Source organism: Streptomyces sp. NPDC059166, assembly GCF_042755185.1.
Lineage (GTDB): Bacteria > Actinomycetota > Actinomycetes > Streptomycetales > Streptomycetaceae > Streptomyces.
In genome coordinates, this window is sequence record NZ_JBHZCI010000004.1 from 56645 (window position 1) to 167759 (window position 111115).

The following is a 111115-nucleotide window of genomic DNA, read 5'->3' on the forward strand; positions in this document are numbered from 1 at the left end:
CGTCCGGGAGCTGCGGTCTCTTCACCGATCGATCGCGGGCCGTGGGGGCCGCGCAGGGGTACTCGACACAGGGGGGATAGAACAAATGTTCGCAATCATCGCGCCGGGCCAGGGGTCACAGACCCCCGGCATGCTGGCCGGCTGGCTCCGGGACCCGGAGTGCGCCGCCGCGGTGCGGCAGTGGTCCGAGGCCTCGGGGTGCGATCTGGCCCACCTCGGCACGAAGGCCTCCGCGGCCGAGATCGCACGGACGGAGAACACCCAGCCGCTTCTCGTCGCCCAGGGGCTGCTGGCCCACGGCGCCCTGACGGGCCGGCTGCCCGACGGGGCCGCCGTGGTGGCCGGCCACTCCGTGGGGGAGCTGACCGCCGCCGTGTACGCGGGGGTCCTGGAGCCCTCCGACGCCGTACGCCTCGCCGCCGTGCGCGGCAGGGCCATGGCGGACGCATGCGCCGGTACACCGACCTCCATGGCGGCGGTGGTCGGCGGGGACGAGCCGGAGGTGCTCGCCCACCTCTCCGGCCTCGGCCTGAGCGCCGCCACGTACAACGGCCCCGGCCAGATCGTGGCCGCCGGCGAGTCGGAGCGGATCGGGCAGCTGCTGGCCGGGCCGCCGAGCGGTACCACCGTCCGGGAACTGCCGGTGGCGGGGGCCTTCCACACCCCGTACATGGAGCAGGCCCGGCAGGTCTTCGCCGAGGCGGCCGCGGCCACCCGGTTCGCCCCACCGCGGCAGATCCTCCTCTCCAACGCCGACGGAGCGGCGGTCACCTCACCCGACGAGGTGCGGCGACGGTTCGTCGGGCAGGTGGTGCGGCCGGTGCGCTGGGACCTGTGCATGGACTCCCTGGCCCGCAGCGCACCGCGGGCGGTGTTCTCGCTGCCGCCCGCGCGCACCCTCGCCGGAATCCTCAAGCGCAGGTACCCCGCGTACGACGTGGTGTCCCTGAACACGCCCAGGGACGCGGCGAAGGCGGCCGCCCGGCTCGACACCGAGAGAACGGAGCCGGCCCGTGCTGGTGTCTGACCTCCTCGACCGTCCGCGCGCCGAGCGCCCCGGACACCCCGCCGTCATCGACAGCGACGGCAGCTGGACCTACGGCGAGCTCGGCGCCGCCGTGGACCGTGCGACCGGATGGCTGCGCGGCCGGGGCGTCGCCACCGGGGAACGGGTCGTCTACGCGGGCGGCAACGACCGGACCTTCCTCGCCCTGTTCTACGCCACCCTCCGCGTCGGCGCGGTCTTCGTCCCCGTGCATCCCGAGCTGACGGACACGCAGACCGCCGCCATCGTGGCGGACTGCGCCGCCGCCCTGGCGATCTGCCCGCCCGGCGCGGGAGCCGGCGCCGCGGACACGGTCACCGCGCAGGCGGCCGCCCGCGGGATCGAGGACGCCGCACCCGATCCACGTCCTGCCGGACTGCCGGACACCGCCGTCGCGATGCTGATCTACACCTCGGGGACGACGGGCCGCCCCAAGGGCGTCGTCTGCCCGCACCGGCAGATGACCGCCGCGCTGCACGCGGTCAACGCCTGCCTGGGCTACCGCCCGGACGACGTGGTGCTCTGCCGGCTCCCGCTCTCCTTCGACTACGGGCTCTACCAGGCGCTGCTCTGCGCGCTGACCGGCGGCACGCTGGTGCTGACCGGCCGGGCCCAGGACGTCGGACTGCTGAGGCTCATCGAGCGGCACGGTCTCACCGTCGTCCCCCTGGTGCCCTCGCTCGCACAGATCCTCACCCTGCTCCAGCGCAAGCTCCGCAGGCCCACCAAGGTCCGGCTGTTCACGAACACCGGAGCACGGCCGGGCCGGGCGGTGATGGCCGAACTGCTGGAGGTCTTCCCCGGCTCCGAGTTCGCCTCGATGTACGGGATGACCGAGTGCAAGCGCATCTCGATCCTGGACCCCGCCGAGTACGCCGCCCACCCCGACTCGGTCGGCCGGCCCATCCCCGGCGACCACGTCCGGATCGTCGGACCGGACAAGCGGACCCTCGGACCCAGCGAGACCGGCGAGATCGTCGTCCACGGGACCACCGTGATGGACGGCTACTGGGGGATCCCCACGGAGGAGCAGAACCGATTCGTCCGGCGCCCGGACGGATCACTCGAACTGCACTCGGGCGACCAGGGCTACCTGGACGAGGAGGGCCGCCTCTACTTCGTCGGCCGCGACGACGACATCATCAAGCGCCGCGGTGTCCGTATCGGACTGACCGAGATCGAGAACGCCGCCGAGTGCGTCCCCGGCGTGACCGCCGCGGTCGCCCTGAAGCCCGAACCGGAGGACGGCCCGCTGCGGCTCGCGGTACGCAGCCGTCTGACGCCGGATGAGATCCGCGCCCACCTCGCGCACCGGCTCGACCGTGCCCGGCTGCCCGACCTGATCATCCCGCTCGACTCCGTGCCCCTGACCGCGAACGGCAAGCCGGACCGCACGGCCACCCAGCGCCTGATCGACTCCCCGGCCCACGCCCGGGAGACGGACACGCCCCCCTTCGCACAGACGAGGACCACCCATGAACCAGTCGCAGTTTGACCAGCTCGTCGAGGAGATCTGCTCCGTGACCGTCAAGGATTCCGAGACCCCGCTCGTCGACCTCGGCGTCGACTCCCTGCACACCGTCGCCCTGGTGATGGCCGTCGAGGAGCGCTTCGGGATCGAGGTCGACCCCGAGGCGCTCGCAGACCCCGCCCTCACCTCGTCGGCCGGCCTGTGGCGCTCGGTGCAGGCCCGCCTCGCCGCGTCGCTGCCCGCGACGGCCGGGAGCTGACGACCCATGTGGACCACCACCAGAACCACCGCGGAGATGCCGCGGCTGTTCGAGCGGGGAGGTGACCTGATCTCCTTCGCCGGCGGCCTGCCGGATCTCGACGTCCTCCCGCTGGAGGAGATATCGGGCCAGCTGTCCCGTCTGGTACGGCTCGGCGGGAAGATCACCTTCCAGTACAGCACCCCGCACGTCCCCAAGGCCCTGGTCCCCGCGATCGCCGACCTCATGGACCGCGAGGGGGCGCACGTACCGGCCGAGGAGCTGATCCCGACCGGAGGGTCCCAGGCGGGGCTGATGGCCGTGGCCCTGGGCCTGGCCTCACCCGGTGAGACCGTGCTCTGCCAGACGCCCGCCTACCCCGGAGCCACCGCCGCCTTCCGCACCGCCGGCCTCCGCCTGCGCGGTGTCCCGGAGGACGCGGACGGGATGGACCCGCAGGGCCTGCGGGAGACCGTGGCGGCGCTCCGGGCGGAGGGCCGCGCCGTACGGCTGCTGTACTGCAACCCGACGCACCAGAACCCGACCGGACGGACCCTGTCACAGGAGCGCAGGACCGCGCTGATCGCCGTCTGCCAGGAGCTGGACCTCCTGATCGTCGAGGACAACCCCTACGGCCTGCTCTCCTTCGACGGCACCTGCGTCACCTCGATGAAGGCGCTCGCCCCGGACCACGTCGTCTACCTCGGCACCTTCTCCAAGGTCTTCGCCCCCGGGCTGCGCTGCGGCTGGATCGCCGCACCGGCGCACCTGACGCAGAACCTCCGTTCCACCACCGAGGTGATGACGCTCTCCCCGTCCGCGCTCGCCCAGTCCGCCCTCGCCACGTTCTACGCCCGCAACGGGTGGACGGACACGATCGACGGCTACCGGCGCGGCTACCGGGAACGCTGCACACAGATGGCCGACGCGCTCGACGCCGAACTCGGCGCCGACGGCCCCTGGGAGTGGCGGCGCCCGGACGGCGGGTTCTACATCTGGCTCCGGCACCGCGAGGGCGCCGACACCGGCAGGTACGCCGAGCCGGCGGCACGCCACGGCGTGTCCTTCGTGCCCGGCTCCCACTTCTCCGTCGACGGCGAGCACGCCGACGGGCTGCGGCTCTGCTTCAGCCACGTCCCGCGCCGGCGCATGGACGAAGGCGTGTCACGGCTCGCCGCCGCACTCCGGGAAGACGTGTCCGGGCGGGACCTCGCCGGGGACCACGTGACCCGGGACGCCGCGCTCCGGGAAGGGGCGGCACGATGACGGCCGTCCTGGAGACCGTCCTCCCCTTCGACTGGTCGTCCTGCGCCCCGTCGTACGCGCTGGCCGACACGCAGTGGCGGGTCTGGGGCGTCGGGATGCTCCGCAGCGCAGGCTTCCCCGTCTCCGGCCTGAGCCGGATCGGCGGACCGGGCGCCGCCCGGGCGGCGGCACTGCACGCCCGGGGCACCACCGGACACGAGGAGTTCGTCGCACGGTACGAGAGCGACTACGCGGCGGAGGCCGCCCGTCTGGCGGGCATCGCCGGGGACGGGCGGGTCCGTACGGCCATCGCCTGGCAGAACCGCGGCGTCTACCGGATCCTCGACTCGCTGGTGCGCGGCACCGCCAAGGGGGCCAAGCGCCGGGAGCGCGAACGCACCCTCGCCATGTACTGGATGCGCTACGCGGCCAAGGCCGACACCATCGGCTTCTTCGGACCCGCCTCCTGGGTCTCCGTGGGCCGGGAACGGCGTGCCCTCGACTTCACCCCGGGGCCGTCGCTGATCGCCGAGAGCCGGGTCTTCCTCGAACGCTGGGCGGTCGCCGCCCTGGCCGAGTGGATGACCGGACAGCCGGGGGCCCGCTGGTGGTTCCCGCCGGTGCTGCGGCCCGACGTGCACCTCGACGGCGACCGGCTCACCCTGCCGGGCGGCCGCACCGCGCGGCTGCGCGACGACGAGGTCCAGGTGCTGCGTCACGCGGACGGCGAACGTCATGCCCAGGCGATCGTGGACGCGCTCGTCGCGAAACAGGGCTGGGAGCTCCCCGACGCCGGGAAACGCGTGGACCGTGCCCTGAACCGCCTGCTGCGGCAAAGGGTTCTCAGCTGGGACGCCAACATCCCCGTCGACCTGTGGGCCGAGGAGACCCTGCGCCGGCGTGTGGCCGCGATCGGGGACCCCGCGCTGTTCGTGCGGTTCGACGCCGTCCTGACCGAGCTCGCCCGGCTGCGCGAGGGGATCGGGCAGGCCGCCGACGCGGAGGAGCTCACCACCGCGCTCGACCTGCTGGACGCCTTCTTCGTCCGTACGACCGGTCAGTCCGCCTCCCGGGAGGAGGGCAAGACGTACGCCGGGCGCACCCTGTGCTTCCAGGACACGCTGCGCGACTGCCGGACCTCGCTGGGGCAGGACTTCTTCACCCCGATCGCCCGCCCGCTGGCCGTCGTCGCCGACGCGGCGGACTGGTTCGGCGACCGGCTGGCCCGGCTCGTCGAGGACCAGGTCGCCGAGCTGGTGCGCGACAGGTCGGCCCGGTACGGCACGGTCACCCTCGCCGACGTGTGGCCCCAGGTGCTCGGCATGTTCTGGGGTGACGACCCGGCCGCCGTACGGACCGCGACGCGCGAGCTCGCCGAGAAGTGGCGCGAGGTCGTCGCCCTCACCCCCGAGGACGACGGATCGGCCCGGGTCCAGCTGTCGGTCGACGCGATCGAGGACCGGGCACGGAAGGCCTTCGCCGTCGCCCCCGGCCGGCCGCGCCCCGCCACCGTGCACAGCCCGGACCTCCAGGTGGTGGCCCGGTCGGTGGACGCCGTCAACTCCGGTGACCACATCGTCGTCCTGGGGGAGATGCACGCCTGCCTCGCCACCCTCGACCTGCCCTTCCTGGAGTGGACGGCCGACGGGGAGTCGCTCCGGGACAAGGTGAACCGGGCGCTCGGCGAACCCAGGATGGTCCCGCTGCTGCCCACCAACTGGAGGCGCAACAGCGGCCGGATGGTGCCCGCGCCCATCGGCGCGGGGGACCGGCTGATCGGCTTCACCCGTGCTCCGTTCGGCGACCGCACCCGCGTCGACCCGGCCGCGGCCGTCGTCCTGGCCGAGCAGGCCGGCACGGTCACCGCGACCACACCCGACGGCAGGGTGTGGAGCATCCCGGAACTCCTCGGTGTGCTGGTGTCGATCATCGCCGCCGACGCCTTCAAGATCGGCCTCGACCGCACGCACACGCCCCGCGTCACCCTCGACAAGCTCGTGCTGTTCCGGGAGACCTGGCGGCTCCCCGCGGAGGGTATCGGCCTGGCGGCCAAGGCAGACCGGCACGCCGACTACCTGGCGATACGCCGCTGGGCGACGGACAACGGGCTGCCCGACCGGGCCTTCGTCAAGTTCCCCGAGGAGACCAAGCCCTCGCTGGCCGACCTCACCAGCCCGGCACTGGTGCTCTCCTTCGTGAACACCGCGCGCAGAGCCCTCAGGGCCGACCCGTCAGCCGTCGTGACCATCAGCGAGCCCCTGCCGGACCCGGAGGACTCCTGGCTGCCGGACGCCGAGGGCGAGCGCTACGTCAGCGAACTGCGGCTCCAGATCAGCAGAGAGGTGGCGTCATGACGCTCGTCGCCCCGGCCGGAACGGCGCTGACGGCGCTCCCGGCCCATCACCCGAAGAGCGACATCGTCCAGACCATCGGCGGGACCCCGCTCGTCGCCCTCGACCGGCTCTTCCCCCCGTCCGCGTTCCAGGTGTACGGCAAGTGCGAGCGGTTCAACCCCGGCGGGAGCATCAAGGACCGTGCCGCGAAGTCGATGATCGAGCACGCGATCTGGACGGGCCGGCTGGTGCCCGGGGTCTCCACGGTCGTCGAGTCCTCGTCGGGCAACCTCGCCATCGCCCTGGCCCAGCTGTGCAACTTCCACCGCATCGGACTGGTCTGCGTCGTCGACCCCCGCACCACCGCGCAGAACGCCGCGATCATGCGGGCGTACGGCGCCCAGGTGGAGGTCGTCGACCGGGACCCGGCCACCGGGGAGTACCTGCCGGCCCGCATCGGCCGCGTCAAGGAGCTGCTGGAGAGCATCCCGGACGCGTACTGGCCCAACCAGTACGCCAACGAGTACAACGCCCGGGCGCACCACTCCACGATGGCCGAGATCTGCGAGGCCCTCCCCGGCGGACCCGACCACCTCTTCCTCGCCGCGGGCACCTGCGGCACCCTGCGGGGCTGCGCCGAGTACATCCGCGACCACGAGCTGCGCACCCGGATCGTGGCGGTGGACGCCGTGGGCAGCGTCATCTTCGGTCCGCCCGAACCCTGGGAGCGAGGCCACCGGCGGTCGATCCCCGGGCACGGCGCCGCGGTGGTCCCGCGGCTGCTCCTGCCGGGCCTGGCGGACCGCGTGGTCAAGGTCACCGACGCGGACTGCGTACGCGGCTGCCGCCACCTCCTGGCCGCCGAATCGGTCCTGGCGGGCGGCTCCTCGGGTGCCGTCGTCGCCGCGCTCCGGGGCGCCGCCTCATGGATCGAGCCGGGCGCCACCTGCGTCGCGATCCTTCCCGACGGCGGCGACCGGTACCTCGACACCGTCTACGACGACGGCTGGGTCGACACACGGTTCCCAGGACTCCTCGACGAGTTCCGCCACACCCACCGACCCGTCCCCCGGGACGGCACCACCCACGACGAGAGAAGCGAACGTTGAGAATCCTCGGCCGCGACGACGTCCGGGCCGCCCTGAACGGTCTGGAGGCCACCGTGCTCGACACGGTGCGCGCCGCCTACCTCCTGCACGGCAGCGGCCGGTCGCAGGTGCCCTTCTCCACCTTCCTGCGCCCGCCCGAGACCCCCGGATCGCGCATCATCTCGCTGCCGGCCCATCTGGGCGGCCCGGCGCCGGTGATGGGCCTGAAGTGGATTTCGTCCTTCCCCGCCAACGTCGAGCAGGGCCTCCAGCGCGCCTCCTCGCTGCAGATCCTCAACGACCTGGAGACCGGCTACCCCACGGCCCTGCTGGAGGGCAGCCAGATCTCCGCGTCCCGTACCGCCGCGAGCGCGGCGCTCGCCGCCCGGGCGCTCCACGGCGACGCCGAGGTCACCACCGTCGGGCTGGTCGGCTGCGGGACCATCAACCACCGGGTCGCGGTCTATCTGACCCTGACGCACCCCCGCGTCGAGACGGTCGTCCTCCAGGACGCCGTCCCCGGCCGCGCGGAGGCCCTCGCGGCCGAACTCGCGGCGAGCCACCCGGGGATCACCTTCCGGGCCGGCGACCTCGCCGAGGCCCTGAGCGCGCAGACGGTGTCGGTCGCCACCACCGACTCCAGCTACTGGCTCGACCTGGCGGACTTCCCGGAGCGCCCGGACGGCCAGGTGATCCTGCACCTGTCGCTGCGCGACCTCAGCACCTCGTCGGTCCTCGGCGCGTACAACGTCGTCGACGACACCGAGCACACCGTGCGCGAACAGACCTCGCTGCACCGAGCCGAACAGGAGACGGGCCACCGCGACTTCGTGCACGCGGAGATCGCCGAGATCCTCGAAGGGGCCGTGACGCCCCCGGGGAAGGGAACCGTCGTCTTCTCGCCGTTCGGACTGGGCATCCTCGACCTCGCGGTCGCCGACGCGGTCCTCACCGCGGCGGCAGGCGCCGGCATCGGCAGCGAGGTGTCCGGCTTCGACCCCGGCAGCCACCGGGTCACCGGTACCCCGGCCACCACGGGGAGGGCGGCATGAGCGGCCTCTTCGCCGAGGGCACCAAGGCCCTCGTCACCGGTGCCTCACGCGGTATCGGGGCGGCCGTCGCCGTCGCCCTCGCCGAGCAGGGCTGCGACGTCGCGCTCAACTACCGCTCCAGCGAGGCGAAGGCCGAGGAGGTCGCGGAGCGCGTGCGGGAGCTCGGCAGGCAGGCGCTGCTGCTGAAGGCCGACGTGTCCGACGAGGCCCAGGTCACCGCGATGTTCAAGGAGCTGCGCGTGACGTGGGGGTCCCTCGGCGTCGCCGTCCTCAACTCCGGGATCACCGCGGACGGCCACCTGGCCGCGATGTCCAGCACCAAGTGGAACGAGGTCGTCTCCACCAACCTCACCGGCGCGTTCCTGACCGCCCGTGAGGCCACCAAGCAGATGTACTCCGGCGGCGGGGCCATCGTGTTCATCGCCTCCACCAGCGGGATCGCCGGCCGCGCCGGACAGGCCAACTACGCGGCCAGCAAGGGCGGGGTGATCGCCCTGGCGAAGACCCTCGCCCAGGAGGGCGCCCCGCGCGGCATCCGCGTCAACGTCGTCGCACCCGGCTTCATCGACACCGACATGGTCAAGAAGGTGCCGGGCGCGCAGATGAAGGAGGCCCTCCAGGCCATCCCGCTGGGCCGCATGGGCGAACCGTCCGAGGTCGCCCAGGCCGCCGCCTTCCTCGCCGGACCCGCCGCCTCGTACATCACCGGGAAGGTCCTCACCGTCGACGGCGGGATGATCCCCGGCTGAACCAGGGCCCGCACACCGGTCCTTCGCACCACCCCATCCACGCACTCCCGAGAGGAACACCCATGTCCGTCGCCACCTACGAGGACGTCCGCAGCCAGGCAGAGGCCCGGCTGGAGAAGAACATGAAGGTCAAGTCCATGATCATCGAGCGTCTCGGTCTGGACGTCGAACCGGTCCTGGTCTCCGACAACCAGCCGCTGTTCGGCCGCGGTCTGGAGATGGACTCGCTCGACACGCTGGAGATCGTCGTGATGGTCAACAACGAGTACGACGTGCTGATCAGCGACGACGACTTCGAGGCCTTCGGCTCCATCAACTCCCTGGTCGACTTCGTCGAAGCCCGCGAGGTCTGACATGACGGTCGTACAGGAGAGATCCACCGCGGCCGCCCCCGCGGCGGCCGCGAAGCCGGCCCGGAGGAAGTTCAGTTACTCCTCGGACGACATCAAGCGGATGCTGCCTCACCGCTGGCCGATGCTGATGATCGACCGGGCCCACGACGTGGTCCCCGGGGTCTCCGGCCGCGGGGTGAAGAGCGTCTCCGTCAACGAGCCCTTCTTCGCCGGCCACTACCCCGACCACTCGATCATGCCCGGCGTGATGATCGTCGAGGCGATGGCCCAGCTGGTGGCCGTCGTGTACGTCGCGGAGATCGTCGAGTCGGGCGTCACCGGCGGCGACCCGTCCGAGGGCGTCGGCTACCTGGGATCGATCAGCTCGATGAAGTTCTCCCGGCTGGTCGTCCCCGGCGACCAGCTGCAGCTGGAGGCGAAGCTCGGCCAGCGCCTGGGCGGCCTGCGGCAGGTGTCCGTGAGGGCCACCGTCGGCACGGAGACCGCCGCGTCCGGCTCGCTGATCGTGACCACCGAGCGCAAGCCGCAGGGCCGGTCCGCGTCCCGGGCCTGAGCGGTGCGGACCGGGAGCCCACGGGCTCCCCGTTCCCCCGTACGACCCACCCGTCCCACGACAAGAAAGCAAGGAGGTGTGGAAATGACCGTCACGATCCGCCCGTACGAGCAGGGCGACGCCGATGACATCGCCAGGCTCTACGGACGCCACCGCGACAACCCCAACCCGGTGGCCGGCGGGATCAGCGGCGCGGAGCTGGCACGCGAACTCGCCGAACGCGACACCGCGACGTTCCTCGTCGCCCTCGACGACGGGCGGCTGGTGGGCACCTTCGGCCTGTTCCACAGCACCGGCCGGCGCTCCGCCCGTGCGGGGGAGCTCATCGCCGACATGTTCTTCGTCGCCCCCGCCTACCGCAACGGGGTGATCACCGGACGGCTCTTCACCGAGGCCGTCGAATGGATGATGCGCACCGGCTGCCTGGTGCTCCGGCTCACCGTCAACCCGGCCAACTCCGTGGCCTTCCGGCTCTACCGCCGGGTGGGCTGCGTCTCCGTCGGGCAGACCGTGCCAGGCGAGGACGGCAACGTCGAGCTGCACAACTACATCCCGCTCGTGCTGCGCAGCGTCTTCGCCGACCTCGACGACGACGTGCGGGCGGCCCTCGGGTCGCTGAGCAGCTTCGGCACCGTCACCCAGGCGAGGGCCGACGAACTGCGGACCGACGTGGTGGTGTCCGGCGGGGTCCGTACGGTCGCCTACGGTCTGGCCCTCGGCGACCACCGGCTCCACGCGCTGGTGGACGTCGACCGGGGGAGGGTCATCGGGGCGGAGATCACCCGCCCCGACGGCACCGGACGGCCGCTGCGGGTCACCGAACCCCCGTACGAGATCCGGCAGCCCGGGCAGGCCGGCCCGTACCGCTTCACCGACGGCCCGCTGACCTGCGAGATCGACGGCGACGACGGGACCGTGCGGGTCCTCGCCGCCGGTCACCACGGGCCGCTGTCCGTCTCCACCTGGCCCGGATGCCGGCCGGACCGGCAGGCGGGCTGGCGCGAGGGCGAGCCGCTGGATCTGGAGATCGTGCCCGTCGAGCACGGGGTGCGGATCTCCGAACGCCACGGGGACGACGAGGTCACCGGCACGTTCACCCTCGACGGCGGCGTGCTGGACCAGGCCTTCACCTTCACCGGAAGTCCCGGCAGGGTCTTCCAGACCATCGGGCTCAGGCAGGGCGTCCTCGCCCTGCCCGGCCCGGACGGCGGGGACGCCGTGGAACACCCCATCGGCCTCGGCCTCGGGGTGCGCGACTCCTCGGAGGTCGTCGCGGCCTCCCCGGTCGCGCCCGCCGGCTCCACCCTCACCTGGCGGGGCGCCGGCACCGGCGTCCAGGTCCCCGCCGGGCAGCGGGTCCGGCTGATCCACGCCACCCTGCTGGAACGCCGCCCCGAGCCGGGCGACGACGGGGTGGCACGCCTGCGGACCGCCTTCGGTGCGCCGCAGGCGCCGGTACGGGCCCCGCTGCCGGCCGTCGCACCGCGTACCCCTGCGGGGGAACGCCGGCTCGCGGTGGACGCCACCGCCGCCGGTGTCACCGTCTGGCGCGAGGGCACCACCAAGGTGCTGCGCAGCCCTCACCCGCGTACCCGGGCGTTCGGCTGCAACCCGGGCTGGTCCGCCGGGATGTGGGTCACCCCGGAACGCAGCCGCTTCAGCCGCGACAGCGGCCTCGGCTGGGGTGTCCACCTGGGCGCCGACTGGGCCGAGAAGGACGCGCTCGGTCTCTACGACCCGGAGCGGAGGACCGGCTGGGACGTCTCCGCCCCCGTCGACGAGCCGCTGCGCGTCGACGTGAGGTCGGCCTCCACCGAGGGCGACACCGTCCTCTGGATCACCCCGGACACCGGCGCCCGGACCACCGTGGCGATCGACTCCGCCGGGACCCGCTGGGAGCTGGAGTCCCCGGACTTCCGGCAGGTGTGGGCCTCGGCGGTCTCGGTCCGGCTGTCCGACGGCAGCTGGCTCGACTGCCGGCCGGCCGGGACGTCCGCGGCCGACGCGGAGATCGTGGTCCGCACCACCTCGTCCGGCCTGCTCATCGGCTGTGCGGCGGCCGGGGGACCGGACGGCACCGCCGCCTCCTGGCACCTCGCCCTCCGGGACGGACCCGGGCTCTGAGCCCGCACCGCCCGCCGCTGCACCGCACCTCCCCACTCCTTCCGTACCTGACTTCCGTACCTGACTTCCGTACCTGTGAGAGGAACCCGACCGACATGACCACCACCACCGTCACCGGCCTCCGTACCAGCGCCGACGACTACGCCACGCTGCGCACCACCGCCGGCGCCTACCGGATCACCGCGCCCCTGGTGCGGATCACGGGTGACGAGCGGATCGAGCTGCTGGACCAGTTCTTCGCCAAGTCGGGCGAGTTCGTCGACCCGGACACCGTCCGCGAGGCGCTGGCCCTCAACAGCGACGGCTCCCCCTTCGCGGTCCTGCTGCACTTCGAGATCGGCGACGAGGCGTGGCTGCTGCCGCGTACCCCGGTCACCGAGGACGAGCTGAGCGGCTACCTGGCCGGGCTCGACATCCCCGAGGGCGTCACCGTCGAGACGGCCCCCGAGGGCTGGGGCGCGGTCGCCTTCGAGGGGCCGAACGCCTGGTCCGCCGCGGCGGGCTTCGTCGACTTCGACATCTCCGGCCTGACCCTGCACGGTGTCACCGAGGCCGCCGTCGCGGAGGCGCCGGCCGCCCTGGCGCACCTGGCCCGCGTCGGCACCACCGGCGAGTACGGCTACCTGCTGCTCTCCAACGAGCCGGACGCCGCGTTCGCGGCGGTGCTCGCGGCCGTCGGCGAGCTGGGCGGTGCCGAGGTCGGTCCCGAGGGCCTGGCACGTGTCCAGGCCGAGGCCGGGCTCGGCGGCTACGCCACCGGCTTCGCCGGGCTCGCCGTGGACGAGGCCGACCTCGCCTGGATGGTCGACTGGAGCCGGATCGGCGACTTCCGCGGCTCCGAGAACCTCGTCCGGCCGACGACCGCATCCGCCCGGCTGACCGTCCTGGCCGCCCCGGCCCTCAGCCGCTTCACCTCCGGGGCGAACGTCTCCGCCGGCGGACAGGCCGTCGGCAGGGTCCTCGCGCAGGCTCCTTCCGCCAACCCCGAGGAAGAGCTCGTCCTCGCCCTCCTGGACGCCCCGTTCTGGGCGCCCGGCCTCGAACTGTCGGCACCGGACGACCAGGACGCCGAGCGTCCGCTGCGGACCGTCACGCTGCCCCGTGTCATCGCCCGCTCCCTCACCACCCGGATCTCCTGATGACCGCCCCGCGCATAGCCCTCACCGGCCTGGGGCTGATCACCGGGGCCGGGGACGACGTGGAGAAGAGCTGGTCGTCCATCACCGCCGGGATCTCCGGCATCCGCACCAACACGCTGTTCGGCACCGAGGAACTGCTCACCGACTGGGCGGGCATGGTCACCAGCCCCCAGGAGCCCGGCCTGGACCGCTGCTACAGCCTCGCCGCCACCGCGATCCGCGAGGCCCTGCGCACCGGCGGCCTCGACCTCGACAGCGTCGACCGGGACCGCGTGGCGGTCGTGGTGGGCTCCAGCCTCGGCGCCATGCCGACGCTGGAGAACGTCCACCGGGAACTCGTGCACGAGGGCCGGCTCGACGCCGGGCAGGCCGCCGCGGCCCAGCTCCCCTGCGTCGGCGACTACATCGCGGCCGAGTTCGACCTGCGCGGCCCGCGCGTGGTGCTCTCCAACGCCTGCGCCGCCAGCGCGGTGGCCCTCGGCTACGCGGCGGAGATGCTGTGGAACGGAGACGTCGACTACGTCATCTGCGGCGGCGTCGACCCCCTGGCCTCGCTCTCCGCGTACGGGTTCAGCGCCCTGGGAGCACTCGACCCCGAGCCCTGCTCGCCGCTGACGGCCTCCACCGGGCTGACCCTCGGCGAAGGGGCCGGGTTCATGGTCCTGGAGTCGGTCGAACGCGCCGCCGCGCGCTCCGCCCGCGTCCTGGCCGAACTCGGCGGGTACGGGCTGTCGTGCGACGGGTACCACCAGACCGCCCCCGACCCCAGCGGCAAGGGCGCCGCCGCCGCCATGGCCCAGGCCCTGGAGACGGCGGGACTCGGCCCCGAGGACGTCGACTACCTCAACCTGCACGGCACGGGCACCCCGGCCAACGACGCGTCCGAACCCAAGGCGCTGAAGCTGCTGTTCGGCCCCTCGGTGCCGCCGGCCAGCTCCACCAAGTCGATGCTCGGCCACACCCTCGGCGCCGCAGGCGCGGTCGAGGCGGTCGTCAGCACCCTCGCCATCGACCGCGGTGTGCTGCCCCCGACCGTCAACACCCGGGGGGCGGAGTCCCCGTTCGGGCTGGACATCGTCCCCGGCACAGGCCGCAAGGCGGAGCCCGAGGTCGTCCTGTCGAACTCCTTCGCCTTCGGCGGGAACAACGCGTCCGTGGTCCTCAACAGGCCGGGACGCAAGGGATCCTCGCCGCGGCGCGCCGAGGCCCGCCACCAGGTCGTCGTGACCGGCGCGGCCGGTCTCGCGGGCGCGGCGGCCGGAACAGGTCCGCTCGCCGAGGCCCTGGCGGCCGGGCGGCCCTGCTTCGACGCCCTGGAGCACGTGGACGGAGTCGGTGAGGTGCCCGTCGGCAGGGTGGACGTGCGGGCCGCGACCGGGAAGCTCAACCCGAGCCGGGCCCGGCGCATGGACCCCCTGGGCCTGCTCGCGGCCGCGGCGGTCGGTGACCTGTACGCCCGGCACGGCAAGCCCTCGCGGGCGGAGGCCGAGTCCACCGGGATCGTGTTCGCCACCGGCTACGGGCCGGTGACCTCCGTCCTGCGCTTCCACGAGGGAGTGCTGCGGCAGGGGATCACCGGGGCCAACCCCTCGCTGTTCGCCAACACGGTGGTCAACGCCGCCGCCGGCCATGTGGCGATGCTGCACCGCTACCGGGGCTACACCGCCACCATCGCCAACGGCGGGACCAGTTCGGTGCTCGCCCTGCACCTCGCGGCCCGGGTCATCGCCCGGGGCGCCGCCGACCGGATCATGGTCGTCGTCGCCGACGAGTTCCCCGAGCAGGCCCTGGCCACCCAGGCCGGACTGCCCGGATACGCCCGGTCCCCGCACGTGGTGCCGGGAGGCCGTACCGGGATGGTGCTCAGCGAGGGAGCGGCCGCCATCCTGCTGGAGAGCGAGGAGGCCGCCGCCGCCCGCGGCGCCGGCGTCCTGGCCAGGGCCGAGGGGTACGGTGCCTCCGGCGAGTCGGTGGGCGTCGGACGCCTGGGCCGGGACGGCGGAGCCTGGGCGCGCGCCCTGCGCAGCGCCATGGCCGACGCCGGGACGGGACCCGAGGGCATCGACACGGTCGTGTCGGCGGCCTCCGGTCACGGTCTGGTCGACCTCGCGGAGAACCGGGCCCTGGAGCTGGCGGGCCTGGCGGACCACCCGGTCGTCACGCCCAAGGCCCTGCTCGGGGAGACCTACGGCAGCGCCGGCGCGCTCGGCCTGGTGGCCGCGCTCAACGGGGCCGCGCCCGCGGGCCGGCTCCTGCTGTCCAGCTTCGCCCACGGGGGCTCGTACGCCGCCGCGGTCTTCGACACGGCGGCCCGATGAGCGGCCTGCTGACCCTGCTGCCACCGGCCGCGCTCCGCGGCCCGGTGGCGGAGGGCCCCGGTGACCCGGGCGAGGGGGCGGGCGTCGACTGCCTCCTCAGCCGCCACCCAGGGCTGCCCCGCGACCGTACGGGGAACCGACTGAGCCCGTCCGGCCGTTCGCTGATCATCGACGCCGCCCACAGCGTGTACGGGCTGCGCATCACCGGCCGGGACCTCACCCGCGACGGGCACCGCCGCTGGCGTCTGCCCGGTCACGGACTCACCGTCTCGGTGGCCCACTGCGCCGAGTTCGGCGCCGTGGCCTTCGGCGCGGGGACCGAGGTCGGCGTGGACCTCCAGGACGAGCGGGACCGCCCCGGCGCCATGCGGTGGCTGGGCGACCTGCTGGGTCTGCCCGGACCGGCGGCCATCCGGGACTTCGCCGAGTGCGAGGCGCTCATCAAGGCCTCCCACCTGACGAAGGAGACCTTCCAGGGGGTCCGGCTCCCCTCGTGGCGGCCGGGCTGGCGCCCGTCCGGCACCGGCGCCTACCTGGTCCGGTCCGCCCCGGCCGGCCGGGCCACCCATCTCGCCCTCGCCGCCGACGCGGCCGTCCCCGTGCGGTGGTGGTGGCGGCCGGCCGCCGGCGCGGCGGCCACCCGCACCGACGTCCCCACCCTGGAGCCAGCATGACCACGACGCCGACGGCCGAGTCCCCGGCGCGGCCCTACACCCGCCGGATCTCGCAGATCGAGCGCGGCTACCTGAACGCTGCCGCCACCGGCACCCCGCAGCTGATCCAGATGGTCGTCGAAGGAGAGGGACGCATCGGCCCCGACGCCCTCAGGGACGCCGTACGCGCCGCCTGCCTCGCCGGCCCCGGTCTCACCGTGCGCAGGCGAGGAGCGGCCTGGAAGGCCGGGGGCCCCCTGCCGCCGGTCGTGGAGATCCCCTCGTCGGACTTCGACTCGCCCTTCTTCCGGCGTGACCTCGACGTGGTCAACGGGCCGGTCTGCGAACTCGGTCTCTCCGAGGGGCCGGTGACCCGGCTCGTCGTACGCGCCAGCCACATCGTCACGGACGGCCGGGGCCTGCGGCAGTGGATCGCCGACGTGTTCCGGGTGCTGCGCGGGGAGGAACCCCTCGGCGCGGCGGACACCGCCGACGACACCCACTTCCGTACGGCGGCGGGAAAGGTGTCCCCGGCCCCGCCTCCCGCACGGCTCGAAGGGCTCCCCGCCCTTCTCGGCGAAGGGCCCGCCGACGGGACCCCGCTGTGGATCCGGCGCCGCGTGGCCGCCTGCCCCCCGGCGGTCACCGCCCGGATCGCGGCGGCCGTCTCGCGGCGCCTGCCCACCGGCTCCGGACGGCTGGTGGTCCCCGTCGACCTGCGCCGCCACGACCCCGCCGTCCGGTCCTCCGCCAACCTCACGTCGCAGGTGGTGCTCGACCTCGGACGGGACGACCACTGGAAGCGCCTGCACGGCGAGATCGTCGGATCCCTGCTGCGCAAGCGCGACGTGGCCGTGCTCGACCGGGACTTCCTGCGCAGCAACCCCTTCGCCAACAGCCTGCGCGAGGCGCGGGACCTGGACGGCACCCGCTTCCCCTGCACGGCGATCGTCTCCGACCACGGCCGTCTCGACACCGACGACTACCGCACCCCCTGGTTCACCCCCACCGGCTTCTTCACCCTTCCCATGCTCGTCCCGTACGCCGAGATGTTCATCAGCGCCTTCCGCGTCGGCGACGGCACCGAACTCACCCTGGCGTGCCGGGAACGCCCCGGCGCGCGGACCGCGGCCCAGGCGCTCCTCGACGACGTCGAGCACGCACTCGTCACGGCGGACCAGCCGGCTCCGCAGACCGGCTGACACTTCTAAGGACGCATCCATCATGTCGATGACCAACCAGACCCACGAGGACGTGCCGAGCCCACCGGTGGACCCGGGGCTCCACGAGGAGGCGCCCGCCCCGGCGCCCGCCGAACCGCCGGCCCAGGCCACGGAGGAGCGGCGGCCGGCCGGTTCCGGAGGCCGGGGCCCCGCACTCGGGACGATCGCCGCCGCGGTGACCGGCGGATTCCTCGCCCTGCTCGACACCACCATCGTCAACGTCTCACTGCACGACACCACCGCCCGCTTCGGCTCGCTCGACCAGGTCCAGTGGGTGGTGACGGGCTATCTGATCGCCCTCGCCGCCTGCATGCCGGCCACCGGCTGGCTGGCCGGCAGATTCGGCGTCAAGCGCGTCTTCATGGGCGCGACCCTCCTGTTCGCGCTCGGCTCGGCGGCCTGCGCGCTGAGCCAGACCCTGCCCGAACTGGTCGCCGCCCGCGGGGTGTCCGGCGCCGCCGCCGGTGTCCTCACACCGGTCTCCACGATCCTGCTCACCCGGGGCGTCCCCCGCGAGCACCTGGGCCGTGTGCAGGCGCTCAACGGCAGCGTGATGCTGATCAGCCCGCTGCTCGGCCCCACGGTGGGCGGGCTCCTCGTCGGCGCCTGGGGATGGCCCGCGGTCTACGCGGTCAACATCCCGCTCTGCGCCGCCCTCCTCTACGTCACCATGCGCTGGGTGCGACCGGACACCGCGGGCGAACGCTCCCCGAAGCCGCTGGACGTGGTGGGCCTGCTCTCCTCCGCCGCCTGCACCGTCAGCACCGTCCTGGCCATCAAGGAGTTCACCGACCACGGGCTCGCCCCGCGTGCGGACCTGCTGCTCCCGCTGCTGATCGCCGTCGCCAGCGGGGCGGTCTTCGTGGTCCGTGAACTGCGGACCCCGTCCCCGCTGCTCGACCTGCGGCTGTTCCGCAACCGCGTCTACACCATGGCCGTGGTCAACGTCTTCTGCCTGGGGTTCATCCTCTACTCGCCGATGATGCTGATCCCGCTCTACTTCGAGAGCGCGCGCGGTGAGTCCGCCGTCACCACCGGTCTGCTGATGTCCTCCGCGGGCCTGGGCGTGGTGACCGCGGCCTGGCTGTGCCGCGTCCTGATGAAGAAGGTGGGCGGCGGCGGCACGGTGGTGATCGGTATCGCGCTGACCATGCTGGCCACGTTCCCGCTCGCCGGCGTCGGCGGCGACACCTCGTACGTCCTGATCTGCGCCACGCTCGCCGTACGCGGCCTCGGTACGGGCCTGACCATCGTGCCCGCCATGACCAGGGCGTTCCAGTCGATCCGCCCCGAGTCCATCGGGGACGCCTCGGCGCAGCTCAACCTCGTCCAGCGGATCGGCGGCACGGTGGCCGTCGCCGTGGTGACCGTGGTGCTGCAGCGGGCCGCCGAGGAGCGGCACGGCCTGGTGCCGGGCGCGTTCGCCCACTCCTTCGGCTGGCTCATCTGGATCTACGCGATCACGCTGCTGCCCGCGCTCGCCCTGTTCGCCGCCGACCGCGCGGAACAGCGCCGGCGCGTGCGGGAGGCGTGAGGCCGGTGACGGGCGCGGAGCTCGGGCCTGCCGGTGCGCGGCGGGTGGCCGGCCGGTCCCGGACGACCCGCCCGGGGCCGGCCGGCCGCTCACTCCGCGCCGGTCAGCCAGCCCCTGGACACGGCCTTGGCGCCCGCCTGGAAACGGCTGCGGGCACCGAGCTTCTCCAGCAGGTCCGCGGCGATGCGGCGCGCCGTCCTGGGGGACACCCCGAGCCTCTTCGCCACCGCCTCGTCCGTGAGCCCCTGGCCCAGCAGCCGCAGTGCCTCGGCCTCCTGGGGGGTGAGATCGTGCTCGTCCCGCTCACGGCTGGGGGCCTGCCCCAGCCGGGCGCCCTGTTCCCAGATGCTCTCGAAGAGGGCGGTCAGCGCGGTGACGGTGCCGCAGCCGCTGAGCACCAGCGCGCCCGCGGCGCTGTTCCCGCCGTCCACCGGGACGATGGCGGTGGTGCGGTCGATCAGCATCATCCGGACCGGCAGCGACGGTGTGGTCCGCACCTCACCGCCCAGCGCGGTCAGCCACTTCGCGTACGACAGAGTGGCCGGATTGTGGCGGACGCTGTCCAGGTACAGGGTCCGCATCCGCACCCCGCGCTCGAGGAGTTCCTTGTCCTGGGGCTTCGCCGCCTCCATACTCGCCTCGCTCTGCGCGCCCCCGGGGGCGAACGTCATGATCTCCGCGGAGACACGGCGGACGAGCAGGGCGATGCGGTCACGGATCTCCTCGATGCCGTCCAGCCGTTCGACGCCCTCGATCCGCTTGTCGCGCCGGGTGGCCGTGAAGTCCGCGGACAGCCGCGCGGCGGCGAGCCGGATCTGCTCGACACGGCGCTGCTCGGCGGCGAGACGTTCCTCCTGCTGGGCGAGGATGGTCTGGACGCCCAGCTCCGGATTGACCGCCCGGAAGTGGGAGGGAAGGCCGGCGATGGGCCGGATCAGGGCCAACTCACTGAGTTTGTCCAGCGCCTGACGCACCTTCGCGCCAGGTATGCGAAGTCGCTCCCCCAGCTCCGCCAGCTCGACCTGCGGATACGCCAGGACCGCTCTGTAGACGGCTTCGCAGACCTCGTCCAGCCCGAGAATCTCCAGCACCGACTGTCTCTCCCCCCACGCAAAGACATTCGGCCTCAATCTAAGCATGATCCGGACCGCCCCGACTTTGCGCATTCGTAAACGTTCGCCAAAGCGCGAACGCCTGCGCGTCGTCCTGTAGTTGGCCTGAAATCGCCCTCCGGAGCCGTCTCGCGCCGCCCTTCGGGCACGGCGTCCGGCCTCCCTCCGTCGTCGAACCGAGGTATGAACTCATGAACCTGGTGCACGTCCGTCTCCAGCTTCCCGACGGGACGACGCAGGTCCCGGGACTGAAGCAGACGCTGCTGCGCCATGTGTCGGCCGGGGAGACGGTGGAGCACATCAGTCTCCACCCGGGGGACGACGGCGAGCTGACCATCGGGTTCTGGGTCGGCGGTGCGGGCGTCGTCGGCTCGGAGCGGATCGCGTACGCGATCACCCTGCGCGCGCTGGAGGCCGAGCCCGGCCTCGCCCGCGCCCGAGTCACCAGCTGCTCCAGCGCCCTCGTCCCCGCCGTCTTCGACGAGATGGCGCGGCCCGCGCCGGCGCCTGGACGGTATATGCGATGGACGGATGCGGAAGGCGGGGAAGGCTAGGCGATCACTTCCGGCGCGGCAAGACTCTGTGGTGTCGGACCGGGAACCCCGCAAGGGTCCCGCCGGATTCCTCCACCTACCCTTCACGCAGGAGTGCTCCCATGCCGCAGTCCACTCTCCGCGCCGCCCGCCGGACCGGAAAGACCGTCGCGCTGATCAGCCTTCTCCTCTGCGGCCTCACCTTCTTCACGGCCCACCACACCTCCGCCGCCGCCCCTTCGTCCGTCGTGGCGGGCGACCTCACCTCCGCCGACATGGGCGAGGACACCACCGGCTGGGACTGACCTCCCGCCGGCCGGGTCCGGCGCGCGTGGCGTTGTGAAGAGCCCGGCCCCTTCCGGCCGGGCGCCGAACCGAACCGACGAGCGGGGTGACGGTCGTGACACAGTTCCTGGTCCTTGGCTCCCTGGAGATGCGCCGGGCCGGCGAGCTCGTGCCCGTGCGGGGGATGCGGCAGCAGAAGCTGCTCGCGCTGCTCCTGCTGAGCGTGGGCCGGGTGGTCCCGGTGGACTTCCTGGTGGACGAACTCTGGGAGACCCCTCCGTCGTCGGCCCGTACCCAGGTCCACAACGCGGTCCACGACCTGCGGCGGATCCTGCCCGTGGGCGGCGGGAGCAGCCTGGTCACCGCGGACATCGGGTACCGGCTGACCGTCCCCGACGACGCCCTCGACTCGCACCTGTTCACCGGCAGGGTCCGTGCGGCCGGGGCGGCGGAGCGGGAGGGACGCCTCACGGAAGCGGTCAGGCTGCTCCAGTCCGCGCTCGACCTCTGGCGCGGGGACGCCTTCGCCGGCATCAAGTGCTCCGCCGTCCTCGGCGCCGCGGTGAAGCTCGACGAGCAGCGGCTCACCGCGATCGAGGACCTCATGGCCCTGCGTCTGAGGGCGGGCGAGTGCAACGCCGTCGTCGGTGAACTGCAGGCCCTCATCGCGCAGTACCCGTTGCGTGACGCGCTGCGCGCCAGCCTGATGACCGCGCTGTGCCGCAGTGGACGCCAGGCCGACGCCCTCGCCGTCTACGACGAGGGCAGGCGCCACCTCGTGGAGGAGCTCGGACTCGAACCCGGCCGGCGGCTGCGGAGCCTGCACGCGGAGATCCTCGCCGGCTCCCCGGCCGTGCACGGCTCCGAGAGGCCGAACCCCGCGTACTCCCCGAACACCCAGAACCTCCAGAACCCGCAGCACCCCCCGGGCGCCGTACACCCCCAGGCCGCCGTGCGGTCCCCGGTCACCTCCGGGTCGGGCGCCCCGCGGGGCACCGGCCCCGCGACCCCGGCCGTCCGCCCGGCGCCCGCCCCCGGCGGGAACTCCCTCCCGCCCGGCCTGGCCGACTTCACCGGCCGCTCCGAGGACGTACGCCGCCTGCTGGACGCCGTGGACCGCGGTGACGACACCTCGCCCCGGGTCGTCGCCGTCGACGGCACCGCGGGGGTGGGCAAGACGTCCCTCGTGGTGCACGCGGGACACCGGCTCGCCCCCGTCCACCCCGACGGGCAGTACGCCGTCGAACTGCACGGGTTCAGCCCGCTGCGGGGACCGGTGCCACCCGAGGAGGCGCTCGGCGTCCTCCTCCAGGCCGACGGTGTCGCCGCCGACGCGCTCCCGGAGGGCACGGCGGCCCGCAGCGCCCTGTGGCGGTCGCGGCTGGCGGGACGGCGCTGTCTGCTGATCCTGGACGACGCCCTGGACACCGCGCAGATCCGCCCGTTGCTGCCCGGAACCGGCGGGGCGACGGTGCTGGTGACGAGCCGGCGCAGGCTCACCGCGCTCGACGGGGCGGTACCGCTGCCGCTCGACGTGATGACGCCCGAGGACGCCGCGGCGCTCTTCGGCAGGATCGCCGGGCCCGCGAGGGCTGCGGCGGAGCCCGGCGAGACCGCGCGGGCCGTCGGGCTCTGCGGCCGGCTTCCCCTGGCGGTCCGGATCGCCGCGACCCGGCTGAGGGACCGGCCCGCCATGCGGGCCGGGGACCTCGCCGGGCGTCTGGCACACGCGGCCGGCCGGCGGCGGTGCCTGAGCACCGCCGACCGCGACCTGCCGCAGCTGCTGTCCCTGTCGTACCGGCGGCTGACCCCCGCCGAGCGGAGGGCGTGCCGGCTGCTGAGCCTGCAGCCCGCGCCGAGCTTCGACCTCGGCCGGGCCCGCGCCGTGACGGGGCTCGGCCCGGACGACGCGGAGCAGCTCCTGGACGTCCTGCTCGACGACAACCTGATCCGGCAGGAGGCCCCCGACCGCTTCTCCTTCCACACCCTGCTCAAGGACTGTGCCCGTGAGCTGCCCGTGGAGCAGGAGGACCTGGAAGCGGCCCTGGGTCAGCGGGCGGTGACGGAGAACGCGTCCGGGGCCAGCGCCGGTACGAGGCCCTCGGCGGCCGCCCGGGTCAGCAGGCCGCGGATCGCCGCGTAGCCGCTCTCGCCGAGGTCGGCGGTGAACTCGTTCACGTAGAGCCCGATGTGCTGGTCGGCGACGGCCGGGTCCATCTCCTGAGCGTGCTCCAGGACATAGGGGCGCGACCGCTCCGGGTCCTCCCAGGCCATCCGCACCGAGGTGCGGACGGACTCGGCCAGCCGGTCCAGGGTCTCCTGGCCCAGCGAGCGCTTGGCGATGATCGCGCCGAGCGGGATCGGCAGCCCGGTGGTGGACTCCCAGTGCGCGCCCATGTCGGCGAGGCTGTGCAGGCCGTAGTTCTGGTAGGTGAAGCGCGCCTCGTGGATGACGAGCCCGGCGTCCACGAGGCCGTCGCGCACGGCGGGCATGATCTCGTCGAACGGCATGACGACGATCTCGCCGACACCGCCGGGGACGACCTCGGCCGCCCACAGCCGGAAGAGCAGATAGGCGGTGGAGCGCTCGCTCGGCACGGCGACGGTCTTCCCCGTCAGGTCGGTGCCCGGCTCCTTCGTCAGGACCAGCGGCCCGCAGCCCCGGCCCAGCGCGCCCCCGCACGGCAGCAGCGCGTACTCGTCGAGGACCCACGGCAGGACGGCGTACGACACCTTCAGCACGTCGAACTCGCCGCGCTCGGCCATGCCGTTGGTGAGGTCGATGTCGGCGAAGGTGACGTCCAGGGCAGGCGCGCCGGGGACCCTCCCGTGCGCCCACGCGTCGAAGACGAAGGTGTCGTTCGGGCACGGCGAGAAGGCGATCCGCAGCGCGGGCGGCGCCGCGTCGGAGGTGCCGTTCCCGGTCTCAGTCACTGTGCCGGTCGGGTCGGTCATGCGGGGTCCAACTTTCCACTACGGATGCGGTCTTCCCGAACGCCCCGGTGAGCGCCGCGAGGGCGTCACCGATCCGCCAGGCCCCGCGGTCGCGCGGCCCCACGGCGTTCGAGACGGCCCGGAGCTCCAGCGCCGGCACACCGAACCGGTGGGCGGCCTCAGCGACGCCGAAGCCCTCCATGGCCTCGGCGACTGCTCCGGGGTGGGCGGCCAGCAGCTCGGCGGTCCGGGCCGCGCTGCCGGTCACGGTGGAGACGGTGAGGACGGGCCCCGGCATCGCGCCGGCGGCCGCCGCCACGTCCCGTACGAGCTCCTCGGGCGGCACGAAGGTGTCCCTGCCGAAGCCGAGCGAGGTGACGGGCGCGAAACCGTCCGGGGTCTCGGCGCCCAGGTCCGCCGCGACGATCACGGAGGCCAGCACCAGGGAGCCGACGGGTGCCGCGGGTGCGAAACCGCCGCCGATGCCCGCCGAGACGACGCACGCGTACGGCTCGGCCGCGGGCGCGGCGGCCAGGGCGCAGGCCGTGGCGGCCGCCGCAGCGGCGGGGCCCGCACCGCCCGCGAGGACGTCGTAGGGCCCGGCCCGGTGCAGCTCGGCACCGGGCACCTGGCGTACCCGGGGCCGGTCGCCGAAAGCGCGCGTGACCGCGTCCCGTTCGGCCGGGACGGCGGTCACGACAAGCACCCGCACGGCGGTGTTCCTCGGGTCCGGTGGGTCAGGAGGTCTTCGTGAGCTGGAAGTGCCAGACACCCGTGAGCTTCTGGCCCTTGGTCTCGACGACGCTGACCTGCGTCTTGGACGCGGTGGTCTCACCCGTCTGGCTGGCGAAGAAGGCGCTGCCGGGGATCGTCCGGTACGTCTTCTTGTACGGCTCCTGCTCGGCCTGCTGGCCGTTGATGAAGAGGGTCCAGCCGTGGTCCGCGATCTCGGGGTCGACACCGAAGTGGACCTTGTCGTCCATCGCGACCTTGACGGACTTCTCCGCCTTCTTGTTCAGGCAGCCCTGGATCTCGGACTCCTTGAGAGCGTCGCCGTCGTTGTAGCAGGCGGCCTCGGTGCTCACCGAGTTGTCGCCGACCGTCACGGTGGCGAGCGGCGTCGGCTTGTCGCAGGCGGACAGGACAAGGAGTCCCGCGGACACGGCACCGAGAGCGACGCCGATTCGACGGCCCTTACCGGAGAAGAACGCAACGGTCATGGGCCGAAGGTTATCGGTCGGTGCCACTCACGCCACGCGGGGGTGCGGTGAGCCGCGCCGCGCGGCTCCCAGGAGGCCCCGTACGGAGGCGACGGCGCCGAGGGCGAGCAGACCCGCGGCGACCGACATGCCCAGTACTCCGTTGAGGGGCAGCGCGATCCCGATCGCCCCGCCGACCACCCACGACATCTGGAGCAGGGTCTCGGACCGGGCGAACGCCGACGTACGCACCTCCTCGGGCACGTCCCGCTGGATCATCGCGTCGAGCGACAGCTTCGACAGGGCCTGGGTGAAGCCGGCGACCGCGGTCAGGGCGGCCACCATCACCGTGCTGAAGAACACCGCGGCGAGCACGGCGACCCCCAGCGCCAGCCCCAGCACCGTCGCGACGATCACCTCCGGCCCGCGTGCCCTGAGCCACGACCCCACCGCCGTACCGAAGGCGTTTCCCGCTCCGGCCGCGACGCCGACGATGCCGAGGGAGACGGCGGCGGACTGCCCGGCCAGGGGGTGCTCACGGAGCAGGAACGCCAGATAGAAGATGAGGAAGCCGGAGAGCGCCCGGTGCGCGGCGTTCGCCTGGAGCCCGTGCAGGACGGACGGGCCGACGGACCGCAGCCCCGGCGGCCTCTCCCGCCCCCGGCGCCCGCCGATCCGGGTGCTGCCGCTCCGGTTGCCCCTCCCCTTGTCCGGGCGGGGGACGGAGGCGCGGGGCGCCTCCTCGTGCGGGACGGCGAGGCGGGCCTTGCGCTCGCCCTTCGCGGAGTCGACCTTGTGGGGGAGGGTGAAGGCGAGGACCGTACCGCCGAGGAAGACGACACAGGCGCCGTAGAGCGGCCAGGGGGAACCGACGGCCTGCAGCCCCGCCCCGATCGGCGCCGCGATCCCCGTCGCCAGCAGACCGGCCAGCGTGACCCGGGAATTGGCCTTCACCAGCGAGAAGCGCGGCGGGAGCAGCCGTGGCACCACGGCGCTGCGCACCACCCCGTACGCCTTGGAGCTGACCAGGACCCCCAGGGCCGCCGGATAGAGCTCCAGGCCTCCGGTGGCGACCGCGCCGGACATGGTGATCGCCAGCACCGCGCGGGCGAACATCGCCCCGGCCATCGCCGCCCGGCGGCCGTGCGGGAGCCGGTCCAGCAGGGGGCCGATCACCGGGGCGAGGAGGGTGAAGGGGGCCATGGTGACGGCGAGGTAGAGGGCGACGCGCCCACGTGCCTCGTCCGTCGGTACGGAGAAGAAGACCGTGGAGGCCAGCGCCACGGTGATCATGACGTCACCGGCGCCGTTGACCGCGTGCAGTTCGATCAGCTTGCCGAGCCCCGACTCGCCCGCCCCGTGGGCGTGGGTCGCCTTCCGGATCCCACGCGCGGTGCCCGTGAAGGGCGCCCGCAGGGCACGGGCCATCGCCCGGCCCGCCCTGCGGAGCGGGCCGGATCCGTCGGACGACCTGGCGGCGGCCACGTGGTCATAGTGCCCCACCCCCCGCCGTCACGAACCCATGATCGGGCGGGGCGCGGCGGGGGACGCTCCGTCGGGCGAGTCGCCCCGGGGCGGGCGACGGCCGCCGGGCGGCCGGTCGGACGACCGGGGACGCGGCCCGGGGCCGGCACCGTTCTCGGCCCGTCCCCGCGGGACCGTCCGGCCCCCGGCGGCGGGCCTGTCCGCGAGCTTTCCGGAAGGGTTCCGTTCCACTTCGGGACGGGCAGGTGGGCGCGGGGCGGCGGAGAGGGTAGCGTGCACTCACGCGCCACCGGCGGTTGTTCTTGGCCGCGCGCCTCTCCGCGATCCCGCAGAATGGGTGGCAGAAGGCGCGCCCGAGGCAGGCACAACGGGTGTGGACGTCGACGCGGCCCCCAGGTCCGCTCCGCTCACGCCCGTCATGGCCGAAATCGGACATCGATGGGCTGCTGGCGCGCTCGTGAGACGGCGTATGGAGAGAAGCGAGACCTGTGAGTGCTGCGACGACGCGAAGCCGTACGGCCCGTACCCCCGCCCCTGACCGCCTGTGCGCCGAGGCGGTAGACCTCGCACGCGCGGCGGCGGAGGAGGCGGCCGCGCCGGGAGTGGTGGGTGAGCATGTCGCCCTGGTGTCCGAAGGGGACCGGGTCGTCACGCACTACTTCGAATCGAAGGAGCCCGGCTACCGGGGCTGGCGCTGGGCGGTGACGGTCGCCCGCGCCTCCCGCGCCAAGAACGTCACCCTTGACGAAACGGTGCTGCTCCCCGGCTCGGACGCGCTCCTCGCCCCCGAGTGGGTGCCCTGGAGCGAGCGGCTGCGCCCCGGTGACATGGGCCCCGGCGACCTGCTGCCGACCGAGGCGGAGGACCCGAGGCTGGAGCCCGGCTGGACCGGCGAGGACGAGCCCCTGCCGAACTCCGCCGTCTCCGAGGTCTCCCGGGAGATGACCGAGCTCGCGGACGCCGAGGACGCGGAGCTCACCACGCTCCCCGTGACGAGCCGCGGCTCGATCACCTCGGTCGCGGAGGAGCTCGGCGCCCGGCGTGCCCGGGTGCTGTCCCGCTACGGGCTGGGCATCGCCGCGGACCGCTGGGACGAGGAGTTCGGCGCCCGGACGCCCATGGCCCAGGCGGCGCCCGCCTCGTGCGTCAGCTGCGCCTTCCTGGTGCCGATGGCGGGCTCCCTGCGGCAGGCCTTCGGCGTCTGCGCGAACGAGTTCGCACCGGCGGACGGCCGGGTCGTCTCCCTCGCCTACGGATGCGGCGGGCACTCCGAGGCGGCCGTCATGCCGAAGCCGCCGAAGCCCGCCCCGCACGCCCTGGACACCATGCGGGTGGACGACTACCCGCTGCGGCCCTCGGACGACTCCGGCTCCGTCCCGTCCCAGCCGGACGGCTCCACGGAGGACCTCGGCCACTCCTGACCCCGGCCGCTCGGCCGGGCGGTCCCGGCCCGCCCGGTCAGGGGCGGGCCGGCACACGCGTTTCCCGCTCGCGGTACCTTCGGGCGCACACTGGGCGTCACGGGTCACCGGAAGAGCGGAGTACGAGCGTGAGCATGAATGCGACCGAGGGGGCCGATCCGTTCGGGACGGCACGACTGCGGCGCGGCGTGCTCGACGCCTGGGGCGCCGGACCCGCCCGCTTCCGCGAGGACGCCAACGCCGAGGAGGACCTCGCCCTCGGCGGCTACCGCGACCGGCTGGTCGTCGAGCTGGCCCAGAACGCCGCCGACGCCGCGGCCCGCGCCGGGGTGCCCGGCCGGCTGCGCCTCACCCTGCACGCCGGGGACGGCACGGGCGGTGACCGCCCCGCGGTCCTGGCCGCCGCCAACACCGGGGCCCCGCTCGACGCGACGGGCGTCGAGTCGCTGAGCACCCTGCGCGCCTCCGCGAAGCGCGAGGGCCACGAGTCGTCCGTCGGCCGCTTCGGCGTCGGATTCGCCGCGGTCCTCGCCGTCAGCGACGAGCCCGCGGTGATCGGCCGCCACGGCGGCGTCCGCTGGTCCCTCGCCGAGGCCCGTGACCTCGCCCGGCAGGCGGCCGTCGGCAGCCCCGGGCTCGGCGACGAACTGCGCCGCCGCGACGGGCACGTGCCGCTGCTGCGGCTCCCACTGCCCGCCGAGGGCACCGCGCCCGACGGGTACGACACCGTCGTCGTGCTGCCGCTGCGCGACGGCGTCGCCGAGGACCTGGTGGAGCGGCTGCTCTCCGGGGTGGACGACGCCCTGCTCCTCACACTTCCCGGCCTCGACGAGGTCGTGATCGAGACCTCCGACGGCGTACGGACCCTGTCCCGCTCGCGACAGGGCGACTACATCCACATCGAGGACTCCGCGCACGGCCTGCACCGCTGGCGCACCGCCGCGGACCACGGGGCGGTGGACCCCGCGCTGCTGGCCGACCGGCCCGTCGAGGAGCGGCTGCGACCGCACTGGTCGGTGACCTGGGCGGTGCCGGTGGACGAGAACGGCGCGCCCAGGCACCCCCGTACGGCACCGGTCGTGCATGCCCCGACCCCCACCGACGAGCCGCTCGGGGTGCCCGCGCTGCTGATCGCCTCGCTGCCGCTGGACACCACCCGGCGCCATCCCGCGCCGGGGCCGCTGACCGACTTCCTGGTGCAGCGTGCCGCCGACGCGTACGCCGGACTGCTCGCCGGGTGGGAGCCCGTGTCGGTGGCGACGATCGCCCTGGTGCCGGGTGCGCTGGGCAAGGGGCAGCTCGACGGAGCCCTGCGGGCCGCGATCCTGGAGCGGCTGCCCCGCGTCGCCTTCCTGGAGCCCGCGGCGCCCCGGGACCCCGCCGAGACCGCGGGGGAGTGGGACGACTGGGACGGCGCCGCGAGTCCGGGACGGGCGACGACGGCGCTGCGGCCGGTGGAGGCCGAGGTCGTCGAAGGGGTCGGCGAGCAGACCGTGCGGGTGCTCGCCGAGGTGCTGCCCTGTCTGCTGCCGGCCGGCCTGGAGCGGCGCACCGAGCTGCGCACGCTCGGTGTCGCCCGGGTCCCGCTGACCGAGGCGGTGGACCGGCTGGCCGGTCTGGAACGCGGCCCGGACTGGTGGCGCCGCCTCTACGACAGCCTGGCCGGTGTCGACCCCGACCGGCTCTCCGGGCTGCCCGTGCCGCTCGCCGGCCCCGAGGAGACCCCCCGCACCACCATCGGCCCCCGGCAGGTCCTGCTGCCGCAGCCCGACGCGCTGCCCGCCCCGGTGCTCGGCCGGCTGGCCCGGCTCGGGCTGAAGGTGGCCCACCCGGATGCCGCGCATCCGCTGCTGGAGAAGCTGGGCGCCCTGCCCGCCACCCCGCGCGCCGTCCTGCGGACCCCGCAGGTGCGGGCCGCGGTCGCCGGTTCGCTGGACGCGGGCGAGGTGTGGGACGAGGACGCTCTGGACGCCGACGAATTGGCCGAGACCGTGCTCACCCTCGTGCGGGACGCCGGTCTGGAGCCCGGGGACGAGCCCTGGCTCGGCGCGCTCGCCCTGCCCGACGAGGACGGCGAGATCGCGCCCGCGGGTGAACTCGTGCTGCCGGACAGTCCGTTCGCCCAGGTGATGCGTGAGGGCGAACTCGCCCTGTGCGACGCGGAGCTGACCGGGCGCTGGGGTGAACAGCCGCTGACCGCCTGCGGGGTGCTGGCCACCTTCGCCCTCGTGCGCGCCACCGACGTCGTCCTCGACCCGGACGAACTGGAGCCGCGCGACGGCGACTTCGCCGAACCCGACGACGCCGGGCTGCTCGACGCCGTCGACGTCTGGTGCGAGGACGTCCTGGACCAGCTCCCCGACACCCCGGTGCCGCCGGTCGCCACCGAGATCGTCGCCGTCCGCGACCTCGACCTCGTCGACGACGACGCCTGGCCGCAGGCGCTGGCGATGCTGGCCAGGCCACCGCTGCGCGACGCGCTGACCCAGCCGGTGCGGGTGCTGCTCCCCGACGGCACCACGCAGTCGGTGCGCCCCTACACCGCGTGGTGGCTGCGCGACCACCCGGTGCTCGACGGCCGCCGCCCCGCCGGGCTGCGCGCGGCGGGCGGTGACCCTCGCCTGGCCGGCCTCTACGACTCCGCCGACGCCACCGGCTTCGACGACGCCCAGGTGCTCCGCGCCCTCGGCGTGCGGACCTCCGTCGCGGCGCTCCTGGACGAGCCCGGCGGTGCGGCGGAGCTGCTGGGCCGCCTCGCGGACGAGGAGCGCCCGGTCGGGCCGGTGCAGCTGCACTCCCTCTACACCGCGCTCGCCGACCTCGAACCCGAACAGGTCACGCTGCCGGACGAGCTGCGCGCCGTGGTGGACGACGAGGTGAGGGTCGCCGACGCCTCGGACGTGGTGATCGCCGACGCCCCGGACCTGCTCCCGCTCACCGCCGGGCTCGCGCTGCTGCCGGTCGCCCCGGCGCGGGCGGCCGAGCTCGCGGACCTGCTCCAGGTGCGGCGGCTCGGCGAGAGCGTCGAGGCCGTGGTGACCACCGAGGGCGAGGAGCACCGGGTGCCGGACTCCGTTCGCGTCCTGCTGGGTCCGGGGACTCCGGACACCTACGTCGAGCACGGCGAACTGCGGGCCGGCGGTGTCGAGCTCGACTGGCGCCGCACCCCGGACGGCGTGGTCCACGCGTCCACCCTGGAGGGCGTGGCGGCCGGTCTCGCCTGGGCGGCGGGGCAGTGGCCGCGCCGCTTCGAGGTGGCCGCGCTGCTGGAGGACCCGTCACGCACGGAGGAACTGGCCCGGGACCGCTGGTTCGACTGAGGCGGGCCCGGCCCGGGGTCACGTCCGGAAGTGGCGGCCGACCAGTCTCCAGGTGAGCTCCAGGGCGGCCGCCGCCGCCACCGCGATGCCGACCGCCGTCCACGGCATGGTCACCCCGACGAGCCTCAGGGCGAAGAAGTCCTGGAGCCACGGCACCGCGAGCACGACCAGGAAGCAGAACCCCATCGCGGCCACCAGGGCGATCCGCCACCAGGTGTACGGGCGCGCGATGATCGCCAGGACCCAGATGGAGACCAGGAACAGGGTCAGGGTCGCCGCGCTCGTCTCCGCCTCCAGCGAGCCGGGGCCCGAGTAGGCGTGCCGGGCCACCAGGTAGCAGGCGAAGGTGGCGGCCGCCGCGATGATCCCGGACGGGATCGCGTACCGCATGACCCGGCGCACGAAGTGCGGGCGGGCGCGCTCCTTGTTGGGGGCCAGCGCCAGGAAGAACGCCGGTACGCCGATGGTCAGCGTCGACAGCAGCGTCAGGTGGCGCGGCAGGAACGGGTATTCCACCTGGAAGCAGACCACCAGGATCGCCAGCAGCACCGAGTAGACCGTCTTCGTGAGGAAGAGGGTGGCGACCCGGGTGATGTTGCCGATGACCCGGCGCCCCTCGGCCACCACCGACGGGAGTGTCGCGAAGCTGTTGTCCATCAGCACGATCTGGGCGACCGCCCGGGTCGCCTCGGAGCCCGAGCCCATCGACACCCCGATGTCGGCGTCCTTCAGGGCGAGCACGTCGTTGACGCCGTCGCCCGTCATCGCGACCGTGTGCCCGCGTGACTGGAGGGCGCCCACCATGTCGCGCTTCTGCTGCGGGGTCACCCGGCCGAAGACCGCGTTCCGCTCGATCCTGCTCGCCATGGCGTCCCGTTCCCGGGGCAGCCGGCGCGCGTCCACGGGGTGCTCGGCGCCCGGCATCCCCAGCTTCTGCGCCACCGCGCCGACGGAGACCGCGTTGTCGCCCGAGATCACCTTCGCCGCGACGTCCTGGTCGCCGAAGTAGGCGAGGGTGTCCCCGGCGTCGGGCCGCAGCCGCTGCTCCAGGACGACGAGCGCGGTGGGCAGGGCCGTCGAAGCGGCGTCGGACGCCTCCAGATCGCCGCGCACCCGGGCCAGGAGCAGCACCCGCAGGCCCTGTTCGTTGAGGTGGCCGGTCTCGGCCAGCGCGGGGTCGTCCTCGGTGAGCAGCACGTCGGGGGCACCGAGCAGCCATGCGGAGGCGTCCCCGTTCCCCTCGGCGAAGGCGGCGCCGCTGTACTTGCGGGCCGAGGAGAAGGGCAGGGTCCGTGTGACGCCCCAGCCCTCGCCGTCCGGGTAGGCGTCGATGATGGCCTTCAGGCTCGCGTTGGGCCGCGGGTCGGAGGCGCCGAGGGCTCCCAGGACCCGGCGTACGTAGTCCTCCTGGGAGCCGTTCAGCGGGCGTACCTCGGTGACGTCCATGCCGCCCTCGGTGAGGGTGCCCGTCTTGTCCAGGCAGACGACGTCGACGCGGGCCAGGCCCTCGATGGCCGGAAGTTCCTGCACCAGGCACTGCTTGCGGCCGAGGCGGATCACGCCGATCGCGAAGGCGACCGAGGTCAGCAGGACCAGGCCCTCCGGGATCATCGGGACGATCCCGCCGACCGTGCGGGCCACGGAGTCCTTGAAGTTGTTGTCCTTGACGACCAGCTGGCTGATGATCAGCCCGATCGCCGTGGGCACCATCATCCACGTCACGTACTTGAGGATCGTGCTGATGCCGCTGCGCAGCTCGGACCGGACGAGCGTGAAGCGGGACGCCTCCTCGGCGAGCTGCGCGGCGTAGGCCTCGCGCCCGACCTTGGTGGCGGTGAAGGCCCCGCCGCCGGCGACGACGAAGCTGCCGGACATCACGGGGTCGCCGGGCCGTTTGGTCACGGGGTCGGCCTCGCCGGTGAGGAGCGACTCGTCGATCTCCAGGCTGTCGGCCTCGGCCACCGTGCCGTCGACGACGACCTTGTCGCCGGGGCCCAGCTCGACCAGGTCGCCGAGCACGATCGCTGAGACCGACACCTCCACGGCGGTCCCGTCGCGCCGCACGGTCGGCTTCGCCTCGCCGATCACCGCGAGGCCGTCCAGGGTCTTCTTCGCACGCCACTCCTGGACGATGCCGATCCCGGTGTTGGCGATGATCACGAAGCCGAAGAGGCTGTCCTGGATCGGCGCTACGAGGAGCATGACCACCCAGAGCACGCCGATGATCAGGTTGAAGCGGGTGAGGACGTTCGCGCGGACGATCTCGGTGACCGAGCGCGAGGACCGGACGGGTACGTCGTTGACCTCGCCCCGCGCGACCCGCTCGGCGACCTCGGCGGTGGTCAGCCCTCCCGGCTGCGCGGCAGGGCCGCGTACGGGGGCCGGACGGCCGGAGGAGTCGGGTGCCCGCTGCGTCATGGTTCCGACCGTACGGGCGGAAGGGGGGATTCACCCGCCGGGCGCCGTGAGTTCCGACCGGGGGAGGACCCCTGCGGTCCCGGGGTCGTACGCGGGCGGCCGGCCGTACGTCAGTGGTGGGAGGCGTCAGGCCCGGCGGCGGCCCGCGCGGCCGCCCGCTTCAGCGCGGCGTCGCGTCCCCGGACGTACCAGATGCCGATCAGGCCCAGCCCGGCGCCGGCCAGGCAGACCCAGATCCACCAGGCGTGGCCGCGGTCGTCGAACCAGCCGTAGAAGGGGACCTGCACGAGGAAGAGGACGAACCAGAGGATCGTGCCGCCGGTGATGGTGGCGACGACCGGGCCCTCCAGGGGCTCGGGTGCCTCGTGCTTCGGTGTCCACTTCTGCATACGGCGAGTCTACGTTCTGCCCCGCGGCCCCTGTCGGGCGCGGCAGGGGCCGCGGACCGGGCGGGCTGAGGCCGGACGGCCCAAGGGTCTACGCGCGGAGATAGCGATCTAGCTCTTATGTATTCATACTGAATCTGCTTACGGGTGACTCGAAATATTCGTGTGAACATCCAAATCTGACTGGTTTCACCCGCTCCTGCCTCATCCCCTCCTGCACGACTGAAGGTCATACATGTCCTCCTCGGCCACCGCTCCGGTCGATCAGCCCCCGATGCCGCAGCAGCCCCACGGCGTTCTCGACCGCTACTTCAAGATCTCCGAGCGGGGGTCGACGGTCGCCCGTGAGGTCCGGGGTGGTCTCGCCACGTTCTTCGCCATGGCCTACATCATCGTGCTGAACCCGATCATCCTGGGCAGCGCGAAGGACATGTACGGCCACCAGCTCGACGGCGGCCAGCTCGTCACCGCCACCGTGCTGACGGCCGCGTTCTCCACGCTGCTGATGGGTGTCATCGGCAACGTGCCGATCGCGCTCGCCGCGGGTCTCGGCGTCAACACCGTCGTCGCCCTCCAGCTCGCCCCCCGGATGAGCTGGCCGGACGCCATGGGCATGGTGGTCCTCGCGGGCATCGTCGTGATGCTGCTGGTGGCGACCGGGCTGCGCGAGCGGGTGATGAACGCCGTGCCGCGCTCGCTGCGCAAGGGCATCGCGATGGGCATCGGCCTCTTCGTGCTGCTGGTCGGTCTGGTCGACTCGGGCTTCGTCTCCCGCATCCCGGACGCCGCGCACACCACCGTGCCGCTCCAGCTCGGCAGCGACGGCCACCTCAACGGCTGGCCGGTCCTGGTGTTCATCCTCGGTGTGCTGCTGACCCTGGGTCTGATCGTCCGCAAGGTGCCGGGTGCGATCCTGCTCTCCATCGTCGTGATGACGATCGTCGCGGTGGTCATCGACCTGGTCGCCGACCTCCCGGCCGGGGCCTGGGGCCTGACCGTCCCGGAGTGGCCCGGCAACCCCGTCTCGTCCCCGGACTTCGGGCTGATCGGCCAGGTCAGCCTGTTCGGCGGCTTCGAGAAGGTCGGCCTGCTCACCGGCATCCTCTTCGTCTTCACCGTGCTGCTGTCCTGCTTCTTCGACGCCATGGGCACCATCCTCGGTGTCGGTGACGAGGCGAAGCTGATGGACAAGGACGGCCACTTCCCCGGCATCAACCGGGTCCTGCTCGTCGACGGTGTCGCCGTCGCCGCGGGCGGTGTGAGCTCCTCCTCCGCCTCGACCTGCTTCGTGGAGTCCACGGCGGGTGTCGGCGAGGGCGCCCGTACCGGGCTCGCGAGCGTGGTGAGCGGGCTGCTCTTCTCGGTGGCGCTGTTCCTGACGCCGCTGGCGACGATGGTCCCGTCGCAGGCGGCCACCCCGGCGCTGGTCGCGGTCGGCTTCCTGATCCTCGCGGGCAACGTCCGGGACGTGGACTGGGGCGACTACACGCTCGCCATCCCGGCCTTCATGGCCATGCTGATGATGCCGCTCACGTACTCGATCACCAACGGCATCGGCATCGGCTGCATCGCCTTCAGCGCGATGCGTCTGGCCGCGGGCCGCGGTCGTGAGGTCCCGGTGGCCATGTACGTGGTCTCCGCGGTCTTCGTCTTCTACTACGCGATGCCGGCGCTCGGCCTCACGTAAGGCGCGAACCGCGGTACGCACCCACCACGGGGCGGAACTCCGTCAGGTGACCCGGTCGGCCGGGTCACCCGGACGGGGCTCCGCCCCGTAGAACTTCTCCGTCTCGTCGACGGCCGCGTGGAAGCGCTCGTCGAAATCGTCACGGACCAGCGTCCGGACCACGTAGTCCTGGACGCTCATGCCGCGTCTGGCGGCGTGCCGGCGGAGCCGGTCGAGCAGCTCACCGTCTATGCGCAGGCTGAGCACTGTCGATCCCATGCCAAGCAGGGTCGCGGCACAGAAGGCTGTTTCGCGGCTCTTTCCGCCCCTTACTCACTCGTATGGGTGATCGGTTTCTCGCGCGCGTACCACCCAGCTGGTATTTAGCAATGCTAATGAGTTACGCTAATGAACATGCCTGACCTGATCCACGACGGCGAGAGTGCCGCCGCCGTGAGCTCCCTTCGCTCCGCCGTGATGCTGCTGGGCCGTCGCCTGAAGCACCAGCGGGTCGACGAGTCGCTGAGCCCGACCGAGATGTCGGTGCTCGGCACCCTCGCCCGCTGCGGCTCGGCCACCCCCGGTGAGCTGGCCCGCAAGGAGCACGTGCAGCCGCCGTCGATGACCCGCATCGTCGCGCTGCTGGAAGCCAAGGGCCTGGTCAGACTGGAACCGCACCCCGACGACCGTCGGCAGAAGATGGTCAGCCGGACCGAGCAGGCCGAGGCCATGCTCGCCGAGAGCCGCTCCAAGCGGAACGCCTGGCTGGCCAACCTCGCCGAGGGCCTGGACGAGGACGAGTGGGAGAAGCTGCGGGCCGCCGCGCCCGTGCTGGAGAAGCTCGCCCACCTGTGACCACGGGGCGCACGGGCCACGGCCCGCCGCGCCCCGCCGCCACGTCCCCGTCAGACCGCACGCCGCAGACGCCCGAGGAGGCGAACCCTTTTGAGTACGGGATCCGGAGCAGACTCCGCCCCCGCACCGACTTCCGCCCACGAGAGCAAGACCGGCGGGACCTTCTCGTCGCTGAAGATACGCAACTACCGCCTGTTCGCCACGGGCGCCGTGATCTCCAACACCGGTACCTGGATGTCCCGCATCACGCAGGACTGGCTCGTCCTGAGCCTCACCGGGTCCGCCGCCGCCGTCGGTATCACCACGGCACTCCAGTTCCTCCCGATGCTGCTCTTCGGCCTGTACGGCGGCGTCATCGCCGACCGGCTCCCGAAGCGGCGCCTCCTCCTCATCAGCCAGGCCGCGCTCGGCCTGTGCGGCATCGCGCTCGCCGCCCTGACCCTCTCCGGTGTCGTGGAGGTCTGGCACGTCTACCTGATCGCCTTCCTCCTCGGCATGGTGACCGTCGTCGACAACCCGGCGCGCCAGTCCTTCGTCTCCGAGATGGTCGGCCCCGCGCAGCTGCGCAACGCGGTCAGCCTGAACTCCGCGAACTTCCAGTCCGCCCGGCTCATCGGTCCCGCCGTGGCGGGTGTCCTGATCACCACGGTCGGCAGCGGCTGGGCCTTCCTGCTGAACGGCCTCTCCTTCGGCGCCCCGCTGATCGGCCTGCTGATGATGCGGACGAGTGAGCTCCACCCGTCCGTGACGGTCAAGCGCGCCAAGGGGCAGCTCCGCGAAGGGCTGCGATACGTGTCGGGCAGACCCGATCTGATCTGGCCGATCGTCCTGGTCGGCTTCGTCGGCACGTTCGGCTTCAACTTCCCGATCTGGCTGACGGCCTTCGCCGACGAGATCTTCCACGGCGGCGCCGGGATGTACTCGTTCTTCAACATCCTCATGGCGGCCGGCTCCCTGGCCGGTGCGCTGCTCGCCGCACGCCGCCGCTCCTCGCGGCTGCGGATGCTGGTGGCCGCGGGCACGGTCTTCGGCCTCCTGGAGATCACCGCGTCCCTGTCGCCGTACGTCTGGCTCTTCTCGCTGCTGCTGGTCCCGATCGGCATGATCGGCCTGACGACCAACATCAGCGCCAACACGAGCGTCCAGATGGCCGCGGACCCCGAGATGCGGGGCCGTGTGATGAGCCTCTACATGATGGTCTTCGCCGGGGGCACCCCGGTGGGCGCCCCGATCGTCGGCTGGATCAGCGACGCGTACGGCGCGCGGACCGGTATGGCGGTCGGCGGGGCGATCTCGATGGCCGCCGCCCTCGGAGTCGGCTTCATGCTGACCCGTGTCGGGGGGCTGCGCCTCAAGGTCGACCTGCGGCCGGGCCGCCCGCACGTGCGGTTCGTCCCGCGCGAGCAGCTGGCGACGGCCGCGTAGGCGGTGACCGTCCCGCCGGACGCCCTTCTCCCCGGCCCGGGAGGAGGGCGTCCGGCGTTCCCCGGGTACGGGCGGCCCGCTGGGACACTCTCCGCATGAGCAGCCAGAGACTCTTCGTCGCCGTACTGCCGCCGGCACCCGCCGTGGACGAGCTGGCCGCGGCGGTGACCCCGCTGCACCGGCTTCCGGGAGCCGGGAACCTGCGCTGGACCGCGACCGGGGGATGGCACTACACGCTCGCCTTCCTCGGCGAGGTCCAGGACGAGCTCCTGCCCGAGCTGCACCTCAGGCTGGAGCGGGCCGCCCACCGCACGCGGCCGTTCCCGCTGCGGATCCACGGCGGCGGACGGTTCGACGGGCGGGCCCTGTGGGCCGGGGCGGCGGGGGACCTCGACACGCTCCGGCTGCTCGCGGAGCGCGCCCACGCCGCCGCCCGGCGGGCGGGGGTGCCCACGGAGGGGCACCGCCGCCACACCCCGCACCTCACCCTCGCCCGGAGCCGGGTCCCGGCGGACCTCACGCCGTTCACGGCCGCGCTGGAGGGCTTCGAGGGCCGCCCCTGGGAGGCCGGTGAGCTCAGCCTCGTACGCAGCGAGCTGCCCGAGGGCGGGGTGCCGGGGCAGCGGCCCAGGTACGCGCTGGTGCGGGGCTGGCCGCTCGGCCGGTGAGCCGGGCGGGTTACGCTCGTCGGGTGGATCCGAAGACCAGAAACCGCATCATGGCGGCCGTGCTCGTGCTGATGTTCGTCGTCGTGGCGGCGGCCTCCGCCCTCGGGGGCTGAGCCCGGGGGCGGAAGCCGCTCACCGCGTGGCCGGTCCGCGTCACCCGCCGACGATCGCCCGCAGCGTCACATAGAGCAGCGAGGGGCCGAGCAGGCAGCCCACACCGGTGTAGAAGGTGGCCGTCATGGCGCCGTAGGGCACGAGGCGCTTGTCGGTGGCGGCGAGACCGCCGGCGACCCCCGACGTCGTCCCCATGAGCCCGCCGAAGGCCATCGCGGACTTCGGGTTGTTCAGCCCGATCAGCGGTGCGGCCAGCGGCGTTCCCACCATCACCACCACGGACTTCACCAGGCCGGCCGCGACGGACAGCGCGATCACGTCCGAGCTCGCCCCCACCGCGGTGCCCGTCACGGGGCCGACGATGTACGTGGCGGCGCCCGCTCCGATGGTGGCGAGGGACGCCGCGTCCGAGTAACCGAACATCGCGGCGACGGCCGCCCCGACGGCGAACGAGACCAGCACACCCAGCAGGATCGAGAGCCCGCCGGCCACTCCGGCCCGCTTGATCTCCCTGAGGTCGACGCCGTACGCCGTGGAGACGATGGCGAGGTCGCGCAGCATCGCGCCGCCCATCAGGCTCAGGCCCGACAGCGAGGCGAAGTCGGCCAGACCGTGTTCGCCGCCGGTCACGGAGCCGCCCCAGTAGGCGAGCGCCAGGCCGAGGACGATGGCTATGGCGGAACCCTGGAGGCGGCCGCGGGTCAGCTTCTTGGAGAGCCACCCGGACAGCAGGACCAGCGCCCCGACCAGGGCGAAGGCCACGACCAGCCCGTTGTCCTCGCAGACGGAGAGGAAGGCGTCCATGCTCAGGCCTCCTGGTTCCGCGAGACGGATCCGGCGGACCCGGCGGCAGCCGCCGGCTCGGCGGGCTCCTCCTCGTTCAGCGGCGGCAACGGCTCGGCCGGCTCACCGATCCTCGCCAGTACGGGTACGAGGGCGCCCCCGGCGATCAGGGCGGCGAGGCCCGCCACGAGAGCCATGGGGCCTCCGGTGACCGCCTTGTACACGTTCTGGGTGGACGCCATGGCGATGACGACCGGTATGTACATCGCGCTCCAGAAGAGCACGCCCTGCTCGGTCGCCTCGGGGAACCAGCCCTTCTCACGCAGCCAGTGGGTCACCAGCACCAGCATGATCATGGCGAAGCCGACGCCTCCGACGTTGGCGTCCACCCCCAGGGCCACACCGAGCCATTCACCGACGAGCGTGCCGGTGAGCATGCACACCGCCAGCGCGGCCACTCCATACAGAACCATCGTCTACTCCACACTGAGAGACCGGGGACAGGCAGGACAAGGGAACAGCGGTAGAAGGAAGAGCGGTGGAAGGTGCGGGAGTCAGGCGTCCGGGCCGGTGAAGAGGCCGTCGTACCGCTTGCGCAGTTCGGCCTTCTGCACCTTGCCCATGACGTTGCGCGGCAGTGACTCCACCACGCGCACGGCGCGCGGGTGCTTGAACCGGGCGAGGGCCGGGGCGACGAAGGCCAGCAGCTCGGACTCCTCGGGCCGTCCGCCCGCCACCGCCGGGACGACGACGGCGACGACCGTCTCACCGAAGTCCGGGTGCGGGACGCCGATCACGGCGGACTCCAGCACCTCGGGGTGGGCGTCGAGGGCCTCCTCGACCTCCTTCGGGTAGACGTTGAGTCCACCGGAGATCACCAGGTCCTTGCCCCGGCCGACGATGCGGAGATAGCCGTCCTCGTCGATCCGGCCGAGGTCGCCGGTGATGAAGAAGCCGTCCTCCCGGAACTCGGAGGCGGTCTTCTCCGGCATCTGCCAGTACCCGGTGAAGACGTTGGGGCCGTGCACCTCGATGCTGCCGACCTCACCGTCGGGCAGCGGCTTGCCGGTGCCGGCGTCCACGACGCGGACCCGGGTGCCGGGCAGCGCCTTGCCCACGGTGCCCGGCTTGCGCGGGCCGCCCTCGTACGGGTTGGTGGTGTTCATGCCGGTCTCCGTCATCCCGTACCGCTCCAGGATGGCGTGGCCGGTCCGTGCCTCGAACGCCTCGTGGTCGGAGGCGAGCAGCGGCGCGGAACCGGAGACGAAGAGCCGCATCGACGCACAGCTCGCCGGTGTCAGTTCCTCCGCGGCGAGCAGCCTGGTGTAGAAGGTGGGCACCCCCATGAGCACCGTGGAACGGGGCATCAGGCCGAGGACCGTGCCGGCGTCGAACTTCGTGAGGTAGTGCATCGAGGCGCCGGTGGTCAGCACCATGTTCGCGGCGACGAAGAGCCCGTGGACGTGGAACACCGGCAGCGCGTGGATCAGCCGGTCGTCCTCGGTGAACCGCCAGGACTCCACGAGCGCCGCGCAGTTCGACGCCAGGTTGCCGTGGGACAGGACCGCGCCCTTGGAGCGCCCCGTGGTGCCGGAGGTGTAGAGGATCGCCGCCGGGTCGCCGGCCTCGGCCGCGTGCACCTGCGCGTGCTCGCCCTCGCCGTCGAGGAGGCTGCCGTCACCGGAGGTGCCGAGCGTCTCGACGGTCAGCCGTGCGTCCGCGCGGTGCGCGTGGTCCGCGAGCCGCTCCGGTGCGACGACCAGCACCCGGGGCCCGGCGTCCTGGACGAAGTACTCCATCTCGGCACCGGTGTACGCGGTGTTGAGCGGCAGGAAGACACCCCCGACCTGGAGCGTCGCCAGGTACAGGGCGATGGCCTCGGGGGACTTCTCCACCTGCATCGCGACCCGGTCGCCGGGCCGCACCCCGTCCGCGACGAGACGGGCGGCGATCCGCCGCACCGTCCGCGCGGTCTCGCGGTAGGTGACGGACCGCCCGCCGGGCAGCTCGAAGAGCGGCTTGTCCGGCCGGCGCGCCGCCTGTTCGGCGAAGGACAGGTGGATGGTCGGGAAGGGTGCCATCGGGGGTGTTTCCTCTCTGTTCTGCCGAGACCCGGTCCTACGGGGCCTCGTGTGCCGCGACGGTGGCGGCGAGGGCGTCCCGCAGGGGGCCGCCGAGTGCGACGGTGCGACGGCGGACGAAGTCCTCGTGCCGGCGCTCCAGCTGGTCGGGCTCGTAGCGGTAGTTGATCATTGCGCCGTACGACTGCCGCCAGGCCTCCGCCGAGGAGTTGGCGGGCCAGTTCAGCTGCCAGGCGGCGGAGCCGTTGCCCAGGTGGAAGCGGGCGACCGGGTCGAGCGGACGGCCGTCGTCGCGCCGCTCCAGCGCGATGTACCGGGCCAGAGCCGCGAAGAGCCGGGGGCGGATGCGGTCGGCGTCCGCCACCGGTAGGCCGTCGGCCCCCGTCAGGGCCGCGAGTTCACCGGCCAGATCACCGAGTCCGGCGTCCTGCCCCGCCTGCTCCTCCAGCCACCGGCGGAACCCGGGGATGGGGGACAGGGTGGCGAACCGCGTCAGATGAGGCAGCTGCTCCCCGACCTGCTCGATCACCTGCTTGATGAGGAAGCTGCCGAAGGAGACGCCGGCCAGGCCGTCGAGCGCGTTGTTGATCGAGTAGAGCGCCGCCGTGTCCGCCTCCGCGGGGTCCAGGGCGGGGCCGGGGTCGAGGAGCGGGGCGATCCTGTCCGGCAGGCCGCGTACGAGCGCCACCTCGACGAAGATCAGCGGTACGTCACCGGTGGCCGGGTGGAAGAACGCGTAGACCCGCCGGTCCTCGGGCTTCAGCCTTCGCCGCAGCTCGTCGAGGCCGGTCATGGGGTGGACGCGTTCGCCCCGGATCAGGTGGTCGTGGAGATCGCCCGGCGAGTTCCAGGTGACCTCGGCCATACGCAGGAACCCGCGGTTGAACCAGGAGGTGAGCAGGTGGTGGAAGTCATGGTCGAGCGGGCGGAGTCCGGGGTGGTCCCGCAGCAGACCCCGCAGGTCGGCGCGCATGCCGACCAGGGCGGGCGTGGCGTCGGGGGCGTGGTTCATGCGGCGCAGGAGCTGCTGCCGCGCGGGCTCGACGGCGTCGAAGAGCCGCACCAGTTCCTCCCCGCCGCTGCCCCCGGCGTCCCGGGCCGCCTCCCAGCGGTGGAAGGCCTCCCGCACCCGGTCCGCGTCGGCGTCGTAGGTCCGGGTGACGTGGGTGAAGAAGGCGCACCTGTCGTCCGCGTCGAGTTCGGCGTAGGCCGCGAGGGCGCGCGTGGCCACCGCACGCAGCGAGGCCTCCCCGACGTCGCTCATCAGCACGTCGCAGGCGGCCAGCAGTTGTTCGAGCGCGGAGGCCCGCGAGGGCGTCCCGTCGCCGGTCTCCGTCGCGGGGGATTCACCGCACCGCTCCCCGAGCGCCCGGAACAGATCGGTCAGCAGCCAGCCGTCCTGGCGGTCCATCTCCGCGCTCCCTCGCGTCGGGGCCAGATATCCATCAGAGGCCGTGATGTATATAACAGTGAACTCGTCGCACGGTAGAGCACAGCGGTGAGGTGCGCCACCCCCTGTGGAGTGCAGAATCAGCGAAGCAATCGGCACCCGGAGGTGTGTACATGGCCAAGGTCCCCGAGGCGCGGCGCGTGCGGGACGCGCTGGAGAACGCGGTCGTCGACGGCCGTTACCGTCCCGGCGAACGCCTCGACCCCGCACAGCTGGAGCGGGAGTTCGGCTGCTCGCGCACCCCGGTCCGGGAGGCACTCCAGGCGCTCGAACGCTCCGGGCTGGTGCGCATCAGGCCCAAGCAGGGCACCTATGTGACCGAGCTGAGCGTCGGCGAACTGGCCGAGCGCTTCGAGGTGATGGCCGAACTCGAGGGGATGGCCGCCCGCCTGTCCGCCCGCCACATCGAGCGGGCCGCGCTCGACGAGCTCAACCGGGCCCTCCAGGAGTGCGAGGAGTACGCGGCGGCCGGGGACGCCGACGGCTACTACTACGCCAACGCCCGCTTCCACGCCGTCGTCTACGACTCCTGCGGCAACACCTACCTGAGGGACCAGGTCCACGCGCTGAAGCGGACCCTTCAGCCCTACCGGCGGCTCCAGCTGCGCGTCCCCGACCGCATACGGCGGTCCCTGGCCGAGCACCACGCGATAGCCGAGGCCGTCGCCAAGGGGGACGGCGAGGCGGCACAGGACGCCGCCCGCTCCCATGTGCTCGTCCAGGTGCGCGAGTTCGGGCAGCTGGTACGCACCTGGCGGCAGGTGACGGAGCCCGGGGACACCGAGGGCGCGCCGGACCGGACCTTGCCTTGAGCGGACTCGAAGGCGTTGGCTTGGGCCCATGAAGTACACGCAGCTCGGACGCACCGGACTCAAGGTCAGCCGACTCGTCCTCGGGACGATGAACTTCGGACCGCAGACCGACGAGGCCGACAGCCACGCCATCATGGACGCCGCGCTCGACGCGGGTCTGAACTACTTCGACACGGCGAACGTCTACGGGTGGGGCGAGGACAAGGGCCGCACCGAGTCGATCATCGGGAACTGGTTCTCGAAGGGCGACCGCCGCGACAGGACGGTCCTCGCGACCAAGATGTACGGGAACATGGGCGCCGACGGTGAGGCCTGGCCCAACCACGACAAGCTCTCCGCGCTGAACATCCGGCGCGCGGTCGACGCCAGCCTCAAGCGCCTGCAGACCGACTACATCGACATCTACCAGTTCCACCACGTCGACCGCAGCACTCCCTTCGAGGAGATCTGGCAGGCCATCGACGTACTGGTGCAGCAGGGCAAGATCCTCTACGCCGGGTCCAGCAACTTCCCCGGCTACAAGATCGCCCAGGCCAACGAGACCGCCGCCCGGCGCGGCGGCACCATCGGCCTCGTCAGCGAGCAGTGCCTCTACAACCTGATGGAGCGGCGCGCCGAGATGGAGGTCATCCCGGCGGCACAGGAGTACGGCCTCGGAGTGATCCCCTGGTCGCCGCTGCACGGCGGACTGCTCGGCGGGGTGCTCAAGAAGCAGGCGGAGGGCGGGCGCCGGGCCTCCGGCCGGGCCGCCGACACCCTCGCCGACCCGGCGGCACGGGCGCAGATCCAGAGGTACGAGGACCTGCTCGACAAGCACGGCCTGGAACCGGGCGAGGCCGCACTCGCCTGGCTGCTCACCCGCCCCGGCGTGACCGGCCCGATCGTCGGCCCCCGTACGGCAGGGCAGCTGGAGTCCGCGCTGCGCGCCCTCGAACTGGAGCTGCCGGCCGAGGTCCTGGAAGGCCTGGACGAGATCTTCCCCGGCCCCGGTCCGTCCCCGGAGGCCTTCGCCTGGTGATCCGCTGAATCGCCGGTGCCGTGGAGAGGCCGCCTGGCTTCCCCGGCACCGGCGGGTCTCAGCCGGACCGGGCGAACCGGTCCAGCGCCCCGATCACCACCCGCGCCGTCTCCGCGCTTCCCAGGTGCCCCGCGGCGTCGATCACCGTCAGCTCGGCGTCCGGCCAGGCCTTCGCCAGCTCCCACGCCGTGGTGAGCGGACCGCCGAGGTCGAAACGCCCGTGCACCAGGACGCCGGGGATACCCGTCAGCCGGTCCGCGTCCCGGATCAGCTGCCCCTCCTCCAGCCAGGCGGCGTGCGAGAAGTAGTGCGCGCAGATCCGGACGAACGCCAACCGCGCCCGGTCCGGCCTTCCCCCGTACGGCGGCGGACCGGTGTGCGCCTCCATGGACAGCACCGCGTCCTCCCACGCGCACCAGTCGGCCGTGGCCCTCGCCCGCACCTCCGGGTCCGGGCTCTCCGTCCGCCGCGCGTACGCGGAGACCAGGCTCATGCCGTCCGGCGCCACAGCCTCCGGGACACCGGCCCGGAACAGGTCCCAGGCCTCGGGGAAGATCTGCCCGGCACCCCGGTACAGCCAGTCGATCTCGCTGCGCCGGGTCGTCGTCACCGCCGGGATCACGATCTCCGAGACCCGGTCCGGGTGCTGCTCGGCGTACGCCAGGATCAGGGTCGAGCCCCAGGAACCCCCGTACAGAAGCCACTTGTCGATCCTGAGGTGTTCGCGCAGGCGCTCCATGTCGGCGATCAGGTGCGGCGTCGTGTTGTGCCGCAGGCCGGCGTCCGGGTCGCTCGCGTGCGGGGTGGAGCGGCCGCAGTTGCGCTGGTCGAAGAGGACGACGCGGTAGAGGGCGGGGTCGAAGTTCTGCCGGGGCCGGGTGCCGCAGCCCGAACCCGGACCGCCGTGGACGACCAGGGCAGGCTTCCCCTCGGGATTGCCGCAGACCTCCCAGTACACGAGGTCGCCGTCGCCGACGTCGAGCATGCCGTGGTCGTACGGCTCGATCGGGGCGTACGGTTCGCCCGGCCCACCGCTCATGAGGTCCCTGCCTCCTCTGCTGACGGCCCGCCGGGTCACGGTAGCCTGCCGGGCGGGCGGGCCGTAGCGCAGAGGTCGTCGCGCGCGGTCTCCAGAACCGTGAGGGCGCCGGTTCGACTCCGGCCGGCTCCGCCCGTTCCCGGGGCCGGTGCGACTACGGGGCGATCGGCAGGGCGCGCTTGTGGCCGGTGAGGCGGTAGCGGTTGACGATCGTCTCGAAGGCGCGCTCGTCGACCGGCTTGCCCTCCAGGAAGTCGTCGATGGTGTCGTAGGTGACACCGAGGGCCTGCTCGTCCGCCTTGCCCGGGTCGAGGGTCTCCAGGTCGGCCGTCGGCACCTTCCAGACCAGCTCGGCGGGTGCGCCCAGCGCCTCGGCGACACCGCGCACCCGGCGCTTGGTGAGCCCGGTCAGCGGCACCACGTCGGCGGCACCGTCACCGAACTTGGTGAAGAACCCGGACACCGCCTCGGCAGCGTGGTCCGTTCCGACCACCAGGCCGTTGTGGGCCCCGGCCACCGCGTACTGGGCGATCATGCGCTGGCGCGCCTTGATGTTGCCGAGCACGAAGTCCTGGTGGTGGGGGTCGCGGAAGCTCACGTCGGAGGTGAGCAGGGCCGCGAGGGTGGCGTCGCTCGCCGGCTTCACGTCCACGGTCAGGACCTCGTCGGCCTTGATGAACGACAGGGCGAGCTGGGCGTCGTGCTCGTCGGCCTGGACGCCGTAGGGCAGTCGCATCGCGTAGAAGCGTGCCTCGTGGCCCGCGTCGCGGGCCCGCTCGACGGCGAGCTGGCAGAGCCGTCCGGTGGTGGTGGAGTCGACTCCGCCGCTGATGCCGAGCACCAGGGAACGCAGGCCCGCGGAGGTCAGCCGCTCGGCGAGGAAGGCGACCCGGCGCTCGATCTCCACGGCGGCGTCGAAGGTCTCCGAGACCTCCAGCTCGCGTGCGATCTCCTGCTGCAGGGCGATGGACGCCGGCTCGCTCACGTCTGCTCCTCGGTCCGTTCGGGGTGGGGCTGTCGCGCCCAGCCTACCCAGCGGCCGGCCGGGCCCCTCCGGTGCGCCGTCAGCCCTTGACCGCCAGGTGAAAGGCGGACGCCCACAGCGTGACCGCCGAGGCCAGGCCCACCACGGTGCGTACGCCCTCGTCGGTCACTCCGGCCGCGATCAGCACGAGACCGGCGGCGGCGACGGCGCACAGCAGGGCGGCCGTCCACCTGTACTGCCACTGGTCGTAGAGGCGCGCCAGGGGGATGAAGTGCAGGCCCACCACGAGGGCGATGGCCGGCGGGATGAAGCCGGGACGGCCGGAGGCGTTCGAGGCGGCGATGACCGCGAAGACCGCCACCAGCTCCACGGCGTTCACGATGCCGACGGAACGCGCCCAGCCGTGGGGGAGGTCGACCATGCGGGGCGTGGGCGCGGCGCCCTTGCGGTGGGCGAGGACGATCGCCGTGACGGAGACGACCGCGGCGGCGGCCTCGACCGCCAGGGCGGCACCGCCCGACGCGAGCCCCGAGGCTCCGGCGAAGGCCCACACGAGGGCGAACACCGACAGTACGACGGTGCCCCGGCGGCGGAGGGTCCGGGTGAGCGCGGCGCACTCGGCGTCGGGCACCGGGGATGTCGTCGGCTGGATCATGGGGCGACGCTACAGCGGCCGCCGGGAGCATCCGGCGGTTTTCCGGAGCTCCGCGCATCCCTCCACTTGCGGAGGTTCGCCGTCCGGCTGGTCCGCCTCCCACCTGCTGATTCACCGTCGGGCGCACCCTCCGGCCGCCGCGTGCCCCGGGCGCCCGTGAAAAGCTGGGTGCGCAGACCGAGTGGTGAACGATCCGACGAGGAGGCACGGCATGGACGCCACCCCGCAGGTACTGGCCGTGCTGGACGAGCTGCTGGCCTCCGCCGCACCGGGTGAACGGGGCGCCCTGTGGCGTCTGGCCGAACAGGGACGGGAACTGGACGCCAACGTCGTCCGTCTGCCCCCGGGCGGCCGGGTCGGGGAGCACCAGGAGGACCTGCTGGACGTACTCCTCGTCGTCCTCGCCGGTGGCGGCAGCATGCGTACCAGCTCGGGGGGAACCCTGGACCTTGCCGCGACGACCGTCGTCTGGCTGCCGCGCACCTCGCGGCGCGCGCTGGAGGCGGGGCCGCACGGGCTGACCTACCTCACGGTGCACCGGCGCCGGCCAGGACTCGCGATCGGTTCCGCGCCGGCAGCGGCCGTACGTGCTCCCGCGGACGAGGGCGGTGAGGCGCCCTGCATGCTCGACCTGGTGTGCCCGGAGTGCGGCCGGCTGTCGGCCGACCGTGCGCCCGCGTTCTGCAGCGCGTGCGGGGAGCCGTTCCCGCGACGGTGACGGCTCGCGCGCGTGTTCACGCCCCGTGCAGGATCTGGATCAGGTTGCCGCAGGTGTCGTCGAGGACGGCGGTGGTGACCGGGCCCATCTCCAGCGGTTCCTGGGTGAAGCGCACGCCGAGCCCCCGCAGCCGCTCGAACTCGGCCCGCACGTCGTCCACCGAGAAGGCGGCCAGCGGGATGCCGTCCTTCGCCAGCCCGTCCCGGTAGGCCCGCACCACCGGATGGCGGGAGGGCTCCAGGAGCAGCTCCGTCCCGTCGGGGGCCTCCGGCGAGACGACGGTCAGCCAGCGGTCATCGCCCAGGGGCACGTCGTGCTTCGTCACGAAGCCGAGAACCTCCGTGTAGAAGCGGAGGGCCTTCTCCTGGTCGTCGACGAAGACGCTGGTACGGCTGATCCTCATGGGGCGTCCTTCGGCTCGTCGGGCCTGAGCCACCGGCTCGCGATGTGCTCGAGGGGCCCGGTGCGGATGTCGTGGAACTTGTACCGGCCCTCGCGTCGCGCACGGACCAGGCCGGCCGACTCGAGAACCGCCAGGTGCTGGCTGACCGCCTGCCGGGAGAGGGTCAGGCCGTGCCTGCTCACCAGCCGCGCGCATATCTCGAACAGGGTCTGCCCGTCGCGCTGGGCCAGTTCGTCGAGGATGCGCCGACGGGTGGGGTCGGCCAGGGCCTTGAAGACATCCTCCGTCATGAGGGCCAGTATAGGCAAGCATCGACTTGCCTGTCGGGCGTCAGGGCCGGAGGTCCCGTACGCCTCCTCGCGAACGCCCTCGGGGACGCGGGCACTCCTGCCCGGCCGCGTGCCGGGGCGCGGCTGACCTTCCGCAACGCCGGGACGGGGCAGCCGTCAGGCCAGGGAGAGGAACAGCTTCTCCAGGCGGGCGCGCATCCGGTCCCGGTCGGCGGGTGTGCCGGTCTCGTCGGACAGGCACTGCTCCAGTCCCGTGGCGATGATGGAGAACCCCGCCCGGTCGAGGGCCCGGGACGCGGCGGCGAGCTGGGTGACCACGTCCTCGCAGTCCCTGCCCTCCTCGATCATCCTGATCACCCCGGCGATCTGTCCCTGGGCCCGGCGCAGCCGGTTGAGGACGGAGCCGAGTTCCTCGGCCGCCATGTCGAGCTGCATCTGTCGGTCCTCCCGTGTCCGGCGTCCTTCGCACCGCTGGGGGCACGTTAGCCGGGCGCCGCCGGGCCGTGGCAGCCGCTCGCTCTCCGCCACGGTGCGGGACGGAGAGCGGAGCGGCGAGGAGGTGAGCGGCAGTCGGCCGTCAGCGGTGAGCGATGTCAGCGGCGGACCCGGCGGGCGACGGTGAAGCGGTCGACCTCGTCGCCGGTCTCGGCGATACCGGTGACCTCCAGCCTGGCCGTACCGCCGGGGCGGGCCGGCTTCACGTCGACGCGCAGGAACGAGTAGTCGAGGTACCGCACCCGTGACCAGGAGACGGTCTCCTTCTCCTTCACCCCGCCGTCGCGCACCACGAACGACGCGACCCCGTCGGGCGTGGCGGTCTCGTGGTTCTCGTAGGAGTCCGGGGCGGTGAAGGAGTACAGGCTCTTGCCCGCCGCGCCCGCCGTGGCGTACACGACGCCGTCCGTCTCCGGGTACGCCGTGCCGCCGATCGGCAGCTCCTTCGCGACCGTGCCGCCCTTGAGGACGTCGGTGCGTTCGTAGACGTGGTTGTGGCCGTTGATGACCAGGTCCACGGTGTACTTCTCGAAGAGCGGCACCCACTTCTCGCGCACGCCGCCCTCGGAGGCGTGGGCGGTGGCGGTGCAGTAGGCGCAGTGGTGGAAGAAGACCACGACGAAGGTGATGTCCCGCCGGGCCCGGAAGCCCTTCAGCTGCCTCTCCAGCCAGGCCGTCTGACCGCCCCCGGAGAGGCCGAGGTTGGCGGGGATCTCGTACGACACGTCGTTGGCGTCGAGGGAGATCACCGCGGTGTTGCCGTGGACGAAGGAGTAGACGCCCGGCAGGTTCTCCGGGTCCGGGCCGTTGTCGGGCAGGGTGAAGCGGGCCTCCTCGCCGCCGTAGCCGTGCGGCGCGTACCAGGCCTCCATGTCGTGGTTGCCGTACGCCGGCATCCACGGCACCTGCTTGGCGACGGACTCGGTCTGGGCGAGGAACTGGTCCCAGACGCGGGCGTCGAAACCGGTGTCCGTGGTCCTGCCCTGCCCGGCCGGGTCGCCGTACGCGATGTCGCCCGCGTGCAGGTGGAAGGCCGGGTTCTGACCGAGGATCAGTGCGTCGTTGGCGAGGGCGTGGTAGCTGACGCCCTGGTCGCCGAAGGCGGTGAACGTGAACGGCTGGTCGGACGCCGGGGCGGTGGTGAAGGTGCCGATGGTCCCGGCGAGCTTCGGGGCGGCCGGGTCGAAGCCCGCGTGGCCGACGCCGTAGTAGTACGTGGTGCCCGGGCGCAGCCTGCCGATGCGGGCGTGCAGGTAGTACTGGTCGTGGTCGGCGCCGACGCCGACGGCGGCCGGGGTGTGGAGGGTGCGGACCTCCGCGCCGGCCTTGCCGGAGAGGTCCCACGGGTGGAGGCCGATCCGGACGTACGGCTTCTCGACCGGTACCGGCACCTGCCACGAGACCGTCATCTCGGTCCGGGGGTCGTTGCCGTACGTGAGGTGGCGGCCGAACGGTGCGACGAGGGCGCCGTCGACACGATCGGCGGAGACCCGGTCGGCCGAGGTCTGCTTCGGTGCGGCGGCGGAGGCGTTGCCCGGGAACGCCAGCCCGGCCCCCGCGGCGCCCGCGGCCGCCGCGGTGCCGCGCAGCATCCGGCGGCGGGAGAACGTGCGGCGGAGGTACTCGTGCTGTTCGTGGAGAGGGCGGTCGGCGAGTTCGCGGGGAACGCCCATGCGGGGGATGTCCATGTGGGCACAAGTTGGTCGGGTCGCGCGTCGGGCGGGCGTCGGCGCGGTGAACCACCGGCCACGGGACCCTAAAAGATGCCCCATGAAACTAAATCCTGTGGGTGTGCTGTGCGGGGTGCGGGCGTGTTCACCAGGACCAGGGCGGCGTGAAGTCGTCCTGGTGGCCGCACCGGCACGCCCGTTCCCGGCAAGGGGAGCCGAGGTGGAGGTGGCGCGCGTGCCGGCACAGGGAACAGGGTCCGTCCTCCGGGCCCGTCACCCTCGGCGGCCGGAACACCGGGCAGTCGCAGCCCTTCTTCGACTGCCAGTCGCAGCCGCCCCTGGCCTCGGCGTGGCGGTGGCGGGGGTGGCCGCACTCGCGGCAGTCCTCCTCGCCTCCGTGTGAACCGCCGTCAGGCATGTGCGGTCACCCTCCGGTTCGTGGTCGCTGCGCCCCGTGGCGGAGCCCGTCGACGAGCAGGCCGATCATGCGCCGGGTGTGTCCGCCCTCGTCCTCGTCGGCGGACAGCGTCAGATTGCGTGTGGCGGTCAGCAGGTCCTCGGCGCCGATGTCGGAGCGGATCTCCCCGGCCTGTACGGCGGTGTCGACGAGACCTGTGAGCACGGGCACCAGGCGCTGCTCGAAGTAGCACGGCAGGCTGTCGTACGACGGATCCCCGGAGTGGAGGGCCGCGCTGAGCCCGCGCTTGGTGGCGAGGAAGAGCGCGAAACGCTGGAGCCACGCGCCGAGCGCGTCGGCCGGCGTGTGCTGCTCGGTGAGGGCCGGCGCGGCGTCGGCGCAGGCGTCGACCTCGTGACGGAAGACCGCGGCGATGAGGTCGGAGCGCTGCGGGAAGTGCCGGTAGAGGGTTCCCGCGCCGACACCCGCCTTCGCGGTGATCCGGCGTACCGGCGCGTCCACTCCCGAGGTGCGGAACACCTCCGCGGCCGCGGTGAGCAGGGCGTCGGTGTTGCGGCGCACGTCGGCGCGCACGCGCTTGGCCGGCTGCTCCGTGACGGCGGTGCCGTCCTCGGCGGCCCGGGAGGTGTCCTCGCGCACGATGAGTCCCTTGCTAAACGGAACAGTGTTCCGTATCGTCGTTGCTGAACGTTGTTCCGTTTAGCAGCTTAGTGCTCGCGGCAGGACTGAGCCATGGCCAGGAGGAGCTTCATGAGGTACCGCACGCTCGGCAGGACCGGTATCAAGGTCAGCCCGTACTGTCTCGGCGCCATGATGTTCGGCGCCGTGGGCAACCCCGACCACGACGACTCCGTCCGGATCATCCACAGGGCGCTGGACGCGGGCATCAACTTCGTGGACACCGCCGACGCCTACTCCCACGGTGAGTCCGAGGAGATCGTGGGCAAGGCGCTCAAGGGGCGCAGGGACCGTGTCGTGCTGGCCACCAAGGCCCACCTCCCGATGGGCGACGACCCCAACATGCGTGGCAACTCACGGCGTTGGATCGTGCGCGCCCTGGAGGACTCGCTGCGCCGCCTGGGCACCGACCACGTCGACCTGTTCCAGATGCACCGGCCCGACCCCGACACCGACGTCGAGGAGACGCTGTCCGCGCTCACCGACCTCGTCCGGGCGGGGAAGGTCCGGGCGATCGGTTCGTCCACGTTCCCCGCCTCCGGCATCGTCGAGGCCCAGTGGGTCTCGGAGCGGCGGGGCCTGGAGCGCTTCCGCTCCGAGCAGCCGCCCTACTCGATCCTCAACCGGGGCATCGAGCGCGAGGTGCTGCCGGTCTGCGAGCGCTACGGAATGGGCGCCCTGGTCTGGAGCCCGCTCGCCGGCGGCCTCCTCACCGGCCGCTACCGCAAGGGGCGCACGGCCGACACCCACCGGGCGGCGTTCGGCTTCAAGCACATGAGTGACGAGCGAAGGCTCGACGCCGTCGAGCGGCTCGTCCTCGTCGCGGAGGAGGCCGGGATGCCGCTGACCCACATGGCCACCGCCTTCGCGATCGCCCACCCGGGGGTGACGTCGGCGATCATCGGCCCGCGCACCATGGAGCACCTCGACGACCTGCTCGCCGGGGCGGAGACGGTCCTGGAGGACGCCGTCCTGGACCGGATCGACGAAGTGGTGGCTCCCGGTACGGACGTCGGGGCGCTCGACATGGCCTATGCCCCGCCCGCCGTCGAGCACGCACGGCTCCGGCGACGTCCGGCCGAGGAGCGCTCGGCCGCCTGAACCCGCGCCCCTCCGGCGCGGGACCCGGCCCTGGCATCATCGCCGTATGGCAGACATCATCACGCGCGACGGGACGTGGAGCTTCGACGGCGACACCGTGCGGATCGTCCCCGGCGGCAAGGCGCACCCGGTACGCCAGGGCCTGGGGGAGATCGCCGTCCCGCTGCGTGCCGTGGCCGGTGTCGCCTTCGAACCGGACCGCAGGGGCGGGCGGCTCCGCCTGCGGCTGAGGGCCGGCGCGTGCCCGGTGCTGCGCGCCGCGGACGGGCGGCTGAAGGACGCCGCCGATCCGTACCAGCTCGTGGTCGACAAGGGGCGTACGGGCGTCGCCGAATACCTCGTCGACGAGATACGCGCCGCCCTGGTGATCGAGCAGGTGCCGGCCGGCCCCGTGGACCGCTTCCTGCTGCCGGGTCCGGCCGTGCCGGTGTCCGGCGGCGGCGGGGACGGTACGGCGTCCTTCGACGGGAAGACGGTCCGCCTCACCTGGAACTGGAAGGCGGAGGAGTCGAAGGAGTCGGCGGGAGCCGTCACCATCCCGCTGCCGGAGGTGACGGGGGTCCGCTGGATCCCCTGCATCGGGCTGGAGAACGGCTCGCTGCGCTTCGACCGCGGAGGCGTCGTGTCTGCCGCGCCCGCCAAGTACGACCCGTACTCGCTGGACCTGTGGGGGCTCTCCAAGCGGGAGTACACGGCGGTCCTGGTCGCAGCCGCCGTACTCGTGCGGATGCCGGCGGCAGGGGCCCCCGCCGTGCCCGCCGGGCAGGCGGAGCCCGTACCCGCGATCGAGCCGGCGCCCGCCCCGGTCCCGGAGCGACCGGCCCCCGACGACCACGACGTGCTGCTGCGCCGCCTCCGGGAGCTGGGTGAGCTCCACGCGGCCGGAGTCCTGACCGACGAGGAGTTCGCCACCGCCAAGGCCGCGGTGCTGAGGCGTCTCTGACGGGGCCGCAGCCGTCGTGCCGGGCGTGACCGGCAGGGGGCGGGCGCGGGGCGGGGGCTCGAACGGGGTGACGTACGTCCGTGCGAGCGCTCACCGGTCCTGACGGACTGTGACGCCCGGTCGGCGCGGTGGGGGGCGCGGGGCGGGGTGTGCCGGGACAATGGCGCACGCGCCATCCCGAGGCGCCCGAGCCTCTCCGGTCCCTCACGCCCCGCGCGACAGCGGTCGTGCGCACCGGACATGGAATGACCGAGGAGGACCCGTGGTGGATGTCCAGGTGGATCCGATGACCGGAGTGGTCGACGGTGCGCGTGCGCGGGCCCGGACGCAGCTCCTCGACGCGGGCCTGGAGCTGTTCGGCGTCTACGGCTACGCGCAGACCTCGGAGCATGCCCTGTGCGACATGGCAGGAGTGTCCCCGGATGTGTTCCGGGAGGAGTTCGGCTCCCGGGAGGGGGTGCTGATGGAGCTCCACAACCGGATCACCACCAGCGGACTGCGCGCGGCGGAGGCGGCGCTGCTCTCCGAGGGGATGGACGACTGCCCGATGGCGCAGCGTTTCCGGCGGCTCTTCGACGCCTACGTGTGGGCGGTGACCCGGGACCTGCGTGAGGCCCGGGTGACCTTCGTCGAGGTGCTCGGTGTGAGCCCGGCGGTGGACGCGCACTGCAAGCGGTGGCGGGACCTGTGGGCCGACTTCCTGACCGGGGAGGCCGAGCGCGCGGCCGTGCGCGGTGAGGCGGAGGAGCGCGACCACCGGGTGGTGGTGATGGTGATGGTGGGTACGGTCCACGAGCTCATGGCCCACCACGCGCGCCGCCCTCGCAGGGCCAAGCCGGGCGAGGTCTCGGAGGAACTGACCCGGCTCGGCCTCGAGATGCTGGGCGCCGGACCGGCCCAGACCTGAGGGCCGGTCACCGGACCGTTCCGGCCCCCCGGAGCCGCACCCGGGCCGCCACCGGCAGGTGGAAGCCGGCGGGATCCCGGGCGGGCTCGGTGTTCACATGCGTGGATAGACGTCGCGTCGGTGTCCTGCGGCCAGGACCCAAAGGATCAATCGGCCGCCCTCGAGCGAGTAGACGGCCCGGTAGTCACCCACGCGCAACCTCCAGCGCCCGGGGTGTCCTTGGAGTGCCTTGACGTCGAATGCGCCGATGTCCCCGACGTCCAGCGCCCTTTGCAGATCGGTGAGACGCATGAGGATGCGCAGCGCGTCGTGTCGGGGGATCTTGAGCAGGTCGCGCTGCGCGTGCGGGGTGAATCGCGTGACGTACCCCATGGGTCACGGTGCCGCGCGAAGAACGGCGGCCATCTCCTCGAGTGACACCGAGCCGTCGGTGCCCTCGGACTCGGCTTCGTCCGCCAGGCGGTTGAGCCAGTCGTCCTCGAGCTGATCGGCTGCGGCGCGCAGGCGTCGGTACTCGTCGATGTCGACGAGCACCGCCTCGCTTCGTCCGCGACGAGTGATGATCGTCGGCGTGTCGTCCCGGCGGGCACGGTCTATGACGTCGGCGAGGTGCCGCCGTACCTCTGCCATCGACTCCACGACCGGTTCGCTCATGTGTGAAGTGTATCGGATGTACGCGACATCGCGATATGTCACAGATGTACATGAGCGCCTCCTCCTCTCCCCCGGAGCCGCACCCGGGCCGCCACCGGCAGGTGGTCGCTGGTTGTGGCGGGCAGGGTCCGTATGTCGGTGACCTGGGCGGACCGGGCGAGGACCTGGTCGATCCTGGCGAGCGGGAAGGCCGCCGGCCAGCTGAAGGCGAAGGACGAGGCCGGTCCGGTCATCAGAGAGGTGACCGGGGCCAGACCGCGGTCGTCGAGCGTGCTGTTGAGGTCGCCCACGAGGATCACCCGGTCCAGGGGCTCGGAGCTCAGAGCCCTCGCCAGGAGCACGGCGCTCTCGTCCCGGAGTCCGGAGGCGAATCCGGCCGGTCCGATCCGGACGGACGGGAGATGGGCGACGTACACGGCGACCTCCCCTTCCGGCGTGCGGGCCGTCGCGCGGAGTCCCCGGTTCCACCCCTCCCCGACGTCCTCCGGCCGGATGTCCACCGGTCGTACGCCGACGAGCGGGTGCTTCGACCAGAGTCCGACGGTGCCCACCGTCGCGTGATGGGGGAGGCCGGCGGAGAGCGCGGCCTCGTAGGCCGGAAGGGCGGGGGCTGTCAGCTCCTCCAGCGCGATGAGGTCCGCTCCCGTACGGGCCAGCGCGCGTGCCGTGGCGGCGGGGTCGGGGTTCACGTCGCTGACGTTGTGCTGGACCACCAGGAGCCCGCCTTCCTCCGCCCCGTCCCCGGCGAACAGCGCCGCACCGAAGAGGGCCGCCCAGACGGCCGCGGGCAGCAGGGCCGCCGCGGCGGCCAGGCGCGAGCGGCGCAGGAGTGCCGCGACCAGGGCGGCGGGCACGGCGAGGCCGAGCCAGGGCAGGAAGGTCTCCAGCAGACTGCCCAGGTGGCCGGGGGAGTCGGGTACCAGGCCGGGCAGCACCAGGAGGAGCGTGGCCAGCAGGCAGAGGCAGGCGGTCAGCCGGCCGGGCCTCCGGCGTCGGGTTCCCGGCCGGGCGTCGTGCTCCCCGGTCACCGGCTCGTGCTCCGCCTCCGGCCTCTTCGCGTCGTCCCGCATGTGAGGGGGACGCGGATTCCCGCAGGGCCGGTTCCGGTGCCCGCGGGCCCGGCTGCGTCAGGCCGCGGTCAGGGCGCCCGCGTACGGGCCGCCGACGCCCCACGCCTGGTGCATGGCGTCGGCGAAGGCGCCGGCGAGTCTGTGCTCTCCGGACGGGCCGGGGTGGGTGCCGTCGTAGGTGTCCGTGCGGATGTCGTAGTCCGTGGGGCGCGAGGCCAGCAGGACCGGTGAGGCGGGGGTGTCCAGGTCGGCCACGGCCTTCGCCAGGAGCGTGTTGAAACGGTCGCACTCGGCGGCGAACGGGGCGTCCGACTCGGCCCGGACGTTCGGTATGACGGGCAGCAGCACGAACTTGACGTGCGGGTTCGCGGTCCGCGCCCCGGCGATGAACTGCCGTACGTTCGCGGCCGTCTGCTCGCTGTTCGTGTAGAAGCCGAGATCTATCAGGCCGAGCGAGACGAGCAGGACGTCCGCGCGGGCGGCCTCCACCTCGTCGGCGATCACGGGCGCCATGTGGAGCCAGCCCTCGCCCCAGCCCGCCAGATGCCGGCGTGCCGCGGCCGGGAAGCCGGGATCGCCGTAGTCGTGGGAGAGCGGGGCGCCGGCCTCGGCGTCGTACAGCCCGGTGCGGGGGCCGGTGATCGTGTAACCACCGGCGCCGAGGGTCGCTTCCAGGTGCTGCCACATGCGGTAGCGCCAGGTGAAGTCGCCGGCGCTACCGATGGTCATGGAGTCGCCGACGAAGAGAAAACGCATGGCGACATCATGGCCGATCACCGCTCCGGCCTGCGACGTGACAGTGGACACTTGTGGGATGAGATCGCTGCTGACCGCCGCCGCCGCCCTGCTCCTGCTGACGGGAACGGCGGGGACGGCTCCCGCTTCCGCGGACGACGGGGACGGCGCCGACCGGAGCTTCACGATCGAGGACCCCAGGATCACCGAGTCGAGCGGGCTCGCGGCGAGCCGGATCCACCCGGGCGTCTACTGGACGCACAACGACAGCGAGGACGGGCCGTACGTCTACGCCGTCGACTCCCGGACCGGGAAGACGGTCGCGACGATCACCATGAAGGGCGTGGGCGAGCCCCGGGACGTCGAGGCCATCTCACTCGGACCGGACGGGAACCTCTACGTCGGGGACATCGGCGACAACCTCGACGGCTCCTGGGACCACGTGTGGATCTATCGCTTCCCCGAACCGAAGCGCCTCGCGGACGCCACCGTCCGGGCCACCCAGTTCGACGTCACCTACGCGGACGGGGCCCGTAACGCCGAGGCGCTGATGGTCCATCCGAAGACCGGGCGGGTCTACATCGCCTCGAAGAACGAGGACGGCGGCGGGCTGTACGAGGGCCCGGAGAAGCTGACCGCCGGGCGCGACAACGTCTTCCGCCGGGTGGGCGAGGTGCCGTGGGTGACCGACGGGGCGTTCTCGCCGGACGGCGAGGAGGTGGTCTTCCGGTCGTACTTCAGCGCACGCGCCTACGCCTTCGAGAACGGCAGGCTGGGCGAGGACCACGCGGTGGGCGTGCCGCTCCAGGGGCAGTCCGAGTCGGTGACGTACACGGCCGACGGCTCCGCGATGATGTTCGGCTCCGAGGGGAAGCGGAGCGAGGTGGTACGGGTCGAGGTGGAGGGCCGCGGAGGCGGCAGGTCTCCGTCCCCGAACGGCGGGGGCGGCGGGACGTCGCCGGGCGCGGACGCGAAGGGTGACGGAGGCTCGCAGAAGGGCACGGTCACCGGGGGCGCGCTGGCCGTCGTGGTGATCGTGCTGGCGGTGCTCGTGGGCAGGCGCCGTCGCGGCTGAGCGCCGTCCCGGGGCGTACCCCGGCGGCCCGTCTTCCGGGATCCCCCGCGATTCCTCCCGCGGCCTGGCAGCATGCCGGTATGGGTGACCGGGGGACGGGCGGGTTCGCCGTACGGGCGGCATGCGGGGCCGACGCGGAGGCGCTGGTCGCCCTGGATCCGGTGGCGTCCGGGGGTGACGGCGAGCGCGGCGAGCACATCCGGGGGTGGTGCGCGCGGGGCTCGGCCCTGATCGCCGAGGACGCGTCCGGGCCGCTCGGTTACTGCGTCGTCGAGTACACCTTCTTCGGCCAGGGCTTCGTCCCGATGGTGACGGTGGCGCCGGACGCCCGGGGCCGGGGCGTCGGCAGGCTGCTGCTGGAAGCCGCGGCGGGGTCGTGCACGACCCCGAAGCTCTTCACCTCGACCAATCTCTCCAACCAGCCGATGCAGCGGCTGCTGCGCCGCGCCGGATGGAGCCCCGCCGGTCTCGTGCACGGCCTGGACGAGGGCGACCCCGAGGTTTTCTACCTCCTGGAGCGCCCGGCCGGCGGCTGACGGCCGGGCACGAGCCCGATGCCGGCGCCGCACCGGCCCTTTGCTGCCGCTGCGGCGTGGTGCCGGATGATGCCGTCCCGCCCCCGGTGGCACCTCGATGGCACAGGATGGCGCCACCCCGGCGCCATGCGTGCCGGTGCCGGGGTGGCCCGGAATGCATCTGCGGTACGAGCGTGGTGCGGGATAAGTGCAGCTCAGAGGCCATGTGTATCGATCTGGCGCCACACGGCGCCATGAAGGGGTTGCGCTTGGTGCCATAGTGGTGCCATGATGACGTCATGGACCTCACTCCCTATGTCGACAACCTCCGCCGCGAGCTCGCGGTAGCCGCCGAAGCGGGTGGCGACCAGGCCCGGGAACTGGCCGAGCGGCTCACCGCGCCGCTGGAGTCGGCCACCCGTCTGACGATGCTCAACGTGCTCTCCGCCGCGATGGACGAGATCACCCGCGAGCTCGCCCCCGGCTCGGTCGACGTACGGCTGAGGGGGCTCGACCCCGACTTCGTCGTGACGAGGCCGGAGGGCGGCGAGGTCTACGAGGGCGGGATCCGGCCGGCGGAGCCGCTCAAGGCTCCGTCCCCCGTGCCCGCCGACGCCGAGGAAGGGGGTACAGCCCGGGTCAACCTCCGGCTGCCGGCCCACCTCAAGGTCCGCGCCGAGGAGGCCGCGAGCCGGGAGGGCCTGTCGGTCAACGCCTGGCTGGTGCGCGCCGTCTCGGCCGCGGTCGACGGCGGTGGCGGGCCGCGTGCGGCCGAGAAGCCCCGGACCTCCCACACCGTCGGGCAGAGCTTCACCGGCTGGGTGCGCTGACCGCCACCCGAGCCTCACCGTTCATCCGTACCGGGCCCTACCGCATCGACCTCACCACTCCGCACCCCTTCATCCACCTCACGTCCCGCCAGAGGGACGCCGCGAAGACCCAAGAGGACGGGACAGCCATGCCTTCTTTCGAGACCACCGGGACGATCTCGGTCACCGCGCACGTGGACGCGGGATCCGTCCGCTTCGTCGCCGTCGACCGCCCCGAGGCGCAGGTCGACGTGCGCCCTCGCGACCCGGCGAAGGACCAGGACGTGCGGACCGCCGAGCAGACCGAGGTGCGCTACGCGAGCGGCGTGCTGACCGTCCGCACCCCGAAGCCCCGCTACTTCCTCGGGCGGACCGGTGCCGTCGACGTGACCGTCGAACTCCCCGCCGGCTCCCGGCTGGAGGCGAGCGGTTCGTGGGTCCAGGTGTACGGCGACGGGCAGTTCGGCGAGGTACGCGTCAAGACGTCCTCCGGCGACGTCCGTCTCGACGCCACCGGTCCGGCGCACGTGCTCGCCTCCCACGGCAGCATCACGGTGGACCGTGTCGACGGCGCCGCCGAGATCACCACCAGCTCCGGGAGCATGCGGCTGGGCACCCTCGGCGGCCCGGCCGTCCTGAAGAACTCGCACGGCACCACCACGGTCGGCCACGCCCTGGGCGACCTTCGGGTGAGGGGCGCCAACGGCGACATCATCGTCGAGCACGCTGAGGGGTCCGTCGCGGCCACGACCGCCCACGGTGCGCTGCGGGTGGGTGACGTCGCCCGCGGATCCGTCCAGCTGGAGACCTCCTACGGCGCCATCGACATCGGTGTCCGCGAGGGCACGGCCGCCTGGCTCGACGCCGGTTCGGGCGCCGGCCAGGTGCACAACCTGCTCACCGCCTCCGACGCGCCCGCGGACTCCGAGGAGACCGTCGAGGTCAGGGCGCGCACCAAGTTCGGCAACATCGACATCCGCCGCGCCAAGGCCTGAGACCGGCCCCCTCCGGCGGTCCGTCCGCACCTTCCGTGAACGCCCATCCTCGAACGGGGAGACCCATGGACATTCCTGTCATGCACACGTCTAAATTTGCCGGTGGTCCTTCGCCGGCGGCCATCTCGGCCGTCGGTCTGCGCAAGTCGTACGGCGACAAGCTGGTCCTGGACGGCATCGATCTGCGCATTCCGAGCGGATCGGTGTTCGCCCTCCTCGGCCCGAACGGCGCCGGCAAGACCACCGCCGTGAACATCCTCACGACGCTGGTCACCGCCGACGGAGGCCAGGCGCAGGTGGGAGGCCACGACCTGACCGCCGACGCGCAGGGGGTGCGCGGGGTGATCGGCGTGACGGGCCAGTTCTCCGCCGTGGACGGGCTGATCACGGGGGAGGAGAACATGCTGCTGATGGCGGACCTGCACCGGCTGCCGAAGGCCGAGGGCCGGCGGATCGCCGCCGGGCTGCTGGAGCGGTTCGACCTCGTGGACGCGGCCGGGAAGCCTGCCGCGAGCTACTCCGGCGGGATGAGGCGCCGCCTGGACATCGCGATGACACTGGTGGGCGGTCCGCGGATCATCTTCCTGGACGAGCCCACGACCGGCCTCGACCCGCGGTCGCGGCACGGCATGTGGTCGGTCATCCGCGAGCTGGTCGACGACGGGGTCACCGTCTTCCTGACGACGCAGTACCTGGACGAGGCCGACGAACTCGCCGACCGGATCGCGGTGCTCGACGGCGGCCGGATCGTCGCCGAGGGCACCGCGGCCGACCTGAAGCGGCTGGTCCCGGGAGGCCACGTCCGGCTCCGCTTCACCGGTCCGGAGTGCTACCGGGCCGCGGCCGCGGCGCTGGGCGATGTGGTGGCGGACGACGAGGCGCTGACCCTCCAGATCCCGAGCGACGGCAGCCAGCGCGCGCTGCGCGAGGTCCTGGACCGCCTCGACGAGGCCGGCGTCGAGGCGGACGAGCTGACCGTGCACACCCCCGATCTCGACGACGTGTTCTTCGCGCTGACCGGCGCCACCGTCCCCGTCCGGAACGACCGGTCGAAGGAGACCGTCCGATGAGTGCCCTCTCCCTTGCCGTGCGCGACTCGTCCACGATGCTGCGCCGGAACCTGCTGCACGCCCGCCGGTACCCGTCGCTGACGCTGAACCTGCTGCTGACGCCGGTGATGCTGCTGCTGCTGTTCGTCTACGTCTTCGGAGACGTGATGAGCGCCGGGATCGGCGGCGGTGGCGCGGATCGCACGGACTACGTCGCCTACGTCGTCCCCGGGATCCTGCTGATGACGATCGGGAGCACGGTGGTCGGGGCCGCGGTGTCGGTGTCGATGGACATGTCGGAGGGGATCATCGCCCGGTTCCGGACGATGGCGATCCACCGCGGTTCGGTCCTGATCGGCCATGTGGCCGGCAGCGTGATGCAGTCGGTGGCCAGTGTGGTCCTGGTCGGCGCGGTGGGTGTGCTGATCGGGTTCCGGTCGGTGGACGCCACGGTGCTGGAGTGGCTGGCGGCATTCGGGCTGGTGGCGCTGTTCGCGCTGGCGCTGACCTGGGTGGCGGTCGGTATGGGGATGGTCAGCCCGAACGTCGAGGCGGCGAGCAACAACGCGCTCCCGCTGATCCTGCTGCCCCTGATCTCCAGCGCGTTCACACCGATCGAGGCGATGCCGGGCTGGTTCCAGCCGGTGGCCGAGTACCAGCCGTTCACCCCGGTCATCGAGACCCTGCGGGGGCTGCTGCTGGGGACGGAGATCGGTCACAACGGCTGGCTCGCGGTGGCCTGGTCCCTCGCCCTGATCGTGCTCGGCTACCGGTGGGCGACCGCTGCCTACGGGCGCGAACCGAAGTAGCGCGCCCGGCAAGGGGCGAGCCCCTCGGCACCCGTCACCGGGCGCCGAGGGGCTGTCGGCTTCATCGCCGCACCGACTCCTCAGATCTCGTCGAGGACCGGCCGCAGTTCGTAGTGGAGCGTGTGGTCGCGCTTCAGACGGTGGGCGAGCGGGACGGCCACGCCGTGGAGCGCCGGGTACTTCCGGGACATGGTCCTGGCCGCGTGGGTGTTCTCCTTCGACCCCTCCGGCAGGAGCCGCGCCCAGGCCTTCACGGGCGGACCCGTGGGCGCGCCCCGGATGGTGCACGGAGCGATCTCCACCACCGGGTGGTTGCGCATCCGGTCGACCTTCCAGGCCGAGGAGAACGTACGGATGTAGGCGTGGTCCCCCTCGACCGCGATGCTGACCGGCGTACGGGCGGCCGATCCGTCCGGCCTGCGGCTGCTGAGCAGCACGGTGTACTGCTTCACGAAGGGCTCCAGCTCATGGATCGTCTCCATACATCCATGGTGCCGCAGAAAAGGGCGATCCGGGCACTTCGGGCGATGGTCGAAGCGTTCCGCCACCAGGCCGGACGGGACCGGCGTACGCTCCGGCCATGCAGGTCACCGGGGCTCCCCAGCCCTTCGCCACCGCGCGCCTGGACGCGCTGCCGCTCGACGCCGATCACGCGCGGGAGATGGCCGAGGTCCTCTTCGACCCCGCCCTGCACCGATGGACGGGAGGCGAACCCGAGGACGCCGTGGCCCTGCGCGTCCGCTACGAGCGGCAGACCGCCGGATCGCCCGACCCCGCCGAGCTCTGGTGGAACTGGGTGCTCCGGGTCCGGGCCGACGGGTGCCTGGCCGGTTATGTGCAGGCGACCGTGCGCGGCGACCGGGCCGAGGTGGCCTGGGTGGTCGGCACCCGGTGGCAGGGCCGCGGGTACGCCAAGGAGGCGGCGACGGCCCTGGTCGGGCACCTGCTGGCGCAGCGGTCGCTGCGCGCCGTGGTCGCCCACATCCACCCGGGGCACGCCGCTTCCGCCGCCGTGGCCGCGGCGGCGGGGCTCCGTCCGTCGGACCGGGTGGTGGACGGGGAGGTGCGGTGGGTACGAGGCGCACCCGGAGCCGTGGGCCCGGTCGGCGAAGACGCCGCGGAAAACACTTCTGATCCCTATATCGGCTGAAATGTCTTAATCTTTTCGTGCGGGATGGCGTTGACGCGGTGTACGGGCGCCGCGACTCCTGCCGGACGAGCGACGGAGGCCTCGGGTGGGCGAACTGGCGAGGTGGGAGGCCCTGCGGCTCGCAGGGCTGACAGCCGCGCCCGATCCCGGCATGGACCGCTTCGCCCGGCTGGTCTCCCGCGTCCTCCACGTCCCGGTCTCGCTGGTCTCGCTGCTGGAGACCGACCGGCAGGTCTTCCCCGGGATGGTCGGGCTCTCCGAGCCCTGGGCCGGCCGGCGGCAGACCCCCCTGAGCCACTCCTTCTGCCAGCACGTCGTCGAGGACGGCAGGCCGCTGATCCTCGACGACACCCGGGCGCACCCGCGCACCTGCGCCAGCCTCGCCATCCCCGACCTCCGGGTCATCGCCTACGCCGGTATGCCGATCACCGACGCCGACGGGCACGTCCTCGGCTCGCTCTGCGCCATCGACCACGTGCCCCGGAGGTGGACCGAGGGCGAGCTGCAGGACCTCGCCGACCTCACCGCCGCCTGCTCGGGGGAGCTGCGCATGCGGATCGCGACCGAGCGGCTCCGGCAGGACCGCGACCACGCCGAACTGCTGCTGCGCGCCTCCGTCGAGCTGGGCCACTCCCGGGACCTGACCGACCTCACCCGCCGTCTGCGGGGGCTGTTCCGGGGCCCGCACGACCCGACCTTCGTGGGACTGATGCTCGCCGACCCGCAGGGGCTGTGGCGTGTGATCGACCCCGACGACCTGAAGCCGGTGGAATCCGCCCTCCACCGCCTGGACCTGGATGCCGGGTTCCCCAGCACCCTGGCCATGCGGGAGCAGCGCACCGTCTTCGTCCCGGACCGCTCCGCCCTCGTGGAGGGCTTCAGCGCCGAGGCCGTCGCCGGTTACGACGCGCTCGGGCTGAACTCCGTCCTCTGCGTACCGCTGGCGGGGCGTGGCGGTGTGCTCATGTGGTGCTGGCCCCGGCCCCGCGTGCTGACCGTGACGGAGGAGGCCGCCCTCACCGCCGTGGCCGGATACGTCAGCCAGGCGGTGGACCGCACCCTGTTCGTGGAGAACCGGCTGAGCACCGCGGAGCGGCTGCAGGCGGCCATGCTCACCGACCTGCCGGTCGTGTCCGGCCTCGACATGTGCGCCCTCTACCTGCCTGCAACCGACCAGGACATGGTGGGCGGGGACTGGTACGACGCCTATCTGCTGCCGAAGCTCCGGGGTGCCGCCCGCGCCTCGCTGATGCTGTCCATCGGCGATGTCATCGGCCACGACGTCCATGCCGCGGCGGTCATGGGCCAGGTGCGCAGCATGCTGCGGCAGGCCACGCTCGGCCACCCCGCGCACTCGCCGGCGGCCGCGCTGACGGCGATCGACAACGCCTTCGAGGCTCTTCCCCTGGGCCCCGGCGCCACCGCGGTGCACGCCCGGCTCGACCCGGACGGCGGCCGGTGGCGGCTGACCCGGTCCAACGCCGGTCACCCCCCGCCGCTCCTGCGGACACCGGACGGCCGGGTCACGGCACTGGGGGAACACGATCTCCTGCTGCTCGGGGCACCCAGTGCGCTCGGCCGGAACGAGCACACCCACGACCTGCCCCGGGGGAGCGTGCTCCTGCTCTACACCGACGGGCTGGTCGAACGCCGTGACGACGACATCGACGTGAGCATCCGGAAGACCGCCTCCACCCTGGCCGCGCACGGCGACGAGCCACTGCCCCAGCTGCTGGAGGCGCTCTCCCACGGGCTGGCCGAATCCCCGCAGCGCGACGACGTGGCGGTGCTCGTCGTCCGGGTCACCGAGGGAGGCGGATAGGGCGCGAGTCCCGCCTCAGCGCTTCGGGTGGCCCGCCTTGACCAGCTCGGCGACGTCGAGGACGACCTCGGCCCCGATCGAGTCGGGGAGCGGCGCATCCTGCCCCGGGGCGTACACCTCGTGCCGGTCGTAGCCCGTGGTCAGCGGCTCGGTGAGGACGTGTACCCGGTCGTGCTTGCGGTCCACGATGACGTAGACGGGAATCTTGGCACCGGCGTAGGCGGCGACCTTGTTCCGCAGGTCCGCCTGGTAGTTCCCCGAGGTGACCTCCAGGACCAGCCGGAAGCAGGCCGGGTCGTAGCAGTTGTTCTCGACCAGGTGCTCGTCGAGGTCGGCGTCCACGATCGCGAGGTCCGGGATCGCGTAGTCCTCGGGACCGCCGGGGAGCCACAGGCCCACTGCCTGGAGGACCTCCGTCTCACCGTCGTCGAGCCCGGCGGCGATGAAGGGACGCATAAGTTTCGTCAGTGCACGCGCGTGCGGGCCGTCCGGGGGTGGGGCCACGGTGATGACGCCTCCGATGATCTCGACGCGATGCCCCGGAAGCTGCTCGGTGAGACGGTTCGCCGTCACGAGCATCGGTTCCGGCTCATCGTCACAGGGGTGCTCGACTGCGGCTGCAGACATTGCGGGCCTCCTGGGATGGCTGGTGTCGAGAGCATCATCGTAGGACGGGTGGCCCGATTCCGGCGTGGAAGCCGTTCGTCACCCGGCGGGGTGAAGCAGAAACGGCCCTGCTCACCCGTGGGGTGAACAGGGCCGTACCCGGCCGAGAGAGGCCGTTACAGCTTGTCGATGACGTAGTCGATGCAGGCCGTCAGCGCCTGGACGTCCGCCGGGTCGATCGCCGGGAACATCGCGACGCGCAGCTGGTTGCGGCCCAGCTTGCGGTACGGCTCGGTGTCGACGACGCCGTTGGCGCGCAGCACCTTGGCGACGGCGGAGGCGTCGATGCCGTCCTCGAAGTCGATCGTGCCGATGACCTGCGAGCGCTTCGCCGGGTCGGTGACGAAGGGGGTCGCGTACTTCGAGTCCTCCGCCCAGCCGTAGAGGGCTTGCGAGGACGCGGCGGTGCGGCCGGTCGTGAACTCCAGGCCGCCCTGCGAGTTCATCCACTTCAGCTGCTCGTTCAGCAGGAAGAGGGTCGCCAGCGCCGGGGTGTTGTACGTCTGGTTCTTCAGCGAGTTGTCGATCGCGGTCGGCAGCGAGAAGAACTCGGGGATGTGCCGGGCCGAGGCGTGGATCCGGGCGGCGCGGTCGAGGGCCGCCGGGGAGAACACGCCGATCCACAGTCCGCCGTCGGAGGCGAAGGACTTCTGCGGGGCGAAGTAGTAGACGTCCGTCTCGGCGATGTCGACCGGCAGGCCGCCCGCGCCGGAGGTGGCGTCCACCAGGACGAGGGACCCCTCGTCGGCGCCCGCGACCCGCTTGACGGGGGCGGCCACACCGGTGGAGGTCTCGTTGTGGGTGAGGGCGTACACGTCGACGCCCGGCTCGGCCTTCGGGTCCGGGTGGGTGCCCGGGTCGGAGGCGATGACGGTCGGGTCGGCCAGCCACGGGGCGAGCTTCGACGCCTTCGCGAACTTCGACGAGAACTCGCCGAAGTTGAGGTGCTGGGACTTCGCCTCGATCAGTCCGTGCGTCGCGACGTCCCAGAAGGCGGTGGAGCCGCCGTTGCCCAGGATCACCTCGTATCCCTCGGGGAGGGAGAAGAGGTCGCGTACGCCGTCACGCACCTCGCCGACCAGGTTCTTCACCGGGGCCTGGCGGTGGGACGTACCGAGAAGGGAGGTGCCGGTCGCGGCCAGTGCGTCGACCGCCTCCGTCCGCACCTTGGAGGGCCCGGCGCCGAAACGTCCGTCGGCGGGCTTGAGGTCTGCGGGAATCTGGATGTCAGCCACGATCCGGAGCGTAGTCCCTCCGGCAAGCGGTCGAGGACCGTGTCCGTCGGATGAGACAGGCGCTCCGGATCATGGACGGCTGCTGCGAGGGGCGGTTCAGCCGAGGTCGACCGGGAGCTCGTAGAGGTCGTTCTGCGTCACGATCGGCTTGTTCCGCAGCTCGGAGGCCGGGACCGCGAGGTCCAGGTCCGGGAAACGCTCGTAGAGGGCCGGCAGGGCGACCCCGGCCTCCAGCCGGGACAGCGCGGCGCCCGGGCAGACGTGCGGGCCGTGGCCGAAGGCGATGTGCCGGTTCGGGGAGCGGGTGATGTCGAACTCCCCTGCGGTCGGCCCGTACTGCTTCTCGTCGCGGCCGAGCGCGCCGAAGGAGACGATCAGCGCCTCGCCCTTCGGCAGGACCTTGTCACCGACCTCGATGTCCTCCGTGGCGAACCGGATCAGGACGTGCGAGGTCGGGGTGTTCCAGCGCAGCGTCTCCTCGATCACGTTCTCCCACGGCACCTCGCCGCTCAGCACCCGCTTGCGCTGCTCGGGGTGGGTCTGGAGCGCCTCGACGACGTTGACCACCAGACTGATCGTGGTCTCGTGACCGGCCGCGATGATCAGCTGCAGGGTGTTGACGATCTCCTCGTTGCTGAGGTGGTCGCCGTCCTCGGAGGCCGCTATCAGGGCGCTGGTGAGGTCGTCGCCCGGGTTCGCCCGCTTGTCGTCGACGATCTTCGTGAAGAGGGTGCCGAGGTCCGCCATCATCTGCGGGACCTCCTCCGGCGGGGTCTGCGTCGAGAAGAACTTCTCGAACAGCTCCTTGAGCCGGGGGTGGTCGGCCGCGTCCACGCCCATCAGCTCGCTGATGACGTTCATCGGCAGCGGGTAGGCGAACTCCGCCTTCAGGTCGACCGGTTCACCCTTCGGCATGGCCGCCAGACGGTCCAGCGAAGCGTTGGTCAGCGCCTCGATGCCCTCCCGCAGCCGCTCGACCCGCCTCACGGTCAGGGCCTGCGCGACGAGGGTCCGCAGCCTGCGGTGCTCGCTGCCGTCCACCGTCAGCATCGAGCGGCCCGGGTTGGCGAGGCCGATCAGCGGCCAGTCCATCGGGATCTCGCCGCGCTGCCAGGCGTTCCAGACGTTGATGTCCTTGACCACACGGCTGTCGGTGAGCAGCTGGCGTGCCTCGGCGTGGTGCGTCACCGCGTAGCAGTGGACACCGCCGGGGAGCTCCACCTCGGCGAGCGGTCCGGCGGCCCGCAGGGCGGCGCTCTCGGAGTCGAGGTCTGCGACGAGGGGGTCCAGCGCGATCCGGGTCATTTCCGGCCTCCAAGGGCGGGCGTGGGAGTGAAGTGCACCGGCAGGTCCGTCAGTCCGCGCAACCACGGGGACGGGCGCCGGGTCAGCTTTTCCGCGGGGACGGCGAGGTCCACGTCCGGGAGCCTGTCCAGGAGCACCTCGATCCCCGTACGGGCGATGACCTCCGCGGTCTCCTGTGCCGGGAACGGGCAGCGGTGCTCGCCGTGGCCGAAGGAGAGGAAGGCGTTGTTGCCGCCGGTGAGGGACGAGCCGTCGGTGCGCACCTGCGGGTCGCCGTTGGCGGCGGCGATGCCGAGGAGCAGCAGGTCGCCCGCGCGGATGTGGCGTCCGCCGAGGTGGGTGTCGCGGGAGGCCCAGCGGCCGGCGACGTTCTGGGTGGGGGTGTCCTCCCAGAGCACCTCGTTCATGGCCTCGCCGACGCTGTGCCGGCCGCCCGACAGGGAGGCGGCGAAGCGGTCGTCGGTGAGCATCAGCCGCAGCGAGTTGCCGATCCAGTCGGCGGTCGGCTGGTGGCCGGCGGCCATCATCACCATGAGGTCCTGGGCGACCTCCTCGTCGGTGAAACCGCCCGGGTCCTGGAGCATCCGGCTCGCGACGTCGTCGCCGGGCTCGGCGTGCTTGTCCTCGAGCAGCTGCATCATCGAGCCGGCCAGGTGCTGCTGGCCCGCCAGGGCGCGCTCACGGCCGTCGATCATGTCGTTGAGGGCGCCCACGAGCGGGCCGCCGACCTCGTCGCCGAAGCCGTAGAGCTTCGCCAGGACACGGGCCGGCAGCAGCATCGCGTACTCGGCGATGATGTCGGTGGAGCCGGTCGGGCAGAAGCCGTCGACGAGTTCGTCGGCGAACTCCTCGGCGTACCGCTTCAGGGCGAACGGGTCCACGGCCTCCAGCGCGTTGCTGATCATCGCCGCGCGTACGGTGTGGCGCTCACCGACCGTGTAGAGGATCGAAGGCTGCTTCCGTCCGATCATCGGCAGCAGCGGCCAGTCGTCCGGGATGTGCTCCCACTGGTTCCACAGGTCCGAGTCACGGCTGAAGAGCACCGGATCGTTGGTGACCTGGTGCAGTTCGCGGTAGCCGAGGATGAGCCACGCCGGTACGTCTCCGTCGAGCACGACGGGGGCCACCGAGCCGTTGTCGCGGCGCATTTCGCGGTACAGCCGCACGGGGTCCGTCTGGAACCTCGGCCCGGACAGCGGCATGAAGCTCTCGGACATGGGGCACTTGGTCACGGCGTGGGCTCCGGGGTCTTCACGGCGTCCTGGCCCGCCGGGAGACCGGCCTCGGCCTTCGCGCGGGCGACGGAGAGTGCGTAGACGTGCTCGACCAGCGTGATCAGGACGTACTTGCTGGACGACCGGTCCCGGGCGTCGCACTCCACGAGCGGGACCTCGGGGGACAGGTCGAGCGCCTCGCGGATCTGCTGCTCGGTGTGGAGCGGCCCGCCGAAGTCGTTGCACGCGACGATGAAGGGCGTGCCGTGGTGCTCCAGCCGGTCGATCGCGTACCAGGAGTCGGCGAGCCGCCGGGTGTCGACGAGTACGACGGCGCCCAGGGTGCCGGAGAACAGCCGGTCCCACAGGAACCAGAACCGTTCCTGCCCGGGGGCGCCGAAGAGGTAGAGGACCGAGCGCGCGTCGAGCGTGATGCGGCCGAAGTCGAAGGCGACGGTGGTGGACGTCTTGGAGTGCACACCGTCGAGGTCGTCGACGGCCTCGCCCGCGCGGGTCATGGTCTCTTCGGTGTTGAGCGGACGGATCTCGCTCACGGATCGGACCATGGTGGTCTTGCCGACCCCGAAGCCGCCGACGACGACGATCTTCAGTCCGTTGTCGGCCGTCGCCTGCAGGGCGGCACGGTCAGAGGTTGCGGAGTCCAACGAGCACCTGTTCCAGGGTGTCGGTGTCGGGGAACCGGTCCTCGACACGAGCAGTACGGGGGTGGCGGGCGCTGATCCGGCCGGTGTCGAGCAGGTCGCACAGCATGATGCGGACGATGCTGACGGGCAGATTCAGGGTGGCCGAGATCTCGACGACCGCGGTGGGGCTGTCGCACATCCGGAGGATCGCGACATGCTCCGACTGCATCCCGGGGTTCGGGTCGCACTCGGCGACGACCAGGGTCACCAGGTCGAACGCGGCCGAGTCGGACCGGCTGCGGCCACCCGTGAGGGTGTACAGCCGGTCCGGGTCGTCGTCGCGTCCGGGGCGGGGGCGCGGCACCGTCGTCATACGTCCGCTGTTTCCGTGGCATGGGACGCGGGCTCGCGCGGCGGGGCGACGAGGTACTCGCCGAGCTGCTCGACGAGTTCGCTCATGTTGTGGCCGACGAGGCCGACGTCGGAGTCCTCGGCCGCCACGACCGCCAGATGGGCGCCGGCGCCCGCCTCGACGATGAACAGCACCCCGCCGTAGAACTCGGTCATCGCGGACCGCACCCCGCCGCTGCCGTCACCGAACTCGATGGACGCGCCGTGCGACAGGCTCTGGATGCCTGCGGAGATCGCGGCGAGCTGGTCGGCCTGGTCGACCGAGAGTTCGGGGGTGCGGCACAGCTTCAGGCCGTCCCGGGACAGGACGAGGGCGTGCCGGGCGCCGGGGGTGCGGTCGAGCAGCCCCTCCAGCAGCCAGTTGAGCTTCTCGTCGGTGGTCGCGCTCATCGGGTGTTGCCTTCCGGATGCGGGGAGTTGGCTCGTACCGCCTGGCTGAAGGTGCTGAAGCGGGCAGCCTGGACCTTCGGGTCGGTGGTACGCGGCCTGGGGGATTCGGCTCCGCCGGGGGTGGCATTGCCGGTACGTGCTTCGGCGGCGGCCAGGGTGCGGCCGCGGCGGCGCTTGGGCAGCCCGCTCTCGCCGAACTGGGGGACGGCGCCGGTGGACTCGGACGCCGATTCCGGCCGGACCGGTGCGGCTTCGGGGGAGCCGTCCGTCCGGGAGTCCGTGTCCGGAGTCGTGTGCGAGGGCTCCGGCTCGGGGGGAAGCGCCGCCGGGGCCGGCGCGGGCGTACGGGAGATGAGCTCCTGCGGCAGCATCATCAGCGCGCCGGTACCGCCTCGGGCCGACGGGCGGAAGGAGACGGTGAGGCCGTGCTTCCGGGCCAGCCGGCCGACGACGGCGAGACCGAGCCGGGTACCGGAGATCGCGGTGAGGTCCTGGTTGTCGGCGGACACGGCCCGCTCGGCGCGGCGCAGCTGGACGTCGCTCATCACCAGTCCGCTGTCCTCGACGGTGACGACGATCCCCGCCGGCACCTCCTCGACGTACACATGCACCTCGGCCGTGGGCGGCGAGAAGTTGGCAGCGTTGTCAAGGAGTTCGGCCAGGGCGTGCATGACGCCCTCGGCGGCGTGGCCGGCGATGGCCACATCGCTGGTCGAGTGGAGGCGGATGCGCTGGTAGCCGCCGATGCGGCCCATCGCGCCGCGCAGGATCGACTCCATGACGATCGGCTTGGCCCAGCGGCGCCCGGAGCGCGCGCCGGTCAGCACGGCGATGGAGTCGGCGAGGCGGCCGGCCTGGGCGGTGCGGTGGTCCAGGTGCAGCAGGTCGCCGAGGACGTCCTCGGCGGTGTGCCGGTGCTCCATCTCGCGGAGGTCGGCCAGCATGCTGGTGGACAGGGCCTGCATCCGGCCCGCCGCGTTGGCGCAGGCCGAGACGGCGGCGGACCGTTCGGTCTCGCTGCGCCGGGCGCGGGCGGTGAGGCGTGCGGTCTCGGCGGTGAGCCGTTCGCGCTGCTCGGTGGCCTCGGCTGTCACCCGGGCGATCCGCTCCTCCGCCTCGGCGGTGACCCGGGCCGTCTCGGCGGAGGCCGCGGCTCTGATCCGGGCGGTCTCGGCGGTGAAGCGCTGCGCCTCGGCGGCGGAGGTCGAGACGAGGCGGGAGGTCTCGGCGGTGAAGCGTGCGGAGTCGGTGGCCCGCAGGGCGCGCAGATGACGGGCTGTGGCGAGCGTGTGGACCGTGACGGCCACGGCCACGCTCAGCAGCGCGGCGGCGGCGCCCGACCCCCACGCGAGCGGGGTCCGTACCGAGGCGGGAGCGGCCGAGACCGCCCAGAGGCACAGAGCACCGGTGACGGCTGCCGATATCAGCAGGGCGAGTGCGGTTGGCCGGATTGAAGGGCGCAATCGTAGTCCTCGGGGCGGACGGTACGGATGAAGGGGGACAGGTGCGTTCACAACCGTCGATCGGGACAAATCGGTGCGGCGAAGGTGAAAGAAGCACAACTGGAGCTGATTGTTCCCGATCAAGTCGAGCCAACTATAGGAGAATTGGCGACTTGTTTGGGGATTCCTTGTGGCCACTTCTGTTTGAAGAGTGGCCGGAATTGATCCTGTCCGGATCCTGTGACTCGTGTGATCCGAGTCAACCCGCGTGTCGGGCGGTCATCTGGAGTTGAATGTGGCGGTATGTCCCCTGTGTGATGCTTGATTTATCACGATCGTCGCCTCCACGCCGGTGGCCAGCTAGTGTGAGCGCTCCGGCGCAGCTCGGCCCGCCGGGCCGAGCTGCCGTAAGACACACCGTGCGCCTTGAAGGGGGAGGCGCCGCGTGGCCCCGACGGAGGACGCAGGCAACCGTGGACGCGCAAGGCCGTGGGCGGGAAGAGGGCATCGACCCCGCAGACCAGTGGGTACTCAACCCCGACACCGGTGATTACGAACTGCGACTGGCCCCTTCCGCAGGGCGACCGAACGCGCCCGCCGGGACCTCCGGAAGGACCCCGGGACCTCGCCGCAGGCAGGACCCCGGGACGGCGCCCTCCGACGACCGGGCCTCCGTGCCGAGCCAGCGCGGCGGGCGGCGCGGCGCCGGCGGCGGACGCGGCGACCGGGACGAGACGCGCAGGCCGGGGAGCCGGGCGGCTGCTCCGGCCTCGGGGCGCCGGAAGGCGAAGCCGAAGAAGTCCCGCAAGAAGAAGGTCCTGGTGTGGACCGGCGGAGTGCTGGCCTTCCTGCTGGTGGGTGCCGGTACGGCGACCTACCTCGTCTATCAGCACTTCAACAGCAACATCACCGCCGTCTCCACCGACGGTGCCGGCACCGGTGGCTTCAGCAAGGACCGTGCCATCAACGTCCTGGTGATCGGGACCGACAAGCGGACCGGCGAGGGCAACGAGGGCTACGGGGACAAGGGCAGTGTCGGCCACGCCGACACCAACATCCTCTTCCATGTCTCCAAGGACCGCACCAACGCCACCGCGCTCAGCATCCCGCGCGACCTGATAACCGACATCCCGGACTGCCCGACGACGATGGAGGACGGTTCCCAGAAGGACATCCCGGGGTCGTCCGGCGGGCGCTTCAACACCAGCCTCGGGCAGTCCGACCGCACCCCCAGCTGCACGATGCGCACGGTCACCGAGCTCACCGGGATCAAGGTCGACCACTTCATGGTCGCCGACTTCAACGCCGTCAAGTCCATGACGACGGCCGTCGGCGGTGTGGACGTCTGCCTCGCCAAGGACATCGACGACAAGAACTCGCACCTCAAGCTCTCCGAGGGCGAGCACACCATCCAGGGCGAGCAGGCCCTGGCCTTCCTGCGGACCCGGCACTCCGTCGGCTTCGGCAGCGACCTCAGCCGCATCGAGATCCAGCAGCAGTTCCTCGGCTCGCTGATGCGCAAGCTGAAGTCGAACGACACCCTGACCAGCCCCACCAAGATGTGGTCGCTCGCCGAGGCCGCCACCAAGGCGCTGACCGTCGACGACAAGATCGACGACATCAACCAGCTGAGGAAGCTCGGCATGGAGCTGGCCTCGGTCGACCCCAAGAACATCACGTTCACCACGGTGCCGGTCCTGGACAACCCGAACGACAACGCCACCGTCATCCTCGACCAGTCCAAGGCCCCGCAGGTCTTCTCGATGATGCGCGAGGACGTCTCCTTCACCGCCGTGGCCAAGCAGGAGAAGGCCAAGGAGAAGGCCGCCGAGGCCGCCAAGCTCAAGGGCGAGATGGCCGACCCGGCCGACGTCCGGGTCGACGTCTACAACGGCGGCGCGCCCGCCGGCTCCGCGCAGAGCGCTCTGGACTGGCTGCAGAACGAACAGGGCGTCCTCAAGTCCACCAACAAGGCGAACGCGCCTGCGGACGTGAAGAAGACCCAGCTCGTCTACGCCCCCAACCAGGCGGACCAGGCCCGCAGGCTGGCCGACATGATGGGCCTCACCGCATCCGCCCTCAAGCCGACGACGACCGACGCCGGCGAGATGGACCCGATGGTGCTGACCCTGGGCCCCGACTTCACCAAGGCGGGCAGCCCGCTCTCCGCGCCGACCAAGGCCCCTGCGGACATCCAGCGCGTGGAGGCGGACAAGGCGGTCTGCGCCAAGTAGCGCGCCGCGGCGCCCCGGTCCTCCGGGCGGGGCGCCGGGGCCGCGCAGGCGGATCTTTTGGCGCGGTACGCGGCCCCGGATGCGGCACGCGGGCCCTCGCGCCCCGCACGCGGCCTGCCGGACACGGCATGCTGGCCGTATGGCCACCCCGCACGCCGACCTCGTCCAGCAGCTCACCGGGGCCGTCCGCGGCGAGGTGCGGTCCGACGCGACCGCCCGCGCGCTGACGACCATGGACGCCTCCAACTACCGCCGCGTTCCCCGGGCGGTCGTGGCACCCCGCGACGCGGAGGACATCGCCGAGACTCTCCGGGTCTGCCGGGAGCTGGGGGTGCCCGTCGTCCCACGCGGCGGCGGCACCTCCATCGCGGGCCAGGCCACCGGCACCGGAGTCGTCCTGGACCTCACCCGCCACATGCGGCGGATCCTTGAGCTGGACCACGCATCCCGGACCGCCGTCGTCCAGCCGGGGGTCGTCCTGGACGACCTGCGGGCCGCGGCCGCACCGTACGGGCTGACCTTCGGCCCCGACCCGTCCACCCACAGCCGCTGCACCCTCGGCGGCATGATCGGGAACAACTCCTGCGGCTCGCACTCCGTCGCCTGGGGCACCACCGCCGACAACGTCCACAGCCTGCGGGTCCTGCGGTACGGCGGTGAGGCACTCCACATCGGGCGGGGCCTGCCCGACGCGCCCGCCGGACTCAGGGAGTTCGCCGCGCCCCACCTCGCCCTGCTGCGCACCGGCTTCCCCGAACTGCCCCGCCGTATCTCCGGATACGCCCTCGACGCACTGCTCCCCGAACACGGCCCCGATCCCGCCCGCGCCCTCTGCGGCAGCGAGGGGACCCTGGCCGTCGTCACCGAGGCGACGGTCCGCCTGGTCGAGACGCCCGCCGCGCGCGCCCTGGCCGTCCTCGGCTACGCCGACGAGTCGGCCGCCGCCGAAGCGGCCCCGGGCCTCCTCCCGTACGGGCCGCTGACCGTCGAGGGGATGGCCGCCGATCTCGTCCGGGGTGCCGCGGAGCTGCCGCGCGGCGCGGCCTGGCTGTTCGTCGAGACCGGAGGCGCCACCCCCGCTGAGGCCCGTGGGCGCGCCGAGGAGATCACCCGCGCCTCGGACGCCCTGGACACCACCGTCGTCACCGACCCCGCCGGGATGCGCGCGCTGTGGCGCGTCCGCGAGGACGCCGCCGGGACCGCGACCCGGACGCCGGACGGCTCGGAGGCCTGGCCCGGGTGGGAGGACTGCGCCGTACCGCCCGCCCGACTCGGCCCCTACCTCCGCGACTTCCGCGCCCTGCTGGCCGAGCACGGCCTGCGCGGAACCCCGTACGGCCACTTCGGCGACGGCTGCATCCATGTGCGCATCGACTTCGACCTGCTGACGGATCAGGGCGTCGCCCGATTCCGCCGCTTCTCCGAGGACCAGGCCGCCCTCGTCGTCGCGCACGGCGGATCGCTGAGCGGGGAGCACGGCGACGGACAGGCGAGGGCCGAGCTCCTGCCGCGCATGTACGGCGAGGAGATGGTGCACCTGTTCACCCGCTTCAAGGACCTCTGGGACCCCGACGGCGGACTCAACCCCGGCATCCTCGTCCGTCCCGCGCGGCTCGACGAGAACCTGCGCTTCGCCGTGCTCCCGAAGCGCCCCGTCGACGTCGCCTTCGGCTACCCGCAGGACGGCGGCGACTTCTCGGCTGCCGTACGCCGATGCGTCGGCGTCGCCAAGTGCCGCACGGAGAAGCCCGGTACGGACGTCATGTGCCCCTCCTTCCGGGCGACCGGCGACGAGGCCCACTCCACCCGGGGCCGCGCCCGGCTGCTCCACGAGATGCTCGCCGGTGAGGTGATCACGGACGGCTGGCGGTCCACGGAGGTACGCGACGCCCTGGACCTCTGCCTCTCCTGCAAGGGGTGTCGCACCGACTGCCCGGTGGGCGTCGACATGGCGACGTACAAGGCGGAGTTCCTCCACCACCACTACAAGGGGAGGCTCCGCCCCGCCGCGCACTACGCGATGGGCGGCCTGCCCCGCTGGCTGCGGCTCGCCGCCCCCTTCGCGCGGGTGCTCAACACCCTCGCGGCAGCAGGGCCGTTCGCCGCTCTCGCCAAGAGGCTCGCGGGCGTCGACCCGCGCCGCACCCTCCCGGTCCTGGCGCCGCGCAGCTTCCGGAGGTGGTTCGGCAGGCGACGGGCACCCGGGGGCGGTACGCCCGTCGTGCTGTGGCCGGACACCTTCACCGACCACCTCGCACCCCAGGTCGGCCGGGCGGCGGTACGGGTCCTGGAATCGGCGGGCCGCGCCCCGGTCCTCCCGCCCCGCGGGGTGTGCTGCGGCCTCACCTACGTGTCCACCGGCCGGCTGGACGCGGCCCGCTCCGTCATGCGCCGCACCCTGAACCGTATGGGCGCCCTCGACGGCGCCCCGGTCGTCGTCCTCGAACCGAGCTGCGCCGCCACCCTCCGCACCGATCTCCCGGAGCTGCTGCCCGACGACCCGCGCGCCGCCCGGCTCGCCTCCTCCGTACGCACCCTCGCCCAGTACCTGGAGGAGTACGCCCCCGACTGGACGCCGCCCCGGCTCGACCGGCCCGTCGCCGGGCAGACCCACTGCCACCAGCACGCGGTCCTCGGTGACGGGGCCGAGCGCAGACTCCGGGCGAAGGCCGGCCTGAGCGGTGAGCTGAGCGGTGGCTGCTGCGGGCTGGCGGGCAACTTCGGTTTCGAGAAGGGCCACTGGGACGTCTCCGTGGCCTGCGCCGAGGAGCAGCTGCTCCCCTCCGTGCGGGAGGCAGAACCGGGCGCCGAGCTCCTGGCCGACGGATTCTCCTGCCGCACCCAGCTGGACCAGCTGGCGGGCCGCCGGGCCCGCCACCTCGCCGAGGTGCTGGCGGAGGGGCTGCCGCGACAGGAGCGGCCCGGTGGCCCCGGGGCCTCGGGCGCCCCGGGAAACTCCTCCGGTGCGACCTCGTAGCCCTCGCCACGGCGCCGTGCACAGCGTTACGCCGGATGCCGGCCCGGCGGGGTGTTCCCCTGTGATCGGAGAGGCGGCTTCGGCCGCCTCCGGACAGGTCCTAAGCCGGTGCGAGCACCGGGAGGCCGAAGTCGGCAGCGGCCTTGGCCAGTTCGCTGTCGTAGGTGACGAACGCGGTGAGCCCTACCCGGAATGGATCCGCGGTCGCCAGATGGAGTGAGTCCAGCGTGCCGAGTCTCCGGTTCTGGTAGGCGGTCGCCCGGGCGAGCACGGTGGTGGTGAGGTCGATCAGATGGACGCCGCGGACGGCCTGTGACACGAAGTACGCGATGCGCTGGGGGTCGACCCCGGCCCGGTGCAGGGTGCGAGTGATCTCCAGCCGGGCCAGGTCGCTCGTGAGTAGTTCGGTCCCTTCCGGCAGCGCCGCACGCCAGGCTCGCAGGGCCTCGGACTCCGCCTCGGGCTTGATGAACTTCAGTAGCGCGCACGAATCGAGGTAGATCAACGTCGGCGCTCCTCGTCGCGCTCCGACAGGAGGAGGGCGGACAGGCTCGACAGCTCGGGCGCGAGTTCGGGCGCCAGGTCCGGCATGCCCTGCTCGGCGGGCGGAGTGGCGTCGCCGGACTCGATCATGCGCCGGAGGGGGTCGGGCGTCACGGTCTCGGGCACCATGCGCAGGACGGGTACGCCACGGTCGGTGACGAGTACGGGCACCCCGGTCCGCACCAGTGCGACGGCCTTGGACGGGTTCTGGTTGAGCTCACGCAGCCCGATCGTCTCCATGCCATCGAATGTAGCTACATAATGTAGGTACAGCAACTGTGAGTGCGGGCGCCCGGGGCTCGGTGCGCGGGGGAGTCCCGACCGTGGACACCGAGCCTCGCGCCCTGCGTTTCCCTGCGCACCCCTGCGCGTCTCTGTGCGTCTCTCGTGGCGCGAAGCGCGACGAGGGTGTGACCGGCATTTCGCCTGCCGGGTGCGAGTGCCTACCTTGGACGTGTGTGCTGCACAATTGAGTGCAGTACTTTCAATTGTGGAGTGCATTGTCTTGCACTGCTGAGATGTCTCTGAAGCCAGAAGGACAGGCCCCGGGTGAACGACCAGAGCACCGCCGCACCGGCCTCCGCCGCAGCCGCCCCCGAGGCGGTCACCGTCCCGGAAGCAGTCGCCGCTCTCGACGGACGGCCCCGCGCGGGCGGACGCAGGGCCGCGCTCGGCCCGGTGGCGCTGGTGGTGGCGGGCGGGCTGTCCGTGCAGTTCGGGGCGGCGGTCGCCGTCCTGCTGATGCCGAAGGCGGGTGCGCTCGGCGTCGTCAGCCTGCGCCTCGCGGCGGCGGCGCTCGTGCTGCTGGTCGTCTGCCGGCCGAAGCTGCGCGGCCACTCGCGTGCGGACTGGGGCACGGTCGTCGCGTTCGGTGTGGCGATGGGCGGCATGAACACGCTCTTCTACCAGGCGGTGAACCACATCCCGCTCGGCGCCGCCGTCACCCTCGAGGTGCTCGGCCCGCTGTCCCTGTCGGTGATCGCCTCCCGCCGGCTGATCAACCTGGTCTGGGCGGTCCTGGCGCTCGGCGGTGTCGTCCTGCTCAGCGGCGGAGGCTTCGACCGGCTGGACCCGGCGGGGGCGGCGTACGCCCTGGGCGCGGGCGCCATGTGGGCGGCGTACATCATCTTCAGCGCCCGTACGGGGCGCCGCTTCCCGCAGGCCGACGGGCTGGCCCTGGCCATGGTCGTCGCGGCGGTCCTCTCGCTGCCCCTCGGCATCATGGAGGCCGGCTCCAAGCTCCTGGTGCCCTCGACCCTGGGCCTCGGCGCCGCGGTCGCCCTGCTGAGCTCCGTGCTTCCGTACACCCTCGAACTCATGGCCCTGCGCCGGTTGCCCGCACCCACCTTCGCGATCCTGATGAGCCTCGAACCGGCCATCGCGGCCACCGCCGGCTTCCTCATCCTCGACCAGGCCCTCTCCACGACGGACGCCCTGGCCATCGCCCTGGTCATCGGGGCGAGCATGGGCGCGGTGCGCAGCCAGACCGCTCGCGGCGCGGTGTCACCGCGCCGGGAGCGGGTGCGAGGCGCACGATGGAGGAAGGCGGAGTAAGGAGGCCCTCCCATGGGATCCGCAAAGGGAACGGACGAGTACGACGGGCTGTACTCGCACACACCCTCGCAGGCCGAGGGTGAACGCGGCGACGAGCCGGTCACCCGGGGCAAGGCCCCCGAGACGCATCCCGACGTCCCCCGCACCGAGCCTTCGCAGGCGGAGGGTGAGCGGGCGGAGTAGCGGGCGGTCGGTGGTTCAGCTGTCGGCCGGAAGGACGCGGAACGCGGTCAGGCCGGGCGTCAGGGGTGTGATCGCCCGGTAGTCCCGCTGGTCGAGGGTGAAGATGCGATCGGTCCTGTAGCGGTCGGCGAGGACGACGCCGACCGCGTCCGCGAGGTCCAGCCGCAGCCCTGCGTACCGGTGACGCACCTCGTGTGCGGCTCTCAGGTCGGCGGGCTTGAGGTCGGCGAGCCTGTACTGGCCGTCCGCCATCCGCGAGTTGAGTGCTTCCATCACCTGCATGGTGGCGGAGAAGCCGAGATCCCGGTGGACGAGGTGGTCCAGCTCTGTGACGACCAGCGGGGAGATCGCCAGAGCCTCGTCGGCGAGGATCTTGGCGGCTCCGGGGTGTTCCGGCTGCGCGGCATCGAACGCCGCGTAAAGGGCGGAGGTGTCGGCAACGATGATCAACGCCGTGCGGCTCGTTCCTTGATGTGCGCGTAGACCGCGTCGTCCATGGCCTCGGGTGAAAGGGGGCGCCCGCTGTCGAAGACCGGGAGGTCGTTGCTCCTCTTGGGGCGCTCTGCGTGATCGAGGATCAAGGCGATACCTCGCCTGATGAGCTCGGCCTTACTGACCCCCGTGGCCGATGCTTCGGCGTCCAGGCGTACTTCCAGCTCCTCAGGGAGGTACACGGTTGTCTTTATCATGCAGTCACGTTACCACCCTGCCCTACGTAGGGCAGGGTGGTAACGACGAGGCGGCCTCTCATGGCCAGGGAGGCCCGGCTGTTACGTTCGGGCCCATGGACGACGGCGTGTACGTGGGGCATGCGGGCACGGACGCGGCGCTGGACAAAGGCTGGCTGCTCGGCCACTTCAAGGACCCCGCCGACCCCCGCCACAGTGAGGCCCTGGAGATCAAGTGGGGTGTCCATCCGCCCGGTGAGGAGCGTGCCGAGTGGGTCAGGGGTGAGGAGCGCACGGCGCTGCTCGTGCTGGTCGGCGGGCGCTTCCGGATGCGCTTCCCCGGGCGGGACGTGCTGCTGGCGCGGCAGGGGGACTACGTCGTGTGGGGGCGGGGCGTCGACCACTCCTGGTGCGCCGAGGAGGCGTCCGTCGTGCTGACCGTGCGTTGGCCGTCCGTCCCCGGATACCGCGCGGGCGGCTGATCCCCGCCCACCGGACACAGGCGGCTCATAAAATCATGCAAGCATGCTTGCTTGTTTCGTGGGGCGCTGGCATGCTCCCGGGCACACCGCCACGCCCCGAGGGGAGCGCACCGTGCCCGACGCATCGGCCGTGACCGCCGCCGTGCTCGACGACATGCGTGAGGAGAGCGACGAACTCGACCAGTTGGTGGCCGGGTTGAGCGCCCACGAATGGGCCTCGCCGACACCGGCCGAGGGGTGGACCGTCGCCCACCAGATCGCCCACCTCAACTGGACCGACGAGGTGGCCCTGGTGGCCGCCACCGAGCCCGATGCCTTCTCCGCCGAGGTGGAGAAGGCTTTGGCGGCCCCCGACAGCTTCGTCGACGAGGCGGCCGAGGCGGCCGTCACCGCGCTCACCCCCGCGGCGCTGCTCGTGGAGTGGCGGGCGGGAAGGGCCCGGCTCCAGGAGGCCCTGCGGGCGGCGCCCGCCGGGACGAAACTGCCCTGGTACGGGCCGCCCATGAGCGTCGCCTCGATGGCCACCGCCCGGCTCATGGAGACCTGGGCCCACGGCCAGGACGTCGCCGACGCCCTCGGGGTGACCAGGACACCGACCGCCCGGCTGCGGCATGTCGCTCGGATCGGCGTACGGGCCCGGGACTACGCCTACGTCGTACGCGGACTGCGGCCGCCCGGCGAGGAGTTCCGGGTGGAACTCCTCGCCGGGGACGGCGGGCTCACCGTGTACGGCCCCGAGGACGCGACCCAGCGCGTCACCGGCCCCCTCCTCGACTTCTGCCTCCTCGTCACCCAGCGCGCCCACCGGGACGACCTCGCCGTCGAGGCGGTGGGCGCGGACGCCGGGCAGTGGCTCGACATCGCCCAGGCGTTCGCCGGCCCCGCCGGACCCGGGCGCCCCCGGCAGGCCGACCGGTGACCCGGCCGCTGCGGATAGGCAACGCGTCCGGCTTCTACGGCGACCGCTTCGACGCCGTACGCGAGATGCTCACCGGCGGGCCGCTGGACGTCCTCACCGGCGACTACCTCGCCGAACTCACCATGCTCATTCTGGGCCGGAGCAGGCTGAAGGACCCGAAGCGCGGATACGCCACGACCTTCCTGCGGCAGCTGGAGGAGAGCCTGGGGCTCGCCCACGAGCGCGGCGTGAAGATCGTCACCAACGCCGGCGGGCTGAACCCGGCCGGACTCGCCGAGGCCGTACGGGAGCTCGCCGAGCGGACCGGTGTGCCGGTGCGGGTCGCGCACGTGGAGGGCGACGGCCGATCCGTGCCCGAGGGGTACCTCACCGCCAACGCCTACCTCGGGGGCGGCGGAATAGCCGCCTGCCTGCGGGCCGGCGCCGACATCGTCGTCACCGGGCGGGTGACCGACGCCGCCCTGGTCACCGGGCCCGCCGCCGCCCACTTCGGCTGGGGGCCGGAGGACCACGACGCGCTCGCCGGAGCCGTCGTCGCCGGGCACGTCCTGGAGTGCGGCACCCAGGCGACCGGCGGCAACTACGCCTTCTTCGGCGACCACGACGTCCGCCGACCCGGATTCCCCCTCGCCGAGATCCACCGGGACGGCAGCAGCGTCATCACCAAGCACGACGGCACCGGTGGAGCCGTCGACATCGGCACCGTCACCGCGCAGCTGCTCTACGAGACCGGCGGGGCGCGATACGCCGGACCCGATGTCACCGCCCGGCTCGACACCGTGACCCTGGCGCAGGAAGGCCCCGACCGGGTGCGGATCAGCGGCGTACGCGGAGAGGCGCCGCCGCCCACGCTGAAGGTCGGCCTCAACCGGCTGGGCGGGTGGCGCAACGAGGTCGTCTTCGTCCTCACCGGACTCGACGTCGAGGCCAAGTCCCGCCTGGTGCGGGCGCAGTTCGCGGACGCCCTGGACCGCGCGGGCGCGGCCCCCGCCGAGGTGCGGTGGGAGCTCGCCCGCACCGACCGGGCCGACGCGGACACCGAGGAGACCGCGAGCGCCCTGCTCCGGCTCGTCGTGCGCGACCCGGACGCCGAGGCCGTCGGCCGGGCGGTCTCCGGCGCCGCCGTCGAGCTGGCGCTCGGCAGCTACCCCGGCTTCCATGTGACCGCCCCACCCGGCAAGGGCGCCCCGTACGGGGTGTTCGAGGCCGCTTACGTACCGGCCGGCGAGGTCGAGCACATCGCCGTGCTGCCCGACGGGACACGGGAGGCCGTCCCCGCGGCCGGGCCGTACCGGGACCTCGAAGAGGTCGCGGAGCCGGCCCTGCCCGAACCGCTGCCCGCCGGGCCGACCAGATCCGTCCCCCTCGGGCGGATCGCGGGGGCCCGCAGCGGCGACAAGGGAGGAGACGCCAACGTCGGGGTGTGGGTCCGCTCGGACGACGCCTGGCGGTGGCTCGCCCACGAACTGACCGTCGCCCGCTTCCGGGAACTCCTTCCGGAGACGGCCGGGCTGAGCGTCGTACGCCATGTCCTGCCGGGGCTGCGGGCGCTCAACTTCACCGTCCACGGCCTCCTCGGCGAAGGGGTCGCCGCGCAGGCCCGCTTCGATCCGCAGGCCAAGGCGCTGGGGGAGTGGCTGCGCTCCCGGCACGTCACCGTCCCCGTGCAGCTGCCGGCCGACACCGGACCCGTGCCGCCGGCCGCCGAAGCCGCCGCTGACCCCGTGCGGCTGCCCGCCGACACCGGCCCTGGGCCCGCGCAGTCGCCCGCCGACCCGGAGGTGCACGCATGACCGTCCTGCCCACCGCGCTCGACACCGCGGGCCCCGAGTACGCCGCCCACCGCGAGGCCATGCTCGCGAAGCTCGCCGAGCTGGAGACCGAGCACGCCAAGGCGCTCGCGGGCGGTGGCGAGAAGTACGTGGCACGCCACCGGGCGCGCGGGAAACTCCTGGCGCGCGAGCGGATCGAGCTGCTCGTCGACCCGGACACCCCCTTCCTGGAGCTCTCCCCGCTCGCCGCCTGGGGCAGCGACTACGCGGTGGGGGCGTCGCTGGTCACCGGCATCGGGGTCGTCGAGGGCGTGGAGTGCCTGATCACCGCCAACGACCCGACCGTGCGCGGCGGGGCATCGAACCCCTGGACCCTGAGGAAGGCCCTGCGCGCCAACGAGATCGCCTTCGCCAACCGGCTCCCCTGCATCTCCCTGGTGGAGTCCGGGGGAGCCGACCTGCCCTCCCAGAAGGAGATCTTCATACCCGGCGGGGCGCTCTTCCGTGACCTCACCCGGCTCTCCGCCGCCGGAATCCCCACCGTGGCGGTCGTGTTCGGGAACTCCACGGCCGGAGGCGCGTACGTCCCCGGGATGTCGGACCACACCGTGATGATCAAGGACCGGTCCAAGGTCTTCCTCGGCGGTCCGCCCCTGGTGAAGATGGCCACCGGCGAGGAGAGCGACGACGAGTCCCTCGGCGGAGCCGAGATGCACGCCCGCACCTCCGGTCTCGCCGACCACTACGCCCTCGACGAGCACGACGCCCTGCGCCAGGCCCGCCGTGTCGTCGCCCGCCTCAACTGGCGCAAGGCGCAACCGGATCCAGGGCCCGCCGAACCACCGAAGTACGACGAGGACGAGCTGCTCGGGATCGTGCCCGGCGATCTGAAGACCCCGTTCGACCCCCGCGAGGTCATCGCCCGGCTCGTCGACGGCTCGGACTTCGACGCGTTCAAGCCGCTCTACGGGACCAGCCTGGTCACCGGCTGGGCGCGGCTGCACGGCTATCCCGTGGGCGTCCTCGCCAACGCGCAGGGAGTGCTCTTCAGCGAGGAGTCCCAGAAGGCCGCTCAGTTCATCCAGCTCGCCAACCAGCGGGACATCCCGCTGCTTTTCCTCCACAACACCACCGGCTACATGGTCGGCAGGGAGTACGAGCAGGGCGGCATCATCAAGCACGGCGCGATGATGATCAACGCGGTGGCGAACTCCAAGGTCCCGCACATCTCCGTCCTGATGGGCGCCTCCTACGGCGCCGGGCACTACGGCATGTGCGGCCGCGCCTACGACCCCCGGTTCCTCTTCGCCTGGCCCAGCAGCAAGTCCGCCGTCATGGGCCCCCAGCAGCTGGCGGGCGTCCTCTCGATCGTCGCCCGCGCCTCCTCCGCCGCGAAGGGCCTGCCCTACGACGACGAGGCCGACGCCGGGCTGCGCGCCATGGTCGAGCAGCAGATCGAGTCGGAGTCGCTGCCGATGTTCCTCTCGGGGCGGCTCTACGACGACGGGGTCATCGACCCCCGCGACACCAGGACCGTCCTCGGGATGTGCCTGTCCGCGATCCACACGGCACCGGTCGAAGGCGCGCGCGGCTTCGGCGTCTTCCGGATGTGAGGCTGAGGATGATCACCGCACTGCTGGTCGCCAACCGGGGCGAGATCGCCTGCCGGATCTTCCGCACCTGCCGCGAACTGGGCATCGCCACCGTCGCCGTGTACTCCGACGCCGACGCGGGCGCCCTGCACGTGAGGGAGGCGGACACCGCCGTACGCCTGCCGGGAGCGGCGCCCGCCGACACCTACCTCCGGGGCGACCTGGTGGTGGCCGCCGCCCTCGCGGCCGGTGCCGACGCCGTGCACCCCGGATACGGCTTCCTCTCCGAGAACGCCGGATTCGCGCGGGCAGTCCAGGACGCCGGCCTCGTCTGGGTGGGGCCGCCGGTGAAGGCCATCGAGCTGATGGCCTCCAAGACCCGGGCCAAGGAACTGATGGCGGCAGCCGGAGTCCCCCTCCTGACCCCGGTCGATCCGGAGGGCGCGACCGCCGCGGACCTTCCCCTGCTGCTGAAGGCGGCGGCGGGCGGCGGCGGGCGGGGGATGCGGATCGTGCGCGAACTGGACGCCCTGCCCCAGGAGATGACCGCCGCGTCCGCCGAGGCGGCCTCCGCCTTCGGCGACGGCGAGGTCTTCGCGGAGCCGTACGTCGAGCGGGGCCGGCACGTCGAGGTGCAGGTCATGGCCGACCGGCAGGGAACCGTCTGGGCGCTCGGCACCCGCGACTGCTCGCTCCAGCGCCGCCACCAGAAGGTGATCGAGGAGGCGCCCGCGCCCGGCCTGGAGGACGGGCTGCGGGAACACCTCCACGGAGCGGCGGTCGCGGCCGCGCGGGCCGTGGGCTACCGGGGGGCGGGAACGGTGGAGTTCCTGCTGTCGGCCGAAGGGCGCCCGTACTTCCTGGAGATGAACACCCGCCTCCAGGTCGAACACCCCGTCACCGAGGCGGTCCACGGCCTCGACCTGGTCGCCCTGCAACTGCGCGTCGCGGAGGGGGAGCCGCTGCCCTCGGCCACCCCGCCCGAGCCGAAGGGCCACGCCGTCGAGGCCCGGCTGTACGCCGAGGACCCGGCACGTGACTGGCAGCCGCAGACCGGAGCGCTGCTCTCGTTCGACGTACCTGAGGCACCCGGTCTGCGCCTGGACACCGGATACACGGGCGGCGACACCGTGGGCGTGCACTACGACCCGATGCTCGCCAAGGTCATCGCCCACGCCCCCACCCGGGCCGCGGCCGTACGCCTCCTCGCCCGGACCCTCGAACGCGCCCGTATCCACGGCCCGGTCACCAACCGGGACCTCCTCGTACGCTCCCTGCGCCACCCGGACTTCGCCGCCGCACGCCTGGACACCGGCTTCTACGACCGGCACCTGACCGCCCTGACGGCGACCGGCACCCCGGACGAGGAGTCCGCGCGCCGCCTCGCCGCCACCGCCGCCGCGCTGGCCTCGGCGGTGAGCACGGCCGCGAGCGGGCCGGCCCGGTTCGGCGCCTGGCGCAACCTCCCCTCACAGCCGCAGACCAGGGGCTACCGCGGTGAGCCCGACGGCACCACGTACGAGATCGCCTACCGCAGGGGCCGGGACGGCACCCCGCTCCCGGAGACCGGCGAACGTGTGGTCACCGTGCACCCGGACGCCGTCACCCTGGAGACCGGCGGGGTGACCCGGCGGTTCACCCTCGCCACCCACGGCGACCGCGTCCACGTGGACACGGCTTCCGGTTCGTACGCCTTCACCGTCCTTCCGCGCTTCACCGACCCCACCGGGCGCCCCGAGCCCGGGTCCCTGCTCGCCCCGATGCCCGGCACCGTCGTCCGCCTCGCCGACGGGCTCGCCCCCGGGTCACCCGTCGAGGCCGGGCAGCCGCTCGTCTGGCTGGAGGCGATGAAGATGGAACACCGCGTCCTCGCCCCCGCCTCCGGCACCCTCACCGCGCTCCACGCCGCCCCCGGACTCCAGGTCGAGGTCGGCGCACTGCTCGCCGTCGTACAGGACGCACCCGCGCAGCCATCCGCCGACCAGGAGGAGACGACCTGATGAGCACCATCCTCGAGACCGAAGAACAGCGGGCCCTGCGCGCCGCCGTCGCCGCCCTCGGCAAGCGCTTCGGACGCGACTACTCCACCGGCCTGGCCCGCAAGGGCGAGCACCCCCGCGAGCTCTGGGAGGAGGCAGGCAAGCTCGGCTACCTCGGCGTCAACCTGCCCGAGGAGTACGGCGGAGGGGGCGGCGGCATGGCCGAACTCTCCATCGTCCTGGAGGAACTCGGAGCGGCGGGAAGCCCTCTGCTGATGATGGTGGTCTCCCCGGCGATCTGCGGCACCGTCATCGCCCGCTTCGGCACCGAGGCCCAGAAGCGGGCCTGGCTGCCCGGCCTCGCCGACGGCTCCCTGACCATGTCCTTCGGCATCACCGAGCCCGACGCCGGCTCCAACTCCCACCGCATCACCACCACCGCACGCCGCGACGGGGACGACTGGGTGCTCGACGGCCGGAAGGTCTTCATCTCCGGGGTGGACATCTCCGACGCCACCCTGATCGTCGGCCGCACCGAGGACGCCAGGTCCGGCAGGCTCAAGCCCTGCCTCTTCATCGTCCCCAGGGACACCCCCGGCTTCAGCCGCACCCGGATCGAGATGGAACTCCAGGCGGCCGAGAAGCAGTTCGAGCTCGTCCTCGACGGGGTCCGGCTGCCCGCCGGTGCCCTGGTCGGCGAGGAGGCGGACACCGGACTCCTCCAGCTCTTCGCCGGGCTCAACCCGGAACGCATCATGGGCGCCGCCTTCTCCATCGGCATGGGCCGCTACGCCGTGCAGAAGGCCGTGGAGTACGCGAGGACCCGGACCGTCTGGAAGGGCGCCCCCATCGGCGCCCACCAGGCCATAGCCCACCCGCTCGCCCGGGCGCACATCGAGCTGGAACTCGCCCGTCTGATGATGCAGAAGGCCGCGAAACTCGTCGACGACGGTGACGACATCGGCGCGGGCGAGGCCGCGAACATGGCGAAGTACGCCGCCGCCGAAGCCTGCGTCAGGGCCGTCGACACCGCCGTCCACACCCTGGGCGGGAACGGCCTGACGACCGAGTTCGGACTCGCCTCCCTCATCACCGCCGCACGCGTCTCCCGTATCGCGCCCGTCAGCCGGGAGATGATCCTCAACTACGTCTCCCACCAGACCCTCGGCCTGCCGAAGTCGTACTGACCCGGTCGGTCGTGCCCGGGGTCTCCCCATACGCCCCCGCACGGGCGATTCTGGCTCTCCACCCGCGTCGAAGGGGACCGCCATGGTGTTCCACAGCGAGTACGCAGACGTCCAGCCCCTCGAAACCCCCATCCACGAAGCCGTCCTCGGGGACGCCGCCGGCTTCGGTGACACCCCCGCACTGATCGACGGCACCGACGGGACGACCGTCACCTACGCCCAGCTCGACACCTTCCACCGGCGCATCGCCGCCCACCTCGCCGCGGCCGGACTGCGCAAGGGCGACGTCCTCGCCCTGCACAGCCCCAACACCATCGCCTACCCGCCCGTCTTCTACGGGGCGACCCGGGCAGGAGCCACCGTCACCACCATCCACCCGCTCGCCACCCCCGAGGAGTTCGCCAAACAGCTCACGGACTCCGCCGCCCGCTGGATCGTCACCGTCTCCCCGCTCCTGGACGTCGCCCGCCGGGCCGCCGGACTCGCCGGCGGGATCGAGGAGATCTACGTCTGCGACCAGGCCGAGGGCCACACCTCCGTCCTCGACATGCTGGGCTCCACCGCACCCGAACCCGAGATCGCCTTCGACCCGGCCGAGGACATCGCCGTACTGCCCTACTCCTCGGGCACCACCGGCACCCCCAAGGGCGTCATGCTCACCCACCGCTCCATCGCCACCAACCTGGAGCAGCTGCGCCCGTTCGTCCCCCTCGGCGAACGCGACCGCATCCTGGCCGTGCTCCCCTTCTTCCACATCTACGGCCTCACCGCCCTGATGAACGGCCCCCTCCGGTACGGCGCCACGGTCGTCGTCCTGCCCCGCTTCGACCTCGCCCAGTTCCTGGAGACGATCCAGACCCAGCGCATCACCGGCCTGTACGTCGCCCCGCCGATCGTCCTGGCTCTCGCCAAGCACCCCCTCGTCGGCGACTACGACCTCTCCTCGCTGGAGTACATCGTCAGCGCCGCCGCCCCGCTGGACGCCTCGCTCGCCGCCGCCTGCTCCAGCCGGCTCCGCGTCCCCGCCGTACGGCAGGCGTACGGCATGACGGAACTCTCGCCCGGCACCCACGTCGTCCCCCTGGACGCGGAGAACCCGCCGCCCGGAGCCGTGGGGAAGCTGCTGCCCGGCACCGAGATGCGGATCGTCTCGCTCACCGACCCCGGCATCGACGCCGCCCCCGGCACCGAGGGCGAGATCCTCATCCGGGGACCCCAGGTGATGAAGGGCTACCTCGGCCGCCCCGACGCCACCGCCGCCATGATCGACGACGAGGGCTGGCTGCACACCGGGGATGTCGGCAGGACCGACGCGGAGGGCTGGCTGTACGTCGTCGACCGGGTGAAGGAACTCATCAAGTACAAGGGCTACCAGGTCGCCCCCGCCGACCTGGAGGCACTGCTGCTCACCCACCCGTCGATCGCCGACGCCGCCGTCATCGGGGTGTACGACGCCGAGGGCAACGAGGTCCCCAAGGCCTACCTGGTCCGCCAGGCCGGTGCGGAGGACCTGACGGAGGAGGACGTCATCGCGTACGTCGCCGACCGGGTCTCCCCGTACAAGAAGGTCAGACGGGCCGAGTTCATCGAGGCCGTGCCCCGCGCGGTGTCCGGCAAGATCCTGCGCAGGGAACTGCGCGACCGGGAGAAACCGCGATGACCCCGCCGGCACCCGCCCGCCCCGCCACCGGGGGGCCCGACGGCCTCGGGCCTCTCGGCCACCGGCGGGAGAGGCCCGAGGGGTCCGGCAATACCCGTCCGTCGCCGGGAGAGGCGGCGATGAGCCCGGCAGTATCCGTCCGTCGCCGGGAGAGGCGGCGATGAGCCCGGCAGTATCCGTCCGTCGCCGGGAGAGGCGGCGATGAGCCCGGCAGTATCCGTCCGTCACCGTGAGAGGCAGCGATGACCCTGGCACCACCCGTCCACCACCGAGGCATCACCACCCTCACCCTGGACTCCCCGGCCAACCGCAACGCCCTCTCCGCCGCGCTCGTCGGCGAACTCTCCGAGGCGCTGGCCGGCTGCGCCGAGGACGACACCGTGCGGGCCGTCGTCCTCACCCACACCGGCACCACCTTCTGTGCGGGCGCCGACCTGACCGCGCCACCCGAACCGGCGGCGCTCGTCGCCCTGATGCGCGCGATCGTCGCCCTGCCCAAACCCGTCGTCGCCCGGGTGACCGGGCACGTCCGGGCCGGCGGGCTCGGACTCCTGGGTGCCTGCGACATCTCCGCGGCGGGGCCCGACGCCACCTTCGCCCTCACCGAGTCCCGCCTCGGCCTCGCGCCCGCCGTGATCTCCCTGCCCCTGCTGCCCCGCCTCGACCCGCGCGCCGCGTCCCGCTACTACCTCACCGGCGAACGCTTCGACGCGGCCGAGGCGGCCCGGATCGGGCTCGTCACGCTGGCCGCAGGCACCACGGGGGCCGCCGCCGACGACGTGGACAAGGCGCTCGTACCGGTGCTCGACGGACTCCGCCGGGCCTCACCCCAGGGGCTGAGGGCGTCCAAGGAGCTGGTCACGGCTAGTGTGCTGAGGCATTTCGACAGTCACGCCGAAGACCTCATCGCCCGCTCCGCGGCGCTCTTCGCCTCCGACGCGGCACGGGAGGGGATGACGGCCTTCCTGGAACGACGGGATCCACCATGGGTGCTGTGACGCCCCCCAGACCCCCCGCCGCGAAGTCCCCCAAGCAGGACCGCAGCCGCGCCACCCGCCAACGGCTGCTCGAAGCCGCGGTCGCCTGCCTCGCCGAACACGGCTGGGCGGGCTCCACGGTCTCCGTCGTCGCCGAGCGCGCCGGAGTCTCACGGGGCGCGGCGCAGCACCACTTCCCCACCCGTGAGGACCTCTTCACCGCCGCCGTCGAGTACGTCGCCGAGGAACGCTCGGCCGCCCTGCTCACCCTGCCCGTCCAGGGCCGGACCGAAGTGATCACCGCACTGGTCGACCTCTACACCGGGCCGCTGTTCCGCGCCGCGCTCCAGCTCTGGGTAGCCGCCTCCAACGAGGCGCAGCTGAGGCCCCGGGTCACCGAACTCGAAGCGCGCGTCGGCCGGGAGACCCACCGCATCGCCGTCGAACTCCTCGGCGCGGACGAGACCCGTCCGGGGGTACGCGAGACCGTGCAGGGCCTCCTGGACATGGCCCGCGGACTCGGCCTCGCCAACGTCCTCACCGACGACACGGCCCGGCGCCGCAGGGTCGTCGAGCAGTGGGCGGTGCTGCTGGACGGGGCGCTGGGCTGACCTGCGGCCCGTGAGCGCGGCAGGCGCGGGGCGATGGCCACCGGCCGCGGCGTGCGCCGCCGCCTCCCGCGGACACGGCCCGCCCCTTGCCCGGCGGACGGCATGCGCCCGCTCGACGGCTCGCGGTGAGCGGCCGGGGTGGAGCTGACGGGGAGAAGGGCAGGCCGGCCAGGCCCGGGGCACGGGCCTCTCCCGGTTCCGCCCACCCGCCGCGACACGGGCCTCTCCCGGCTCCGCCCACCCGCCGCGACACGGCCTCGGGGGCCGCGCCCTCACCTACGGTCGGCCACCCGGGCGCGGAGGAATTCCAGCAGCACGGCGTTGAAGGGTCCGGGCTGTTCCACCCCGGGCAGATGGCCGGCCCGCTCGATGACGGCCAGCGTGGCGTGGGGGACCAGGAGGCGCATGTCCTCGGCGTCGCCGACCGGGGTGTAGGGATCGTCGGCGCCGACCACGATCAGTACCGGCGTCTTCACGGCGGCGAGCGTGTCACGGTGGTCGGGGCGTTCGGCCCGCCCCCGCAGGGCGGCGGCGGCACCCTCCGGGTCCGTGGCCCGCATCATGCCCAGCACCCGCTCCGCCACCTCGGGCTGTTCCGTGACGTTGTACGGGGCGAGCATCTTGTCGATCACCTCGGCCGCGTATCCGTCCATCCCCTCCGCCCGAAGCCGGTCGGCCAGGGCGTTGCGGAACGCCTTGCCCTCGTCCGTCTCGGCGGGCGCGGAGGTGTCGGAGAGCACCAGCGCCAGCACCCTGTGCCCGTGCCGGAGCTGGAACTCCATGGCGATCTGGCCGCCCATGGACACACCGCCGACGACGGCCCGCTCCAGGCCCAGGTGGTCGAGCAGGGCGGCGATGTCCTCCGCGAAAACGGAGAGGAGGACCTTGCCGGGGGTGACGTCGCTGTCGCCGTATCCCCGCAGGTCGGGGGTGATCACGCGGTGCCCGTCCCTCGCCAGCGCCTCGGCGGACGGTGCCCACATGGTGCGGTTGAAGGGGTGGCCGTGGACGAGGACGACCGGCAGGCCGTCGGACGGCCCCCGGTCGTCGTAGTGCAAGGTGCACCCGGCCCGTGAGAAGTGGCTCATGCCGCTCACCCTAACGCGGTCGCCGAGGGCGTCCGCGAGGGTAAATGCCTTTCCGGCAGGGTCAGTTGTTGAGATCCGCCAGCTGGTCGAAGCCCGGGATCTCGTGCGGGTCGCGGGTGCCAGGACCGACGTACGTCGCCGAGGGGCGGACCAGGCGGCCGGTGCGCTTCTGCTCCAGGATGTGCGCCGACCAGCCGGCGGTGCGGGCGCAGCTGAACATCGAGGTGAACATGTGCGCCGGGACCTCCGCGAAGTCCAGCACGATCGCCGCCCAGAACTCGACGTTGGTCGCCAGGACCCGGTCGGGGCGGCGGGCGTGCAGCTCCTCCAGGGCGGCCTTCTCCAGCGCCTCCGCCACCTCGAAGCGCGGGGCCGCCAGCTCGCGCGCGGTACGGCGCAGGACGCGGGCGCGGGGGTCCTCGGCGCGGTAGACGCGGTGGCCGAAGCCCATCAGCCGCTCGCCCTTGTCGAGAGCCTGCCTGACGTACGCCGCGGCGTCGCCGGTCCGCTCGATCTCCTCGATCATGCCGAGGACACGGGACGGGGCGCCGCCGTGCAGCGGACCCGACATGGCGCCGACCGCACCGGACAGGGCCGCCGAGACGTCGGCGCCGGTGGAGGCGATGACGCGGGCGGTGAACGTCGACGCGTTCATGCCGTGTTCGGCGGCCGAGGTCCAGTAGGCGTCGACGGCCTTGACGTGCCTGGGGTCCGGCTCGCCGCGCCAGCGGATCATGAACCGCTCGACGACCGACGTCGCCTTGTCGATCTCGCTCTGCGGGACCATCGGCAGGCCCTGGCCGCGGGCCGACTGGGCGACGTAGGAGAGGGCCATCACCGCGGCGCGCGCCAGGTCGTCGCGGGCCTGCTCCACGGAGATGTCGAGCAGCGGTTTCAGGCCCCACACCGGGGCCAGCATGGCGAGGGCGGACTGCACGTCCACGCGGATGTCGCCGGAGTGCACCGGGATCGGGAACGGCTCGGCGGGCGGCAGGCCGGGGTTGAACGCCCCGTCCACCAGGAGACCCCAGACGTTGCCGAACGACACATGGCCGACGAGGTCCTCGATGTCGACGCCGCGGTAACGGAGGGATCCGCCTTCCTTGTCGGGCTCGGCGATCTCCGTCTCGAACGCGACGACTCCTTCAAGTCCGGGTACGAAGTCGGACATCGGGCGGCTCCCTCGACTCGGCGGCTGTGTGACGGGCCCTGAAGGCCCGACCACGATACTGGCGGGTACCCACGACGCGGGGAAGGGTGACGTGCGGCACAGCCGACCGGCACGCACGCGGCGATCGTGCCCTCCCGGGGGGACGTCACCTCCGCTGCGGCAGGATGGCCCCGTGCCCACAGCAGACGCCTCTCCGTCCTCCGCTTCCGCCTCCTCCCGCACTCCGTCATCCGATTGCACCACCGATCCGGCCGCGATGCGCGAGCAGTACCGCTCCGAGGACTTCTCCGAGCAGGACCTCGCGGCGGATCCCATGGACCAGTTCGCCCTGTGGTTCCGCCAGGTCGCGGGCGGCGGAGCCCTTCACGAACCGAACGCGATGGTGGTCTCCACGGCCGACTCCCGGGGCCGCCCGTCCTCCCGCACGGTCCTGCTGAAGCAGTACGACGAGCGGGGCTTCGTCTTCTTCACCAACTACGGCTCCCGCAAGGGCCGTGAGCTCGCGGAGAACCCGCACGTCTCACTGCTCTTCCCCTGGCACCCGCTGGCCCGGCAGGTCATCGTGACCGGCACCGCGTCGCGGGTGGGCAGGGAGGAGACGGTCGCGTACTTCCGTACCCGCCCGCACGGCTCCCAGCTGGGCGCCTGGGCCAGCGAGCAGTCCACGGTGATCGGCTCACGCGACGAGCTGACCGAGCGCTACGAGGAGCTGGCCGACCGCTACCCCGAGGGGGAGAAGGTGCCCGCGCCGCCGCACTGGGGCGGTTTCCTGGTCGTGCCGGACGCCATCGAGTTCTGGCAGGGCCGCGAGAACCGGCTGCACGACCGCCTGCGGTACGTCCGCGACAGCCCGGACGCCGAGTGGCGGGTGGAGCGCCTCTGCCCCTGACGGCCTCCCGGGCCACGGCCCCGGAAACGCAGGAACCCGCAGGCTCTGGTCCCTCCTCACGGAGGAGCCGGCCGGATCTACCGGCGAGCCTGCGGGTCGGTGACTGCTTGGGTTTCGGCAGACAGCCTGCCGAGGTGCACGGTGTGCGACGACGGGCTGTCAGCCCGCAGCCACCTCACGAATCCGATAAGACTGCACTTTTCGGATCACCTCCTTTCAGCGTGTGCCCACAGCCTAGGAACGCCCCCGCGCCCGCACAACTGAATTAACCGCACCCCGGGTGGACACCGGATTTCCGGGAAGTGGCTGTGTGGTGGCTCACGTTCGAGTTCAATGGTCTGACGTGCGGCAATGCGGAACGCGAAGCGGAACACGCCCTGCGGGAGGTACGGAGTGAGTGCTTCCAGGAGCACCGGGACCACCGACGCGATCGGCCCCGACGAGGACCCCGAGCGGGCTCCGGCGGCCATTCCCGGCTCCCGGCTCCTCGCCGCGCTGCTCGACGGCATGGACGCCGCCCTGTGCGCCTTCGACGCGCAGGGCACGATCACCCACTGGAACCGAGAGGCCGAGCGGATCCTCGGCTGGTCCGCCGCCGAGGCGGTGGGGCGTCGGGGCTTCGCCGGATGGGCCGTGCGCAGCGCGGACGCGGGGGACGTGCAGGGGCGGCTGCTGGCCGTCATGGACGCGCCGGGACGCCAGGTCCACGAGTTCGCCCTGCTGCGCAAGGACGGCGGGCGGGTCCTCGTACGGACCCAGTCGTCCGGGGTGCGGGGGGCTGACGGCAAGCCCGCCGGGGTGTACTGCGCGTTCAGCGAGGTGCACGCCCAGATCGACCTGGAGCGTTCCATCGCGCTCAGCGAGGCGCTGTTCGAGGACGCGTCCTGGGGCGTCGTCCTCGTCGATGTCGACCTGAGGCCGACCGTGGTCAACGCCTACGCGGCCAGGGCCCTGGGCGGCGGGCGTACCCGGCTGCTGGGACGCCCGCTCGGGGAGCTGGTCGTGCAGGGCGTGGAGGACCTGGAGGCGGCGCTGCAGCACGTCCTCGCCGAGGGCTCGCCGACCGCGCCGGCCGAGCTGTGGGTGACGCTGCGGACGGCGGAGGGCGACCGCAGGCGCTGCTGGCGCAGCGGGTTCCTGCGGCTGGCTTCGCCGCTGGCGGAGGAGCCGGTTCCGCTGGGCGTCGGCTGGCTGTTCCGGGACGTCACCGCGGCCAAGCTCGCCGAGCAGGACGCCGCCCGGCTCCGCTTCCGGGCGAACCAGCTGCACCGCGCCGCCCGTCAGGCGGCGGAGTGCGAGGACCCGATGGAGGCGGCCACCACCTCACTGGACTTCGCCCTGGCCGGGTTCGCCGACCATGTGGTGGTGGATCTGCTGGAGGACCTCTCGGGTGGAGAGCGGCTCGTACGGGCCGCGTCCACACCCTCCGACGCCCCGGGCCCCTGCCTGGCGGTCTCCGGCGGGCCGTTCCCCGTCCGGTACGGCACCGAGCACCCGGCGGTCCAGGCGGTGGAGCGCGCCGGGACCGTACGGGCCGCCGCACCGGCCGGGGCGGACCGGGAGTGGGCCGTGGAGCGGCAGTGGCCCGAAGGCGCGGTGCACTCCCTGTGCGCGGTGCTCCGGAGCCGGGGACGGACCCTGGGAGTGGTGACGTTCCTGCGTACGGCGAGCCGCAGCGCCTTCGAGCGGACGGACGCGGCGTACGCGGAGAGCGTGGCGAGCCGGGTCGCGTCCGCGGTCGACCTGGCGCGTCTGGCGCGTTTGGCGGCCCGCGGCGACGGGTCCTGAGCCCGGCGACGCCCTGGGCCGCCCTCTGCGGCGGTCAGTGGCGGTAGAAGATCCGGTCGCCGTACTCCCGCATCACGCGGCCGTTCCACTCGTGGCCGCCGTCGACGTTGCCGGAGCGCAGCAGCGGCGGCTCGATGCCCCGGGCGACGAGTTCCTCGGCGGCGGTGGCCATCATGGCCTGCATCAGCGCGCTGGTGACGACCGTCGACGCGGGCGCGAACGGGGCCTCCACGCCCTCCAGCGTGAGCGTGGCGTCACCGATGGCGATCTTGCTGTCCAGCACGATGTCGCAGTGGTCGCGGAGGAATCCGCCCGAGACGTGGCGTGACTTCGTGCCGGTCGTGTACGCGACCGAGGTGATTCCGACGACGGTCAGGCCGAGCGCCCGCGCGTTCTGCGCCATCTCCACGGGAAGGGCGTTGCGCCCGGACAGCGAGATGATCACCAGGAGGTCGCCGGAGCGTGCGGGGCTGGAGTCGAGCACCGCGCTCGCGAGGCCGTCCACCCGCTCCAGCGCGGAGCCGAGGGTCGCCGGCATGACGTCGACGCCCACGGTGCCGGGCACCGCCAGCAGGTTCATCAGGGCGAGCCCGCCGGCCCGGTAGACGACGTCCTGCGCGGCGAGCGAGGAGTGCCCGGCGCCGAAGGCGAAGAGCCGCCCTCCCGCCGCGACGGTGTCGGCGATGGCCGTCCCCGCGGCCGCGATCGCCGAGGACTCCTCGTCGCGCACCCGCTCCAGCAGGCCGATCGCTGCGTCGAAGAACTGACCGGCGAGCTTGCTGTCGCTCATCGAGGAGGCCTTTCCTGCGGGATGGGGGTCCGTGCGGTGCCCGTGTCGCGGATCACGTTGCGGTCTGGACCACTGGGCTGTCAATAGCGCCCCGGCCCCGTCCGCGGAGCCCGCTCCCGACGGCGGGGCACGGTTGTCGGCGCCATGCGTCAGAATTGGGGTTGGGCCATCGCACGACGACTTCATGTCACAGCATCGAGGGGCACGTATGTCCGGACTGATCGACACGACGGAGATGTATCTCCGCACCATCCTCGAGCTCGAAGAGGAAGGCGTTGTCCCCATGCGCGCCCGTATCGCCGAGAGGCTGGACCAGAGCGGGCCGACGGTCAGCCAGACGGTGGCGCGCATGGAGCGGGACGGGCTGGTCCAGGTCGCGGGTGACCGCCATCTCGAGCTGACCGAGGAAGGACGCCGCCTGGCGACCCGGGTGATGCGCAAGCACCGGCTCGCCGAGTGCCTGCTCGTCGACGTGATCGGGCTGGAGTGGGAGCAGGTGCACGCCGAGGCCTGCCGCTGGGAACACGTCATGAGCGAGGCCGTCGAGCGCCGGGTGCTGGAGCTGCTGCGGCACCCGACCGAGTCTCCCTACGGCAACCCGATCCCGGGGCTGGAGGAGCTGGGCGAGAGCGCCGAGGCCGACCCGTTCCTGGACGAGAGCATGGTGAGCCTGGCCGAGCTCGACCCGGGCGCGGAGGGCAAGACGGTGGTGGTGCGCCGGATCGGCGAGCCGATCCAGACCGACGCACAGCTGATGTACACACTCCGGCGGGCGGGCGTGCAGCCCGGCTCCGTCGTCAGCGTGACCGAGTCGGCCGGCGGTGTGCTGGTCGGTTCCAGCGGGGAGGCCGCCGAGCTGGACAGCGAGGTCGCCTCGCACGTCTTCGTCGCGAAGCGCTGATCCGCAGCGCTGGCCCGAAGCTGATCCGCAGCGCTGACCCGAAGCGCTGCCGGAGCGCTGATACGCAGCGCTGACCTGGGCCGATGCGTGCACCGGCGTCCTGCGTGCACGTGCAGGCGCCGGTGCCGACGCACGTGCGGATGTGAGCCGGTAAGCCCGCTTTCTGTTTTCCGCCCGGAATCGCAGCGGCCGGGCGAAACGCGTGCCAGGCTGTGGCCAGGCATTCGGACCTGAGGTGCCGGCAGCGTCTGCCGCGCCGTCCGGGGAGGGGGCGGGGAATGCGCCCGTCGCAGTGGCACGTGCGCCGCGAGGTGGCGTCCGGGCCTGTCTGCGTACACGTGTCCGCCGTTGCGGCTGTTCGAACCGGGGCGGCGCGCGCGAGGGCGGTTCGGCTCCCCTGCGGCACTGCGGCCGCCCGCCCCGAGGCGCTCCCGGACCGCTGTGGAGCTCACGGATCCTCGGGCTCCGAAACAGCGGAAGGCCCCGGCGCCCGAAGGCGCCGAGGCCGGTCCTCCCCTGCTCTGACCTGGAGCCCCGAGCTCTCGAGGTCAGTCCCCGCGGACCCCTGTCCCCGAGTGGTCCGCTTCCCGCAGAAGGTCTCCCCCGGGGGGCCGTCGTCAATCCTGAACCGCTGTCACTCGAACGTGGGATGTTGCGTGCCGGAAACCGATTTTCGAATAAGAGTTCGATAGTCTGGCGGCGACGCACACACGGTGGACGAGGACCTGAAGAGGGGGTGCCAGAACCTATGGTGCGGCGCATCGATGTGACCGGATCGGACGGCGTACGCCTCGCGGCCTGGGAGTTCGCCGAACCGCCCAAGGGCCGGGAGGAGTCCGGCCGGGCCCCCGGGATCTTAATGCTCCACGGGCTGATGGGCCGGTCCGCGCACTGGGCCCCCGCCGCCCGCTGGCTCTCCGAGCGCCACCGCCCCGTCGCCCTCGACCAGCGCGGCCACGGCCGCAGCGACAAGCCGGCCGACGGCCCGTACACCCGTGACGCCTATGTCGCGGACGCCGAGGCGGTGATCGAGCAGCTCGGCCTCGCCCCGGTCACGCTCATCGGACATTCCATGGGCGCGCTCACCGCCTGGCAGCTCGCGGCCAAGCGCCCCGATCTCGTCAAGGCCCTGATCATCTGCGACATGCGGGCCTCCGCCCTCGGGCCCGCCTCGCAGCGCGAATGGGAGGACTGGTTCGACGCCTGGCCGCTGCCCTTCGCGACCCTCGCCGGGGTCCGCAAGTGGTTCGGCGAGGACGACCCCTGGGTGGAGCGGCCCAACCCCTCCCGCGGTGAGTTCTTCGCCGAGGTGATGGCCGAGAGCCCTGACGGCTGGCGCCCGGTCTTCTCCCAGGAGCACATGCTGACGTCCCGGGCCACCTGGATCTACGACGCCCACTGGGAGGAGCTTGCACAGGTGCGCTGCCCCACCCTGGTCCTGCGCGGGATCGACGGAGAGCTGGGCAGGGCCGAGGCCCAGGAGATGGTCAGGGTCCTGCCGCTCGGGCAGTACGCCGAGGTGGAGGATGCCGGCCACCTCGTCCACTACGACTGCCCGGACGGCTGGCGCAGAGCGGTCGAACCGTTCCTGGAGCAGCTGGCCGAGGGCCGCCACGACGACCGGGAGGCCGCCCGTCCCTGAACAGCGGCCCCGGACCGGGCGACCCGCCCCTGACGGCTTCCCCGGGCCCACCCGCTCACCCCCGGGCCGCCCGGCCCGTCCTCGGAGCTCACCGCCCCGCCCGGGAGGCCCGCCGGCTCAGCCCTTGCTGACCGCGGCCAGGATCTCCGGGAGCCGGTCCGCCGTGCGCGGCGCGGCCAGCCGTACCCCGAGCCACCCGATGAACGCCCCGTAGACCGCACCCACCGGCAGCAGCGTCCACAGCGCGTCCTGACGGCCGGACACGTGGAGCCAGACCGTCAGCCCGATCACGGGCCCGCTGAGCAGGGCCGCCGCCACCATGCCGCCCAGGATGGAGATCCACGCGAGCCCGGCCTGCCCCGGCACGACGTTCTTGAACGCCCCGTCCTGCGGGATGGAGTACGGGAACAGCGCCGAGGCCAGGGCGCCCGTGGCGAGCATCGCACCGAGCAGGGCGAACGACAGCCCCACGACCCCCGGCAGCGCCGCCCAGTCCCCGAGCACCGCTGCGGTCACCACCGTGACGAGCACCGTGTACGGCAGGGTGATCAGAAGCAGCACGAGCGCGCGCGCCCTGAGCTCCAGGTAGGCGTCCCTCGTCGAGGAAACCGACAGCGCCACCATCCAGAACGCCGAGGTGTCCTGACCGAACTGGTTGTACATCTGCATCCCGAGCATCCCGGCCGCGAAGCAGGCGAAGTACGGGGACCCGGTGCCCTGCACCGCGTTCAGCACCGGCACGATCAGGCCGATCGCCAGCGCGGTCACCCAGGCGGCCTTCGTCTTGGGGTCCCGCACGACGTACCGCAGGCTCCGCAGCATCACCGTCCCCGTGCGCCCCTCGGGGAGCAGGGCGGAGAGCCCCGAACGCTCCGTACCGGACCGGCGGCCGGCAGGTTCGGCGGCGGCGATGGTGGAGCCGTCCGGTGCGGTCATCAGCTTCACGAGGCTCCGCTGCCAGAGCCACACCAGGCCGCCCAGGGCCAGCAGCGAGACGAGCAGCTGCCCGCAGGCGGCCCCGTACGCCCCCTCGGAGGCCGATCCCACCGCGCCGAGCGCCGACGCCGGGGGCAGCCAGCGCACCACCTCCGCGAGGGGTTCCAAGGAGGACAGCCCGCCCGCCCGGCCCAGACGCTGCGCGCCGAAGTTGACGAACTGGATCCCCACCGCGATCAGCAGCCCGCTGAGCACCGCGAGGTCCCGGCCCTTGCGTGAGGTCAGCAGCCGGATGTTCGCCGTGGCCACGGAACGCGCCAGGGACACACAGACCAGCAGCGCCAACGGCGCGCCGACCACTCCGAACGCCACCGCCGCGGCCCCGTGCGCCAACGCGATCACCGAGCCGAGAGCCAGGGCGAGCGTGAAGAGCGGCCCGATGCCGATCAGCGAGGACACCAGCAGGGCCTCGATCAGAGGGCGGGGCCGCAACGGCAGCATCACCAGCCGGCTCGGGTCCAGGGTCTCGTCGCCGCTGGGGAAGAACAGCGGCATCACGGCCCATCCCAGAGCCACCACGGCCGTCAGCAGCACCACCAGAGTGGCCGCCTGGTCGTGGCCGCGGAGCGCGACCAAGCCGATCACCTGGCCCGCGGCGAGCAGCGCCGTCACCACGATCGAGGCGACATAGGCGGCCCGTCGCCCGGACGACTGCCGCAGACCGTTGCGCAGCAGAGTCAGCTTCAGCCGTACGAAGACGGGGACGAGGCCCTCACCGCGTACGGCGGGGACGGCGGATCCGGCGGGGGTGTCCAGCACCGTCATCGGGCACCGCCCAGCCAGTCCAGGGACTCGCCGGTGTCCCGTGCGCCCGCACCGACCAGTTCCAGGAAGGCGTCCTGGAGCGTGGCGGCCTCGCCGCGGACCTCCGCCAGGGTCCCCTGGGCCTTGATGCGGCCCCCCGCCATGACGGCCACCCAGTCGCAGAGCGACTCGACGAGTTCCATCACATGACTGGAGAAGATCACCGTCGCGCCGGACCGGGTGAAACGCTCCAGCACCCCGCGGATGGTCTGCGCCGACACCGGGTCGACCCCCTCGAACGGCTCGTCCAGGAAGAGCACTTCGGGATTGTGCAGCAGTGCGGACGCCAGCCCGATCTTCTTCCGCATCCCGGTCGAGTAGTCCACCACCAGCTTGTGCTGCGCGCCCGCGAGATCCAGGACGTCGAGGAGCTGGGTGGCCCGCTTGTCCACCTCCGCACCCGGCAGCCCCCGCAACCGGCCGGTGTAGGAGAGGAGTTCGCGCCCCGAGAGGCGCTCGAAGAGCCGCAGTCCCTCCGGGAGGACGCCGATCCGGGACTTCACCTCGACCGGATCCCGCCACACGTCGTGGCCGGCCACCTCGATGCGGCCCATGTCCGGCCTGAGCAGCCCGGTCACCATGGAGAGCGTGGTGGTCTTCCCGGCGCCGTTGGGGCCCACCAGTCCGACGAACCTGCCCGCCGGGAGATCCAGGTCGACCCCGCCGACCGCGATCTGCTCACCGAACCGCTTCCACAACCCCTCCACCCGCACCGCCGGACGGGCGGCCCTGGCCGCACCCGCCGAGTCGGTCCCGCCCGCACTGTCCGCCTGGTCCGGCATGGCAACTGCCTTTCGAAGTCCCCGTATGTGGGGACCACCCTACGAAAGACGGCCCCTGGCGTCGGCGGCTTCCCGGGCGCAGGCGTACGCGAGCGGGCTGATCAGCTCCTCGGCGTCCGGCAGCCACAGGTCGGCCCGCGAGGGGCGGCGGGCCCACTGCACCGCCCCCCGCCCGGCCATCCGGGTCGGCGGCGCCACCACGTAGTCGCCCTCGCCGCGGCCCACCATGCCGATCACCCGCGCGTCCCAGCCCAGCCGGCGTACGAGGTCGGGGGCCTTGGCGGCGGCTCCCGGGAGGGCGAAGAACAGCATCCGCCGGTCCGGGGTGCGGGTCACCGGGCCCAGCGTGAGCCCCATCCGCTCCATCCGCGCCAGCGCGAGGAAGCCCGCCGACTCCGGCACGTCCAGGGCGTCGAAGGTCCGGCCGGTCGGCATGAGCACCGAGGAGCCCGGCTGCCCGGCCCACATCCGGCGGGCCGCGGCGCCGCTGCCGGTCGCCTGGCCCGCCCAGTCCGCCCGGACGGGATGGGCCCCCGGGGCCGCGCAGGCGGGCACCTGGCAGGAGCACCGCTCCGTCCCGCCGACGGGCTCGAGCCAGGCGCCGGGGAACACGTCCCAGTGCCGCTCCTGCGCGTACCAGGCCGCGGCCTCGAGCAGCTGCTCGTCGCGCTGCTGGGGGACCTGTGCGGCTTCCGTCACTCCGATGGGCTGTTCCACGCCCACTCAACTACCGGCGCCACCTGGGGTTACGGGCGCGTGCGCGACCTTCCTGGCGGATCGGTTCTGCACGCGGGGCGCACAGAGGCACGGACGGGGGCGCGCATGAGCGGCCGCACCGAAGTGCGGGTAACCACCTGCAGAACTGTGCCGACACGCGGTCCCACGTACCCGATACAGATGAATATGCGCATTTCTCGTGCCGTGCCGGGCAGTGATTGCTTCACTGAAGCACCGCGGTCTCAGGGGGAGAACACATGGCAGCCAGGCCTCTCGTCGCCCGTCAGCCGAACGAACGGCTCCAGACGCTCATCCAGGAGGCCGGGTGCTCCAACGCCGGTCTCGCACGCCGGGTCAACATGGTCGGCGCGGAGCGGGGGCTGGACCTCCGCTACGACAAGACCTCGGTGGCCCGATGGCTGCGGGGGCAGCAACCCCGGGGCAGAGCAGCGGGGATCATCGCCGAGGCGATCGGGCGCAAGATCGGCCGTACGGTCACGATCGACGAGATCGGCATGGCCAACGGCAAGAGCCTGGCTTCCGGAGTGGGTCTCCAGTTCTCGCCCACGGTCCTCGGCGCCGTCGAGCAGGTCTGCGAGCTGTGGCGCAGCGACGTGGGCCGCCGCGATCTCCTGTCCGGTTCGGCGGTGGCCGCGTCCGCCCTCGTGGAGCCCAGCCGCGACTGGCTGATCACGGGCGCCGACCCGCAGGTGGCACGGACCGGCGGCAGCAGGGTGGGCATGCCGGACGTGGCGGCGGTGCGGGCGATGACGGCCGCGCTCGTCGACCTGGACCACCGATTCGGCAGCGGGCACGTGCGGCCCGTCCTGGTGCACTACCTCAACAGCGTGGTGTCAGGGCTCCTTTCGGGCTCGTACCGCGAATCGGTCGGCCGCGAGCTGTTCGGCGCGGTCGCCAGACTCACCGAACTCGCCGGGTACATGGCGGTCGACACCGGCCGGCCCGGTCTCGCCCAGCGGTACTACATCCAGGCGCTGCGCCTGGCCCAGGCCGCGGGCGACCGCGCGTACGGCGGCTATGTGCTGGCCGCCTCGATGAGTCATCTCGCCGCGCAGCTCGGCAACCCGCGTGAGATCGCCCAGCTGGCCCGGGCCGCGCAGGAGGGCGCGCGAGGGCGGGTCACCCCGAGGGCGGAGGCCATGTTCCACGCCGCCGAGGCGCGCGGCCACGCGCTGCTGGGCGACGACCGCACCTGCCGCCTGGCGGCCGGCCGGGCGCTGGCCGCGCTGGAGCAGTCCGACCCGGCCGCGGGTGACGACCCCGACTGGATCGCGCACTTCGACGCGGGCTACCTCGCCGACGAACTGGCCCACTGCCACCGCGACCTGGGGCAGGCCGAGCCCGCCGCCCGCCGCGCGAAGGAGGCCCTGGCGGCGCTCCCCGATTCCCGGACCCGGCGCCGGGGGATCGGCCTGGTGCTGCTGGCCACCGCGCAGGTGCAGCAGCGTGAGGTGGAACAGGCCTGCCACACGGGGCTGCGGGCGATGGAGCTCCTGGGGACGGTGCGTTCCAGCCGGGGTGCCGAGTATCTCGACGACCTCCGGCAGCGACTGGAGCCCTACGCGAGCGAACCGGCGGTCCGGGAGTTCGGCGCCAGGCTGGAGCTGCAGGCCGCCTGACCGGCGATTCCGCCGGACCGGCCATGTACAGCGTCGCGGGCGCCGAGGGTGTTACCACCCGTGTGAAGGGGTGGTGAGCGCCCTCGGGCGCTTGGCGCCGGGCCGAGGACACCCGGTAGCGTGAGCCGACGATTCCATAGGTTCACACGGAGGAGTCCCGGTGACGCAGAGCGGACAGGGTGACGAGCGGCAGCTTCCCGCTGTACGGCCCGCGCACGAGGGTGTCGTGCTGCCCGCGGACGGTGGTGCCCCCTGGCACCCGGGTGGGCAGGCCGGCCCGCAGCAGGACCAGGCCGTCCCCGCCGGCGGCCGGCCGTGGGGCGACTCCTGGGGGCCGGAGTCCGCGCACCGGGACGGCCCGCCCCCCGGGCACCTCCCGCCGGAGCAGCCCGAGCAGTACGGGCAGAACGCGTACCAGCAGCCGCAGCACGGGCAGTACCAGCAGCCCCCGCAGCAGCCGTACCCGCCCGCACAGGGCCAGTACCAGCAGCCGCAGGGGTACGCCCAGCCGCTGCCGCCCGAGGCCGGCGCCGCGGGGCATGCCGGGGACGCCGACGCCACGCAGTACATCGCGCCTGTGACCGGCGGTCCGCTCCCCGGGGGGCTGCCGCCCGAGCAGCCCGCGGAGTCCACGCAGTTCCTGGGACGGACCTCCGGCCCGGGACAGCCCTCCGACTCCGACGCCACGCAGTACATACCCCCGGTGCCCGGCGGAGCCCCGTACGGGATACGGCCCGGAACCCCGGGCGACCGGCAGCCGCCCGCGGAGTTCGACAGCCTCTTCCGCAGCGAGGAGCCGGCGGGCTCCACACAGCAGATGCCCGCCTTCGGCGGCGGACACCAGCAGTACGCCCAGCAGCCGCCCCAGGGCGCCCAGCCCTACCAGCCGGGTCCCCAGCAGGGCGCGCACGACGGGTACGGCGGTCACGGCGGCTACGGCGGTCAGCACCAGGACCAGGGCGACGGCGCGCCGCGCAGGCGGACGGCGCACATCAAGCTGATCGCGGGGGTCGTCGTCGGCTGCGCGGTCGTCGGGCTCGGCGCGGGGGCGCTGATGAGCGGGGGCGACGACAGTCCCTCGGACGCCAAGCAGCCGGTCGCCTCGCAGAGTTCGGCAGCGACCGAGCCGTCGGCGCAGCCCTCCGCCGACCCCGCGAAGCCGCAGGCCGAGGAGCTGGACAAGCTCCTCGCGGACAGCAACAACAGCCGCTCGGCCGTGATCAGCGCCGTGGAGAAGATCAAGGGCTGCCGGGAGCTCGACCAGGCCGCCACCGACCTGACCGGAGCGGCCACGCAGCGCCGGGGCCTGGTGACCCGTCTGGAATCCCTGAGCGTGGACCGACTGCCGTCCAGCGCGGAGCTGAAGGGCTCGCTGACGAAGGCGTGGCGGGCGTCGGCGGAGGCGGACGACCACTACGCCGCGTGGGCCCGGCAGGCGAAGAACGACAAGAAGGTCTGCAAGGGCGGCAAGGCCCGGACGACCGGGGAGACCGCCAAGGCGGGGGCGTCCAGCAGCGACGCCACGATCGCCAAGCGCGAGGCGTCCGGTCTGTGGAACGCCATCGCACGGAAGTACGGGCTGACCGAGCGGGCCCCCACACAGCTCTGAGCGGGAACACGTCTCCGGACCCGCCCGCTCCCGGGCCCGGAGGCTCCGCGACGGCCTGGAGACCACGTCACGTCCCGGGGGGCGAGGTCCCCTTCCGGGACGGGCCCGGTCGACTCGACGACGCTCGTGGCGGGTACAGCCCTCAGCGGGCGTCCAGGAGGATGTTCGTGACGTCCACGAAGTCGTCCTTCTCGGCGGTGAGCCGCCCGTTGCGGACCACCTGGAACGTCACCCGGCCGTTGACGATGCGCCCGTAGGCCGCGACGCCGACCATGTCCTTGAAGCGCCAGCGCAGGACCGGCGTCAGGCCCCCGGTGTCGACCTGGGTGCCCCGGTTGAGGTTCACGGAGATGCCGCCCGCCGTGATCTCCGGCTGGTCCAGTGCCTCGACGACCGCCTTGAGCACGGTGTAGGCGATCCACGTGGTCTGAACGCCGGTGTCCCCGGGGTCGATCCGGTTGTCCCCGAAGGCGTACTTCCGGATCACCTCGCGCATCTCGTTCCAGCGGGCATCACTCGGCTCCGGGTACCAGCCGGTGACGAGCGCCCCCTCGAAGGGGCTGTCCGCGCCGCCCGTGCGGTCGATGAGGCTCTGGCCGACACTGCCGAGCACGGAGGAGATCCGCACCCGGCTGTCCTTGGCCTCCAGCCGACGGAAGGAGTCGAAGAAGGTCTCCGTGCCCTGGCCGAGCACCGCGGTCACACAGCCGTCGTCCGCGTGCTCCAGGGCCTTGGCGGCCTCCGCGTCGTACGAGGTGGCCTCCTCGGTGGCGATGATGTCGTACGAGCGCGGGCGCTTCTCGACGCTGAGGCCCGTGTCGAGGAGCCCGGGCATAGTGTCGCCGACCAGGGTGTCGGGCCGTACCAGGGCCACCCGCTCGCACCCTGCGGCGAGTTGCCGGCCGTTGCCCGCCACGAGGGCCGGCTGACCGCCGTTGACCGGGTAGGAGAGATAGCTGGTGAACTCGTCCGCGGAGGCCCCGTACCCGCCTATGTAGGGGATGCCCGCGGCCTCCAGCGGGGCCAGGAACGCCCGGCCGTACCTGCTGTACGAACCGACGACCGCGGCCACGTCCGCCTCGACGGCACGGCGGGCGCACTTCGAGGCGCCGGAGGCGGTGTCCTGTTCGTTGCAGGTGAGCACCTTGAGCTCGTGCCCGTCGATGCCGCCCCGCTCGTTGATCCAGCGCGCGTACGTCCTCGCCATCGCCGGCATCCCGGCCATGTTCACCGCGTCGGCCGCGGTCGTGTCGGGCGCCCAGGTCATCACGGTCACGGGCTCCCTGGAGCCCCCGGAGGTCCCGGGGATCACTCCGCAGCCGGAGAGCAGCAGCGCCCCGGCCGCCGCCGTTGTGAGGATCTTGCGGGGGCTGGGAGAAGTGAGGCGTCGCCATCCGGTCATGGTCATGAACTTTTGCGCCCCACGGGTAACGCCGCAGTGTGCCTCGGTCAACGCAGGGTGACCTGGAGGTGAATTGCGGGGGGCCGCGCTGCCCGGCCGGCGGGGAACGTACGATCGGCAACCGTGCAGCAAGGTTCCGAGAACACTTCACGTCGCGGCCGTCGCTCCTCCACCATGGGCGGCATGCCGCTCAACGACATGCCGTGGTGGCGCTGGCGCAGCAACGTGCGCTCGGCGCTGCACATGCTCTCCGACCCCGTGTTCCACCGCGAGTGCTGGCTGGCCGGCCGGGAAGGGTACGGCGACGTCACCGACGCCGTGTACCGCCTGGTCGAGGACACCTGGCTCGACAACTGGTCCGCCGAGAAGTACGTGGGGACGATCTTCCGCGACTCGGCCGAGGCCGCCCTCGTGGACGTCGCCGCGCTGCGGGTGCTGCGCATCATGCACCAGATAGGCGCCGACGCCCCCGTCTCGGCCTATCTGGAGCACCCGGGCTGGCAGGAGGCCGTCCTGGCCGCCAGGGAGGCCCATGTGATGCTCGCCACCAACGACGGTGAGGACCCCGGCACCCCGCCGAAGTCCCTGGACGTGCTCCGCATCATGACCGGCTCGGCGTGACGGCCGGGCGGTGTGGCACCCTACGGGGATGACCGCGCCGCAGCCCGCCGAATCCGTATCCGCTGCCTCGGACGCCCCCGCCGAGCAGTACGTCCTCACGCTCTCCTGCCCGGACAAGCAGGGCATCGTGCACGCCGTGTCGAGCTATCTCTTCATGACCGGCTGCAACATCGAGGACAGCCAGCAGTTCGGCGACCACGACACCGGTCTCTTCTTCATGCGTGTGCACTTCTCGGCGGACGCCCCGGTCAGTGTGGACAAGCTGCGGGCCAGCTTCGCCGCGATCGGCGACTCCTTCCGGATGGAGTGGCAGATCCACCGGGCGAGCGACCGGATGCGGATCGTGCTCATGGTGAGCAAGTTCGGGCACTGCCTGAACGACCTGCTGTTCCGTTCCCGCACGGGGGCCCTGCCGGTCGAGATCGTGGCGGTCGTCTCCAACCACACGGACTTCGCCGAGCTCGTCGCCTCCTACGGCGTCCCCTTCCGGCACATCCCGGTGAACAGGGAGAACAAGCCGGAGGCGGAGGCGCAGCTGCTGGAGCTGGTGCGCGGCGAGAACGTCGAACTCGTCGTCCTGGCGCGCTACATGCAGGTGCTCTCGGACGACCTCTGCAAGCAGCTCAGCGGCCGGATCATCAACATCCACCACTCCTTCCTGCCGAGCTTCAAGGGCGCCAAGCCCTACCACCAGGCGCACGCGCGCGGTGTGAAGCTGATCGGCGCGACGGCCCACTACGTGACCGCCGACCTCGACGAGGGCCCGATCATCGAGCAGGAGGTCGAGCGCGTGGGCCACGGTGTCACGCCGGACCAGCTCGTGGCCGTGGGGCGCGACGTGGAGTGCCAGGCGCTGGCCCGGGCGGTCAAGTGGCACGCGGAGCGGCGCATCCTGCTCAACGGCCGGCGCACGGTCGTCTTCGACTGATCAGGGTTCCCGGGGCGGCGCCTGAGGGCTGTGCCGCCCCCGTCAGAGCCGGCTGAGCGAGGCAGCGGCGAACAGGACGTCCCGGATCGCCTCCCGGTCGCCCTCCTGCCCGGCCGCGGCCTCGACCGGCGGCACATGGCCCGCGACCAGACGGCAGAACTCCACCCCGTCGAGCGCGACCTGCGCGACCGTGTGGGAGGGCGAGCCGAGGGCGGCCGGTGAGTCCAGGGCGATGTACCAGTCCCCGCCGCCCCTGCCCTCGACCTCCAGGTGGAGGGAGCGGCCGGGGGAACCGGCGGAGACCAGATGGCGGGGCGGCGAGGCCAGGCCGGCCCGCCGGCGCTCCGCCAGGACACCGGGCAGCAGTCTGACCGCGAGGCCGATCATCTCGTGCAGATGGGCGGGGGCGGGCGGCGCGTAGGGGTAGTCCACCGCGTCGGCGATGTCGTCGCCGTGCACCCAGCACTCGAAGGCCCGCTCCAGCAGCGCGTCCTGCAGGGGCAGCGCGAAACCCCCGTACGGCACGGAGAGCTCGGCCACACCGCGGCCCGCGAAGGACACCGTGCGGATCAGGGCGTGGTTCTGGTCACGCCAGGGCTCACGTACGGCCCGGGTGGGCGGGCGCCGGGCCCCG

105 protein-coding genes and 1 tRNA gene (1 of these 106 only partly in view) are annotated in these 111115 nt (G+C 72.7%); 61 read left to right on the forward strand and 45 right to left on the reverse strand.

What is annotated here, in order from left to right; genetic code table 11:
• Positions 1-85 precede the first annotated feature (85 nt).
• The 16 genes from ACFXOA_RS04280 (at position 86) to ACFXOA_RS04355 (ending at position 19118) form a co-directional block, all read left to right on the forward strand.
• Positions 86-1027: an ACP S-malonyltransferase gene (locus ACFXOA_RS04280; RefSeq protein ID WP_385022239.1), complete on the forward strand. Its 942-nt coding sequence runs from the start codon at positions 86-88 to the stop codon at positions 1025-1027.
• On the forward strand, positions 1014-2540 hold the full coding sequence (locus ACFXOA_RS04285) for a class I adenylate-forming enzyme family protein (RefSeq protein ID WP_385022241.1): 1527 nt from the start codon (positions 1014-1016) through the stop codon (positions 2538-2540). The genes ACFXOA_RS04280 and ACFXOA_RS04285 overlap by 14 nt, the downstream gene beginning before the upstream one ends.
• The gene (locus tag ACFXOA_RS04290) at positions 2521-2775 is read left to right on the forward strand and encodes an acyl carrier protein (protein ID WP_385022244.1); all 255 of its coding nucleotides are present in this window, start codon (positions 2521-2523) and stop codon (positions 2773-2775) included. Before ACFXOA_RS04285 ends, ACFXOA_RS04290 begins: the two co-directional genes overlap by 20 nt.
• Before the next feature lie 6 nt (positions 2776-2781).
• Positions 2782-4020, forward strand: a complete 1239-nt coding sequence (locus ACFXOA_RS04295; RefSeq protein WP_385022246.1) for a PLP-dependent aminotransferase family protein — start codon at positions 2782-2784, stop codon at positions 4018-4020.
• The gene (locus ACFXOA_RS04300) at positions 4017-6353 is read left to right on the forward strand and encodes a lantibiotic dehydratase (protein WP_385022248.1); all 2337 of its coding nucleotides are present in this window, start codon (positions 4017-4019) and stop codon (positions 6351-6353) included. Before ACFXOA_RS04295 ends, ACFXOA_RS04300 begins: the two co-directional genes overlap by 4 nt.
• Positions 6350-7441: a 2,3-diaminopropionate biosynthesis protein SbnA gene (gene sbnA, locus ACFXOA_RS04305; protein WP_385022251.1), complete on the forward strand. Its 1092-nt coding sequence runs from the start codon at positions 6350-6352 to the stop codon at positions 7439-7441. The genes ACFXOA_RS04300 and sbnA overlap by 4 nt, the downstream gene beginning before the upstream one ends.
• Positions 7438-8472, forward strand: coding sequence for a 2,3-diaminopropionate biosynthesis protein SbnB (gene sbnB, locus ACFXOA_RS04310; RefSeq protein WP_385022254.1), 1035 nt, complete (start codon positions 7438-7440; stop codon positions 8470-8472). The genes sbnA and sbnB overlap by 4 nt, the downstream gene beginning before the upstream one ends.
• Positions 8469-9221: a 3-oxoacyl-ACP reductase FabG gene (gene fabG, locus ACFXOA_RS04315; protein ID WP_385022256.1), complete on the forward strand. Its 753-nt coding sequence runs from the start codon at positions 8469-8471 to the stop codon at positions 9219-9221. The genes sbnB and fabG overlap by 4 nt, the downstream gene beginning before the upstream one ends.
• Before the next feature lie 62 nt (positions 9222-9283).
• Positions 9284-9574, forward strand: a complete 291-nt coding sequence (locus tag ACFXOA_RS04320; RefSeq protein ID WP_385022259.1) for an acyl carrier protein — start codon at positions 9284-9286, stop codon at positions 9572-9574.
• A gap of 1 nt (position 9575) precedes the next feature.
• The gene (gene fabZ, locus ACFXOA_RS04325) at positions 9576-10127 is read left to right on the forward strand and encodes a 3-hydroxyacyl-ACP dehydratase FabZ (RefSeq protein ID WP_385022262.1); all 552 of its coding nucleotides are present in this window, start codon (positions 9576-9578) and stop codon (positions 10125-10127) included.
• Positions 10128-10211: 84 nt separating this feature from the next.
• A complete protein-coding gene (locus tag ACFXOA_RS04330; protein ID WP_385022265.1) occupies positions 10212-12251 on the forward strand; it encodes a GNAT family N-acetyltransferase in 2040 nt (679 codons plus the stop codon).
• 95 nt (positions 12252-12346) lie between these two features.
• Positions 12347-13390, forward strand: coding sequence for an aminomethyl transferase family protein (locus tag ACFXOA_RS04335; protein WP_385022268.1), 1044 nt, complete (start codon positions 12347-12349; stop codon positions 13388-13390).
• Complete coding sequence (locus ACFXOA_RS04340; RefSeq protein ID WP_385022270.1) at positions 13390-15708, forward strand: beta-ketoacyl synthase N-terminal-like domain-containing protein; 2319 nt, start codon at positions 13390-13392, stop codon at positions 15706-15708. Before ACFXOA_RS04335 ends, ACFXOA_RS04340 begins: the two co-directional genes overlap by 1 nt.
• The gene (locus ACFXOA_RS04345; RefSeq protein ID WP_385022273.1) at positions 15705-16382 is read left to right on the forward strand and encodes a hypothetical protein; all 678 of its coding nucleotides are present in this window, start codon (positions 15705-15707) and stop codon (positions 16380-16382) included. The genes ACFXOA_RS04340 and ACFXOA_RS04345 overlap by 4 nt, the downstream gene beginning before the upstream one ends.
• A complete protein-coding gene (locus ACFXOA_RS04350; RefSeq protein WP_385022275.1) occupies positions 16379-17563 on the forward strand; it encodes a hypothetical protein in 1185 nt (394 codons plus the stop codon). Before ACFXOA_RS04345 ends, ACFXOA_RS04350 begins: the two co-directional genes overlap by 4 nt.
• Before the next feature lie 22 nt (positions 17564-17585).
• On the forward strand, positions 17586-19118 hold the full coding sequence (locus ACFXOA_RS04355) for a DHA2 family efflux MFS transporter permease subunit (RefSeq protein WP_385022278.1): 1533 nt from the start codon (positions 17586-17588) through the stop codon (positions 19116-19118).
• Between the two features lie 89 nt (positions 19119-19207).
• On the opposite strand, the gene ACFXOA_RS04360 is transcribed toward ACFXOA_RS04355, so the two are convergent.
• Positions 19208-20209: a LuxR C-terminal-related transcriptional regulator gene (locus ACFXOA_RS04360; RefSeq protein WP_385022281.1), complete on the reverse strand. Its 1002-nt coding sequence runs from the start codon at positions 20207-20209 to the stop codon at positions 19208-19210.
• A 212-nt stretch (positions 20210-20421) separates the two neighbouring features.
• On the opposite strand from ACFXOA_RS04360, the gene ACFXOA_RS04365 reads away from it, so the two are divergent.
• The 3 genes from ACFXOA_RS04365 to ACFXOA_RS04375 all read left to right on the forward strand — a co-directional run bounded on the left by ACFXOA_RS04365 (position 20422) and on the right by ACFXOA_RS04375 (position 23191).
• Positions 20422-20784, forward strand: coding sequence for a hypothetical protein (locus ACFXOA_RS04365; RefSeq protein ID WP_385022284.1), 363 nt, complete (start codon positions 20422-20424; stop codon positions 20782-20784).
• 101 nt (positions 20785-20885) lie between these two features.
• The gene (locus tag ACFXOA_RS04370; RefSeq protein ID WP_385022287.1) at positions 20886-21068 is read left to right on the forward strand and encodes a hypothetical protein; all 183 of its coding nucleotides are present in this window, start codon (positions 20886-20888) and stop codon (positions 21066-21068) included.
• 95 nt (positions 21069-21163) lie between these two features.
• The gene (locus tag ACFXOA_RS04375) at positions 21164-23191 is read left to right on the forward strand and encodes a BTAD domain-containing putative transcriptional regulator (RefSeq protein WP_385022290.1); all 2028 of its coding nucleotides are present in this window, start codon (positions 21164-21166) and stop codon (positions 23189-23191) included.
• On the opposite strand, the gene ACFXOA_RS04380 is transcribed toward ACFXOA_RS04375, so the two are convergent.
• The 4 genes from ACFXOA_RS04380 to ACFXOA_RS04395 are packed head-to-tail and all read right to left on the reverse strand — an operon-like array spanning position 23098 to position 26666.
• Positions 23098-24003 carry a 1,4-dihydroxy-6-naphthoate synthase gene (locus ACFXOA_RS04380; protein ID WP_385022293.1) on the reverse strand — a complete coding sequence of 302 codons (906 nt, stop codon included), beginning with the start codon at positions 24001-24003 and terminating at the stop codon, positions 23098-23100. The two genes, ACFXOA_RS04375 and ACFXOA_RS04380, sit on opposite strands and share 94 nt — an antisense overlap.
• Positions 23975-24694: a futalosine hydrolase gene (locus ACFXOA_RS04385; RefSeq protein ID WP_385022296.1), complete on the reverse strand. Its 720-nt coding sequence runs from the start codon at positions 24692-24694 to the stop codon at positions 23975-23977. Before ACFXOA_RS04385 ends, ACFXOA_RS04380 begins: the two co-directional genes overlap by 29 nt.
• A 25-nt stretch (positions 24695-24719) precedes the next feature.
• Positions 24720-25202, reverse strand: coding sequence for a DUF2771 domain-containing protein (locus ACFXOA_RS04390; protein ID WP_385022298.1), 483 nt, complete (start codon positions 25200-25202; stop codon positions 24720-24722).
• Positions 25203-25229: 27 nt separating this feature from the next.
• On the reverse strand, positions 25230-26666 hold the full coding sequence (locus ACFXOA_RS04395) for an MFS transporter (RefSeq protein ID WP_385022301.1): 1437 nt from the start codon (positions 26664-26666) through the stop codon (positions 25230-25232).
• A gap of 488 nt (positions 26667-27154) precedes the next feature.
• On the opposite strand from ACFXOA_RS04395, the gene ACFXOA_RS04400 reads away from it, so the two are divergent.
• Positions 27155-28087 (forward strand): DUF3027 domain-containing protein, encoded by a 933-nt coding sequence (locus tag ACFXOA_RS04400; RefSeq protein ID WP_385022303.1) that lies wholly within the window; start codon positions 27155-27157, stop codon positions 28085-28087.
• Between the two features lie 134 nt (positions 28088-28221).
• Positions 28222-31407 (forward strand): sacsin N-terminal ATP-binding-like domain-containing protein, encoded by a 3186-nt coding sequence (locus ACFXOA_RS04405; protein WP_385022698.1) that lies wholly within the window; start codon positions 28222-28224, stop codon positions 31405-31407.
• Positions 31408-31425: 18 nt separating this feature from the next.
• Here ACFXOA_RS04405 and ACFXOA_RS04410 read toward each other — a convergent pair whose 3' ends face one another.
• Complete coding sequence (locus ACFXOA_RS04410; protein WP_385022306.1) at positions 31426-33825, reverse strand: HAD-IC family P-type ATPase; 2400 nt, start codon at positions 33823-33825, stop codon at positions 31426-31428.
• 110 nt (positions 33826-33935) lie between these two features.
• A complete protein-coding gene (locus ACFXOA_RS04415) occupies positions 33936-34214 on the reverse strand; it encodes a DUF2530 domain-containing protein (RefSeq protein WP_385022309.1) in 279 nt (92 codons plus the stop codon).
• A 232-nt stretch (positions 34215-34446) separates the two neighbouring features.
• On the opposite strand from ACFXOA_RS04415, the gene ACFXOA_RS04420 reads away from it, so the two are divergent.
• Positions 34447-35898 (forward strand): NCS2 family permease, encoded by a 1452-nt coding sequence (locus tag ACFXOA_RS04420; RefSeq protein ID WP_385022312.1) that lies wholly within the window; start codon positions 34447-34449, stop codon positions 35896-35898.
• Between the two features lie 42 nt (positions 35899-35940).
• Here ACFXOA_RS04420 and ACFXOA_RS04425 read toward each other — a convergent pair whose 3' ends face one another.
• Positions 35941-36156 carry a hypothetical protein gene (locus tag ACFXOA_RS04425; RefSeq protein ID WP_385022315.1) on the reverse strand — a complete coding sequence of 72 codons (216 nt, stop codon included), beginning with the start codon at positions 36154-36156 and terminating at the stop codon, positions 35941-35943.
• Positions 36157-36291: 135 nt separating this feature from the next.
• On the opposite strand from ACFXOA_RS04425, the gene ACFXOA_RS04430 reads away from it, so the two are divergent.
• The 3 genes from ACFXOA_RS04430 to thpR all read left to right on the forward strand — a co-directional run bounded on the left by ACFXOA_RS04430 (position 36292) and on the right by thpR (position 38825).
• A complete protein-coding gene (locus ACFXOA_RS04430; RefSeq protein ID WP_362670365.1) occupies positions 36292-36732 on the forward strand; it encodes a MarR family transcriptional regulator in 441 nt (146 codons plus the stop codon).
• A gap of 90 nt (positions 36733-36822) precedes the next feature.
• A complete protein-coding gene (locus ACFXOA_RS04435) occupies positions 36823-38157 on the forward strand; it encodes an MFS transporter (RefSeq protein ID WP_385022318.1) in 1335 nt (444 codons plus the stop codon).
• A 95-nt stretch (positions 38158-38252) separates the two neighbouring features.
• A complete protein-coding gene (gene thpR / locus ACFXOA_RS04440) occupies positions 38253-38825 on the forward strand; it encodes an RNA 2',3'-cyclic phosphodiesterase (protein WP_385022321.1) in 573 nt (190 codons plus the stop codon).
• 153 nt (positions 38826-38978) lie between these two features.
• On the opposite strand, the gene madM is transcribed toward thpR, so the two are convergent.
• The 4 genes from madM to ACFXOA_RS04460 form a co-directional block, all read right to left on the reverse strand.
• Positions 38979-39743: a malonate transporter subunit MadM gene (gene madM / locus ACFXOA_RS04445; protein ID WP_385022323.1), complete on the reverse strand. Its 765-nt coding sequence runs from the start codon at positions 39741-39743 to the stop codon at positions 38979-38981.
• Positions 39744-39745: 2 nt separating this feature from the next.
• Positions 39746-40195, reverse strand: coding sequence for a malonate transporter subunit MadL (gene madL, locus ACFXOA_RS04450; RefSeq protein WP_385022326.1), 450 nt, complete (start codon positions 40193-40195; stop codon positions 39746-39748).
• A gap of 81 nt (positions 40196-40276) precedes the next feature.
• On the reverse strand, positions 40277-41803 hold the full coding sequence (locus ACFXOA_RS04455) for an AMP-binding protein (protein ID WP_385022329.1): 1527 nt from the start codon (positions 41801-41803) through the stop codon (positions 40277-40279).
• 37 nt (positions 41804-41840) lie between these two features.
• The gene (locus ACFXOA_RS04460; protein ID WP_385022332.1) at positions 41841-43214 is read right to left on the reverse strand and encodes a malonyl-CoA decarboxylase domain-containing protein; all 1374 of its coding nucleotides are present in this window, start codon (positions 43212-43214) and stop codon (positions 41841-41843) included.
• Between the two features lie 152 nt (positions 43215-43366).
• Between ACFXOA_RS04460 and ACFXOA_RS04465 the strand changes: the two genes are divergently transcribed.
• Together ACFXOA_RS04465 and ACFXOA_RS04470 are read left to right on the forward strand one after the other, a co-directional pair.
• Positions 43367-44065 (forward strand): GntR family transcriptional regulator, encoded by a 699-nt coding sequence (locus ACFXOA_RS04465; RefSeq protein WP_385022335.1) that lies wholly within the window; start codon positions 43367-43369, stop codon positions 44063-44065.
• A gap of 28 nt (positions 44066-44093) precedes the next feature.
• Positions 44094-45083 (forward strand): aldo/keto reductase, encoded by a 990-nt coding sequence (locus tag ACFXOA_RS04470; RefSeq protein WP_385022337.1) that lies wholly within the window; start codon positions 44094-44096, stop codon positions 45081-45083.
• Between the two features lie 58 nt (positions 45084-45141).
• On the opposite strand, the gene pip is transcribed toward ACFXOA_RS04470, so the two are convergent.
• Positions 45142-46122: a prolyl aminopeptidase gene (gene pip / locus ACFXOA_RS04475; protein ID WP_385022340.1), complete on the reverse strand. Its 981-nt coding sequence runs from the start codon at positions 46120-46122 to the stop codon at positions 45142-45144.
• Positions 46123-46180: 58 nt separating this feature from the next.
• Here pip and ACFXOA_RS04480 point away from each other — a divergent pair.
• Positions 46181-46254, forward strand: a tRNA-Trp gene (locus ACFXOA_RS04480).
• A gap of 22 nt (positions 46255-46276) precedes the next feature.
• Here ACFXOA_RS04480 and nadE read toward each other — a convergent pair.
• Together nadE and ACFXOA_RS04490 are read right to left on the reverse strand one after the other, a co-directional pair.
• Positions 46277-47107, reverse strand: coding sequence for an ammonia-dependent NAD(+) synthetase (nadE, locus tag ACFXOA_RS04485; protein WP_385022342.1), 831 nt, complete (start codon positions 47105-47107; stop codon positions 46277-46279).
• A 79-nt stretch (positions 47108-47186) separates the two neighbouring features.
• Positions 47187-47762, reverse strand: coding sequence for a hypothetical protein (locus ACFXOA_RS04490; RefSeq protein WP_385022345.1), 576 nt, complete (start codon positions 47760-47762; stop codon positions 47187-47189).
• 211 nt (positions 47763-47973) lie between these two features.
• On the opposite strand from ACFXOA_RS04490, the gene ACFXOA_RS04495 reads away from it, so the two are divergent.
• Positions 47974-48480, forward strand: a complete 507-nt coding sequence (locus tag ACFXOA_RS04495) for a hypothetical protein (protein WP_385022348.1) — start codon at positions 47974-47976, stop codon at positions 48478-48480.
• A gap of 16 nt (positions 48481-48496) precedes the next feature.
• Here ACFXOA_RS04495 and ACFXOA_RS04500 read toward each other — a convergent pair whose 3' ends face one another.
• From ACFXOA_RS04500 to ACFXOA_RS04520, 5 genes are all read right to left on the reverse strand, one after another.
• Complete coding sequence (locus tag ACFXOA_RS04500) at positions 48497-48883, reverse strand: VOC family protein (protein WP_385022351.1); 387 nt, start codon at positions 48881-48883, stop codon at positions 48497-48499.
• Positions 48880-49173 carry an ArsR/SmtB family transcription factor gene (locus ACFXOA_RS04505; RefSeq protein WP_385022354.1) on the reverse strand — a complete coding sequence of 98 codons (294 nt, stop codon included), beginning with the start codon at positions 49171-49173 and terminating at the stop codon, positions 48880-48882. The genes ACFXOA_RS04500 and ACFXOA_RS04505 overlap by 4 nt, the downstream gene beginning before the upstream one ends.
• Before the next feature lie 156 nt (positions 49174-49329).
• Positions 49330-49608 (reverse strand): metal-sensitive transcriptional regulator, encoded by a 279-nt coding sequence (locus tag ACFXOA_RS04510; RefSeq protein WP_385022357.1) that lies wholly within the window; start codon positions 49606-49608, stop codon positions 49330-49332.
• A 158-nt stretch (positions 49609-49766) separates the two neighbouring features.
• On the reverse strand, positions 49767-51341 hold the full coding sequence (locus tag ACFXOA_RS04515) for a purple acid phosphatase family protein (protein WP_385022701.1): 1575 nt from the start codon (positions 51339-51341) through the stop codon (positions 49767-49769).
• A 421-nt stretch (positions 51342-51762) separates the two neighbouring features.
• On the reverse strand, positions 51763-52395 hold the full coding sequence (locus ACFXOA_RS04520) for a TetR/AcrR family transcriptional regulator (RefSeq protein WP_385022360.1): 633 nt from the start codon (positions 52393-52395) through the stop codon (positions 51763-51765).
• 111 nt (positions 52396-52506) lie between these two features.
• Here ACFXOA_RS04520 and ACFXOA_RS04525 point away from each other — a divergent pair, with 111 nt between their 5' ends.
• From ACFXOA_RS04525 to ACFXOA_RS04535, 3 genes are all read left to right on the forward strand, one after another.
• Positions 52507-53535 carry an aldo/keto reductase gene (locus ACFXOA_RS04525; protein ID WP_385022363.1) on the forward strand — a complete coding sequence of 343 codons (1029 nt, stop codon included), beginning with the start codon at positions 52507-52509 and terminating at the stop codon, positions 53533-53535.
• 46 nt (positions 53536-53581) lie between these two features.
• Positions 53582-54478 carry a DUF4429 domain-containing protein gene (locus ACFXOA_RS04530; protein ID WP_385022366.1) on the forward strand — a complete coding sequence of 299 codons (897 nt, stop codon included), beginning with the start codon at positions 53582-53584 and terminating at the stop codon, positions 54476-54478.
• A 286-nt stretch (positions 54479-54764) separates the two neighbouring features.
• Positions 54765-55385 (forward strand): TetR/AcrR family transcriptional regulator, encoded by a 621-nt coding sequence (locus tag ACFXOA_RS04535; RefSeq protein ID WP_385022704.1) that lies wholly within the window; start codon positions 54765-54767, stop codon positions 55383-55385.
• A 93-nt stretch (positions 55386-55478) separates the two neighbouring features.
• Here the strand turns inward: ACFXOA_RS04535 and ACFXOA_RS04540 are convergent, their stop codons facing one another.
• Genes ACFXOA_RS04540 through ACFXOA_RS04555 form a run of 4 tightly spaced genes read right to left on the reverse strand, consistent with a single transcriptional unit; the run spans position 55479 to position 57865 of the window.
• A complete protein-coding gene (locus ACFXOA_RS04540) occupies positions 55479-55757 on the reverse strand; it encodes a type II toxin-antitoxin system RelE/ParE family toxin (RefSeq protein WP_385022369.1) in 279 nt (92 codons plus the stop codon).
• A gap of 3 nt (positions 55758-55760) precedes the next feature.
• On the reverse strand, positions 55761-56039 hold the full coding sequence (locus ACFXOA_RS04545; protein ID WP_385022372.1) for a type II toxin-antitoxin system Phd/YefM family antitoxin: 279 nt from the start codon (positions 56037-56039) through the stop codon (positions 55761-55763).
• Positions 56040-56077: 38 nt separating this feature from the next.
• Positions 56078-57109: an endonuclease/exonuclease/phosphatase family protein gene (locus ACFXOA_RS04550; RefSeq protein WP_385022375.1), complete on the reverse strand. Its 1032-nt coding sequence runs from the start codon at positions 57107-57109 to the stop codon at positions 56078-56080.
• A 57-nt stretch (positions 57110-57166) separates the two neighbouring features.
• Positions 57167-57865 (reverse strand): GDSL-type esterase/lipase family protein, encoded by a 699-nt coding sequence (locus ACFXOA_RS04555; RefSeq protein ID WP_385022707.1) that lies wholly within the window; start codon positions 57863-57865, stop codon positions 57167-57169.
• Positions 57866-57923: 58 nt separating this feature from the next.
• Here ACFXOA_RS04555 and ACFXOA_RS04560 point away from each other — a divergent pair, with 58 nt between their 5' ends.
• The 6 genes from ACFXOA_RS04560 to ACFXOA_RS04585 all read left to right on the forward strand — a co-directional run bounded on the left by ACFXOA_RS04560 (position 57924) and on the right by ACFXOA_RS04585 (position 63096).
• Entirely contained in the window at positions 57924-58919 is a 996-nt protein-coding gene (locus ACFXOA_RS04560; RefSeq protein ID WP_385022378.1) for a WD40 repeat domain-containing protein, read from the forward strand.
• An 80-nt stretch (positions 58920-58999) separates the two neighbouring features.
• Positions 59000-59455, forward strand: coding sequence for a GNAT family N-acetyltransferase (locus ACFXOA_RS04565; RefSeq protein ID WP_385022381.1), 456 nt, complete (start codon positions 59000-59002; stop codon positions 59453-59455).
• A gap of 278 nt (positions 59456-59733) precedes the next feature.
• Positions 59734-60264, forward strand: a complete 531-nt coding sequence (locus ACFXOA_RS04570; RefSeq protein WP_385022384.1) for a hypothetical protein — start codon at positions 59734-59736, stop codon at positions 60262-60264.
• Between the two features lie 128 nt (positions 60265-60392).
• Positions 60393-61238 (forward strand): DUF4097 domain-containing protein, encoded by an 846-nt coding sequence (locus tag ACFXOA_RS04575; RefSeq protein WP_385022387.1) that lies wholly within the window; start codon positions 60393-60395, stop codon positions 61236-61238.
• 65 nt (positions 61239-61303) lie between these two features.
• Positions 61304-62308 carry an ATP-binding cassette domain-containing protein gene (locus tag ACFXOA_RS04580; protein WP_385022390.1) on the forward strand — a complete coding sequence of 335 codons (1005 nt, stop codon included), beginning with the start codon at positions 61304-61306 and terminating at the stop codon, positions 62306-62308.
• A complete protein-coding gene (locus ACFXOA_RS04585; RefSeq protein ID WP_385022393.1) occupies positions 62305-63096 on the forward strand; it encodes an ABC transporter permease in 792 nt (263 codons plus the stop codon). The genes ACFXOA_RS04580 and ACFXOA_RS04585 overlap by 4 nt, the downstream gene beginning before the upstream one ends.
• 80 nt (positions 63097-63176) lie before the next feature.
• On the opposite strand, the gene ACFXOA_RS04590 is transcribed toward ACFXOA_RS04585, so the two are convergent.
• Positions 63177-63578, reverse strand: coding sequence for a PPOX class F420-dependent oxidoreductase (locus tag ACFXOA_RS04590; protein WP_385022396.1), 402 nt, complete (start codon positions 63576-63578; stop codon positions 63177-63179).
• 98 nt (positions 63579-63676) lie between these two features.
• Here ACFXOA_RS04590 and ACFXOA_RS04595 point away from each other — a divergent pair, with 98 nt between their 5' ends.
• Positions 63677-64246 carry a GNAT family N-acetyltransferase gene (locus tag ACFXOA_RS04595; protein ID WP_385022399.1) on the forward strand — a complete coding sequence of 190 codons (570 nt, stop codon included), beginning with the start codon at positions 63677-63679 and terminating at the stop codon, positions 64244-64246.
• Positions 64247-64331: 85 nt separating this feature from the next.
• The gene (locus ACFXOA_RS04600; protein ID WP_385022402.1) at positions 64332-66068 is read left to right on the forward strand and encodes a GAF domain-containing SpoIIE family protein phosphatase; all 1737 of its coding nucleotides are present in this window, start codon (positions 64332-64334) and stop codon (positions 66066-66068) included.
• 15 nt (positions 66069-66083) lie between these two features.
• Here ACFXOA_RS04600 and ACFXOA_RS04605 read toward each other — a convergent pair whose 3' ends face one another.
• From ACFXOA_RS04605 to ACFXOA_RS04640, 8 genes are all read right to left on the reverse strand, one after another.
• Complete coding sequence (locus ACFXOA_RS04605; RefSeq protein WP_385022405.1) at positions 66084-66695, reverse strand: Uma2 family endonuclease; 612 nt, start codon at positions 66693-66695, stop codon at positions 66084-66086.
• Positions 66696-66850: 155 nt separating this feature from the next.
• Positions 66851-67969 (reverse strand): phosphoserine transaminase, encoded by a 1119-nt coding sequence (serC, locus tag ACFXOA_RS04610; RefSeq protein WP_385022408.1) that lies wholly within the window; start codon positions 67967-67969, stop codon positions 66851-66853.
• 96 nt (positions 67970-68065) lie between these two features.
• Positions 68066-69274: a cytochrome P450 gene (locus ACFXOA_RS04615; RefSeq protein WP_385022411.1), complete on the reverse strand. Its 1209-nt coding sequence runs from the start codon at positions 69272-69274 to the stop codon at positions 68066-68068.
• The gene (locus ACFXOA_RS04620) at positions 69271-70491 is read right to left on the reverse strand and encodes a cytochrome P450 (RefSeq protein ID WP_385022414.1); all 1221 of its coding nucleotides are present in this window, start codon (positions 70489-70491) and stop codon (positions 69271-69273) included. Before ACFXOA_RS04620 ends, ACFXOA_RS04615 begins: the two co-directional genes overlap by 4 nt.
• Positions 70492-70502: 11 nt before the next feature.
• Complete coding sequence (locus ACFXOA_RS04625) at positions 70503-71153, reverse strand: ATP/GTP-binding protein (RefSeq protein ID WP_362541154.1); 651 nt, start codon at positions 71151-71153, stop codon at positions 70503-70505.
• Positions 71134-71505: a DUF742 domain-containing protein gene (locus tag ACFXOA_RS04630; protein ID WP_385022417.1), complete on the reverse strand. Its 372-nt coding sequence runs from the start codon at positions 71503-71505 to the stop codon at positions 71134-71136. Before ACFXOA_RS04630 ends, ACFXOA_RS04625 begins: the two co-directional genes overlap by 20 nt.
• Positions 71502-71933 (reverse strand): roadblock/LC7 domain-containing protein, encoded by a 432-nt coding sequence (locus ACFXOA_RS04635; protein ID WP_385022420.1) that lies wholly within the window; start codon positions 71931-71933, stop codon positions 71502-71504. The genes ACFXOA_RS04630 and ACFXOA_RS04635 overlap by 4 nt, the downstream gene beginning before the upstream one ends.
• The gene (locus ACFXOA_RS04640; RefSeq protein ID WP_385022423.1) at positions 71930-73396 is read right to left on the reverse strand and encodes a sensor histidine kinase; all 1467 of its coding nucleotides are present in this window, start codon (positions 73394-73396) and stop codon (positions 71930-71932) included. The genes ACFXOA_RS04635 and ACFXOA_RS04640 overlap by 4 nt, the downstream gene beginning before the upstream one ends.
• Positions 73397-73848: 452 nt before the next feature.
• On the opposite strand from ACFXOA_RS04640, the gene ACFXOA_RS04645 reads away from it, so the two are divergent.
• Entirely contained in the window at positions 73849-75609 is a 1761-nt protein-coding gene (locus ACFXOA_RS04645; protein WP_385022426.1) for an LCP family protein, read from the forward strand.
• 139 nt (positions 75610-75748) lie between these two features.
• Positions 75749-78586: an FAD-binding and (Fe-S)-binding domain-containing protein gene (locus ACFXOA_RS04650; protein ID WP_385022429.1), complete on the forward strand. Its 2838-nt coding sequence runs from the start codon at positions 75749-75751 to the stop codon at positions 78584-78586.
• 100 nt (positions 78587-78686) lie between these two features.
• On the opposite strand, the gene ACFXOA_RS04655 is transcribed toward ACFXOA_RS04650, so the two are convergent.
• Positions 78687-79091: a type II toxin-antitoxin system VapC family toxin gene (locus ACFXOA_RS04655; protein ID WP_385022432.1), complete on the reverse strand. Its 405-nt coding sequence runs from the start codon at positions 79089-79091 to the stop codon at positions 78687-78689.
• Complete coding sequence (locus tag ACFXOA_RS04660) at positions 79088-79369, reverse strand: type II toxin-antitoxin system Phd/YefM family antitoxin (RefSeq protein ID WP_385022435.1); 282 nt, start codon at positions 79367-79369, stop codon at positions 79088-79090. Before ACFXOA_RS04660 ends, ACFXOA_RS04655 begins: the two co-directional genes overlap by 4 nt.
• A 309-nt stretch (positions 79370-79678) precedes the next feature.
• On the opposite strand from ACFXOA_RS04660, the gene ACFXOA_RS04665 reads away from it, so the two are divergent.
• Complete coding sequence (locus tag ACFXOA_RS04665; protein ID WP_385022438.1) at positions 79679-80683, forward strand: DMT family transporter; 1005 nt, start codon at positions 79679-79681, stop codon at positions 80681-80683.
• 12 nt (positions 80684-80695) lie between these two features.
• Positions 80696-80866 carry a hypothetical protein gene (locus tag ACFXOA_RS04670; RefSeq protein ID WP_362672180.1) on the forward strand — a complete coding sequence of 57 codons (171 nt, stop codon included), beginning with the start codon at positions 80696-80698 and terminating at the stop codon, positions 80864-80866.
• Between the two features lie 15 nt (positions 80867-80881).
• On the opposite strand, the gene ACFXOA_RS04675 is transcribed toward ACFXOA_RS04670, so the two are convergent.
• A complete protein-coding gene (locus ACFXOA_RS04675) occupies positions 80882-81316 on the reverse strand; it encodes a PIN domain-containing protein (RefSeq protein WP_385022442.1) in 435 nt (144 codons plus the stop codon).
• Positions 81313-81555 carry a CopG family transcriptional regulator gene (locus ACFXOA_RS04680; protein WP_362541121.1) on the reverse strand — a complete coding sequence of 81 codons (243 nt, stop codon included), beginning with the start codon at positions 81553-81555 and terminating at the stop codon, positions 81313-81315. Before ACFXOA_RS04680 ends, ACFXOA_RS04675 begins: the two co-directional genes overlap by 4 nt.
• 95 nt (positions 81556-81650) lie before the next feature.
• On the opposite strand from ACFXOA_RS04680, the gene ACFXOA_RS04685 reads away from it, so the two are divergent.
• From ACFXOA_RS04685 to ACFXOA_RS04725, 9 genes are all read left to right on the forward strand, one after another.
• Complete coding sequence (locus ACFXOA_RS04685) at positions 81651-82016, forward strand: signal peptidase I (RefSeq protein ID WP_385022445.1); 366 nt, start codon at positions 81651-81653, stop codon at positions 82014-82016.
• A gap of 112 nt (positions 82017-82128) precedes the next feature.
• Positions 82129-82935, forward strand: a complete 807-nt coding sequence (locus ACFXOA_RS04690) for a TIGR03084 family metal-binding protein (RefSeq protein WP_385022448.1) — start codon at positions 82129-82131, stop codon at positions 82933-82935.
• A complete protein-coding gene (locus tag ACFXOA_RS04695; RefSeq protein ID WP_385022450.1) occupies positions 82932-84728 on the forward strand; it encodes an acyclic terpene utilization AtuA family protein in 1797 nt (598 codons plus the stop codon). The genes ACFXOA_RS04690 and ACFXOA_RS04695 overlap by 4 nt, the downstream gene beginning before the upstream one ends.
• A complete protein-coding gene (locus tag ACFXOA_RS04700; RefSeq protein ID WP_385022453.1) occupies positions 84725-86320 on the forward strand; it encodes an acyl-CoA carboxylase subunit beta in 1596 nt (531 codons plus the stop codon). The genes ACFXOA_RS04695 and ACFXOA_RS04700 overlap by 4 nt, the downstream gene beginning before the upstream one ends.
• Before the next feature lie 8 nt (positions 86321-86328).
• Entirely contained in the window at positions 86329-88299 is a 1971-nt protein-coding gene (locus tag ACFXOA_RS04705) for an acetyl/propionyl/methylcrotonyl-CoA carboxylase subunit alpha (RefSeq protein ID WP_385022456.1), read from the forward strand.
• On the forward strand, positions 88299-89465 hold the full coding sequence (locus tag ACFXOA_RS04710; protein WP_385022459.1) for an acyl-CoA dehydrogenase family protein: 1167 nt from the start codon (positions 88299-88301) through the stop codon (positions 89463-89465). Before ACFXOA_RS04705 ends, ACFXOA_RS04710 begins: the two co-directional genes overlap by 1 nt.
• Positions 89466-89547: 82 nt before the next feature.
• The gene (locus tag ACFXOA_RS04715; RefSeq protein ID WP_385022462.1) at positions 89548-91125 is read left to right on the forward strand and encodes a 4-coumarate--CoA ligase family protein; all 1578 of its coding nucleotides are present in this window, start codon (positions 89548-89550) and stop codon (positions 91123-91125) included.
• 242 nt (positions 91126-91367) lie between these two features.
• Positions 91368-92123 (forward strand): enoyl-CoA hydratase family protein, encoded by a 756-nt coding sequence (locus ACFXOA_RS04720; RefSeq protein ID WP_385022465.1) that lies wholly within the window; start codon positions 91368-91370, stop codon positions 92121-92123.
• The gene (locus ACFXOA_RS04725) at positions 92111-92713 is read left to right on the forward strand and encodes a TetR/AcrR family transcriptional regulator (protein ID WP_385022468.1); all 603 of its coding nucleotides are present in this window, start codon (positions 92111-92113) and stop codon (positions 92711-92713) included. Before ACFXOA_RS04720 ends, ACFXOA_RS04725 begins: the two co-directional genes overlap by 13 nt.
• A gap of 272 nt (positions 92714-92985) precedes the next feature.
• Here the strand turns inward: ACFXOA_RS04725 and ACFXOA_RS04730 are convergent, their stop codons facing one another.
• Together ACFXOA_RS04730 and ACFXOA_RS04735 are read right to left on the reverse strand one after the other, a co-directional pair.
• On the reverse strand, positions 92986-93801 hold the full coding sequence (locus ACFXOA_RS04730; RefSeq protein ID WP_385022471.1) for an alpha/beta fold hydrolase: 816 nt from the start codon (positions 93799-93801) through the stop codon (positions 92986-92988).
• A gap of 61 nt (positions 93802-93862) precedes the next feature.
• On the reverse strand, positions 93863-94972 hold the full coding sequence (locus ACFXOA_RS04735) for a citrate synthase 2 (RefSeq protein ID WP_385022474.1): 1110 nt from the start codon (positions 94970-94972) through the stop codon (positions 93863-93865).
• A 256-nt stretch (positions 94973-95228) separates the two neighbouring features.
• On the opposite strand from ACFXOA_RS04735, the gene pdxH reads away from it, so the two are divergent.
• Complete coding sequence (gene pdxH, locus ACFXOA_RS04740) at positions 95229-95861, forward strand: pyridoxamine 5'-phosphate oxidase (protein WP_385022710.1); 633 nt, start codon at positions 95229-95231, stop codon at positions 95859-95861.
• A gap of 393 nt (positions 95862-96254) precedes the next feature.
• On the forward strand, positions 96255-97649 hold the full coding sequence (locus tag ACFXOA_RS04745; protein ID WP_385022477.1) for a PAS domain-containing protein: 1395 nt from the start codon (positions 96255-96257) through the stop codon (positions 97647-97649).
• Positions 97650-97683: 34 nt separating this feature from the next.
• Here ACFXOA_RS04745 and ACFXOA_RS04750 read toward each other — a convergent pair whose 3' ends face one another.
• Positions 97684-98439, reverse strand: a complete 756-nt coding sequence (locus tag ACFXOA_RS04750) for an SIS domain-containing protein (RefSeq protein ID WP_385022480.1) — start codon at positions 98437-98439, stop codon at positions 97684-97686.
• 208 nt (positions 98440-98647) lie between these two features.
• Between ACFXOA_RS04750 and ACFXOA_RS04755 the strand changes: the two genes are divergently transcribed.
• Both ACFXOA_RS04755 and ACFXOA_RS04760 read left to right on the forward strand, forming a co-directional pair.
• Positions 98648-99340, forward strand: coding sequence for a metal-dependent transcriptional regulator (locus ACFXOA_RS04755; protein WP_385022483.1), 693 nt, complete (start codon positions 98648-98650; stop codon positions 99338-99340).
• Between the two features lie 748 nt (positions 99341-100088).
• Positions 100089-100982: an alpha/beta fold hydrolase gene (locus ACFXOA_RS04760; protein ID WP_385022713.1), complete on the forward strand. Its 894-nt coding sequence runs from the start codon at positions 100089-100091 to the stop codon at positions 100980-100982.
• A gap of 117 nt (positions 100983-101099) precedes the next feature.
• Here the strand turns inward: ACFXOA_RS04760 and ACFXOA_RS04765 are convergent, their stop codons facing one another.
• From ACFXOA_RS04765 to ACFXOA_RS04775, 3 genes are read right to left on the reverse strand one after another with little or no spacing between them, the layout of a single operon-like run.
• Positions 101100-102743, reverse strand: coding sequence for a transporter (locus tag ACFXOA_RS04765; RefSeq protein ID WP_385022485.1), 1644 nt, complete (start codon positions 102741-102743; stop codon positions 101100-101102).
• Positions 102740-103564, reverse strand: a complete 825-nt coding sequence (locus tag ACFXOA_RS04770) for an ABC transporter ATP-binding protein (RefSeq protein WP_385022488.1) — start codon at positions 103562-103564, stop codon at positions 102740-102742. Before ACFXOA_RS04770 ends, ACFXOA_RS04765 begins: the two co-directional genes overlap by 4 nt.
• Positions 103565-103603: 39 nt before the next feature.
• Positions 103604-104281 carry a bifunctional DNA primase/polymerase gene (locus ACFXOA_RS04775; protein ID WP_385022491.1) on the reverse strand — a complete coding sequence of 226 codons (678 nt, stop codon included), beginning with the start codon at positions 104279-104281 and terminating at the stop codon, positions 103604-103606.
• Between the two features lie 257 nt (positions 104282-104538).
• Here ACFXOA_RS04775 and ACFXOA_RS04780 point away from each other — a divergent pair, with 257 nt between their 5' ends.
• The gene (locus tag ACFXOA_RS04780; protein ID WP_385022494.1) at positions 104539-105921 is read left to right on the forward strand and encodes a transcriptional regulator; all 1383 of its coding nucleotides are present in this window, start codon (positions 104539-104541) and stop codon (positions 105919-105921) included.
• Positions 105922-106081: 160 nt separating this feature from the next.
• Positions 106082-107530 (forward strand): hypothetical protein, encoded by a 1449-nt coding sequence (locus ACFXOA_RS04785; protein WP_385022497.1) that lies wholly within the window; start codon positions 106082-106084, stop codon positions 107528-107530.
• Positions 107531-107672: 142 nt separating this feature from the next.
• Here ACFXOA_RS04785 and ACFXOA_RS04790 read toward each other — a convergent pair whose 3' ends face one another.
• A complete protein-coding gene (locus ACFXOA_RS04790) occupies positions 107673-108932 on the reverse strand; it encodes an ABC transporter substrate-binding protein (RefSeq protein ID WP_385022499.1) in 1260 nt (419 codons plus the stop codon).
• 174 nt (positions 108933-109106) lie between these two features.
• Here ACFXOA_RS04790 and ACFXOA_RS04795 point away from each other — a divergent pair, with 174 nt between their 5' ends.
• A complete protein-coding gene (locus tag ACFXOA_RS04795) occupies positions 109107-109553 on the forward strand; it encodes a hypothetical protein (RefSeq protein ID WP_385022716.1) in 447 nt (148 codons plus the stop codon).
• A gap of 28 nt (positions 109554-109581) precedes the next feature.
• The gene (gene purU, locus ACFXOA_RS04800; protein ID WP_385022502.1) at positions 109582-110481 is read left to right on the forward strand and encodes a formyltetrahydrofolate deformylase; all 900 of its coding nucleotides are present in this window, start codon (positions 109582-109584) and stop codon (positions 110479-110481) included.
• 42 nt (positions 110482-110523) lie between these two features.
• Here the strand turns inward: purU and ACFXOA_RS04805 are convergent, their stop codons facing one another.
• Positions 110524-111115: the end of a maleylpyruvate isomerase N-terminal domain-containing protein gene (locus ACFXOA_RS04805; protein WP_385022505.1), read on the reverse strand. 698 nt of this gene lie beyond the right edge of the window; only the last 592 of its 1290 coding nucleotides appear in the window; its start codon lies off the right edge, out of view — the gene reads right to left on this strand; the stop codon is at positions 110524-110526.

What these genes read in the sequence shown, in the direction of transcription:
- ACFXOA_RS04280 (WP_385022239.1), top strand. Translation starts at nt 86, where the DNA reads ATGTTCGCAATCATCGCGCCGGGCCAGGGGTCACAGACCCCCGGCATG.
- ACFXOA_RS04290 (WP_385022244.1), top strand. Translation starts at nt 2,521, where the DNA reads ATGAACCAGTCGCAGTTTGACCAGCTCGTCGAGGAGATCTGCTCCGTG.
- ACFXOA_RS04295 (WP_385022246.1), top strand. Translation starts at nt 2,782, where the DNA reads ATGTGGACCACCACCAGAACCACCGCGGAGATGCCGCGGCTGTTCGAG.
- ACFXOA_RS04300 (WP_385022248.1), top strand. Translation starts at nt 4,017, where the DNA reads ATGACGGCCGTCCTGGAGACCGTCCTCCCCTTCGACTGGTCGTCCTGC.
- sbnA (WP_385022251.1), top strand. Translation starts at nt 6,350, where the DNA reads ATGACGCTCGTCGCCCCGGCCGGAACGGCGCTGACGGCGCTCCCGGCC.
- fabG (WP_385022256.1), top strand. Translation starts at nt 8,469, where the DNA reads ATGAGCGGCCTCTTCGCCGAGGGCACCAAGGCCCTCGTCACCGGTGCC.
- ACFXOA_RS04320 (WP_385022259.1), top strand. Translation starts at nt 9,284, where the DNA reads ATGTCCGTCGCCACCTACGAGGACGTCCGCAGCCAGGCAGAGGCCCGG.
- fabZ (WP_385022262.1), top strand. Translation starts at nt 9,576, where the DNA reads ATGACGGTCGTACAGGAGAGATCCACCGCGGCCGCCCCCGCGGCGGCC.
- ACFXOA_RS04330 (WP_385022265.1), top strand. Translation starts at nt 10,212, where the DNA reads ATGACCGTCACGATCCGCCCGTACGAGCAGGGCGACGCCGATGACATC.
- ACFXOA_RS04335 (WP_385022268.1), top strand. Translation starts at nt 12,347, where the DNA reads ATGACCACCACCACCGTCACCGGCCTCCGTACCAGCGCCGACGACTAC.
- ACFXOA_RS04340 (WP_385022270.1), top strand. Translation starts at nt 13,390, where the DNA reads ATGACCGCCCCGCGCATAGCCCTCACCGGCCTGGGGCTGATCACCGGG.
- ACFXOA_RS04345 (WP_385022273.1), top strand. Translation starts at nt 15,705, where the DNA reads ATGAGCGGCCTGCTGACCCTGCTGCCACCGGCCGCGCTCCGCGGCCCG.
- ACFXOA_RS04350 (WP_385022275.1), top strand. Translation starts at nt 16,379, where the DNA reads ATGACCACGACGCCGACGGCCGAGTCCCCGGCGCGGCCCTACACCCGC.
- ACFXOA_RS04355 (WP_385022278.1), top strand. Translation starts at nt 17,586, where the DNA reads ATGTCGATGACCAACCAGACCCACGAGGACGTGCCGAGCCCACCGGTG.
- ACFXOA_RS04365 (WP_385022284.1), top strand. Translation starts at nt 20,422, where the DNA reads ATGAACCTGGTGCACGTCCGTCTCCAGCTTCCCGACGGGACGACGCAG.
- ACFXOA_RS04370 (WP_385022287.1), top strand. Translation starts at nt 20,886, where the DNA reads ATGCCGCAGTCCACTCTCCGCGCCGCCCGCCGGACCGGAAAGACCGTC.
- ACFXOA_RS04380 (WP_385022293.1), bottom strand. Translation starts at nt 24,003, where the DNA reads ATGACCGACCCGACCGGCACAGTGACTGAGACCGGGAACGGCACCTCC.
- ACFXOA_RS04390 (WP_385022298.1), bottom strand. Translation starts at nt 25,202, where the DNA reads ATGACCGTTGCGTTCTTCTCCGGTAAGGGCCGTCGAATCGGCGTCGCT.
- ACFXOA_RS04405 (WP_385022698.1), top strand. Translation starts at nt 28,222, where the DNA reads ATGAATGCGACCGAGGGGGCCGATCCGTTCGGGACGGCACGACTGCGG.
- ACFXOA_RS04410 (WP_385022306.1), bottom strand. Translation starts at nt 33,825, where the DNA reads ATGACGCAGCGGGCACCCGACTCCTCCGGCCGTCCGGCCCCCGTACGC.
- ACFXOA_RS04415 (WP_385022309.1), bottom strand. Translation starts at nt 34,214, where the DNA reads ATGCAGAAGTGGACACCGAAGCACGAGGCACCCGAGCCCCTGGAGGGC.
- ACFXOA_RS04420 (WP_385022312.1), top strand. Translation starts at nt 34,447, where the DNA reads ATGTCCTCCTCGGCCACCGCTCCGGTCGATCAGCCCCCGATGCCGCAG.
- ACFXOA_RS04425 (WP_385022315.1), bottom strand. Translation starts at nt 36,156, where the DNA reads ATGGGATCGACAGTGCTCAGCCTGCGCATAGACGGTGAGCTGCTCGAC.
- ACFXOA_RS04430 (WP_362670365.1), top strand. Translation starts at nt 36,292, where the DNA reads ATGCCTGACCTGATCCACGACGGCGAGAGTGCCGCCGCCGTGAGCTCC.
- thpR (WP_385022321.1), top strand. Translation starts at nt 38,253, where the DNA reads ATGAGCAGCCAGAGACTCTTCGTCGCCGTACTGCCGCCGGCACCCGCC.
- madM (WP_385022323.1), bottom strand. Translation starts at nt 39,743, where the DNA reads ATGGACGCCTTCCTCTCCGTCTGCGAGGACAACGGGCTGGTCGTGGCC.
- madL (WP_385022326.1), bottom strand. Translation starts at nt 40,195, where the DNA reads ATGGTTCTGTATGGAGTGGCCGCGCTGGCGGTGTGCATGCTCACCGGC.
- ACFXOA_RS04455 (WP_385022329.1), bottom strand. Translation starts at nt 41,803, where the DNA reads ATGGCACCCTTCCCGACCATCCACCTGTCCTTCGCCGAACAGGCGGCG.
- ACFXOA_RS04460 (WP_385022332.1), bottom strand. Translation starts at nt 43,214, where the DNA reads ATGGACCGCCAGGACGGCTGGCTGCTGACCGATCTGTTCCGGGCGCTC.
- ACFXOA_RS04465 (WP_385022335.1), top strand. Translation starts at nt 43,367, where the DNA reads ATGGCCAAGGTCCCCGAGGCGCGGCGCGTGCGGGACGCGCTGGAGAAC.
- ACFXOA_RS04470 (WP_385022337.1), top strand. Translation starts at nt 44,094, where the DNA reads ATGAAGTACACGCAGCTCGGACGCACCGGACTCAAGGTCAGCCGACTC.
- pip (WP_385022340.1), bottom strand. Translation starts at nt 46,122, where the DNA reads ATGAGCGGTGGGCCGGGCGAACCGTACGCCCCGATCGAGCCGTACGAC.
- ACFXOA_RS04490 (WP_385022345.1), bottom strand. Translation starts at nt 47,762, where the DNA reads ATGATCCAGCCGACGACATCCCCGGTGCCCGACGCCGAGTGCGCCGCG.
- ACFXOA_RS04495 (WP_385022348.1), top strand. Translation starts at nt 47,974, where the DNA reads ATGGACGCCACCCCGCAGGTACTGGCCGTGCTGGACGAGCTGCTGGCC.
- ACFXOA_RS04500 (WP_385022351.1), bottom strand. Translation starts at nt 48,883, where the DNA reads ATGAGGATCAGCCGTACCAGCGTCTTCGTCGACGACCAGGAGAAGGCC.
- ACFXOA_RS04505 (WP_385022354.1), bottom strand. Translation starts at nt 49,173, where the DNA reads ATGACGGAGGATGTCTTCAAGGCCCTGGCCGACCCCACCCGTCGGCGC.
- ACFXOA_RS04510 (WP_385022357.1), bottom strand. Translation starts at nt 49,608, where the DNA reads ATGCAGCTCGACATGGCGGCCGAGGAACTCGGCTCCGTCCTCAACCGG.
- ACFXOA_RS04515 (WP_385022701.1), bottom strand. Translation starts at nt 51,341, where the DNA reads ATGGGCGTTCCCCGCGAACTCGCCGACCGCCCTCTCCACGAACAGCAC.
- ACFXOA_RS04525 (WP_385022363.1), top strand. Translation starts at nt 52,507, where the DNA reads ATGAGGTACCGCACGCTCGGCAGGACCGGTATCAAGGTCAGCCCGTAC.
- ACFXOA_RS04530 (WP_385022366.1), top strand. Translation starts at nt 53,582, where the DNA reads ATGGCAGACATCATCACGCGCGACGGGACGTGGAGCTTCGACGGCGAC.
- ACFXOA_RS04535 (WP_385022704.1), top strand. Translation starts at nt 54,765, where the DNA reads ATGACCGGAGTGGTCGACGGTGCGCGTGCGCGGGCCCGGACGCAGCTC.
- ACFXOA_RS04540 (WP_385022369.1), bottom strand. Translation starts at nt 55,757, where the DNA reads ATGGGGTACGTCACGCGATTCACCCCGCACGCGCAGCGCGACCTGCTC.
- ACFXOA_RS04545 (WP_385022372.1), bottom strand. Translation starts at nt 56,039, where the DNA reads ATGAGCGAACCGGTCGTGGAGTCGATGGCAGAGGTACGGCGGCACCTC.
- ACFXOA_RS04550 (WP_385022375.1), bottom strand. Translation starts at nt 57,109, where the DNA reads ATGCGGGACGACGCGAAGAGGCCGGAGGCGGAGCACGAGCCGGTGACC.
- ACFXOA_RS04555 (WP_385022707.1), bottom strand. Translation starts at nt 57,865, where the DNA reads ATGCGTTTTCTCTTCGTCGGCGACTCCATGACCATCGGTAGCGCCGGC.
- ACFXOA_RS04560 (WP_385022378.1), top strand. Translation starts at nt 57,924, where the DNA reads ATGAGATCGCTGCTGACCGCCGCCGCCGCCCTGCTCCTGCTGACGGGA.
- ACFXOA_RS04565 (WP_385022381.1), top strand. Translation starts at nt 59,000, where the DNA reads ATGGGTGACCGGGGGACGGGCGGGTTCGCCGTACGGGCGGCATGCGGG.
- ACFXOA_RS04570 (WP_385022384.1), top strand. Translation starts at nt 59,734, where the DNA reads ATGGACCTCACTCCCTATGTCGACAACCTCCGCCGCGAGCTCGCGGTA.
- ACFXOA_RS04575 (WP_385022387.1), top strand. Translation starts at nt 60,393, where the DNA reads ATGCCTTCTTTCGAGACCACCGGGACGATCTCGGTCACCGCGCACGTG.
- ACFXOA_RS04580 (WP_385022390.1), top strand. Translation starts at nt 61,304, where the DNA reads ATGGACATTCCTGTCATGCACACGTCTAAATTTGCCGGTGGTCCTTCG.
- ACFXOA_RS04585 (WP_385022393.1), top strand. Translation starts at nt 62,305, where the DNA reads ATGAGTGCCCTCTCCCTTGCCGTGCGCGACTCGTCCACGATGCTGCGC.
- ACFXOA_RS04590 (WP_385022396.1), bottom strand. Translation starts at nt 63,578, where the DNA reads ATGGAGACGATCCATGAGCTGGAGCCCTTCGTGAAGCAGTACACCGTG.
- ACFXOA_RS04595 (WP_385022399.1), top strand. Translation starts at nt 63,677, where the DNA reads ATGCAGGTCACCGGGGCTCCCCAGCCCTTCGCCACCGCGCGCCTGGAC.
- ACFXOA_RS04605 (WP_385022405.1), bottom strand. Translation starts at nt 66,695, where the DNA reads ATGTCTGCAGCCGCAGTCGAGCACCCCTGTGACGATGAGCCGGAACCG.
- ACFXOA_RS04615 (WP_385022411.1), bottom strand. Translation starts at nt 69,274, where the DNA reads ATGACCCGGATCGCGCTGGACCCCCTCGTCGCAGACCTCGACTCCGAG.
- ACFXOA_RS04620 (WP_385022414.1), bottom strand. Translation starts at nt 70,491, where the DNA reads ATGTCCGAGAGCTTCATGCCGCTGTCCGGGCCGAGGTTCCAGACGGAC.
- ACFXOA_RS04630 (WP_385022417.1), bottom strand. Translation starts at nt 71,505, where the DNA reads ATGACGACGGTGCCGCGCCCCCGCCCCGGACGCGACGACGACCCGGAC.
- ACFXOA_RS04635 (WP_385022420.1), bottom strand. Translation starts at nt 71,933, where the DNA reads ATGAGCGCGACCACCGACGAGAAGCTCAACTGGCTGCTGGAGGGGCTG.
- ACFXOA_RS04650 (WP_385022429.1), top strand. Translation starts at nt 75,749, where the DNA reads ATGGCCACCCCGCACGCCGACCTCGTCCAGCAGCTCACCGGGGCCGTC.
- ACFXOA_RS04660 (WP_385022435.1), bottom strand. Translation starts at nt 79,369, where the DNA reads ATGGAGACGATCGGGCTGCGTGAGCTCAACCAGAACCCGTCCAAGGCC.
- ACFXOA_RS04670 (WP_362672180.1), top strand. Translation starts at nt 80,696, where the DNA reads ATGGGATCCGCAAAGGGAACGGACGAGTACGACGGGCTGTACTCGCAC.
- ACFXOA_RS04680 (WP_362541121.1), bottom strand. Translation starts at nt 81,555, where the DNA reads ATGATAAAGACAACCGTGTACCTCCCTGAGGAGCTGGAAGTACGCCTG.
- ACFXOA_RS04685 (WP_385022445.1), top strand. Translation starts at nt 81,651, where the DNA reads ATGGACGACGGCGTGTACGTGGGGCATGCGGGCACGGACGCGGCGCTG.
- ACFXOA_RS04700 (WP_385022453.1), top strand. Translation starts at nt 84,725, where the DNA reads ATGACCGTCCTGCCCACCGCGCTCGACACCGCGGGCCCCGAGTACGCC.
- ACFXOA_RS04705 (WP_385022456.1), top strand. Translation starts at nt 86,329, where the DNA reads ATGATCACCGCACTGCTGGTCGCCAACCGGGGCGAGATCGCCTGCCGG.
- ACFXOA_RS04710 (WP_385022459.1), top strand. Translation starts at nt 88,299, where the DNA reads ATGAGCACCATCCTCGAGACCGAAGAACAGCGGGCCCTGCGCGCCGCC.
- ACFXOA_RS04715 (WP_385022462.1), top strand. Translation starts at nt 89,548, where the DNA reads ATGGTGTTCCACAGCGAGTACGCAGACGTCCAGCCCCTCGAAACCCCC.
- ACFXOA_RS04720 (WP_385022465.1), top strand. Translation starts at nt 91,368, where the DNA reads ATGACCCTGGCACCACCCGTCCACCACCGAGGCATCACCACCCTCACC.
- ACFXOA_RS04725 (WP_385022468.1), top strand. Translation starts at nt 92,111, where the DNA reads ATGGGTGCTGTGACGCCCCCCAGACCCCCCGCCGCGAAGTCCCCCAAG.
- ACFXOA_RS04730 (WP_385022471.1), bottom strand. Translation starts at nt 93,801, where the DNA reads ATGAGCCACTTCTCACGGGCCGGGTGCACCTTGCACTACGACGACCGG.
- ACFXOA_RS04735 (WP_385022474.1), bottom strand. Translation starts at nt 94,972, where the DNA reads ATGTCCGACTTCGTACCCGGACTTGAAGGAGTCGTCGCGTTCGAGACG.
- pdxH (WP_385022710.1), top strand. Translation starts at nt 95,229, where the DNA reads ATGCGCGAGCAGTACCGCTCCGAGGACTTCTCCGAGCAGGACCTCGCG.
- ACFXOA_RS04750 (WP_385022480.1), bottom strand. Translation starts at nt 98,439, where the DNA reads ATGAGCGACAGCAAGCTCGCCGGTCAGTTCTTCGACGCAGCGATCGGC.
- ACFXOA_RS04755 (WP_385022483.1), top strand. Translation starts at nt 98,648, where the DNA reads ATGTCCGGACTGATCGACACGACGGAGATGTATCTCCGCACCATCCTC.
- ACFXOA_RS04760 (WP_385022713.1), top strand. Translation starts at nt 100,089, where the DNA reads ATGGTGCGGCGCATCGATGTGACCGGATCGGACGGCGTACGCCTCGCG.
- ACFXOA_RS04765 (WP_385022485.1), bottom strand. Translation starts at nt 102,743, where the DNA reads ATGACGGTGCTGGACACCCCCGCCGGATCCGCCGTCCCCGCCGTACGC.
- ACFXOA_RS04770 (WP_385022488.1), bottom strand. Translation starts at nt 103,564, where the DNA reads ATGCCGGACCAGGCGGACAGTGCGGGCGGGACCGACTCGGCGGGTGCG.
- ACFXOA_RS04780 (WP_385022494.1), top strand. Translation starts at nt 104,539, where the DNA reads ATGGCAGCCAGGCCTCTCGTCGCCCGTCAGCCGAACGAACGGCTCCAG.
- ACFXOA_RS04790 (WP_385022499.1), bottom strand. Translation starts at nt 108,932, where the DNA reads ATGACCGGATGGCGACGCCTCACTTCTCCCAGCCCCCGCAAGATCCTC.
- ACFXOA_RS04795 (WP_385022716.1), top strand. Translation starts at nt 109,107, where the DNA reads ATGGGCGGCATGCCGCTCAACGACATGCCGTGGTGGCGCTGGCGCAGC.
- purU (WP_385022502.1), top strand. Translation starts at nt 109,582, where the DNA reads ATGACCGCGCCGCAGCCCGCCGAATCCGTATCCGCTGCCTCGGACGCC.